Source organism: Streptomyces sp. NPDC002773 (assembly GCF_040295605.1).
Classification (GTDB): Bacteria; Actinomycetota; Actinomycetes; order Streptomycetales; family Streptomycetaceae; genus Streptomyces.
The window spans coordinates 455226-565293 of sequence record NZ_JBEOVO010000002.1; the positions used below are offsets into that span (position 1 = coordinate 455226).

A 110068-nucleotide genomic window follows, 5' to 3' on the forward strand; every position below is an offset into this window, starting at 1 on the left:
ACGTGGAGTCCGTCAAGGCCTTCCGCGAGAATCCGGGTTTCGCGGATGCCATCGAACCCATGGCGGAGATCCTCGACGAGCGGGCCTCGCACGGCAGCGTCACCGAGATCTGGGACCGGGACTTCGCCTATGCCCTGGACGTCCTGATCGCCGGCATCGAGGCGATGGTTTCACGTGAAACCGAGGCACGTGAAACGGGAACACCGCGGAGCTGAAAGCGGAACATGACGGAGCGGCGGGCCGTCCCCTGCCCGCCGCTCCGTACTCGACCCGGCCGCGCCTCCGCTCGAAGCGCCGCCGGGAGACCAGTCACCCCTTGTCAGCCGTCTCCGAGCCGCTCTTCAGCGCGACCTCCTTGATGAACAGCGTCACCACGAAGGCGAGCAGCGCGAAGGGCGCGGAGTAGAGGAAGACATCGGCGACGCCGTGTCCGTACGCGTCCTCCATGACCGTCCGGATGGGGGCCGGCAGCTTGTCCATGTCGGGGATGCCGCCGCCCGAGCCGCCCTGGCCCATGGCGCCCGCGGCCTTCGGGCCGAGTTCGGCCAGGCCGTCCTTGACGTAGTTCGCGACCCGGTGGGCCATGACCGCGCCGAGCGCCGAGACACCGATCGCACCGCCGAGGGAGCGGAAGAAGGTGACGACGGAGGAGGCGGCGCCGAGGTCGGCGGGGGCCACCTGGTTCTGGGTGCAGAGCACCAGGTTCTGCATCATCATGCCGAGGCCGAGGCCGAGGAGCGCCATGAAGAGCGCGATGTGCCAGTACGCCGTGTCGTAGCGGATCGTGCCGAGCAGACCGAGGCCGCCGGCGGCGAAGGCGCCACCGCTGACCAGCCACGCCTTCCACCTGCCGGTCTTGGTGATGACCAGACCGGAGACGGTGGAGGAGACGAACAGGCCCGCGATCATCGGGATGGTGAGGACGCCGGACATCGTCGGCGACTCGTTCCGCGCCAGCTGGAAGTACTGGCTGAAGAAGACCGTGCCCGCGAACATCGCGACGCCCACGAAGAGCGAGGCGAGCGAGGCGAGGGTGATCGTGCGGTTCCGGAAGAGGCGGAGCGGGATGATCGGCTCGCTCGCCTTCGACTCGACGAGGACGAAGATCCCGCCGAGGGCGATCGCGCCGAGCACCATGACGGCCGTCTGCCAGGACATCCAGTCGTACTTGTCGCCGGCGAAGGTGACCCAGACGAGCAGCAGGGAGACGGCGGCGCTGATGAACAGGGCACCGGCCCAGTCGACCTTCACCTGACGCTTCACGACCGGCAGCTTGAGGGTCTTCTGGAGGACGACGAGCGCGATGAACGCGAACGGCACGCCCACGTAGAAGCACCAGCGCCAGCCGAGCCAGTCGGTGTCGGTGATGACGCCGCCGAGCAGCGGGCCGCCGACGGTGGCGACGGCGAAGGTCGCGCCCAGGTAGCCGCTGTACCGGCCGCGCTCACGCGGGGCGATCATGGCGGCCAGGATGATCTGGGAGAGGGCGGTCAGACCGCCGACGCCGATGCCCTGGACGACACGGCAGGCGATGAGCATGCCGGTGCTCTGCGAGAGACCGGCGACGATCGAGCCCGCGACGTAGATGATCAGGGCTATCTGGACGAGCAGCTTCTTGGAGAAGAGGTCCGCGAGCTTGCCCCAGAGCGGGGTGGTCGCGGTCATCGACAGCAGCGCGGCCGTGACCACCCAGGTGTAGGCGGACTGCCCGCCGCCCAGGTCGGTGATGATCTGGGGGAGGGCGTTGGAGACGATCGTCGACGACAGGATGGCGACGAACATGCCGAGCAGCAGCCCGGACAGCGCCTCCATGATCTGCTTGTGCGTCATCGGGGCGCCGCCGGAGGCGAGGTCCCCCTCCTTGGCGCTCCCGCCGCGCACACCGGTCTCTGGTGTGGTCGTCGTAGCCATCAACTTCCTTCGTTCTCAAGCGTGGTGGGCCCGGCAGTCCCCGAAGGAATCGCGGAGTCGGGCGAGCAGACGGGTGAGCAGCTCGACGTCGTCGTCGGACCACTCCACGAGGGTGCGGGCGAGCATGTCGGTCAGCCGTCGGTCGAGGACGGCGAGCATGTCCTCGCCCGCGTGGGTCAGGTGCAGGATGCGGGAGCGCCGGTCGGCGGGGTCGGGCAGTCGCTCGACCCAGCCGCGGTCCACGGTGTGGGCCACGTGACGGCTGCTGACGGACATGTCGACGGCCATCAGCTCGGACACGCGGCCGATCCGCATGTCGCCGTGGTGGTGGAGCAGGGCGAGGACGATCGCGGATCCGCTGGGGCACTCGGCCGGCAGGGTCCGCGCGAGTCCGCGCTTCACCGCTCCGATGGCGCTCACCTGGCGGGCGAGGTTCTCGTACCGATTGGCTGTGTCCATCGGGTACTCCATGGTCCGGGCACTCCACACATCTTGTTGCTTAGGGCAACCATAGAGATGGATGGTTGCTCCAGGCAAACTAAATCGGTCAAACGGCGCTAAAGAATAGGCAAAGGTGGGCCGGGGGTCGTTCGCCGCGGGGTCGAGGGCGCGATCTGGGCGGTGGGCTTGGGCCCTCCACCCCGACTTCGCTAGGGTCCTGGCCCATGGCACACAACCCCCAAGCACCGTACGGCCAGGGCCAGCCTCAGGGTCAGAGCCCCGAGGGTTACGACCCCGCCGGCAACACGCAGATGTTCCGCGCCTTCGTCGACGAGGCCCCGCAGCAGCGGCAGCCGCAGGTCGTGGCTTCCTCGGGCGGCCCGCGGGTCGGCATGATCGTCGGCGTGGTCGCGGTGATCGTCGTCCTGGCGGCGGTCGCCTGGCTGGCGCTGACCTGACCGCTGCCCACGCTCCACACGCCCAGGGTGGGCCGGATCCGCATCACGCGGCCCCGGCCCACCCTTCTTTTACGGAGCTACGGAGCTACGGAGCTACGGAGTCACGGAGTCACGGAGTCGAGCGCGGGCGCGAGCATCGCGAACGCCTCCCCGATGAGTGCCCCCGCGTCCGCGGGGCTCGCGGGGCTTTCGGCGTGCTCCCCCTCGCTCCACCGGCGCAGTACGGCGTCGAAGGCGGCAAGCGCCATGCCCACGGCGAGCCGGGGGTAGAGATCGGCGTCGGGGTCGCGGCCCAGGCGGGCCGCCAGCTCCTCCGTGAGTTCCTCGCGCCACTCCGCCTGGTGCTCCAGGAAGCGGGCGAGCAGCGCGGGCGTCCGCAGGATCAGCCGGACCACCGGCAGGGCGCGCTCGGCGTGTTCGCCGCAGAGGGTCAGAGGTACGGAGACGGCGTGCAGCAGCGCCTCGGAGGGGCGCTCCCCGGGGGGCCGGGCGGCGAGTCCGGCGCGCATGTCGGCACCCATGTCGGCCAGGAACTGGACGACCACGTCCTCCTTGGACGCGAAGTACCGGAAGAAGGTCCGCTTGGAGACCCCGGCGGTGGTCGCGATCTCGTCCACGGTCACCGCGTCGAAGCCCTTGAGGGCGAGCAGCTGGAGGGCCGCCTCGGTGAGTTCGGTCGCGACGAGCTGTCGCTTGCGCTGGGCGAGGCTGACTTCGGGGCGGTTGCTCACGATGTCGATGGTACCGGGTGCCCCGTACGACACCAAGGCGCTCTCTTGACACTCGGTGACACAGACGGCAGCGTGTGTCGTATGACCAAGAAGCAGCGCTGGACCGCCGAGCTGATCCCGGACCAGACCGGGCGTACCTTCGTCGTCACCGGAGCCACGAGTGGCCTGGGCCTCGCCACCACCCGGGCGCTCGCCCGCCGGGGCGCGCGTGTGGTCCTCGCCGTGCGGGACGAGGAGAAGGGCCGCGCGGTCGCCGAGGGCCTGGCGGCGAGCGGTGCGGCGGCGGGCGCCCTCGACGTGCGACGGCTCGACCTCGCCGACCTCGCATCGGTGCGGGACTTCGCCGGCCGGATGCGCGAGGAGCATTCCCACCTCGACGTGCTCATCAACAACGCGGGCGTGATGGCCCCGCCCCGCACGCTCAGCCCGCAGGGCCACGAACTCCAGTTCGCCGTCAACCACCTCGGCCACTTCGCGCTGACCGGGCTGCTGCTCGACCTGCTCGCCGCCGGGGGAGGGAACGGGCGTGACCCCCGGGTGGTCACCGTCAGTTCGATCAACCACCGCCAGGGGAGCCTCCGCCACGACGACCTCAGCGGCGAACGCGGCTACACGCCCATGGCCTTCTACAACCAGTCGAAGTTCGCCAACGCCGTCTTCGGGTACGAGCTCCACCGGCGCCTGGCCGAGGCCCGCAGCCCGGTCCGCAGCGTCCTCGCCCACCCCGGGTACACCGCCACGAGCCTCCAGACCCGGGACACGCGCGGCCTGCTGCGGTTCCTCCTCGGGAGCGTCGGAAACCCCCTGATCGCCCAGGCGCCGGAGCGCGGTGCGCTGCCGCAGCTGTACGCGGCGACCGAATCGGGCGTGGCGAGCGGCGAGTTCATCGGCCCCGACGGCCTCGGGGAGCTGCGCGGTGCTCCGACCCGGGTGCGGCTCTCGGGCGCGGCGGCCGACCCTGCCGCGGGCCGCCGGCTGTGGGAGCTGTCGGAACGGCTGGCCGAGGTGCGCTTCCCCGTCACCGCCAGCTGACGGTGACCTGCTCGGTGTCGATCCGCATGCCGAGCGGGACCCGCCAGGAGTCCACGCAGACGGTGTACGTCTCCGTCCGCGCCGCCCCGGCGGCGATCGGCGCGGGCAGCGGCTGGGTGGAGGTGAGTGTCGCCCAGTCGACGCCGAGGGCGCCGATGACGTGCGTGGCGAAGGTGACCGTGCCCGACTGGGCGGCTCTGCCGCCGCTGTTCCGGAAGGTGACGGTCACCCGCTCGCACCAGCGCCGGCCCCCGTCGGAGAGAAGGGGCGCGGAGACGGTGAGCAGCGCGGGCCCGGGCGTCGGGACGGGAGTGGTGGGGGCCGGTGCGGGGGCGCCGGTGCCGGGCGTGGGCCGGGAGGGCGGGGCGGAGGGGGTACGCGGAGGAGTACTGCCGCCGGGGCGCGGAGCCGGACCGCCGGTCGAGCCGGAGCCACCCGTACTGCCGGGCGCGGGCACGGTCGTCGGAGCCGTACCAGACCCGGAACCCGTGCCCGTACCCGTACTGACATCCGTACCGGAGGCACCGGAGGCACCGGAGCTACCGGAACCACCGGAGCTACCGGAACCACCAGAGCTACCGGAACCACCCAACCCCCCCGACATACCGCCCGCAGAGTCCGCCGACGACATACCCGGTCCCTGACCGCGGCCCCCCTCCGGAACCGCGTCCGGTGACGGCGACGACGTGCTGGAGGTCGTACCGCTGGCCTTCGGGTCGTCCAGGGGGACCAGGGCGACCGAGCCCGAGGGGGTGGCCGTGCCTTTCGGTGAGGGGCCGGCGCCCACCGCCGCGTACCCCTCGCCGTCTCCTCCGCCGCCACAGGCGGTCAGCGCCCCGCCGAGGCAGAGCGCCACCGCTACGAGTCCCGGCTTCCTTCGCCTCATGGGCGCCAGTGTGACTGACGTACCGTCAGAAAGGGAGCCGTTCAGTGAAACCGGGCTTCGGTCTCACTCCCCGATGAGGCCCTCGCGCAGCTGGGCGAGGGTGCGGGTGAGGAGCCGCGAGACGTGCATCTGGGAGATGCCGACCTCCTCGCCGATCTGCGACTGGGTCATGTTGGCGAAGAAGCGCAGCATGATGATCTGCCGCTCCCTGGGCGGCAGTTTGGCGAGCAGCGGCTTGAGCGACTCGCGGTACTCGACGCCTTCCAGGGCCGTGTCCTCGTAGCCCAGTCGGTCCGCGAGCGAGCCCTCGCCGCCGTCGTCCTCCGGGGAGGGGGAGTCGAGCGAGGAGGCGGTGTACGCGTTGCCGACGGCGAGGCCGTCGACGACGTCCTCCTCCGACACCCCGAGTACGGCGGCGAGTTCGGGCACGGTGGGCGAGCGGTCGAGCTTCTGCGCGAGCTCGTCGCTGGCCTTGGTGAGGGCCAGGCGCAGCTCCTGGAGCCGGCGCGGGACCCGCACCGACCAGGAGGTGTCGCGGAAGAAGCGCTTGATCTCACCGACGACCGTCGGCATCGCGAACGTCGGGAACTCCACGCCCCGTTCGCAGTCGAAGCGGTCGATCGCCTTGATCAGTCCGATGGTGCCGACCTGGACGATGTCCTCCATCGGCTCGTTCCGCGAGCGGAAGCGGGCCGCCGCGTACCGCACGAGGGGGAGGTTGAGCTCGATGAGGGTGTCGCGGACGTAGGTCCGCTCCGGGCTGTCGGTGGCGGCGCCTTCGGTGTCGAGGGCGCGCAGCCGCAGGAAGAGGGAGCGGGAGAGGGTGCGGGTGTCGAGGGCTCCGGACGTGACGACCATCGGCGGAGGCGCGGCCTCCGCGCTCAGCACGGTCTCCACGCTGTCGGCCGCGGTCGGCGCCGTCGTCTGCGCGGGCACGGGAACGGGCGTGAGCGTGAGCACCTTCGAGCTGCCCAGTTCTGTGGACATGCCACCCCCTTGAGGTCGCGGACGGTCGCGGTGGCCGCGACCATCTGAGGAACGCAGCTTCCACCTGAATACCGGCGGCGGGGCTGCGGCAAACTCGGTTCCAGCAGAATGTCACATGTCGGCAACACGCTGTAGTGACTTGTCGACAAGGTGAGGGTGCATTTCCACAGGAAACAAGGGGTGTACGGCATTTGGGGTGCCGGAGAACTGCTCCGAACCGGTCTACCCGTTCTGATTACGCCTCGATCCTGTTTGCGGACCTCAATCGTGCGAAGCTGCGGGCGAGGAGCCTTGACACATGCATCTGGGAGACGCCGAGCTCCTGGCTGATCTGGGACTGCGTCAGATTGCTGTAGTAGCGCAGCATCAGGATCCGCTGCTCCCGCTCGGGCAGTTGTACGAGCAGATGCCGGACGAGGTCGCGGTGTTCGACACCGGCGAGGGCGGGGTCCTCGTAACCGAGCCGGTCGAGCAGTCCGGGCAGCCCGTCGCCCTCCTGTGCGGCCTCCAGGGAGGTGGCGTGGTACGAGCGTCCCGCCTCGATGCAGGCGAGCACCTCGTCCTCGCCGATCCGCAGCCGTTCGGCGATCTCTGCGGTGGTGGGGGAGCGACCGTGAGCGGTCGTCAGGTCCTCGGTGGCGCCGTTCACCTGGACCCAGAGCTCGTGCAGCCGGCGCGGGACGTGCACGGTGCGGACGTTGTCGCGGAAGTACCGCTTGATCTCCCCGACGACCGTCGGCATGGCGAAGGTGGGGAACTGCACGCCCCGGTCGGGGTCGAAGCGGTCGATGGCGTTGATCAGGCCGATCGTGCCGACCTGGACGACGTCCTCCATCGGCTCGTTCCGTGAGCGGAAGCGGGCCGCCGCGTACCGCACGAGCGGCAGGTTGGCCTCGATGAGGGCCCCGCGGACCCGGTGGTGTTCCGGAGTGCCCGGTTCCAGGTTCTTGAGCTGCCCGAAGAGCACCTGGGTGAGGGCGCGGGTGTCGGCGCCGCGGGTGCTCTGGGGGCGGGTGCGCGGGGTCTCCGCGCTGCCTGCCTCGTGCTGGGGCGGGACTTGAGGTGCTGTACTGGCCGGCACGTTCACGCCACCCCTTTGGCTGGTCTTGCTGGTCGACTGGGTCAACTACGGTCAACTCATCCGTCAAAAGCGGTCATAGCATCACAAGACATGTCCACTGTGTGCAAGCACCGCATAATGACGTGTTGAGTGCATGATGGTGGAAAAGGGGAGGTCACGCACCGAAAAAGCCCCCCGCCTCGACGGCAGGGGGCCTCCGTACGAAGGGGGTAGAGGGGACTAGAAGGCGTAGTCCGCGATCACCCAGGTCGCGAACTCGCGCCACTGGGCGACACCGGCCTGGTGCGCCGGGTGCTCCAGGTACCGCTGGAGCGCTTCCTTGTCCTCGACGGCCGAGTTGATGGCGAAGTCGTACGCGATCGGCCGGTCCGTGATGTTCCAGTCGCACTCCCAGAACGTCAGCTCCGGGATCTGCCCGCCGAGCGCGCGGAACGCCTCGACGCCGGCGACGACACGCGGCTCGTCACGGGCGACGCCCTCGTTGAGCTTGAAGAGGACCAGATGGCGGATCACGCGGGGCTCCTAATTGATGAGTTCGGTCATGAACTGGCCGACTCCCTGAGCGGCGCTGGCAATGCCCTCGAACCCTACCTGCACGAGATCGGCGGCCCTCTCCGGAGAGGTGACGATCGTGTACAGCACAAAGACGGCGACCGCGTACAGCACGACCTTCTTCGCTTGCACCACTGCCCAGCCCTCCCCTGTTCCCCCGCCGTACGACCGCGCCACTCTAACCGAGCACTTATGGACCAAGGGCCCGGAGATCGAGGTCTTTTGCCACCCCCCGGAAGGGTGACGGGCGAGCAGGATGGATGTTGAGCCCGGAGGATCTGGCAGGAATCCGAAGGGCTCGAGGAACCGGCCCGCACTGCGGGGTCCGCGCCGCGAGCTTCCCCCCCGACCGCGGCGCGCGACTTGTAGGACCGGTTCTCATCGGGGGGAGCGGCTTGTCCCCCCGATGCCGCTCCCCCCGTCCTACAGCCAAGGTCCCGGGACACGCCGAAGGGCCTGGTGCTGATGCACCAGGCCCTTCGATCGAAGCGGTAGCGGAGGGATTTGAACCCTCGGTGACTTGCGCCACACTCGCTTTCGAGGCGAGCTCCTTCGGCCGCTCGGACACGCTACCGAGAGAGATCTTAGCCGAAACTTCCGCTGTGATGAAATCCGATTCCCGACGCAGGTCGGAGCCGGGGCAGGGGGCCGTGGCCGGGTGCGGTCAGCGGGTGCGGAAGAAGGCCGTGAGCTGCTCCGCGCACTCCTCGCCGAGCACGCCGTGGACGACCTCGGGGCGGTGGTTGAGCCGCCGGTCCCGTACGAGGTCCCAGAGCGAGCCGGCCGCGCCCGCCTTCTCGTCCAGGGCGCCGAACACCACCCGCTCGACCCGCGACTGGACGAGGGCGCCCGCGCACATCACGCACGGCTCCAGGGTCACGACCAGCGTGCAGCCCGTCAGGCGCCACTCGCCGGTCGCCGCGGCGGCCCGGCGCAGCGCGAGCACCTCGGCGTGCGCGGTGGGGTCGCCGGCCGCCTCCCGCTCGTTGTGGGCGCGGGCGATCACCGAGCCGTCGGGCGCGAGCACGACCGCGCCGACCGGTACGTCACCGGCCGGCAGGGCCGCGTCGGCCTCGGCGAGAGCGAGCCGCATGGCGTCCCGCCAGGGATCCCGGACGGGATCGGGTACCGCGTGTGCCACTAGCGGACGGCCTCCAGGACCTCGGCCGCGCCCAGGGCGTCCGCGATCTCCGCGAGCGCGTCGCTCTCGAGCGCGAGCAGGTCGGCCGGCGCCATGCCGAGGTCGGCGAGGATCAGCCGGTCACCGACCGGGGCGGCCGGCACGGCCTCAGCGGCGACGCCGGTGTCCTCCTCTTCGTCGTCGTCCGTGACGCCGTCGAGCGGCTCCCCGTCCTCCGTACCGTCCAGGTCCAGCGACTCGAGCTCGTCGACGATGTCGTCCAGGTCGTCACCGAGGATCTCCCGCGTGAGGATCTCCCCGTACGAGGAACGGGCGGCGGCGGCGCCGTCGGAGACGTAGATACGAGGGTCTTCCTCACCCTCGACGCGTACGATCCCGAACCACGCGTCCTCCTGCTCGATGAAGACGATCACCGTGTCGTCGTCCGAGGCCTCACGGGCCAGCTCGGTCAGATCCGACAGGGTCTCCACGTCGTCGAGCTCCGTGTCGCTCGCTTCCCACCCGTCTTCGGTGCGCGCGAGCAGTGCGGCGAAGTACACCTGACTCTCTCCCACTGATCAGAGGTGTGACGATCCGGCGGCGCCCTGCTGATGCCCCGCCCAATCGGCATCGTGACAGAAACGACGCCCACAGGAGAGGTCTTCGGCTCTTGCGTCGTGCATCAGTCTGAACGACCCCGCGATCGGGTGGGCGTGCGACCCCGGCGCACACAGGGGGCGCACAGCGGGACACGCCGGGGACACGCCGGGACCGACCCGGCGGGGCCCGGCGGCGCGCGGGACCGCGGCCCGGCGGCACGCGGGAGTGCCGCTTCACCAGCGGAACGTACGCATCCGCATGGCTTGGCGCATCCGGGCGGCCCGCGCCCGTCTCGGCTGGACGCGCTCGCGCAGCGCCTTGGCCTCGTTCAGCTCACGAAGGAACTGGGCGCGGCGCCTGCGGCGCTCCGCGTCCGTCTCCTGCGCCGGCTTGCGGGCCGCCCGCTCGGCGGCGCCCTTGGCCGGTTCTTCCAGGTCGGGCATCGGCACTCCACCCCATCGCTGGGTCCCCGTGTCTCCCCCCGTGTCCCCACCTTCCCCCAGCGGCGTGGGTCGATGCCAGTGTGGGGCGGGCTACTGTTGAGTCATGCGTCTCCACGTCGTCGATCACCCGCTGGTCGCCCACAAGCTCACCACGCTGCGCGACAAGCGCACGGACTCCGCGACCTTCCGTCGGCTCTCCGACGAGCTGGTCACCCTGCTCGCCTACGAGGCCACCAGGGACGTCCGGACCGAGCAGGTCGACATCGAGACCCCCGTCACGCCCACGACCGGCGTCAAGCTGTCGTACCCGCGTCCGCTGGTGGTCCCGATCCTGCGCGCCGGTCTCGGCATGCTCGACGGCATGGTGCGGCTGCTCCCGACCGCCGAGGTCGGTTTCCTCGGCATGATCCGCAACGAGGAGACGCTGGAGGCGTCGACCTACGCCACGCGGATGCCGGAGGACCTCTCGGGCCGCCAGGTGTACGTCCTGGACCCGATGCTGGCGACCGGCGGAACCCTGGTCGCGGCGATCCAGGAGCTCATCAAGCGCGGCGCGGACGACGTGACCGCGGTCGTGCTCCTCGCCGCCCCGGAGGGCGTCGAGGTCATGGAGCGGGAGCTCGCGGGCACCCCGGTCACCGTCGTGACGGCCTCGGTCGACGAGCGCCTCAACGAGCACGGCTACATCGTCCCGGGCCTCGGCGACGCGGGCGACCGCATGTACGGCTCCGCCGAATAAGCGCACGCCGGCTCCGCCGAATAAGCACACGCCGGCTCCGCCGAGTAGATCCCGGGGATCCTCAGCACTTTCCGGTCGGTACGGGCGCGGGCTTGGTCAGGGCGACCAGGGCCGCGTCCGCCGTCGCTTTCGGGGCCAGATCCTTGAAGGCGGTCCCGATGATCAGGTCCACGTCCGCCGTGCCCCGGGTGTCCGTCTTGGTCGTGGCGCCCTTGAGCTGGGTGCCGAGGACCGGGAAGGCGCCCTTGGAGGCGGTCGTGGCACCGAGCAGCAGGCCGGCGCCGGGGACCTTCTTGTCGTAGGCGGCGGGCGCGTTCCCCACCTTGCCGATCTTGAAGCCGCGCTTCTTGAGCTCGTCCGCGGTCGACTTGGCGAGACCGCTGCGCGGGGTCGCGTTGTAGACGTTGACCGTGATCTGGGCGGGCTTGGGAAGGGCGACGGCGGGCGGGGCGGTCGCCTTGGGCGCGGGTTTGCAGTCGGCCTGTTTCCCGGCGGTCGTCTTCCTGCCCTCGTCGCCGGAGAAGACGTCGACGAGCTGGAGCGTGCCCCAGCCGGCCGCGCCGAGCACGACCACTGCGGCGGCGGACGCGAGGACGATCCTGCGCCGGCGGTGGGGGCGGCGCATGCGCGGGTAGACATCCCCCGTGATGCGGTACTTTCCGCCCATTCCGGGGGGAGTGAGCATGCTCATGAACGCAGCGTAATGCCGCCCGTCGGCGATGCCTACTTGATGATCATGTGATCGCGTCCGGATGGGGGCGAACTGACTCCGAAAGGGTCAGTGGGAGCGGGGCCGGTCGGCGCCGTCTCAGTCCATTTCCAGGACGCGGGCGTGCAGCACCTGGCGCTGCTGGAGTGCCGCGCGGACGGCGCGGTGCAGTCCGTCCTCGAGGTAGAGATCGCCCTGCCACTTCACGACGTGCGCGAAGAGGTCGCCGTAGAACGTGGAGTCCTCGGCGAGCAGCGTCTCCAGGTCCAGCTGGCCCTTGGTGGTGACCAGCTGATCGAGACGGACCGGGCGCGGGGCGACGTCCGCCCACTGCCGGGTGCTTTCCCGGCCGTGGTCGGGATACGGCTTTCCGTTTCCGATGCGCTTGAAGATCACACGGAAAGCCTACCGGGCCAGTGGCTCCCGGCGCAGCTATGCGCGGGCAGTGGGATGCTGGTTCGAACCGTGACAAACCGGATGTGGGGTGTCGTGATGAGCGAGAGCGCGCAGCCACCCGTCGCCGGGAGAACCGCCGAGACCACCGCCGAGACCACCGCCGAGATCGCCACCGGGTACGCCTTCGAGGGCCCTGCACTCGATCTGGGGGCCCTGCTCTGGGACGGCGACTGTCACCCGGACGCGTCGATCCGCATCCCGCTGCCCGTCCTCAACCGCCACGGCCTGGTGGCCGGCGCGACGGGCACCGGCAAGACGAAGACACTCCAGCTGATCGCCGAGCAACTGTCGTCGCACGGGGTGCCCGTCTTCCTCGCCGACATCAAGGGCGACGTCTCCGGGATCTCGGCCCCCGGCGAGGACGGCGAGAAGATCCGTGAGCGGGCCGCCCAGGTCGGGCAGAGCTGGGCGGGCAAGGGCTTCCCCTGCGAGTTCTACGGGCTCGGGGGCACCGGCCCCGGCATCCCGGTCCGCGCCACCGTGACCAGCTTCGGCCCCGTACTCCTGTCGAGGGTGCTCCAGCTCAACCGGACGCAGGAGCAGTCGCTCGGCCTGATCTTCCACTACGCCGACTCCAAGGGCCTGGAGCTCGTCGACCTCAAGGACCTGCGGGCGGTGGTCGCCTTCCTGGTCTCGGAGACGGGGAAGGCCGAGCTGAAGGGGATCGGCGGGCTCTCGACGGTGACGGCCGGGGTGATCCTGCGGGCGCTCACGGCCTTCGAGCAGGAGGGCGCGGGCGGGTTCTTCGGGGAGCCGGAGTTCGACACGGCCGAGCTCCTGCGGACGGCGGCGGACGGGCGCGGGATCGTCTCGGTCCTGGAGCTGCCGGCCGTACAGGACAAGCCGCGGCTCTTCTCGACCTTCCTGATGTGGATGCTCGCGGACCTCTTCCACGACCTGCCGGAGGTCGGCGACCAGGAGAAGCCGAAGCTGGTGTTCTTCTTCGACGAGGCGCATCTGCTCTTCAGGGACGCGTCGAAGGCGTTCCTGGAGTCGATCACCCAGACCGTGCGGTTGATCCGCTCGAAGGGGGTCGGCATCTTCTTCGTGACGCAGACCCCGAAGGACGTCCCCTCGGACGTGCTGGCCCAGCTGGGCAACCGGGTGCAGCACGCGCTGCGCGCCTTCACCCCGGACGACGCGAAGGCGCTCAGGGCGACCGTACGGACCTTCCCGAACTCGCCGTACGACCTGGAGGAGGTCCTCACGGGCCTCGGCACGGGCGAGGCGGTGGTCACCGTACTGAGCGAGAAGGGCGCCCCGACGCCGGTGGCGGCGACCCGGCTGCGGGCGCCGGAGTCGCTGATGGGCCCGATCGACGCGGGGGCCCTGGACGCGGCCGTGAAGGGCTCGGCGCTGTACGGGCGGTACGCGGAGGCGGTGGACCGGGAGTCGGCGTACGAGAAGCTGACGGCCGAGCAGACCGACGCCCCCCGGCAAGCCGCACCACGGGAAACGAGGGCTCCTCGCTCGCAGGAGGAGGAGCCCTCGCTCGCCGAACAGGTCGTCGGCAGCGGGATCTTCAAATCCCTGGCCCGGTCGATCGGCACCCAGCTGGGCCGGGAGATCATCCGCTCGATCTTCGGTACCGCCCGCCGCCGACGGTGAGGCCGGTGACTACTCGGTGACCTCGTGGTGGTCGTCGTGCAGGCCGCCGCCGCTGCCCGCGTCGCCCTCGGTCGGGACCGAGACGACCGGCTTGCGCAGGGAGGAGATGTCGTGGGCGTAGGTGCCCACGGCGTTGGCGATGACGTCGATGTTCACGTCGAAGGCCGTCATGTTGATGTTGTTGATGTCGTCGCCCTTGGCGTGGTAGTTCACGTCGTACGCGACACCCGCCGTGCCGCCGAACTTGGCGGCCTGACCGGCGGTCTTGATGCCCTCGGCGCCGGTGAAGGTGCCGCCGGAGGGGATGCCGACCTCGATGAACGGGCCGTAGTCGGAGCGGCCGGTGAAGTCGGTGCCCTCGTGCGGGGCTCCGCGCTTGTCCATGAAGTCGTTGATGTCCCGCTCCAGCTGGGCGGAGCCCTCGGGACCTGCGCCGGCGCCGACGCCGTCGGAGTTGTCGCCGTCGTACACGAACAGGCCGTAGTTCGGCGAGGCGATCATGTCGAAGTTGAGGTAGAGCTTGATCTCGTTCTTGTCGAGCGCGGTGAGGTTCTTGACGTAGTGCTCGGAGCCGAGGAGGCCGTTCTCCTCGGCCGACCACCAGGCGAAGCGGACCTTGTTGCGGACCTTGTCCTTCGACTTGGCGAGCTCCAGGGCGGTCTGGAGGAGACCGGCGGAGCCGGAACCGTTGTCGTTGATGCCGGGGCCGGCGGTGACCGAGTCGAGGTGCGAGCCGAGCATCACGGTGTTGGCGGCGTTGCCGCCCTTGGTCTCCGCGATGACGTTGTTGGTGGAGCGCATCTCCTGGAGCTGGCGGATCTCCACGGAGAGCGTGACCGGGCCCTTGGCGAGGTCGGCGGCGAGCTTCTCGCCCTCGGCCAGGGTGATGCCGCCGGTGGGGATCTTCCCCGAGGCCGCGTCGCCGAGGGTGCCGGAGAGGACGCCGTCCGCGTTGTTGTAGATGACGGCGGCGGCGGCACCGGCCGCGGCGGCGTTCTGCTGCTTGATCGCGAAGGCGCAGCCGCCGCGCTTGATCAGCGCGATCTTGCCGGTGAAGGTGCCGGAGGCGAAGTCGCCCGGCTCGCAGCCGGTGGTGCCGTCGGCGTCGACGGGCACGGCCGCGAGGGCCGCCGTGATGCCGCCGACCGGGGTGGACTTGGTGTACGTCATCGCCTTGATGTCGAGCGCGCGGGGCGCGGGGGCGACGACGGAGGCCTTCTCGGCGAGCGTCTGCGTGTACTCGAAGTCGAACCGCTGGTACGAGACGTTGTAGCCGGCCTTCTTGAGCTGCGTGTACACGTAGGCGGCCGAGGCGTCGTGCCCGAGCGAACCGGCGGCGCGGTGGCCGCCGGCCGAGTCGGCTATCGCCTGGAACTTCTGCAGGTGCTTGAAGGCGTCCTGCGCGGAGGTTTCGCGGACCAGCTTCTTCGCCAGCTTGGCGGCATCGCGGGCGGGTGCGGCCGTGGGGTCCTGCCCCGCGGTGGCGGGGGAGGCGAGGACCATCGGGGTGGCGAGGGCGGCGGCGGCCAGAATGGCCGCGGCTCGGCGCTGGGTAGCGTTCACAGAAGTCCTTCCCGTTACGGACGAGGGTTGAGGGGAAGTTAGCGATCTGCGGTGCCTTCTGTGAACACCTTCTCCACAATTCCTGTCACGTTCAGCAGGATTGCAATGTGGAGTTGTCAATTCCCGGAGGTTTTGGGTTCTTTGGCGCCTTTCGCCGCTTTTGCTGCCGCCTTCATCTCCTGCTTGTGGGCCCGCACCTTCGCGAGCGACTCGGGGCCGGTGATGTCGGCGGCCGAGCGGTACGCGTCCTGCTCGCCGTACGACCCCGCCGCCTCCCGCCAGCCGCTGGGCCGCACCCCGTACCGCTTCCCGAGCAGCGCCAGGAAGATCTGCGCCTTCTGCTTGCCGAAGCCGGGCAGCGCCTGGAGCCGCGCGAGGAGCTCCTTGCCGGTCGCCGCGTCCGCCCAGACGGCCTCGGCGTCACCCCCGTACTCCTCGACGAGGAACCGGCAGAGCTGCTGCACGCGCTGGGCCATCGAGCCCGGGTAGCGGTGCACGGCCGGCTTCTCGGAGAGCAGCGCGGCGAACTCCTCCGGGTCCCGGGCGGCGATGTCGTGCGCGTCGAGATCGTCCGCGCCGAGCCGGGTGGCGATGGTGTACGGGCCGGAGAAGGCCCACTCCATCGGGACCTGCTGGTCGAGGAGCATGCCGACGAGCGCGGCGAGCGGGGACCGGCCGAGCAGCGCGTCGGCCTCCGGTTGCTGGGCGAGATGGATCTCGGGGCTCATGCCCCGATCATCCCGTCGCGGCTGCCCGCCCGCCCGGTGGGTTCACCCCTTCGCGAAGCCGTCGATGGCGTCCAGGAGGTGCCGGCGGGTCTGCTCGCCGCCGAGGTGCCCCGCGCCCTCGACGATCCGCAGCTCGGCGTCCGGCCAGGTCTTGGCCAGCTCCCAGGCGGTGCCGAGGGGGCCCGCGAGGTCGGCGCGGCCGTGGACGAGGACGCCGGGGATGCCGGCGAGCCGGTGGGCGTCCCGGATCAGCGCGCCCTCCTCCAACCAGGCGCCGTGCGCGAAGTAGTGGCTGCAGATCCGGACGAAACCGAGGCGGGTGTCGTCGACGCGGTCGGTGTACGGGGTGCCCATGCCCTCCAGGGAGAGCACGGCGTCCTCCCAGGCGCACCAGTCGGCGGCGGCCTTGCGCCGGACGGCGGGGTCGGGGTGGTTCATGAGGGCGGCGTAGGCGGCGACGAGGTCATCGGCCCGGTCGGCCCCGCCCGTCCCCGCCCGGAAACGCTCGTGGGCCTCCGGGAAGAAGCGGGCGACCCCCTCGTACAGCCAGCGGATCTCGGAGCGGCGGGTGGTGGTCACACCGTTCAGGACGATCGCGGAGACCCGCTCGGGGTGCGCCTGCGCGTACGCCAGGATCAGCGTGGAGCCCCAGGAGCCGCCGTACAGCAGCCACCGGTCGATCCCGAGGTGCTCGCGCAGCCGCTCCATGTCGGCGACCAGGTGCGCGGTGGTGTTCACGGCCAGGTCGGCGGCCGGGCCGCTCGCGTGCGGGGTGGAACGGCCGCAGCCGCGCTGGTCGAAGAGGACGAGCCGGTACGCCTCGGGGTCGAAGTACCGCCGACTGTGCGGGGACGACCCGGAGCCGGGCCCACCGTGCACGACGAGCGCGGGCCGGCCCGCCGGGGAGCCGGAGACCTCCCAGTGGACTCGATTGCCGTCGCCCACGTCGAGCAGGCCCTGGTCGTACGGTGCGGGTGCCGGGTACATCCACCCGAGCCTAGGCCCTGTCCTCGCATGTCCGCCGGGTCCCGCCTACCGCCCCTTGATCCGTACCGCCGGGTCCTCGCACCACTCCAGGATCGACGGCCACTCCCCGTACCCCGCGTCGAGGTCGAGGTGCGCGCCGCTCGGGACGTGGTCCATGTCGAGGTCGAGCGGGACGCCGTAGTGCGTGCCGGCGCCCCCGGAGCAGTACGGGTCGTCGTCCGCGTACACGAGCCGGGCCTCGATCCCCGTCTCCGCCAGGTCGAGCCCGTCCGCGAAGGCGGCGATCTCGGGGATCGACGCGGTCACGGCACGCGAGGGCGGGGCGACGAGCAGCACCCGGTCGGCGTCCGGCCTGCGCGCACCCGCGTGCAGCCACAGCAGCACGGACAGACTGTGCGCGAGCACCACGAACTCCCCCTCGTCCGGCCGCTTCCCGTGCTCCCCGAGGGCCGCGAGCCACTCCTCGAGAACGGGCGCGTCGGGCGCGGGCAACTGCGGGTACCGCACGTCGTGCCCCCGCGCCCGCAACTCCCCGGCGAGCCAGTGCTGCCAGTGACCGGTCGGACGGTGGTTCTGGAAGCCGTGGAGGATCAGATACGTGGCCATGGCACGATCCTGCGGTCGGAGCCCGGACCCGGTCCACCACCGTCCGAGGGGCGGTCAGCCGCCCACGTACTCCCTCAGGTGTCGTGCCGTCAGGGTGTCGCCCTTCTCGACCAGTTGGGTGGGTGTGCCTTCGAAGACGATGTGGCCGCCGTCGTGGCCCGCGCCGGGGCCGAGGTCGATCAGCCAGTCGGCGTGGGCCATGACGGCCTGGTGGTGCTCGATGACGACGACCGTGTTGCCGGCCTCGACGAGGCGGTCGAGGAGGGCGAGGAGCTTGTCGACGTCGGCGAGGTGGAGGCCGGTGGTCGGTTCGTCGAGGACGTAGACGGCGGCCTTCTCCGCCATGTGGATGGCGAGCTTGAGGCGCTGGCGCTCACCGCCGGAGAGGGTGTTGAGGGGCTGGCCGAGGCGGAGGTAGCCGAGGCCGACGTCCTGGAGGCGGCCGAGGATCGTGCGGGCCTGGCCCTTCGCCGCGAGGGCCGTGAAGAAGTCGTACGCCTCCTCGATCGACAGGGACAGGACCTCGTGGATGTTCTTGCCGTTCAGCCGGTACGTGAGGACTTCGGGCGTGAACCGCTTGCCCTCGCACTCCTCGCAGACCGAGGCGACGCCGGCCGCGATGGCCAGGTCGGTGTAGACGAGCCCGAGGCCGCTGCAGCGCGGGCAGGCGCCTTCCGAGTTGGCGCTGAAGAGGGCCGGCTTGACGCCGTTGGCCTTGGCGAAGGCCGTACGGATCGGGCCGAGGAGCCCCGTGTACGTCGCCGGGTTCGAGCGGCGCGAGCCGCGGATGGGGGACTGGTCGGCGACGACGACCCCCTCGCGGCCGGGCAGGTTGCCGTGGATGAGGGAGGACTTGCCGGAGCCCGCCACGCCCGTGACCACGGTCAGGACGCCGGTCGGGATCTCGACGCTCACGTCCTTCAGGTTGTGCTGGGTGGCGCCGGTGATGGTCAGGGCGCCGGTCGCGGTCCGTACCTCGGCGCGGAGCTTCGCCCGGTGCGCGAGGTGGTCGCCGGTGAGGGTGCCCGAGGTGCGCAGGCCCGGCACGTTCCCGCTGTAGCAGATCTCGCCGCCCGCGGCCCCGGCCCGCGGCCCGAGGTCCACGACGTGGTCGGCGATCTCGATGACCTCGGGCTTGTGCTCGACGACCAGGACGGTGTTGCCCTTGTCGCGCAGCCGCAGCAGCAGGTCGTTCATGCGCCGGACGTCGTGCGGGTGCAGCCCGGTGGTCGGCTCGTCGAAGACGTACGTGACGTCGGTGAGCGGCGAGCCGAGGTGGCGGACCATCTTCACGCGCTGGGCCTCGCCGCCGGAGAGCGTGCCGGAGGACCGGTCGAGGGAGAGGTAGCCGAGGCCGATCTCGACGAGCGAGTCGAGCAGCTCGCGCAGCCCGGCCAGGAGCGGGGCCACCGAAGGGTCCTCTATCCGGCGGACGAACGCGGCGAGGTCGCTGATCTGCATCGCCGAGCACTCGGCGATGTTCACCCCGTCGATACGGGAGGACAGCGCGGCCCGGGTGAGCCGGGCGCCCTCGCACTCGGGGCAGGTGCGGAAGCCGACCGCCCGTTCGACGAAGGCCTTGATGTGGGCCTGGAGCGACTCCCGGTCCTTGGCGAGGAAGAGCCGCTGGACCTTCGGCACGAGGCCCTCGTAGGTGAAGGAGTTGCTGCCGACCTTCACCTTGCAGGACGGCTTGTGGAGGAAGTCCTCCCACTCCTGCTCGGTGAAGTCCGCGAGCTTCTTGTCGGCGTCGTAGAAGCCGGACTCGGCCATGATCCGCCAGTACCAGGAGTCCACGGCGAAGTTGGGGACGGTGATCGCGCCCTCGTTGAGGGACTTGGTCCGGTCGACGAGCTCGTCGACGTCGATGTCCGAGATCTCGCCGGCGCCCTCGCAGCGCGGGCACATGCCTTCGGGCAGGTTGAAGCTGAAGGCGCCGGAGGCGCCGACGTGCGGGGTGCCGAGGCGGCTGAAGACGATCCGCAGCATCGTGTACGCGTCGGTGGCGGTACCGACGGTGGAGCGGGAGTTGGCGCCCATCCGCTCCTGGTCGACCACGATCGCCGCACTCAGGTTGTGCAGTCCGTCCACGTCGGGGCGGGCGAGGGACGGCATGAAGTTCTGGAGGAAGGCGCTGTAGGTCTCGTTGATGAGGCGCTGCGACTCGGCGGCGATGGTGCCGAAGACGAGGGAGGACTTGCCCGAGCCGGAGACGCCGGTGAAGACGGTGAGGCGGCGCTTGGGAAGGTCGACGTCGACGTTCCTGAGGTTGTTCTCCCGGGCCCCGCGGACCTGGATGACGTGGTGGCTGTCCGCTGCGACGGGGTGGTTCATCGTTGCGCCCTCCGATGGTCGGCCTGCTTGCCGGGGAAGGGTACTCTATACATTGTATAAAATACATCGTATAAAATATCCTCCACTGGCTCTGAGCTGCGGAGATACGGCCTCTCAGAGGGGAACGGACGGACACGGCATGGCGGCGGTGAAGGGGAAGAACAGCAGCGGCGCGGGCGACCCGGCGCGCACCCTGGAACTCCTCTGGCGCGACGGATCGGCCGCTTCGCCGGCGGGGCGGCGCGGCCCCCGGCAGGGCCTCACCGTCGACGCCGTCGTCGACGCGGCCCTTGCCCTCGCCGACGCCGGCGGGCTCGACGCGCTGACCATGCGCGCGGTGGCCAAGGACCTCGGCGTGACCCCGATGACGCTCTACACGTACGTCCCCGGCAAGGCCGAGCTCCTCGACCTCATGCTGGACGCCGTCTTCCTGCGCATGGACCGGCCGCCGTTCCGCCCCGACGAGCCGTGGCGGAGCCGGGTCGCGGCGGTCGCCGACGCGAACCGGGCGCTGCACCTGCGCCACCCCTGGCTGGTCGAACTGCGGATCGTACGGGCTCCGTTGGGGCCCGGAGTGATGGCCAAGTACGAGTACGAGCTCGGTGCCTTCGAAGGGCTCGGGCTCGACGACGTGTCCCGTGACTCGGCGCTCACGTACGTCCTCGGCTTCGTGCAGTCCGGCGCGCGGGCGGAACTGGACGCGCGGGCCGTGGCGCGCGAGAGCGCGATGTCGGACGGGGAGTGGTGGGAGGCTCATGAGCCCCTGCTCACCCGGGTTCTGGACGAGACCCGGTTCCCGCTGGCGACGCGGGTGGGGGAGGCGTCGGCGACCGCGTACGACGGGCTGTACGACGCGGAACACGCGTACCGCTTCGGGCTGGGGAGGGTGCTGGACGGGCTGGGGGCGCTGGGGGGCTGAGGGGCCGGGGGCGGCGGTGAAGAGTCGGCCCTCAGGCGCGCAGCCGGAGCAGCTCCGTGACTCTGGCCCTCAGGCGCGCAGCCGGAGCAGCTCCGTGACTCTGGCCCTCAGGCGCGCAGCCGAAGCAGCTCCCGTACCCCCGCCTTCAGGCGGTCCGCCGACAGCTCCTGGTCGACCGCGAGGTGGTGCATGACGTCCGGGGAGAACGGCGCGAGCGTCAGATGGGCGAGGAGCGTGCTGTCGGAGCCGGGCAGGAGCCGCCCGATCAGCAGGGCCACATGCGTGTGCATCACCCGGTACGCGCCGCTGTGGTAGCGGGCGCGGGGCGCGGCCGAGTGCGCGGCGAGCAGGATCTCGCGCTGCTCGCCGACCCGGTCGACGAGCGCGTCGAGGAAGGCGTCGAACCGCTCGGCGGCCGGGGCGCCCGGGCCCAGCGGCGGCGGACCGCTCATGTACGCCTCCTGGAACTGGCGCTCGCGGTCGTCGAGGAGCGCCCACAGGAGCTGGGAGACGTCGCCGAAGCGGCGGTAGACGGTGCCGACGCCGATGCCGCTGGCGTGGGCGACCTGGTTCATGGTGACGGCCTCGGGGCCGTCCTCGGCGACGATCCGGGCGGCGGCGTCGAGGATCTTGCGCCGGTTGCGGGCCGCGTCGGCGCGCTCGGGGACGGGGGCGCCGACGGTGGGCAGCAGGCCGAGCAGCGGCGTCGGCGCGCCTGTGGCCTGCGGGTTCTCCGTGCTCATCTGTCGGCTCCTCTGCCCTTCGTGCGGGTCGTCCCGTCTCCCCCGATCCGGTCGCTCCCTGAAGTGAGCATACCGGTTCCCCTTGCGAACCGGATAGTGATCCGTTTAACCTGGGGCGCATTGAAGCGGAAAGCAATCCGGTTGAGGAGAGTTCGCATGTCCGTCAAGGTCGCCGTCATCTACTACTCGGCCACGGGTAGCGTCCACCAGCTCGCCCAGGCCGTCGCCGAGGGTGCCGAGAAGGCCGGCGCCGAGGTGCGCCTGCGCCGGGTGCCCGAGCTCGCCCCCGACTCTGCCATCGACGCGAACCCGGCCTGGCGCGCGCATGTGGACGCCACCGGTGACGTGGAGGTCGCCGCCCTGGAGGACCTGGAGTGGGCGGACGCGTACGCGTTCGGCTCCCCGACCCGCTACGGCAACGTGGCCGCGCAGCTGAAGCAGTACATCGACACCACGGGCGGGCTCTGGCAGCGCGGCGTCATGGCGGACAAGCCCGCGACCGCCTTCACCAGCGCGTTCAACCTGCACGGCGGCAACGAGTCGACGCTGCTCGCGCTCTACAACACCTTCCACCACTGGGGCTCGGTCATCGTCTCGCCCGGCTTCACGGACCCGTCGGTGTACGCGGCCGGCGGCAACCCCTACGGGACCGCGCACCCGGCCGCCAACGGCGCCCCCGAGGAGAACGTCCTCCAGGCCGCCCGCTACCAGGGCACGCGCCTCACGAGGTTCGCGAAGCGCCTGAAGGGGCTCGCGGACGACTGATCCGGCCGGTCGGGCCGCGGTGCGGACACGGACGCGGACGCGCGTAACCCCCGGGGGGAGGCCCCTCGGGGGTTACGTGTGTTCAGGCGCGTGCGAGTGACACGTGCGAGTGACGTGCGCGAGCTACGCCAGCGACAGGAAGAGCTTCTCCAGCCTGGCCCGCATCGCGTCGCGGTCCTCGCCGTTCGCGCGGCCGTCCTCCACCTCGGTCAGGCACTGCTGGAGACCGGTCGCGATGATTGCGAACCCGGCCCGGTCGAGGGCCCGGGAGGCGGCGGCCAGCTGCGTGACGACCTCCTCGCAGTCCCGTCCCTCCTCGATCATCCGGATGACACCGGCGATCTGCCCCTGGGCCCGGCGGAGCCGGTTCAGGACCGCCTTGAGCTCCGCGCCCGCGAGATCCAGTTCCACAGTCAGCCACTCCTCACAGATACCCCAGGGGGTAATTTAATCCCCGCACGGGGTTCCGTCGAAGACCAAGGATGACACCTGACATGAACGCCCCCCTCCCGCTCGACCCGGACCAGGCCCGCGCCCGACTGGCCGACCTCACCGTCGTCGACGTGCGCACACCCGGCGAGTACGCCTCCGGGCACGTGCCCGGCGCGTTCAACGTCCCGCTCGACCGGCTCGACCGGGCCGTGCCCGCGCTCCGGGAGGCGGCGGCCCGGGGCGGCGGACTGCTGGTCGTCTGCCAGTCCGGCGGCCGTTCGTCCGCAGCCTGCGCCCGGCTCGCGGCCGCCGGCGTCACCGCGTACGACCTCGACGGCGGTACGAGCGGCTGGGCGGCGCGCGGTCACGGCTTGGAGCACCCGGCGGACGCCCCGGCGAAGCCCGTGTGGGCGATGGACCGCCAGGTCCGGCTGGTCGCGGGTGCACTCGTCCTGTTGGGGCTCGCCCTCGGGCTCCTGGTCCATCCCGCGTTCCAGCTGCTCTCGGCGGGCGTGGCGGGCGGACTTGTCTTCTCGGCGCTCACCGACACCTGCGCCATGGCCCTGCTGCTCGGCAGGCTCCCGTACAACCGGGGGAGGGGGAGCGCGGGCGCGGTGGACCTGGACGCGACCCTGGCCCGGCTGCGTCAGGGCGCGGGGGCGTAACGGCGGAGGAACGTCTCCACCCCGTCGACGACCAGCCGCTCGCTCAGGTCCTCGGTGAGCTCCGTCCCGTACTGCTCGAACACCATGTGCGGGAAGACGAGCAGCGAGTAGAGCTGGAGGACGGCGACCTCCAGGTCGGGGATGTCGAGGCGGCCCCGGTCGGCGAGGGTGCGCAGGGCGTCCGCGACCTCGGGGTGGTGGCCGGCGGGGCCGTGCGCGCGCCAGGCGCGGCCCAGCTCGGGGAAGCGGTGGAGTTCGGTGGCGACGAGGGTGCGCAGGGCGCGGCCCTCGGCGTCGGCGCGCACGGCCCGGCCCCAGGCGCGGCCGGCCTCGGTCAGGGCGGCCTTGAGCGCGTCGGGCCCATCGGCGTCGACGAGCCGCGCGAGGTCGGGTCGGCGGGTCGTGCCGCTGCCGGCTGTTCCACCGCTGGGCGTCCTGCTGTCGGCCGTACCGCCGTCGGTCGTCCTGCTGTCGACCGCCCCGCTGTCGGCCAGGGGCTCGTCGAGGGCGCCGGCGACGACGGCGGTGAAGAGGGCTTCCTTGCTGCCGAAGTGGTTGTAGACGGTCACCTTGGAGACGCCGGCCTCGGCGGCGATGGCGTCCATGCCGACGCCGAAGCCCTCGCGGAGGAAGAGGGCGCGGGCGGCCCGCACGATGGCCTGCCGCTTCCGGGCGGCGCGGGGGCCGGTGGGGGCGGGCTTGGCGGGTCGGTCGTCCATACCCGGCACCCTACCCAATGAACTGTACTCTTGAGTTCAACTGTACTGTGCCGTACAGTTCAGTTATGCCCACTTCGGAACCGCCCACCGCACCCTCCCCTGCCCACCGGGACCCGCACGCGCAGTCCCCCACCAACCCCAACTCCGCCTCCAAGCCCCACCCCCACCCCGGCGCCCCGCCCCCCGACCCGCGCCGCTGGACCGCCCTCGCACTGATCTGCGCGGCCCAGTTCATGCTGGTCCTGGACGTGACGGTCGTGAACGTCGCCCTGCCCGCCCTCGCGAACGACCTCGTCCTCGATCGCACGGCCCTGACCTGGGTCGTCACCGCGTACACCCTCTGCTTCGGCGGGCTCATGCTCCTCGGCGGCCGGCTCGCCGACGCCCTCGGCGCCCGCCGTGTCCTCCTCACGGGCCTCGCCCTGTTCACCGCCGCGTCCCTGACCTGCGGCCTCGCGCCGAACGCCACCGTCCTGCTCGGCGGCCGCGTCGCGCAGGGCATCGGCGCCGCACTCCTCTCCCCGGCGGCACTCGCCCTGGTCACCACCCTGTTCCACGGCCCCGAGAGGCCCAAGGCCCTGGGCGCCTGGGCGGCCATCGGCGGCACCGGCTCAGCGGTCGGCGTCCTCCTGGGCGGCGCCCTGACGGCGGGCCCGGGCTGGCCGTGGATCTTCTACGTGAACGTGCCCGTCGGCGTGGCCCTGCTGCTCGCGCTGCCGAAGGTCGTACGGGCCACCGCGCCACGGCGGGGCGAAGGCGGCAGCCTGGACATCCCGGGGGCGATCCTCGTCACGGCCGCGACCGGCGCACTCGTCTACGGCCTGGTCCGGGCGGGCGACTCCGGCTGGACGTCCGCCGCGACGCTCCTGCCCCTGCTCGGAGCCTTCGCCCTGTACGGAGCCTTCGCGGCGGCCGAGCGGAGGAGCCGTACCCCGCTGATGGACCTCCGGATGCTCACCCGGCGCCCGGTCGTCGCGGGCTCGTTCCTCATGCTGGTCGCGACGGCGCTCCTGATCTCGTTCTTCTTCCTGGGCTCGATGCGGCTCCAGCACGTCCACGGCCTCGACGCCCTCCGCACGGGCCTCCTCTTCCTCCCGGTCGCGCTCACCACGGCCATCGGCGCCCACGCGGGCTCCCGCCTGGTGACGGCGGTCGGCCCGCGCGCCTGCGCGACGGGAGGCATGGCGGTCGCGGCGCTCGGCTGCCTGCCGCTGGCCCTCCTGAGCCCCGACTCCGGCCCCTGGACCACGCTCCTGCCGGCCCTCGCGACGGCGGCGCTCGGCCTCGGCGCGGTCTTCGTCACGGCGACGACGACGGCCCTGGGCCTGATCACCCCGCACGAGGCGGGCCTCGCGTCCGGCATCGTGAACACGTTCCACGAACTGGGCGGCTCGATCGGCGTGGCCGTCGTCTCCACCGTCGCCCTGGGCGCCACGGCCCCCACCCCGGCCGGCCTCACGACCGCGTTCACCCTCTGCACCCTGGCAGCGGCGACGACCGCCCTGGCGTCCCCGTTCCTCATCCCCCGAGGCCGCCCCCACCTGACGGGCGGCCCGCACGGAATGCACTGACTCAGCCGGCGACGGCCGAGCCGGCGACCGGCCGTCCCCGCACGGTCCGTCGCTGCTCGAACTGACTCACCTGCGCCACGACCGAGCCGTAGAAGCGGTCGACGGCCTCGTCGATGCTGCGAATGAACCCCGACTCCGTACTGCCCCGACTACTGCCCATGCCCTTGAACAGGGACAGCCGGAAACCGGTGATGTCCATTCCGTCCTTGGGCAGCAGGTCCCCCGGCTCGGGGCGGAGCCGCTCCAAGGTGCCCCGGGGTCCACTCCTGCCCTCCAGCAGGGTCTCCACGTGCAGGTCGGCGGGCGCGTCGTCCAGTACCCGCATGAGCCGCTTCGCGACCGACAGGGGATAGCCGCCGTCCGGGGCGGGAACGTCGATGGAGGTACGGATCTTCCCGGTCCTGAGATCCGCGGTGATGGACAGGATGCTCTGTGCGCCGTCGACACGCAGCTCGGCGGAGAGCTTCCCTTCCTCGCAGAGCCGGTCGGCCAGTTCGGTGCGACGGGACTTCGGATCGGAGCCGCGCCTGGCCCGCTGCACCGGCAGGGCCTTCTGCCCGAGCTCGCCGCCCAGGCGCAGACAGACCTGGCGGATCAGCCGCTCCCAGCTCTCCACGACCTCCACCGCGCGAGGGTCCCCCTCGCACAGGGTCTCGCTGTCGATCCCGTTGCGTACGGGGACCCAGGACGGCCCCATGTTCTGGAAGCCGTGACAGCCGGAGTTCTCGTGCTGGAGGTAGTGGAGCAGCTCCTGCAGGAGCCAGGCGTGCGCGGCATTGCCCACGCCCTCGTGGCGGATCAGCATCTGGGCCTGATGGGTCACCTCCGCCCACGAGAGGTGCCAGAGCGAGACCTTGTGCTTGCGCCTGCCGTCGGTCTTGACCTCGACGAGCGGAGTGCCCTCCAGGGCCACGTCGTTGGAGAGCGTGATGACGGCCTCGTACCCGCGCCTCGCGGCGATGTCCATGTAATTCTGGACCTGCTCGGACTTCAGGGGATTGCCGTTGGTTTTGGTCTCGACGAGCGCGGTCCAGAGCTTGCCCGCCCGTTCTGTCCTGATGACCCCGTCCGGGCGCTTCGGACTGTCACCGTGCGGGAGCGACACCTCGGTGAACGTCTGCATCCGGCCGGCCGGAGCCCCGAATCCCGCGGTGAGCCGGCGGCCGAACTCCGGTACCTCGGCCATGACGGAGAGGAGGACCGAGGTCGCGCGTACCTCGCGCTCGCGGTCGCTTTTGTAGGACGGGACGGGGAAGAGCCGGGCGGGCTTCCAGGAGTCGTTCTCCGCCAGGGACTTCTTCGGTGCTTTGGGGAGCGTGACCTTCTTCTTGGTCGTGCGCGTCCCGCGGCTGCGTGTCGGCCGGGGCGTCTCGCCGGCAGGGGACGGGGCGGGGGCCGCCGCCCGCGTCGTGGAGTCGGTGGGCTGCGTGGGGATGGGGATGAGGGTACGGACAGCGGCGTCGGCGTCGGCGTCGGTGTCGGCGGAGGCCGGCGGGCGGGGGTGCGCCTCGTCGGCGTCCTCACCTGGGTCGGCCGCGGCCGCGGAGAGGGCGACCGTGCCGGAGAGGCTCGGGACCTCGTCCTCGCCCTCGCCCTCGTCAACGGTGATACCGAAGTCGGTGGCGAGACCGGAGAGACCGGTTTCGTACCCCTGGCCCACGGCGCGGAACTTCCACTCCTGGTTCCGCCGGTACAGCTCGCCGAAGATGAAGGCCGTCTCGATCGTGGCGTCCGGGATGGAGAAACCGAGCAGGGCCTCGCCCGAGCGGTCGGTGACGGTCATGCGCAGGTCGTTCAGATCGCCGAAGCAGCCACCGCCGTACTGGCTGGCCGCCACGACGACGGTGGCGACGTCCTCTGGGATGGCCGTGAGGTCCAGGCTGATCCGGTCCTCGCTACCGTTCTCGGTGGGGACCTTTCCCAGCAACTGCACGCAGCCGTCCTCGGCGGCGGGATGGTTGTAGAAGTAGAAGTCCGCGTCACCGCGGACCTTGCCGTCGTCGTCGACCAGCAGCACCGAGACGTCCGCGTCGCCGTCCCCGGTCGTGCTGCTCCAGCTCAGACCGACGACGACCGATCCCGCGTCGTCGCTGAGGGAAGCCAGCCCGATATTGGCTCCCTTGGACATCTCGTGCATGCGTCCCCCCGGACCTCTCGCGATGTGATGTGCGCCTCAGGGGAACCGTAGCGTCCGCGACAGGAGGGTGGGGAGGGAAAGTGAAACCCGGACGAACCTCACCTCCCTCCCCGCGCCCGTCAGTCCTGCCTCGGCCCCACCTCGTCGATCGGGCGGATGACCACCGGGTACTCCGGAGCCCCGGTCGGCTGCGGGCAGCGGGCGACCCGGGCGGCGATCTCCGTCACGCGCTCCAGGGAGGCGCAGTCGAGGACCCAGTAGCCGGCGATGACCTCCTTGGTCTCCGCGTACGGGCCGTCCGTGACCAGGGGCTTGCCGTCTCCGTCCAGCGACACGAACCGGGTCGTGGACGGGGAGGCGAGGCCCTGACCGTCGATCATCTCGCCGGACGCCGACAGTTCCTCGTTGATCGCGTTCATGTGGTCGAACATCGCCTTGAGGTCCGCCTTGCTCCAGGCCGGACTGCTCGCCGCGGGGCGGCCCACCATGGCCTCGTAGTCGGCCTCCGCGCCCTGCACCATCACCAGATACTTCATGACGTCCTCCTCGTGTGCGTCACTGCCTCTCGCAGGAGAGTCGGAGCAGGGGACCGGTTCTCGACACCGCGCGGGCAGCGGCCACAAAAACGGGAGAAATCACCCGCCCGCACCATGATTCCGGTGTGAACGCCTTCAGCTTCTCCGCCGCCTTCATCGCCTTCTTCTCCGTCGTCGGCCCCCCGAAGGTCCTTCTCGCCTTCGCCGGCCTCGCCCAAGTCCACCCCGCCCGCCAGCTGCGGACCATCGCGCTGATCTCCTCCGGCGCGGCCGTCCTCGTCGGCCTCGTCACCGGCATCACCGCCCCGTGGCTGCTCGACGTCTTCCACATCAGCACGCCCGCGCTCCAGCTCGCGGGCGGCGTCATCTTCTTCATCTACGCCGTCGGGCTCGTCCTCGGTCTCCACCTCGGCTCGACCACCACCCACCAGGACGCCCCCGACCTCACCAGCGGCGTGCGCGAGCTGCTCATGCCGTACGTCGTGAGCCCGCTCGCCATGACCGCCGTACTCATCGAGGCGGCGGCCCGCGACTCCTTCAGCTGGCGCTCCACGGTCGTCGGCGCGTATGTGTCCGTCATCGCCCTCGATGTGATCTGCGTCCTGCTCCTCACCCGGATCCTGCGCCGCACCCACCACGCCACGATCGAGCTCCTCGGCCGCCTGCTCGGCCTGCTGCTCGCGGCGGTCGGCGTCGACCTGGTCCTGGACGGCCTCTCGGACCTGGGCGTCCCGGGCCTGTACACAAGACACTGAGCCGCTGGCCGCTGGCCGCTGGCCGCCAGCCGCTACGGACCCGTGCGCGACGGCATCCGGCTAGGGCGTGTCCGTGAGCAGCTCGCCGGACGAGCAGTCGAAGGGGCGACAGCCGAGGGCTCGGGAGATGCGGAAGATCACAGGGAGCACGTCGTCCTCCGTGCCCCGGACATCCGCCCCGCCCCGGACATGGAGCATGACCGACTCGACGGGGTCGCATGCGCCGATACCGAGTTCGATCACCCAGGTCGGACCGAGCAACTCGCCCCAGGTGGGATCGGTCAGGTCGACCTCGCCCACGGCTGACCTGAGTGCCCGGTGGACGGCGGACCGGGTTCCGACGGGAGGCGACTCGTGATCGGCGGGAAGGTCGTCGATCGACGTGAGGTCCGCAGGAAGCGGCAGCAGAAGAACGTCCCAGCTCATGGCACTCCCCACCCGAGATTCACGAGAGAGGCTATCTGCTGCCGGCGGCGCTCCCCGGCCCCAGGGCCGGGCCCCGGAGGCCCGCCCCGGCGCGAGGCTGGGGCCGCTCACTCAGCCGCCCGCTCCTCCAACGGCCGCCGCCGCACCGCGAGGTCGGTGAGGGCGGACGAGCGCCAGGCACCGTCCGGCTGGTAGAGGTTCGTCCCCGGCGGCACGATCGCGTCGATCCGGTCCAGTACGTCGTCCGTGAGGAGAACCGGCGCGCCCTTCAGCAACCCCTCCAGCTGCTCCATCGTGCGCGGCCCGATGATGACCGAGGTGACCGCCGGGTGCGCGGCAGGGAAGGCGACGGCGAGTTCGGGGAGGGTGCACCCGATCTCGTCCGCGAGCGCGACGAACTCCTCGACGGCGTCGAGCTTGGCGGCGTTGCCGGGGAGGGCGGGGTCGAAGCGGTGCGGGGTGAGCGCCGGCCGACCGCTGGTCAGATCGATGGGCTGCCCCTTCCGGTACTTGCCGGTGAGGAAGCCGGAGGCCAGCGGGCTCCAGGTCAGCACGCCCATCCCGTATCGCCGCGCGACGGGCAGGACGGACGCCTCCACACCCCGCGCGAGCAGCGAGTACGGCGGTTGCTCGGAGCGGAAGCGGCGCAGTCCGCGCCGCTCGGCGACGGCGTGGGCCTCGACGATCTCCTCGGCGGGGAAGGTGGAGCAGCCGAAGGCCCGGATCTTCCCCTGGGAGACGAGGTCACCGAGGACGTCGAGGGTCTCCTCGACGTCCGTACGGTGGTCGGGCCGGTGGACCTGGTAGAGGTCGATCCAGTCGGTGCCGAGCCGCTTGAGGCTGTTCTCGACGGCCCGGGTGATCCAACGGCGGGAACTACCGCCCCGGTTGGGGCCCTCGCCGCCGACCGGGAAGTACACCTTGGTGGCGAGCACGGTCTCGTCGCGGCGGCGCGGGTCGCGCAGCGCCTTGCCGACGATCTCCTCGGACTCGCCGGCCGAGTACATGTCGGCGGTGTCGACGAAGTTGATGCCGCGGTCGAGCGCGGCGTGGATGATCCGTACGGACTCCTGATGGTCCGGATTGCCGACGGCACCGAACATCATCGTGCCGAGGCAGTACGTACTGACTTCGATCCCGGTCCCGCCGAGTACCCGATAGCGCATGGCCGCACTCTAGGAACTGGAGTGCGCTCCAAGGCAAGAGGAGGAGAGGGGAGGTTCCCGCGACGGGTCTTCGAGGAAGTCGACGATCAGCCGGTGCAGGACCCGGGGCCGCTCAAGGTGCAGGTCGTGGCCGGTGCCGGGCAGGCTCACGCCGTGCAGCGAGGGCAGGACCCGGACCATCTCCGCGTACTCCTCGCCGCCGATGATCCCGCCGTGCTCGCCCTGCCCGAGGACCGCGAGGGTCGGGCAGGTGACGGCGGCCCATTCGTCCCAGAAGGCGCGGGTGGCGTTCTCGTCGAGGGACCGCACCATGACCTCGGGGTCGAAGCGCGGCCACAGCCCGTCGGCACGCTCTTCGAGCCCGCGCGCCCATCCCTCCCCTACGGGTTCCTTGCCGCCGCCCAGGTACGCGGCGGCCGCCTCCCGCGAGGGGAACGGCGCCGGCCACCCCCGCAGCCAGCCCCCGATCTGCTCCTGGAGGCCGGAGTCGGCCCCGCCGGGCCCGGCCTCGACGAGGACGAGGGCGCGCGGCAGCTGGGGGTGGGCGGCGGCGGTGAGGAGAGCGGTGCTCCCGCCGAGCGACTGACCGACCAACACGGGCCGGTCGAGGCCGAGTTCCTCGACGACGGCGACGACGTCCGCGACGTAGGCGGCCCGCGAGACGTCCCCCGGGTGCCGCTCGCTGCCGCCGTGCCCGCGCTGGTCGAAGGCGACGACGCGATGGCCGGAGTCCCGCAGCAGCCGGGCGGTGGCGTCCCACTCGCCGGCGTGCCCGGCGAGCCCGTGAAGCAGGAGGACGTCGGCACCGGCACCGCCCCGGCCACCCGAGTCGCGACAGAGCAGCCGAACCCCGCCCTCACGCACCACGACGATCTCTGACGAGAAAGAAGAAGTCACCCCTCATGATCGCCTAACCCCGATTCCGACTGCCTACGGGTTGAGCAACTGGTCGGCGACGGTGGTGCGGGCGTAGAGGACGGAACGCCCGCTGCGGTGGGCGGTCACCAGGCCGGCGTTCCGTAGGGCGATGAGGTGTTGGGAGACCCCGGCCGCGGACAGGCCGCACTGGGTGGCGAGCTGGGTGGTGGAGGCGGGGGTGTCGAGTTCGGTGAGGAGCAGGGTGCGGGAGCGCCCGAGGACGGCGGCGACGGCCTCGGTGGCGCCGGCGGTACGGCTCTCCCAGACGGCGCCGAACCCCCGTGCCGGATATGCGAGTTGGGGCGGATCGGGATGGACGGACCGGGTGAGGACCTGGGGCCACGCGAAGACGGACGGAACGAGCAGCAGCCCGGATCCGGCCTGGTCGCGGCTGAGTGAACAGTGGCGCCGTACGAGTCGCAGGGTGCCGTCGTCCCACCGTACGGTCTCGTGGAGTTCGCTCAGGACCCGCGCGGAGCCGTGTTCGGCGACCTGCCGGGCCCGGTGGAAGACATCCGCCTCCAGGACCTGCTGGATCCGGGCCCAGTAGGGGGCGAGGGCGAGCTCCCAGTACGTCTCGATCTCGTCGGCGACCTTGGGGAGGGCGGCGGCGGGATCGTCGTACAGCAGACGCGCCCTGACCCCGGCCTCCGCCTCCCTCCCGAGCCGGCCGAGATCGTCCCGTACCTGGTCGGCGGGGGTGCGGCGGATGGCGTCGAGTTCGGCGCCGAGGGTGGGGAAGGGCCCGGCGGGGGTGGGGTTGAGGAAGTCGGCGAGGTAACCGTGCGGGGGTACGAGCGCGGCGAGCCACCCGCGGTCGAGCCCGGCCCGCGAGATCCGCGGCCGGACCTGATCGGCCCAGCGGCGGTGGGGTGCGGAGTCGGGCCGGCGGACGAGGACCCGATAGCTGGTGACGACCTCCCACATGGGGGAGACGGCGAAGCGGGTCTGGGCGAGGTCGGCGGCGGAGAAGCTGAGTCCGGATTCCACAGGTATGCACACGTCCTGGATACGAGGGGCGAGGTGCGAGATGCGAGCCGATGATCGGGAGAGACAAGAATTGGATTCGGCCTGAGCTTAATCAATGGAGGACAACGCGGGACCCGGCGCAGTCTCCTCCCATGCCCTCACCCTCAGCCTCGTCCTCGCCGTCCCTCATCCCGTCCTCGTTCCGAGACCTCCCCCCTGTCGTGTGGACGCTCTTCGCCGGAACGATCGTCAACCGCCTCGGTTACCTGGTGACCCCGTTCCTGGTCTTCTTCCTCGCCTCGCGGGGAGTGACCGGCGCCGAGACCTCGTACGTCCTCGGTGCCCTCGGCGCGGGCAACCTCCTCGGCCCCGCGGTGGGCGGCATCCTCGCCGACCGCATCGGGCGCCGCCCCACCATGCTGATCGGCCTGGTCGGCGCGTCGGCCGCGCAGGGGGCGCTCTTCCTCGCGCCCGGCGTGTGGACGATGGCCGCGGCGGCGCTGCTGATCAGCGCGGCGGGCAGCACGGTCTCGCCGGCCGCGTACGCGCTCCTCGCGGACGCCGTCGACAGCGAGCGCCGGCAGCGCGCGTACGCCCTCTTCGGCTGGGGCGTGAACATCGGCACGGCAGTCGCGGGCGTTCTGGGCGGCTACCTGGCGGCCCAGGGCTACTGGCTCCTGTTCGCGGTCGACGCGGGGTCGATGCTCGCGTACGCGCTGGTGGTGGCGTTCCGCCTGCCGGAGGCGAAGCGGACGACGGAGCCGCGGAAGCCGGGGTCGAAGAAGGACGGCATCGGCTACGGGGTGGTCCTCCGGGACCGTCTGGCCCTCCTCCTGCTCCCGCTCTTCGGCGTCCAGCTGTTCGTGTACTCGCTCACCGAGGTCGCCCTGCCGCTGGCCATCCGCGACAGCGGTCTCTCGCCGGCGGTGTACGGGGCGATGGCGGCGGTCAACGCGATCCTGGTGGTGGCCCTCCAGCCCTTCGCGACGTCCTGGCTGGCCCGGTTCCCGCAGCTCGCGGTGCAGGGGGCGGGCAGCACGCTGATCGCCGTGGGGGTCGCGCTCACCGGCCTGGCCGACGGCATCGTCGGCTACACGGTGTCGGTCGCCGTCTGGTCACTGGGCGAGGTCGTGGTCGCCGGCATCGCCGCCGGCGTCGTCGCCAACCTGGCCCCGGCCCACGCGAGGGGCCGCTACCAGGGGGCCTTCAGCTGGACCTGGGGAACGGCCCGCTTCGCGGCCCTCACCCTGGGCGTCACGACCTATACGACGCTGAGCCCGACGGTCCTGTGGTGGACGGCCCTGGTGGCGGGAACGGCCACGGCGGCGGCGACGGTGGCGCTGAGGACCCGGGTCGAGGCTCGCACGGCCCACGAACTGGCGGCGTGAACGGGCGCGCTACTTCCCCTCGGCAAGGGTGTGGGCCACGAGCGCGTTGGCGTGCCCGTGGCCCAGCCCGTGCTCGGCCTTCAACCAGGAGACGAGCTCCATGTGCCTGGCGAGCGGCGAGGAACGGATGAGCTCCTGCCACGCGGAGATCGGGCGCCCGTACTTCTTCTCGATGGAGGGGAAGTAGCTGGCGGGACCCTTGACGACGTTCTCGGCCATGGGAGAGCTCCTGATGAGGTGGGCGGGGGCGGCAACTGAAGAGAAGACCCCCAGCCCACCGAAAACTCATCGCGAAGCGCACGATCAATCTCGCCGGATGTGCTCCGGATCGATGTGCCGCCGCACCATGGGCACGGAGGCGAGCGCGGCCGCGCACAGCACCCCGAGCGCACAGGCGAACAGCAACGGCAACCCCTCCCAGTCCCAGTGCACCGCGCCACCCCCGGTGATCAGATAACTGGACTCGGCAAGCCACCCGGTAACAATGGCCGCCCCCAGCCCCACCACCAAGGGCAACAACACCTGCACCACCTGCACCACCCGCAACGTCCCAGCCCGAGCCCCCAACAACGCGAGCGCGGTCACCTGCCCCCGCCGCTCCATGGCCCGATCGGCCACGGACACAACGAACGCGGCAACCCCGATGACAAGCCCGAGCACCATCCCGACGACGAGAAGACTGCGGATGACGGTGAGCTGAGCGAGGGAGTCGATGACGATCCCGACGGGATCGACGGAGGCGGTGGGAGCGATGGCCCCGATGCCGTCGAGCACGGAACGGATGGTGGCGGGGTCGGCGTCACTGACGAGAGTGAGGGTGCCGGCGGAGTCGGCGAGGTTGGGAGGGAGGAGGGAGGGGGGAACGAGCAGAGCACCCGATGCGAAAACGGACAGGTCCCACGGGCGTACGTCGACCCGCTCGGGAGGCACGGTGAGCGTGACCTTCTGTCCGTCCTTCAACTCGAAGGGGTAGCGCTCTCCTGCCTTCGGGTCGAACTCGAATGTCGAGCGGTCGTCCCGAAGCTGCATGACCCTGCCCTCTACGCACCCCGTGGCCCGCTCCGTGTACGCGGCGAGCTGTGCGCAGGTGGCGACGACCAGTTCGGCACGGGGTGCGTAGCTGTCTTCCAACGGAAACCAGGAGCTGTACGAGATCACCGTTGAGCGCGCTCCTGGAACCTTCTTGAGCGCTTCCTGCTGCGCTGGCCCGAGGTCACTCATATTGAGTTTGTACTCCTGAAGCGGGGCAGTCCGTCGGCTGACCTGGTCCAGTTCGATGAGCACCCCCTGCGTGAGCGCCGAGCCGAACACCAGCAGCACAAGCCCAGTGACCACCCGCAGCGACGATCCTGGATCGACCTCCGTACGGCGCATCGCCAGAGCCACTGGCAACGACTTCGCCATCCCGGCCAGCCGCCGCGCGAGCCATGCCGTGATCGGCGCCAATCCGAAGACAAGTCCGGCGCCGGTGAGCAACACGGCACCGGGTACCAGTAGGGAACTGGCTGACCCACCGGACGGGTCCTTCCCCATGGCGCTGAGAACGCAGTACCCGACAATGATCCCGAGTCCTGGGACGAGAAGCAGCGCCCCGCCCTTTCTGGGCTGTTTGCGCTCCCCGGTCCGTCGGACACTGATCGGCGACAGGGCGGCCCGCCGTGCACTGAACTGGCCCACCACCCAAGCGAGCGCCGGACACCCCAGCAGACATACCGCAAGGGTCAGCCCCGACGGTCGACCGTCCGCCGGATACCAGTGCAACCCAGGCAGCCCGATCCGCGCCATGAGCTCGTTGATTCCGAGGTAGCCCGCGATCCCGAGCACGGCCCCGAAGAGGGCGGCGGCGACACTCTCCCCCGCATTGACCCGCAGGGTGTCCTTCATGCTGAGCCCGACGAGCCGCAGAGCGGCGAGGCGACGGGCGCGGGACTCCCCGGAGAGACGTGCGCAGACGGAGAGGAAGATGACGAGGGGGAGCAGCACGATGCACCCGAGGGTGAACCGGAGAATGCTGAGGGTCGACGGGTCTACGATCTCCCGCCATGACTGGCCGACGCCGAAGCCACCCAGTTCCTCTGCTTCGGTCAGCTCGTCCGCAGTGGTGCCGATGTAGGCATAGAGGTCCTCGGCGTCGCCCAGCCCCTCCGGTGCGATGGTGCCGGTTACACGGCCGGGGACAAGACCGGCCGCCCTCGGGTTGGCGGCCAGAATCTCGGCGAGCTTCGGCGAGACGATCGCCTCGCCGGCGTTGGGAAGCTTCTCGATACCCGGAGGCACAGGAGCAGGCCCCGGTCCTGTCCGCGTCGCGAGGAAGACACGGTGGAGAGGTTGCGCCCCGTACGGATCCCGAAGTTCCTGGTAGAGAACCCTGCTTGCGCCTGGCCTCGGTTCACGGGCGGCGGTGCGCGCGTCATGGGCGGAGAGAATGGACGGGATGGTGAGGACGGCGGCAAGGCACGCGACTCCGAGCGCCGAGCCGAACGTCATCAGGAGGAATCGGGCCCGCCCTCGGCGCCCGCTGCCCCACAGGAGCCGCATACCGAGGACGAACGCGTTCACACCGCCACCCGCTGGGCCAGGGCCCCGTCCGACATCGTGTACTGCGTGTCAGCCTTGGCGGCGACGTCGGCGTCGTGCGTGACGATGACCACGGCAGTCTTCTGCCGTCGCGCCAGCTGAAGGAACTCGTCCAGCACAGCAGCGGCGTTGGCACTGTCGAGTGCACCGGTCGGCTCGTCCGCGAACACCACGTCCGGCCGGTGAACCAGAGCCCGCGCCACCGCGACGCGCTGACTCTGGCCCCCCGACAGCTTCGAGGTCCTGCGCCGCAGAAGGTCGCCCATTCCCAGCCGCCCCAGTACCTGGGCGGCCATCGCGTGAGCATGGGTCTTGCTGATTCCGGCGAGCCGGAGAGGGAGTGCTGCGTTCTCTTCGACGGTCAGCTCCGGCAACAGCTCCCCGTACTGGAAGACGAAGCCGAGACGCGTACGACGCAGGGCGCTCAGCTCACCGTCGGGAAGGGTGGAGAGTCGCACCCCGTCGAAGGTCACAGAGCCGTTGGAAGGGGGCAGAACACCGGCGAGGCAGTACAAGAGCGATGACTTGCCGGACCCGCTGCTGCCCATGATGGCGGCCACTTCGCCGCGCTTGAGCGTGAAATCGGCATTGCTGACGGCCTGCTCGGTGCCGTAGAAGAGATCCACGCCCTCGGCGCGGAGAATGACGTCCATCGTGGTGCGCTCCCTGAGGGTGGGAGCGCCGCCGCAAGGCGGCGGCGCCCAGAGTCGTCGACTACTTCCGGGAGAACACTCGCTCAGGCGAGCAGTGGTCAGGCCGCAGGGAACCTCGGTCGACGCATGCGTGCATCCGCACTTCCTTGGTCTTCAGAACGGCGCCGTCGGAGAAGACCTTGTCGACCTTGATGGTGCTCCTCTGAACGCCCTTGAGCTTGCCCCACGCATAGCCTTCGACCTTGACGCGGAGGTAGACGTTGTGGCCGTCGTTCGTGTTGTCGTCCCTGAGCTTCCCCTTCACGTGAAGGCCGCTCGGAATCTTGGTCGTTGGCTGCCACTGGTACGTGCCCTTGAACGCCACACCTGACGTCTTCATGACCAAGTCGTGTGCCGAGTCCGCAACCGCGACCCCCATCCCCCCGAAGAACAGCCCCGCAGCCACCACAGCCGTAGCGAACTTCCTCATCGATAACCCCTGTTAGGTCGTGCCGACTGGTCATCACAGAAAGTATCGGCATCACTACACACCGGCTTCCGCAGTAACGTCCCTCCCTCTGATCACCCCCCGATCCGGTGAACGCGGCCCCTCGCGGCACCATCTCCCCCGTCCTCGCTCAGCCGGTGAACCCCCGCCAGCCCCTCCAGTGGCCTCATCGCACTGACGTCAACCCGCACCACACTCGCCTCCACCAACCCCACCAGCGCCACCAGTCGGGTCACGTCACCGCGGGCACAACGCGCTACGAGTCGGTCGACCCCTGGCGGCTACCGCCGCAGAGCCGGAGTAGCCACCACGCCACCCACCCCCCACCCCCACGCCCCTGGGCTCCCCGTAGGGGTGATCATCGGTGCGCCTGCGTGAAGGGGATCTCGGCGTCCTCAAGGATGCGCGCATGCGCTCTCCCGCCCCTCCCCCTCCTTTCTCCTCGCTGCGTCGCCGCGCCCTCGTCCCGTTCGTGGCCGCCCTCGCCCTCCTCGGCACGGCCGGGGCCTCCGTCGCCGGCGCCGTGGAGGCCTGTGGTTCGGTCATCACCGCCCCTCTCGCCCGGCCCGTTTCCGCCGACGACCCCTGTCCCAGTACCGACCCGGTCGTGTGCCGGATCCGCGTCCTGCCGATGGACGAGAAGGTCGAGGCGCAGCGGACCCGGATGCAGTACCACGGGCTTCTGGAGGGCATGCACCGTACGGAGGCCGCCATGCGCGAGACGGGGGCCACGGACGAGGAGATCGCTCGCGAGTTGGTCGACATGCGGAACCAGGCCAAGGAGGTCACCCGCGCCGGTATGACTCCGGAGGAGGTGCGGATCCTGGAGCAGCGGAACGTCGCCAAGTACGGCAACCCGCTCGGCCCCACCGCCGACCAGCTCTACGCCAAGTACGGATCCTGGCAGCAGGTGATCGACGCGTCGATGCGGACCAGTTTCGCCGTCGACCGTGAGCTCAGCCTGGAGTACCGCCCCTGCCCCGTGTAGCCACTCACGCCGGAGGGCCGGACCGCTCGATGCGGTCCGGCCCTCCGGCGTACGGCAGCGGCGCGGGCGGGCGGGCGGACGATCCACGCACGCCGTACCCCGCCCCCGTGCTACTCGGAGCTCTCCGGGGTCGCGGGGGTGACCCACTCGACGAGCTGGACGACGACGCCGTTGGGGTCGGTCAGCTGGAAGAGGCGCTCACCCCAGGGCTCTTCGCGCAGCGGCATCGTGATGGGGGCGCCGGCGGCCCGCAGGCGGGCTTCCTCCGCCGCGAGGTCGGTGACGGTGAACGCCAGGATCAGCCCGGCGGCCTGCTGGTCGCGCTGCTCGGGCGGGAGGACGTCGGTGCCGCGGCGGAGCAGCACGATGTCGACGGCGGCGTCCTCACGGGTCAGCGAGGCGAACCCGTCGGCGGCCATGGCGACCTGGTAGCCGAGGTGGGTGGTGAGGAACTCCCGGGAGGCGTCCACGTCGGCGACGGTGAGGGAGAGGGTGGAGGTAGAGACGTTCACGGCTGCGGCTCCTCGACGAGTGGACGTACGTATGTGCGTGCGTGGTGCGTGGTGCGTGCTGCGGCGGGGATCCGCTGCGGTGGGTAGGGGCTGCTGTCGCGTGCCGTGTCAGTACGTGCGGCGCGGCGCGTGGAACCGGGTGCGGGCGGGCGCCTCGCGGTGGCCGGTGCGCGGCAGCTCGCGGCCCGGGCGCGGGGTGCCGGAGACCGGGCCGGTCTCCTGGGCGGCGGCGAGCTTGACGGTGGGGAACGGGGCGGCGGGGGTGGCGATGGGGTTCAGCTTTCGCATACGCGGTCTCCGGTGTCGTCCTGCGGGGCGATTTTTGCAACGGACGTAACTTTACGCACGGCTGATCCAATGCGTCAAGCGCAATCTTATGTCGGGTGTAAGATTCGCCCATGGCTACCGAGAGCACGGGACTCCGCGAGTCCAAGAAGCAGGAGACCAGGCAGCTGATCTCCGACCACGCCACCCGGCTCTTCATGGAGCAGGGCTTCGAGCAGACGACCATCGCCGAGATCGCCACGGCGGCCCGCGTCGCCAAGAAGACGGTCACCAACTACTTCCCGCGGAAGGAGGACATGGCCCTCGACCACCACGAGGCGTTCACCGCGAGCCTGGCCGGCGCGGTAACCGGGCGATCCGAGGGGGAGTCGGCGCTCAGCGCGCTGCGGCGCGAGTTCGCCGCCGCGGTCGAGCAGTGCAACCCCGTCGCGGGCTTCGCCGGCCCGGACTTCGCCCGCATGATCGCCGAGAGCCCGACCCTGACCGCCCGCCTGCGCGAACTGCACGACCAGCGGGAGGAAGCCCTCGCCGCGGCCCTCGCGGACGTGGCCCCGGCCGACGCGCTGCCCCTCGCTCCCCGAGCCGCCGCCGCCCTCCTCGCGGCCGCTCACCGCCTGCTGTTCCAGCGCATCCAGGAACTCACCCTGGCCGGCGAACCCAACGACCGGATCGCGGCCGCCGTGGCCCCTGAGGCCACGTACGTCTTCGACCTCCTCGCCACCGGCCTCGACAACCACCGACCGCCGCAAGTCTGACCGCGGCCCCTGGCCGCGAAGGCCTGACCCGCCCGGACAACGTCGAAGGCCCCCACCGCGAACGGTGGGGGCCTTCGACATCGTGCCCGGTGAGGCACTGGCGGAGGATACGAGATTCGAACTCGTGAGGGGTTGCCCCCAACACGCTTTCCAAGCGTGCGCCCTAGGCCACTAGGCGAATCCTCCGCGCCGAACATTACATGACTTTGGAGGGTGCTCGCGAACTTCATTCAGACGGGGGTCCGCGAGGGGGTTCGGGAGGGGTGCGGGGGTGGGAGGTGGGTGGGGATCGGGTACTCTGGGCGGAGCCCCTCACGCGGTGCTATCTGACTGAACTCCCCCAGGGCCGGAAGGCAGCAAGGGTAGGTCGGCTCTGGCAGGTGCGTGGGGGGCGCTTGCGTTCCCGGGGCTGGTCCGCCGGTGGGTCTGCTGGGTGGGTCTGGCGGGCAGGGCTCCCCGTGGGGTTCCCGGGTGGGGTTTCCCCGCGGGGGCGGGGCGGGCCGCCTGTGGGCGGTGGCGGTTTTTCCCGGGTTGTCGGTGGGCGCCTATAACCTCGTACATGTGTCGTCTCTCGCGCTCTACCGCCGCTATCGCCCCGAGTCCTTCGCCGAGGTCATCGGGCAGGAGCATGTCACCGACCCGTTGCAGCAGGCCCTGCGGAACAACCGGGTCAATCACGCGTACCTGTTCAGCGGGCCCCGTGGGTGCGGCAAGACGACCAGTGCGCGGATTCTGGCGCGCTGTCTGAACTGTGAGCAGGGGCCCACCCCGACGCCCTGCGGGGAGTGCCAGTCCTGTCGCGACCTTGCGCGGAACGGGCCGGGGTCGATCGACGTCATCGAGATCGACGCCGCCTCGCACGGTGGTGTGGACGATGCCCGTGACCTGCGGGAGAAGGCCTTCTTCGGGCCCGCTTCCAGCCGGTACAAGATCTACATCATCGATGAGGCCCACATGGTCACCTCGGCGGGTTTCAACGCCCTCCTGAAGGTGGTCGAGGAGCCGCCGGAGCATCTCAAGTTCATCTTCGCGACGACCGAGCCCGAGAAGGTCATCGGGACCATCCGCTCGCGTACGCACCACTACCCCTTCCGGCTCGTGCCGCCCGGGACGCTGCGGGAGTACCTGGGCGAGGTCTGCGGGCGCGAGGGCATCCCCGTCGAGGACGGGGTGCTGCCGCTCGTCGTGCGGGCCGGCGCCGGGTCCGTGCGTGACTCGATGTCCGTGATGGACCAGCTCCTGGCCGGAGCCGCCGCCGACGGTGTGACGTACACCATGGCCACCTCCCTGCTCGGCTACACGGACGGGTCGCTGCTCGACTCCGTCGTGGAGGCGTTCGCGGCCGGTGACGGCGCCGCCGCGTTCGAGGTCGTCGACCGGGTCGTCGAGGGCGGGAACGATCCGCGCCGGTTCGTCGCCGACCTCCTGGAGCGCCTGCGCGACCTCGTGATCCTGGCCGCCGTGCCGGACGCCGCCGAGAAGGGGCTCATCGACGCCCCGGTCGACGTGATCGAGCGCATGCAGGCCCAGGCGTCCGTGTTCGGCGCCGCCGAGCTCAGCAGGGCCGCCGACCTCGTCAACAGCGGATTGACCGAGATGCGGGGCGCCACCTCGCCCCGGCTCCAGCTGGAGCTGATCTGCGCGCGCGTGCTGCTGCCCGCCGCCTTCGACGACGAGCGTTCGGTCCAGGCGCGGCTCGACCGGCTGGAGCGCGGGGCGTCCGCCGCGCCCGCGCCCGTCTTCACGCCCGGACCTCCGGCGCCCGCCATGGGGTACGTGCCCGGGCCCGACGCCCACACCCCGATGGCCCCGCCCCCGCTCCCGCAGGCCCCGGCGCCCGCGCCGCCCGCGCCCGCCCCGGCACCCGCTCCCGCGCCCGTACAGGCGCAGCCCGCCCCCGCTCCCGTACACGCGCAGCACCCCGAGCCCGCTCAGGCTCCCGCCGCTCCCCGGCCCGGTGCCTGGCCGGGTGCCGCCACCCCCGGCGGCGGTGGGCCCGGCGCCTGGCCCGGGGCGTCCGCCCCGGCAGCGCCGGCTCCCGCTCCCGTACAGGCGCAGCCCGCGCCGCAGGCCCCCGCCCCGGCAGCCGGCGGCGGCGGGGACGCGGCCCAGGTGCGGAGCCTCTGGCCGCAGATCCTCGACGCCGTGAAGAACCGCCGCCGTTTCACCTGGATCCTGCTCAGCCAGAACGCGCAGGTCGCGGGCTTCGACGGCACCACCCTCCAGCTCGGCTTCCTCAACGCCGGGGCCCGGGACAACTTCGCGAGCAGCGGCAGCGAAGACGTCCTCAAGCAGGCCCTCGCCGAGCAGTTCAACGTGAACTGGAAGGTCGAGGCGATCATCGACCCCTCGGGCGGCGCCTCGCCGCCGCCCGCCGCCACCGGCTTCGGCGGATCCGGCGGTACGGGCGGCTTCGGCGGGTCCGGCGGTACGGGCGGCTTCGGCGGGTCCAGTGGTTCCGGTGGGTCCGGTGGGGCCGGCGGTTTCGGGGGCGGTCGGCCGCAGGCGTCCGCCCCGGCCTTCCAGCAGGCCCCGCCGTCGGCGCCCGCGCCCTCGCAGGGCCCGCCCGCTCCCGCCTTCCCGCAGCCGTCCGCCCCCGCGCCGTCGCAGGCACCCGCGCCCGCGTACTCGCCGCCCGCGCCCCAGCCCGTGGCGCCCGAGGACGACGTACCGGAGGAAGACGATCCGGACCTCGTCGACTCCGCCCTCTCCGGGCACGACCTCATCGTGCGCGAGCTCGGAGCGACCGTTGTGGAGGAATACACGAACGAGTAGGGGCGTCTCGTTCAGTGGCCCGCACAAGGGGCATCCCGCCCCGCGGGCTACCCTGACTGACGTGAAGGTCCTCGTCATCGGCGGCGGCGCCCGCGAACACGCCCTGTGCCGCTCTCTCTCCCTCGATCCCGACGTCACCGCTCTGCACTGCGCGCCCGGCAACGCCGGAATCGCGGAGGTCGCCGAGCTGCATCCCGTCGACCAACTGGACGGCGAAGCCGTCGCGCGCCTCGCCACCGAGCTCGGCGCCGAACTGGTCGTCGTCGGCCCGGAGGCCCCGCTGGTCGCCGGTGTCGCCGACGCCGTCCGCGCGGCCGGCATCCCCGCCTTCGGCCCGTCGCGGGAAGCCGCGCAGCTGGAGGGCTCCAAGGCGTTCGCCAAGGACGTCATGGCCGGCGCCGGGGTCCCCACCGCCCGCAGCTACGTCTGCACGACCCCCGAGGAGATCGACGAGGCGCTCGACGCCTTCGGCGCTCCGTACGTGGTCAAGGACGACGGCCTGGCCGCCGGCAAGGGCGTCGTCGTCACCGACGACCTCGCGAAGGCACGGGCCCACGCGCTCGCGTGCGACCGGGTGGTCATCGAGGAGTACCTGGACGGCCCCGAGGTCTCCCTCTTCGCGATCACCGACGGCGTCACCGTCCTCCCGCTCCGGCCCGCGCAGGACTTCAAGCGCGCGCTCGACGGCGACGAGGGCCCCAACACCGGCGGCATGGGCGCCTACTCGCCGCTGCCGTGGGCCGACCCCAAGCTGGTCGACGAGGTCCTCGCGACCGTCCTCCAGCCGACGGTCGACGAGCTGCGCCGCCGCGGCACGCCGTTCTCCGGCCTGCTGTACGCGGGCCTGGCGATCACCAGCCGCGGCGTACGGGTCATCGAGTTCAACGCGCGCTTCGGCGACCCCGAGACCCAGGTGGTCCTGGCCCGGCTCAGGACCCCGCTGGCCGGCGTCCTGCTGAACTCCGCCAACGGCACCCTGGACGACCAGGCGCCGCTGAGCTGGAGCGACGACGCCGCCGTCACCGTGGTCATCGCCTCCCACAACTACCCGGAGACCCCGCGCACGGGCGACCCGATCGAGGGCCTGGACGAGGTCGCGGAGAAGGACGCCCCGCACGCGTACGTGCTCCACGCCGGTACGAAGCGGGACGGCGACGCGATCGTGAGCGCGGGCGGCCGCGTCCTCTCGGTCACCGCCACCGGAACGGACCTGGAGCAGGCCCGCGAGCGCGCGTACGCGGCGGTCGGCCGCATCCGCCTTGACGGCTCTCAGCACCGTACGGACATCGCGCGGAAGGCCGCCGGAGCCTGATTTCTTCGCGCGGCCGTGCGGTGAACCGTACGGCCGCGCGAACGCCATCACCTTTGCCCAAAGCCATTCCATCGAGTGACGACTGAGCCATCCGGATGACGTCCGCCACCGCCCCAACTAGGGTGCGGCGAAGGCGTTCCGGCACTTGGCCCACCGGCATTGCGATGTCAGTGGCGGGTGCCACAGTGGGGGAGTGACCAACACCGCCACAGGCAGTCCCGGCATGGGCGGTCCAGACATGGGCGGCCCCGAGATGGGCAGAAGGGGGTGATGTACGGCGTGTCCGGTACCGGTTCCGTTGCCGCCGAGGAGTGGGGCGTGCGCGCCGCGCGCTCCCGGGCCATCGGCGTCCTCCGGGTCCGCGGCAGGGCCCTGGGCCTCGCGGTCCTCCCCGCCGCCGTCGCCGTCGTCCTGTACGCGGGCGGGGTCACCGGCCACTTCACGGGTTCCGGCTGGGACGCGGCCCGCTGGGTGGTGACCGTGCTCGCGGTCCTCGTCCTCCTCGCCGCCACGGCCGTCGGCCTCGTCGTCGCCCGGGCCCGCCCGGCCGCGACGCCGACGGTGGAGCTCGCCGAGACCGCCGCCCCCGACCTCTACCGGCTCGTCCGGGACCTGGCCGACCGGCTCGACGTGCCGGCGCCCGCCGCGATAGCCCTGACGCCCGACTGCGACAGCTGGCTGGAGGACCGCACCCACCGGGCCCACCGCGCGCGGCACACCCTCGTCGACGGAGCCGGATACAGAGACGGAGACGGAGACGGTGCTCCCGTCCTCGTCATAGGGTCGCCCTTCCTGTGGTGGATGCGTGTCGGCGAACTGCGGGCGGTCCTCGCCCCCGTCGTCGCCGGCACCGGCCCCGCCGCCCACCCCGACATAGCCGCCGCCCGCCGTTTCGTCCGAGGCCTGGACGCGGCCGTCGCCGTGCCCCGGGCCCCCGGCCTCGACCCGTTCCGCAGGCTCGGCGCGCACGGCGTCGGGCAGGTCGCCCGCGTCCTGCTGCGCGCCTGCCGCGGCCACGCCGCCGAGATGGAGCGCGGGGTCGCCGTCGCCGGCTCGGAGCGCGCCCAGGCCGTGGACTACGGCGTGCGGATCGTCGCTCAGGAGCAGGTCGGCCTGGCGTACGCGGGCTGGGACCGCCTACTCACCCGGGTCGCGCTGCCCGCCTGGCGCATGGGCCGCTGGCCCTCCCGGCTCGACGCGGGCGTGGTCTCCGCCCTGACCGAGCTCTCCCGCCGGGACCGGCTCGCGGACGGCTTCTCGTCCCGCCTCGGTGAGCGCCCGGCCTGCGACCTCCTGGAGGAGCCGGGAGCGGTCGACGAGGCCGCCTCGCTGCTCGCCGCCCGCCTCTTCCACGGCGGCCCGGCCGAACCCGGCCCCGACTGGTCCCCGGTGGAGTGGAGCCAGTACCCGGAGGAGGTCGTCGACCGGAAGTGGCGCACCGACGCGGCCCGACTGCACCAGGTCCTCGACGGTCTGGGCGCGGCCGGCGCGCCGGCCGGGGCCCCGTCGACCGCGGACGGCCCGACCCTGACCCGGGTGATCGCCCACCTGTCCACGGCAGCCCCCACCGCGCCCTCGGCCCCCGGCGCGGTACAGGGTGACACGACCGACCCCACCGACCCCCCGCTCCCCGAAGCAGACGCCGACGACGTCGACGACGAGGAGCCCGTCAATCCCGCCGCCGAGGCGCTCGCGGGGGCGCTCAGCGCGCTCCTCGCGCGCGAGGAGGCGGCGCGGGAGGCGAGGGTGGCTGCCGCCACCGCGCGGACCGCCGAGGCGGCGGCCAAGAGCGCCGGGACGGACGACCGGCCCGGCACCGTGCCCCTGGCGGCCGTCAGCGGCCCCGACGGGCCCCTGCCGCTCTTCCCGCTCCAGCCGCCCCGCTCCGGCCGTGACCTGCTCGCCGACCACGTCACCGCGATGGTCTGCTGCGCTGCCGTGGACACCGCCGAGGCCGCCCCGGGCCTCGACTGGCTCGACGGGCCCTCCCTCCTGGTCGGTGGCGAGCGGGCGGCGGACCTCGGACCCCGCGTCCTCGCCCTCGTCGAGGACGGCGACCCGGAGCCGCTGCGCCTCTGGCTGGCCCGCACGGGGGTGCGCCCGGAGAAGCCCGTACGCCTGGTCTGAGCCCCCTCGGGGGCAGGTTCACGGCGCGGCTTCCCGGAGCCCAAGGTTCCACTCTCGTCAATTCACGACGAACGGTGACGGAGTGCGTGCGTTATGTGATGTGCTGGAGACCGCCACTGACAGAAGCACGAGCCAGAGGCACGAAGCACAGACACACATCACAGGCACTGAGCAGCCGACCCGGGGGAGTCGAGGGAGGGGCGCAGCATGGGGGCGGACCAGATCAGGCGGTGGGAGTCGGGCGCGCTCGCGCACGCCGTCACCGATCCCTTCGGCCAGGGCCCCCTGCCCTGGCTGCGCGGGTCCGAGAACTACTTCGACGACACCGGCCAGATGGTCCCCTGGTACGCGGACGAGATCCTGGCCCGGGGCGGCAGCGGCGGCCCGCGCACGGCCGACGACGTCCGGCGCCAGATCAAGGGGTTCGCGTCCGACGGGGCCGTGGCCCCCGGCGAGTCGATCGACTTCCACATCACGGTGGACCCGCCGCAGCAGTTCTCGGTCGACGTCTACCGGATCGGCCACTACGGCGGCCACGGAGCCGCGAAGATCACCACCAGCCCCCGGCTCTCCGGGATCGTCCAGCCGGCCCCGCTGACCGCCGACCGTACGGTCTCCTGCCACCACTGGTGGCAGTCGTGGCGGTTGCAGGTCCCCACGTACTGGTCGATCGGGGCGTACGTCGCCGTCCTCACCACCGTCGACGGCTACCGCTCGCACATCCCCTTCACCGTCCGCGACAACCACCCGGCCGATCTGCTCCTCGTCCTCCCGGACGTGACCTGGCAGGCGTACAACCTCTATCCGGAGGACGGCCGCACCGGCGCGAGCCTCTACCACGCCTGGGACGAGGACGGCCGGCTGCTCGGGGAGGAGGAGGCGGCCGTCACCGTCTCCTTCGACCGCCCGTACGCGGGCGCGGGCCTGCCGCTGCACGTCGGGCACGCCTACGACTTCATCCGCTGGGCCGAGCGCTACGGCTACGACCTGGCGTACGCGGAGACCCGCGACCTGCACGCGGGCCGGGTCGACCCGAGCCGCTACCGGGGCCTGGTCTTCCCGGGGCACGACGAGTACTGGTCGGCGCCGATGCGCAGGACCGCCGAACTCGCCCGCGACCAGGGGACGTCGCTCGTCTTCCTCTCCGCCAACACCATGTACTGGCAGGTGGAGCTCGGCCCTTCGCCGTCGGGCGTGCCGGACCGGCTCCTCACCTGCCGCAAGCGGCGCGGCCCCGGCCGGTCGGCGCTCTGGCGGGAGGTCGACCGGCCCGAGCAGCAGCTCCTCGGCATCCAGTACGCGGGCCGGGTCCCCGAGCCGCACCCGCTGGTCGTACGGAACGCCGAGCACTGGCTCTGGGAGGCCACCGGGGCCGGTGACGGCGACGAGCTGCCGGGCCTGGTCGCGGGCGAGGCCGACCGCTACTTCCCGCGCACGGCGCTCCCCGAGCACCAGGGCCGCATCCTGCTCGCCCACTCGCCCTACCGGGACGGCGAGGGGGCGCTGCGCCACCAGGAGACCTCGCTCTACCGGTCGCCCTCGGGTGCCTGGGTCTTCGCCTCCGGTACGTTCGCCTGGTCACCGGCGCTGGACCGGCCGGGCCATGTCGACGCCAGGGTCCAGCGCGCCACCGCGAACCTTCTGGACCGGATCTGTAAGAGGGACTGACCGGGACCGACCGGGTGTGACCAGGACTGACCGGGCCCGCCCGCGGTCGGCCGGTCCCGGTGCGAGAGAATCGAACCGCTCCTGGATCAACCTACGCGGAGGAACCGTGTCCGGATTCGTAGAAAAGCCCGAGCCTGTCCAGGTCCCGGGCCTCACCCATCTCCACACGGGCAAGGTGCGCGACCTGTACCGGAACGAGGCCGGTGACCTCGTGATGGTGGCGAGTGACCGCATGTCCGCGTACGACTGGGTCCTGCCCACCGAGATCCCCGACAAGGGCCGGGTCCTCACCCAGCTCTCCCTGTGGTGGTTCGACCGGCTCTCCGACCTGGTCCCCCACCACGTGCTCTCGACCGACCTGCCGGCCGGCGCCCCCGCCGACTGGGCGGGCCGCACCCTCGTCTGCAAGTCGCTGAACATGGTCCCGGTCGAGTGCGTGGCCCGCGGTTACCTCACCGGCTCCGGTCTCGTGGAGTACGACGAGTCCCGTACGGTCTGCGGCCTCGCGCTCCCCGAGGGGCTGAGCGACGGTTCCGAGCTGCCCGCCCCGATCTTCACCCCGGCCACCAAGGCCGCCGTCGGCGACCACGACGAGAACGTCCCGTACGAGGAGGTCGCCCGCCAGGCCGGTGCCGAGACGGCCGCGCTGCTGCGTCAGACGACCCTCGCCGTGTACGGCAGGGCCCGTGACATCGCGCGCGACCGGGGGATCATCCTCGCCGACACGAAGTTCGAGTTCGGCTTCGACGGGGACACGCTGGTTCTCGCCGACGAGGTCCTCACCCCGGACTCCTCGCGCTTCTGGCCGGCCGACCAGTGGGAGCCGGGCCGCGCCCAGCCCTCGTACGACAAGCAGTTCGTCCGGAACTGGCTGACCTCCCCGGCCTCCGGCTGGGACCGCAAGAGCGAGCAGCCGCCGCCGCCCCTCCCGCAGGAGATCGTGGACGCGACGCGCGCCAAGTACATCGAGGCGTACGAGCTGCTGACCGGCAAGTCCTGGAGCTGAGCCGGACACGAGAAAGCCCCCGGTCGATTCGACCGGGGGCTTCTTCATGGAGCGGACGACGAGATTCGAACTCGCGACCCTCACCTTGGCAAGGTGATGCTCTACCAACTGAGCCACGTCCGCATGCGCCGTAGCGCGGAGCCAACTATACCCAACCTTTCGCCTGCGCGAGCCGTACCGCCGTATGACGGTTCTCGGCACCGAGCTTCGCGGCGGCCGAGGAGAGGTAGTTCCGGACGGTTCCGGGGGAGAGCGAGGCGCGCCGGGCGATCTCCGCGACGGGTGCCCCGTCGGCGGAGAGTTCGAGGACCTCGGCCTCCCTCGCGGTCAGCGGGGAGTCCCCGGCGGCGATCGCGTCGGACGCCAACTCCGGGTCCACGTAACGGTTTCCGGCGTGCACGGTACGGATGATCTCGGCGAGCCGCTGGGCGCTGTCGGTCTTCGGGACGAAGCCGCGCACGCCTGCGGAGAGGGCCCGCTTGAGGTGCCCCGGCCGGCCGTGGCCGGTCACGATCATGGTGCGGCAGCCGGGGAGTTCGTCCCGCAGGATCGTGGCGACCGTCACACCGTCCGCGCCCGGCATCTGCAGATCGAGCACGGCGACGTCGGGCCGGTGGGACCGGGCCATGGCGAGCGCCTCGGGCCCGGTGGCGGCCTCGGCGACGACGACGAGGTCGTCCTCGAGCCCGAGCAGCGCGGCGAGCGCGCCACGGATCAGATGCTCGTCGTCGGCGAGCAGCACGCGGAGGGGGGTGGGGGCGGGGACGGTCACCGGGACACCTCGGTACGGGTATGGGTACGGGATACGGGCGTGGTCACCGGGACACCTCGGTACGGGTATGGGTACGGGATACGGGCGTGGTCACCGGGACACCTCGGTACGGGTACGGGTACGGGATACGGGCGTGGTCACCGGGTCACCTCGGTGCGAGTACGCGTACGGCCCCCGGTTCCCGTCCCGGCCACCGGCACCCTGGCCGTCACGCGGAACGTGCCGCCCTCGCCCGGTCCGGCCTCCAGGGTCCCGCCGACGGCCGCGAGCCGCTCCCGAAGCCCCGCGAGCCCCGACCCGGCACCGCCACCGGCCCCCGCGTCGGAGCCGGACCCGGCACCCGCTCCCGCTCCGGCACCTGCCCCCGCCCCGCCACCGGCTCCGTCGTTCTCCACGGTCAGCAGCACCGCGCCCTCCTCCTCGCGTACGGCGATCGCGCAGTGCCGCGCGTCCCCGTGTCTCAGTACGTTCGTCGTGGTCTCACGGACCACCCACCCGAGCGCCGCCTGCACCTCGTCGGGCAGGGCGAGCCCTGGGGTGTCGACGGCGCAGTCGATGCCGGCCGCGTCGAGGACACCCCGCGCGCCCTCCAGCTCCACCCGCAGGTCGGCCTCGCGGTAGCCGCGTACGACGTCCCGTACCTCCCGCTGGGACTCCTGGGCGATGCGCTGCACCTCGATCATCTGGTCGACGGCCTCGGGGCGTCCGCGCCGGGCGAGCTGGACGGCGAGCTCGCTCTTGAGGGCGATCACGGACAGGTTCCGGCCGAGGATGTCGTGCAGGTCCCGCCCGAACCGCAGCCGCTCCTCGGCGACCGCGAGCCGGGCCTGCACATCGCGCGCCTCGCGCAGTTCGAAGAGGACCCCGAGCACCCAGAGCGAGAGGCGGATGGTGACGGCGAGCCAGCCGGTGATGAAGAGGACGGTCATCACGGTGAAGACGGTGGGCCAGGCGCCCCGGCCGGTGAGCGGCACGGCGGCCAGGAGCACCCCGGTCAGGAGGGCCTGGTGGAGGACGACGGTCCGTACGGGGAAGACCAGGCAGTGCCCGGCGGCGAAGGGGACGAGGGCCGCCCCGAGCATCCCGGGCAGGAGCCCGGTCAGGTCGGCGGTGGCCGCCTCGGCGAGGACGGCCCCCGCGGTGGCGGCCCCGGCCGCGGCGGCGGGCAGGAACGCGCGCGGGCCCAGCGCGGTCCCGGGCCGCAGGTACACGTCCATCGCCCGGCGCAGGAAGCGGTGGCAGAGGATCCCGTTGGCGAGGTTGAGCAGCGGGGCCGCGACGACCAGGAGGAGCGGGGCCTCGTGCCGGATCGGCCGGATCAGGAGCAGGAGCCCGAGGGTGAACACGGCGGCCCACAGGAGCATGTACGCGGTGACGCGCGTGTAGACGTCCACCTTGGCCAGCCCGCTCCGGCCGCTCCAGCTCTTCACGACGGGTTCCTCCCGGTCTCTCGGCGACATTGCGCGGCGCGGTCGCTCAGCGCCGGGGCTCCCACCGGAACCACCGCTGGACAGCAAACACCGAGAGCACGGTCCAGGCCACCGCGGTCAGCGCGGCGCCCACCAGTTCCCCCGGCTCCACGCCGCCGGACCAGCCGGCCCGTACGAGGGTCATCACGCCGGTCAGCGGCAGCAGCTCGCAGAGCGAGGCGAACCCGTCGGGGAGGACGGAGAGGGGGACGAAGAGCCCGGACCCGATGGACGAGACCACGAGCAGCGGCATCGTCGTGAGCTGGGCGCTGTCGACGGTGCGGGTGACGGCCGAGGTGGCGGCCGCGACGGCGGTGAGCAGCACGATGCCGAGGACGACGCCGGCGAGGAGCAGCGCGGGCCGGGCGGGCGCGGACAGGCCGAGGGCGGTGACGCCGCCGGCCGTCATGAGGGCGCACTGGGCGAGCGCGAGCACGGCGGCCGGCAGGGCGATCCCGGTGAGGATCTCGATGTCGGTGACCTCGCCGGTCCGCAGCCGCTTGAGGACGAGCGACTCGCGGCGGGCGACGAACGCGGAGACGAGGTTGGAGTGCACGACCATGAGGAGGGCCATGCCGATGCCGCCGGTGACGGCGACCTCCGCGATGGTCGTGCCCGCCTTGCCGAGCTCGACGCCGTCGAGGGAGCTGCGGATCGCTCCCACCATGAGCACGGGGACGAAGACGGCGACGAAGAGGGTCGTGCGGTTGCGGACGAGCAGGGTCAGCTCGGCCCGCCCGAGCGCGGCGAGCCGCGTACGGGTGAGCCGCGTACGGGCGGGGGAGTGCGTGAGCGAGCTCATCGGACGGCCTCCAGATCCGGGTCCTGCGTCTGCGTCTTCTGCGTCTGCGCCTGCGTCTGCGTCTGCGTCTGCGCCTGCCTCGGGTCCTGCGCCGGCGTCGGCGTTTGCGCCGAGGTCTGTGAAGCGATGTCGAGGAACGCCTCTTCGAGGGAGGCGGACCGGGCGTCGAGCCCGTCGAGTCGTACGTCGTGCTCCCGGGCCCAGCCGAGGAGCGCGGCGAGGTCGTCCTGGAGGTCGCCGGTACGGATCTCCACCCGCCCGCCGTCCTCGGCGGCCCGCAGGTGGAGCGGGAGGCGCCCGGCCGGGACGCCGTCGGGGAGGGTGAAGCGGATGCGGGCGGGCCGGGCGGCGGTGACCTCGGCGGGGGTGCCGGAGAGGACGATCCGGCCGGCGTGCATGATCGCGAGCCGGTCGGCCAGGGCCTCGGCCTCCTCCAGGTAGTGGGTGGTGAGCAGGACGGTGGTGCCGTCGTCGCGCAGGGCCCGGACGAGGTCCCAGGTGTCGCGGCGGCCCTCGGCGTCGAGGCCGGTGGTCGGTTCGTCGAGGAAGAGGACCTCGGGGCGGCCGAGGAGGGCGAGGGCGAGGTCGAGCCGGCGCCGTTCGCCGCCGGACAGCTGCTTGACCCGGACCCGTTCGCGGCCGGTGAGCCCGGTGGCGGCGAGGGCCTCGGCGGCGGGCCGGGCGTTGCTCGTGCAGCCCGCCCACATCCGTACGGTCTCGGTCACGGTCAGGTCGCCCGGGAAGCCGCCCTCCTGGAGCATCACCCCGATGCGGGGGCGGACGGCGGCCCGCTCGCGGTACGGGTCGTGGCCGAGGACACGGGCGGTGCCGGCGCTCGGGGCGGCGAGGCCCTCCAGGAGTTCGACGGTGGAGGTCTTGCCGGCGCCGTTGGTGCCGAGGAGGGCGAAGATCTCGCCGCGGGGGACGGTGAAGGAGATGCCGCGCACGGCCTCGAAGCCGCCGGAGTAGCCGCGGCGCAGGCCTTCCGCTTCGATCGCGTTGGTCATGTGTCCAGGCTCCCGGCGGGCGGAGCCGTACGGCAGTGCGCGCTGTCATCGCGGTGTCTGACAAATGTCATGGGGCGATGGCGGGATGCCAGCCGGGAACACGCGGCCGGGGACACGCGGCCGGGGACACGGCCGGGAACACGTCGAAGGCCCCGGTTCCTGAGAACCGGGGCCTTCGACTTCCTGAGCGGACGACGAGATTCGAACTCGCGACCCTCACCTTGGCAAGGTGATGCTCTACCAACTGAGCCACGTCCGCATGCTGCCGCTCAGCTTTCACTGGGCGGTGCGAGCACTACTCTACCTGATCCACAACAGTGGTCGGTCGAGCGGTGCAGAGCGGGTGACAGGAATTGCACACTGCGCCTTCCCCCTGGAAGGGGGCTGTTCTGCTACTGAACTACACCCGCACGCTGCGTGAGGTGGGGCCTTGCGGCCTCGCCCCTCGGCGTGTTCCAGACTCTAGCGGATCATGGGGGGTGCAATGCAAATCGGTTCCCCGGCCCGCGCGGGCCGGGTCCGCCGCCCCCGGCTCAACTCGCTTCGCGGAAGGCCTCGTAGACCCGCTTCGGGATCCGTCCGCGGGCGGGCACCTCCATCTTGTTGGACTGGGCCCAGGCCCGGACCGCCGCCGGATCGGGGGCGAGGGAGGTGCGGGTGTACGTCTCCGCCGAGGCGCTTCGGGCGGCCGCGGTCTTGGCCGGCAGCTTGCGCCCGGCCGCGAGGTACGGGGCGAGAGCCTTGCGGAGTTTCTTTGCATTGGCAGCATTCAGGTCGATCTCGTACATCTTCCCGTCAAGACCGAACGCGACCGTTTCAGCTGCCTCTCCGCCGTCCATGTCGTCGGAGAGAGTGACCACCACACGCTGAGCCACGGATATCGGTCCTTTCCTGCGGCCGACTCCGCGGAGGGGGCGCTTGTGGCGCCTCTGACGTGCGGTGATGTCGGCCTTGCGGCTGTGCCGGGACAATGCTGCTTTCTTCTGGATTCCTTTGTACAGCGGCAGGTGTCGCATTGTGAAGCCCTGGCAATTGTTTCAGCGTGTCCCGGGGCAATGAGGTCCGCAATATTTCACTCGAATTTTGTGTGGATGTGCTCGGGCGGGGGTGCGGGTGGTGTGTGCGGGCCGAGGGGCTCCGAGGCCTGGCATTTGTAGGATCCTTCAGATCTCTACCCGCGTAGAATTTGGAGGCAGGTACGCTGAGGGAACCGCCCACGCAACACACCACCGGGAGTGCCAGTGGCACGCGTCGTAGTCGACGTCATGCTCAAGCCGGAGATCCTCGACCCTCAGGGGCAGGCGGTGCAGCGTGCACTGCCCCGCCTGGGATTCGCCGGAATCGCCGACGTCCGCCAGGGGAAGCGCTTCGAGTTGGAGGTGGAGGGACCGGTCGACGACGCCGCCCTCGCCCGCATCCATGAGATGGCCGAAACCTTCCTTGCAAACACCGTGATCGAAGACTTCATCGTGAAGGTGGAGTCGTGACCGCACGCATCGGCGTCGTCACGTTCCCCGGAACGCTCGACGACCAGGACGCGCTGCGCGCCGCCCGCCTCGCGGGCGCCGAGCCCGTCCCGCTGTGGCACCGCGACAAGGACCTCAAGCAGGTCGACGCCGTGGTCCTGGCCGGCGGCTTCTCCTACGGCGACTACCTGCGGGCCGGAGCCATCTCCCGCTTCTCGCCGGTGATGGAGACGATCATCGAGCAGGCGAAGGCGGGCATGCCCGTCCTCGGCATCTGCAACGGCTTCCAGATCCTCACCGAGGCGCATCTGCTGCCGGGCGCGATGCTGCGCAACAACCACCTCCACTTCATCTGCCGCGACCAGAAGCTGCGGGTGGAGAACGCGGAGACCGCCTGGACCTCGGACTACACCGAGGGCCAGGAGATCGAGGTCCCGCTCAAGAACATGGACGGCCGGTACGTCGCCGACGAGCGCGTGCTCGACGAGCTGGAGGCCGAGGGGCGGGTGGCCTTCCGCTACCTGGACGTGAACCCCAACGGCTCGCTGCGCGACATCGCGGGCATCACCAACGCCGCGGGCAACGTGGTCGGCCTCATGCCGCACCCCGAGCACGCCGTCGAGCCCCTGGTCGGCACCGGTAAGACGGACGGCCTCGGTTTCTTCACCTCGATCCTCAAGAAGCTGGTCAACGCCTGATGAGCCTCCTCGACACCGTCAAGCACGCGAGCGAGACGCCGGACAGCGAGCAGCCCTGGAAGGAGCTCGGCCTCAAGGAGGACGAGTACGCCCGCATCCGCGAGATCCTCGGCCGCCGTCCCACCGGCGCCGAGCTCGCCATGTACTCCGTCATGTGGTCCGAGCACTGCTCCTACAAGAGCAGCAAGGTCCACCTGAAGCAGTTCGGCGAGAAGGTCCCGGAGAACGACGCCATGCTCGTAGGCATCGGCGAGAACGCCGGCGTCGTCGACGTGGGCCAGGGATACGCGGTCACCTTCAAGGTCGAGTCGCACAACCACCCCTCGTACATCGAGCCCTACCAGGGCGCGGCCACCGGCGTCGGCGGCATCGTCCGCGACATCCTCGCCATGGGCGCCCGCCCGGTCGCGGTCGTCGACCCGCTGCGCTTCGGCGCGGCCGACCACCCCGACACCAAGCGCGTGCTGCCCGGTGTCGTCGCCGGCATCGGCGGCTACGGCAACTGCCTGGGCCTGCCGAACATCGGCGGCGAGGTCGTCTTCGACGAGTGCTACCAGGGCAACCCGCTGGTCAACGCCGGTTGCATCGGCGTGATGAAGCACGAGGACATCCACCTCGCCAAGGCCTCCGGCCCCGGCAACAAGGTCATCCTGTACGGCGCCCGCACCGGCGGCGACGGCATCGGCGGCGTCTCGGTCCTCGCGTCCGAGACCTTCGACGACACGAAGCCCACCAAGCGCCCCGCCGTCCAGGTCGGCGACCCCTTCCAGGAGAAGCTCCTCATCGAGTGCACCCTGGAGATCTTCAAGGAGAAGCTGGTCGCGGGCATCCAGGACCTCGGCGGCGCCGGGCTCTCCTGCGCCACGTCCGAGCTGGCCTCCGCCGGTTCCGGCGGCATGCGCGTCGAGCTCGACCGGGTCCACCTGCGCGACGCGACCCTCTCGCCCGAGGAAATCCTCATGAGCGAGTCGCAGGAGCGCATGTGCGCGATCGTCGAGCCCGTGCACGTCGAGCGGTTCCTGGAGATCTGCGAGAAGTGGGACGTCATCGCCACCGTCATCGGTGAGGTGACCGAGGGCGAGCGCCTGGAGATCTTCTGGCACGGCGAGCAGATCGTCGACGTCCCCCCGCGTACGGTCGCCCACGAGGGCCCGGTCTACCACCGGCCGTTCGCGCGCCCCGAGTGGCAGGACGCGCTCCAGGCCGACGACGCCGGCAAGCTGCCCCGGCCGCAGGACGGCGCCGAGCTGAAGGACCAGGTCCTGAAGCTGGTCTCGTCGCCGAACCAGGCCTCGAAGTCCTGGATCACCGACCAGTACGACCGGTTCGTGCAGGGCAACACGGTTCTGGCGCAGCCCGAGGACGCGGGCATGGTCCGCATCGACGAGGAGACCAACCTCGGCGTGGCCATGGCGACCGACGGCAACGGCCGGTACGCGAAGCTCGACCCGTACACGGGTGCGCAGCTCGCGCTCGCGGAGGCGTACCGCAACGTCGCCGCCTCCGGTGCCAAGCCGCTGGCCATCTCGGACTGCCTGAACTTCGGTTCGCCCGAGGACCCGGCCGTGATGTGGCAGTTCGCGGAGGCCACCCGTGGTCTCGCGGACGGCTGCCTCCAGCTGGGCACCCCGGTCACCGGTGGCAACGTCTCCCTCTACAACCAGACCGGCGAGACGGCGATCCACCCGACGCCGGTCGTGGCCGTGCTCGGTGTGATCGACGACGTGAACCGCCGTACGCCGATCGCGTTCGCGGAAGAGGGCCAGCTCCTCTACCTGCTGGGCGACACGCGTGAGGAGTTCGGTGGCTCGGCCTGGTCCGAGGTGATCCACCAGCACCTCGGCGGCATGCCGCCGGCCGTGGACCTCGACCGGGAGAAGCTGCTCGGCGAGATCCTGATCTCGGCCTCCCGCGACGGCATGATCGACGCGGCGCACGACCTGTCCGACGGCGGTCTGATCCAGGCGGTCGTCGAGTCCTGCCTGCGCGGCGGGAACGGCGCGCGGCTGATCGTCCCGGAGGGCCTGGACGCCTTCACGTTCCTCTTCAGCGAGTCGGCCGGCCGTGCGGTCGTCGCCGTCCCGCGCAGCGAGGAGCTCCGCTTCACCGACATGTGCGGTGCGCGGGGTCTGCCGGCGGCCCGGATCGGTGTCGTCGACGGTGACGCGGTGGACGTGCAGGGCGAGTTCGCGCTCACCCTGACGGAGCTGCGCGAGGCGCACGAGGCGACGATTCCGGCCCTGCTGGCCTGATACGGAGCACTGGGGAAGCCCCCGCCCGGACCGGAAGGTCAGGGCGGGGGCTTTCGCGTTTCCCGCTTGCGGAGTGTTACGTAATTACGTAATCTCGACGACATGGAGCTTGAAGAGCGGGTCGCCGCGCTGGAACGGCGTATCGCGGCCCTGGAGAGCGCGACCGAAGCGGGCGGGGGGCGTCCCGCGCCCGAGGCCACCGCCGACAGCCCGCTCTGGGCCCTCGAAGGCCTAAAGGCGCAGCTCGCGGCGGACGCGGGAGACCGGGGCGAGGACGGCGCGGTCGTCTTCACGGGAACCGTCAGGCTGCCGACCCGGGAGCGGTACGAGTGGCAGCTCGGCGCCTTCACCGGGCAGCTGTTCGAGGAGGACTGGGCGGACGCCGCCGAGTCCTTCGCCGCGCTCGGCCATCCCGTACGGCTCCGCCTGCTGCGGGAGATCCTGGGCGGCCGGCGCACCGCCGCCGAGCTGGCGGAGCTCGAGGAGATCGGCACGACCGGCCAGATCTACCACCACCTGCGCCAACTGACCGGCGCGGGCTGGCTCAAGACCGTCGGACGCGGTCGCCACGAGGTCCCGGGGGCCCGGGTCGTCCCGCTCCTGGTGGTCCTCACCGCGGCCCGCCCGTAACCGACACCACGATCCGCGGCCCGCCCGTAACCGACACCACGATCCTCAGGGGGAATCCGGATGTCCACGCGCAAACTGGTGGTGGCCCTCCACCGCGTGCTCTGGCTGGCGTTCGTCGTCCAGGTCATCGCCTCGTTCGCCGTCGAGCTGCCGTACCCGTACTGGGTGGGCTGGCTGCCCGTGATCGTCGCGATGATCCTCGGCGTCGGTCTCGCCCGGACCGCCCGCGGCCGGGTCATGGCCACGCCCCGCGCCACGGTCGAGGTGGCCCCGCCGGTCACCGGCCTCTGGTCCGCGCTGAACAGCCCGGCGGACCGGACGCCCAGCCACGGCACCCACCAGCTGGGCCAGACGTACGCGATCGACGTCACCCGGGAGGACGAGGCGCGGCCCCGGCCGGGCTTCGCCTGGCTGTGGCCGGTGGCCCGGCGGAGCGGCGACTTCCCGGCCTTCGGCGCGCCGCTGCTCGCGGTCGCGGACGCGACCGTCGTGCACGCCGAGGACCGGCAGCGCGACCACCTCAGCCGGAACTCGCTGCTCGGTGTCCTCTACCTGCTGCTGATCGAGTCCGGCGCGCGGAGCATCGGCGGCGCCCGCCGGGTCACCGGGAACCACCTCGTCCTCGACCTCGGCGGCGGTACGTACGCGATGTACGCCCATCTGAAGCGCGGCTCCCTGGCCGTGCGCGCGGGCGACCGCGTCTCGGCCGGCCAGGAACTCGCCCGGTGCGGGAACTCGGGCAACTCGACCGAGCCGCACGTGCACTTCCAGCTGATGGACGGCCCGGACCTGGACACGGCGAGCGGTGTGCCGTTCACCTGGCGCGGTGTCGGTGTCCCGAGGAACGGCGAGACGTTCGAGGTGCCACGCGACGCGGCCTACTCGGCCTGACCCCAGAAGGCGTCGGAGACGTCGATGTCCTCGACGCACTCGTCGATGTCGGAGATCTTGCCGCCGATGATGGTGAAGACGAGAGCGCCGTTCATCTCGATGCCCATGCCCTTGTCCTCGCGCGTGGCGAAGAACCGGTTCGCCGCCACGGCATGGCCGCGGCCGTCGACGGAGACGCTCTGCAGTTCGACCCGCATCTCGCCGCGGGTGAGTTCGAACATCTTCCGGTACATGTCGAGGACGTTGTCCCGGCCCTTGATGTGCCCGGAGATCTGGCTATCGCCGGGCGAGTGGTGCGTGCAGTCCGCCGTCATCAGGGTGCCGACGGTCTCCATGTCCCCGCTGGTCCATGCTTCGAAGCCGCGGCGGACCAGGGCGGCGTCAGGGTGCTCAGCCATGGCTGATCGACCCCTCTCGTACGTGTGCGGGTGTGCGGGCGGCCCTCCCCCTCCAGTCTCCGACTACCCTCGCCCCCATGCCACCGGCCAAGAAGCGCACCCGCAGCTACGACTCCGCCAAGATCAGGGCCGCCGTGCTCGCCCAGTTCGGGCACGTACGGGAGGCGGTCGGGGCGCTGACTCCCGAGCAGCTCGACGGGCCGACCCGGCTCGGTGAGTGGACGGTACGGGACCTGGCGGCGCACCTCGCGTGGATGGTCGACTCCGTGCCGCAGCTCCTGGCCGTGCCGGAGCGCGGCGAGGACCGGCTCGCCCTGCTCGACTGGCCGTTCGTGACCGCCGGCGCGTCCGAGCGGATCGACGCGCACACCCGGGGCATCGACGCCTCCGACCTGCCGGGGCTCTACGCGCGCGTGGCGGACGATTACGGGAAGGCGATGACGGGCGCCGCCGACGAGCGGCTCCTGCCGGTGAGCTTCGGCGCGATGACCCTCGCCGACTTCCTGGTCACCCGGACCGTGGAACTCGTCGTCCACACCGACGACCTGAACGCGGCGACCGGCGCGGCCGTCCCGTACGACCGGCAGGCCCTCGCCGCCTGCACCCGGCTGCTCGCCGACACCCTCGCGGCGAAGGCCCCCGGCGGGGCGGTCGAGGTGCGGATCCCGCCGTACGCGGTGGTGCAGTGCGTGGAGGGTCCCCGGCACACCCGGGGCACCCCGCCGAACGTGATCGAGACGGACCCGCTGACGTGGATCAGGCTGGCCACCGGCCGGGCCGAGTGGGCCGTGGAACTCGACGAGGCCCGGGTCCGCGCGAGCGGCGAACGCGCCGACCTGAAGGGGCTCCTGCCCCTGATGGGCTAGGGCGCGTCCGGCGGATCATGGCCGGACACGCACTGTCCCCGCCCGGCCCCGGAACCGGACGGCGGGCTTCTCCGTCACACCTGCATGCCGAAGCCACGCGCACTCCTCGCCCTGGTTCCCCTCCTCCTGCTCACCGCCTGCGGTACGGAAGGAGGCGGCGGTTCCGGTGCGGACACCGTCTCCCCGGACCTGCCGGTCGCCGGCACGCACTGGACGGTGGACGCCGTCACGGTCGACGGCCGCAGGTCCGCCGCCCCCGACGGCGCCCGCGTCGCCTTCGTGGAGAACGGCCGTGCCCGGGGGAACAGCGGCTGCAACACCTTCGGTGCCGCCGTCGCCGTGAACGGCGACACCCTCACCGTCTCCCCGCAGGAAGTCACCGAGATCGGTTGCCCCGCCGACCGGCAGCGCTTCGAGCAGGAGCTGCTCAAGGCCTTTTCCGGCAAGCTCAAGGGGAAGATCGAGGGGGAGAGGTTCACCCTCGACTCCCCCGACGGGCGCGGCGGCCTGGAGCTGACCGCCGAACCGGCCGCCCCGCTGCGCGGCACCACCTGGAAGGTCGACGGCCTCCTCTCCAAGGACACCGCGGCCTCACTGCCCGCGGGCAGCGAGGGCAAGGCGCGGATCGTCATCGGCGCGGACGGACGGGTCGCCGGCAACCTCGGTTGCAACAACTTCTCCGCGACCGCCCGCGTCGACGAGAAGGCCCGCACGCTCACCGTCGACGGCCCGGCCGCCACCACCCGCATGATGTGCGCGAGCCCGCAGATGACGCTGGAGACGAAGCTGTACGAACTCCTCGACGGGCCGCTCACCTACCGGCTCGACCACCGCACGCTCACCCTCACCGACTCGTCGGGCGAGGGCCTCACCGCGGTCGCGGACGGCGCTCAGTAGCGAAGCAGCCCCGCGTCGATCCGTTCCCATGCCGTCCGCAGCGAGGCGGTGAGACCGGGTTCGGCGGCGGCCAGGTCCGCCTGCTCGCGGGCGTCCCGGCCGAGGTGGAAGAGCTGGTCGCGGCCGGCCTTGCCCCGGTAGTACTTCCAGTCGCCCCGGCGCAGGGCCCGCTCGCCCCGCACCCGCCAGAACAGGTCCCGCTCGGGGACCTCGTGGCCGCGCAGCAGGTGCCCGGCGAGGCTCGTGCCGTCGAGGGGGAAGGCGGGGTGGGGGCGGGCCCCGGCCAGTTCGAGCAGGGTGGCGGTCCAGTCGGGGGTGAAGACCGGGAGGCGGCTGACCTGGCCGCCGTCGATCCGGGCCGGCCAGCGCAGGATCGACGGGACGCGGATGCCGCCCTCCTGGAGGGAGCCCTTGTGGCCGGAGAGCGGCCAGTTGTAGGAGAAGCGTTCGCCGCCGTTGTCGCTGGCGAAGAAGACGAGGGTGTCGCGCTCCTGGCCGGAGCGGCGCAGGGCGTCCAGGACCGTGCCGATCGACCGGTCGAGGTCCTCGACCATCTGCCCGTACTTCTCGATCGACCCGCCGTCCTGGTGCCAGAGGGCACGCCCGTCGCCCGCCTTGATGCGGCGGGTGATCTCGTCGCTCGTCTCCTTGTCGCCGTCGGCGATCCAGGGCCAGTGCGGGGTGGTGAAGTTCAGGTTGAGGAGCCAGGGTCGGTCGTGGTCGCGGCCGACGTACTCGCTCGCCCGCTCGGTGAGGATCCGGGTGTAGTAGCGCAGGTCCTTGTACGGGGCGTCGCCTTCGTAGAGGTCGTACTCGCCGCCGAGGCCGAGCTTCGAGTAGTACTCCAGGGCCCCGCCGAAGTTGCCGAAGAACTCGTCCCAGCCGGATCGGGTGGGGGAGTAGTCGGGAAGGTAGCCGCAGTGCCACTTGCCGATGAGGGCGGTGGCGTACCCGGAGTCGCGGAGCAGCGAGGCGAGCGTGGGGTGGGTGGGCTCAAGGCCTACGGACCGGTCGGCGATGGGCTCGGCCAGGCCGCCTCTGGTACGGCCCGGGTAGCGGCCGGTGTAGAGGCTGAAGCGGGTCGGGGAGCAGGTCGCGGAGCCGGAGTAGGCGTCGGTGAAGCGGACGCCCTGGCGGGCGAGCCGGTCGAGGTTCGGGGTGCGGATGTGCGGCGAGCCGTACGAGGAGAGGTCGGCCCAGCCGAGGTCGTCGCCGAGGACGAAGAGGATGTTGGGCCGCCGGGAGTGGCGGCGCGGGCTCGCGGCCCGGAAGTCACGCTCCTCGGGCGGCGCCGGCCGGGCGTGGGCGGGGGTGGCGCCGAGGGCGGCGGCGGCCGCGGCTCCGGCGGCGGCACCGCCGAGGGCACGGCGGGACAGGGGTGTGGACATGCGGGGTCTCCAGACGGAGGCAGAGACAGGTGGGGAAAGGGGAGGGGGAGGGCCGCGAAGGCGGTCAGACGCAGCGACAGACGGCGCTCGCGACACGGACGAGGTCCACGTGTCGGCGCTGGACGAGGGTGACCGAGTGGTCACGCGGGGGCTGCATGGGGCTGGAGCTTCGTCCAGTTCACGCGTACCTGTCAACGACCGTCTCGCACCCCGGGACGAGTGTGGCGGGGGCGTTGCGAGGGTGTTTCCAGGGGCCCGGAATGCCTCGGGACTGCGAACTCCGTCACATCGCGAGAGCACCCGGAGGCTGGTACGAGCGTCCGCTCTTCAGCTCCCCGGAAGCCGGAACCCTTACCGCGCCTGCTTCGTAGGCCTCTCCAAGCCCAAGATGATCAATTCGGCTGATCGCACGAGCGCCGATGCCGCGGATTTCGCCAATTCGGACCAGTGGTCGAGCCCGTCTACACTCGGAAACGTGCCACGTGGTGACGGTCGACTCAATCACGACCTGCTTCCCGGAGAGAAAGGCCCCCAGGACGCTTGTGGCGTCTTCGGTGTCTGGGCTCCGGGTGAAGAGGTCGCAAAGCTCACGTACTTCGGGCTCTACGCCCTCCAGCATCGGGGCCAGGAATCCGCGGGAATCGCGGTCAGCAACGGCTCCCAGATCCTCGTCTTCAAGGACATGGGCCTCGTGTCCCAGGTCTTCGACGAGACCTCTCTCGGTTCCCTCCAAGGTCATATCGCGGTCGGTCACGCCCGCTACTCGACCACCGGGGCGTCCGTGTGGGAGAACGCGCAGCCGACGTTCCGGGCGACCGCCCGGGGCTCGATCGCGCTCGGCCACAACGGCAACCTGGTGAACACGGCGCAGCTCGCCGAGATGGTCGCCGACCTGCCCAAGAAGGAAGGCCGCTCCACCCGTGTGGCGGCCACCAACGACACCGACCTGCTCACGGCGCTCCTCGCCGCCCAGGTCGACGAGGACGGCGAGCCGCTCACCATCGAGCAGGCCGCCGCGAAGATCCTCCCCGACGTCCGGGGTGCCTTCTCCCTCGTCTTCATGGACGAGCACACGCTCTACGCGGCCCGTGACCCGCAGGGCATCCGCCCGCTGGTCCTCGGCCGCCTCGAGCGCGGCTGGGTCGTCGCGTCGGAGTCCGCCGCCCTCGACATCTGCGGCGCCAGCTACGTCCGCGAGGTCGAGCCGGGCGAGCTGATCGCGATCGACGAGAACGGCATCCGTACCTCGCGATTCGCGGAAGCGAAGCCCAAGGGCTGTGTCTTCGAGTACGTGTACCTGGCCCGCCCGGACACCGACATCGCCGGCCGGAACGTGTACCTCTCCCGCGTGGAGATGGGCCGCCGCCTCGCGAAGGAGGCGCCCGTCGAGGCCGACCTGGTCATAGCGACGCCGGAGTCCGGCACTCCGGCCGCGATCGGCTACGCCGAGGCCTCGGGCATCCCCTTCGGCGCGGGCCTGGTGAAGAACGCCTACGTCGGGCGCACCTTCATCCAGCCCTCCCAGACCATCCGCCAGCTCGGCATCCGGCTGAAGCTGAACCCGCTCAAGGAAGTCATCAAGGGCAAGCGCCTGGTGGTCGTCGACGACTCGATCGTCCGCGGCAACACCCAGCGCGCGCTCGTCCGGATGCTCCGTGAGGCCGGCGCGGCCGAGATCCACATCCGGATCTCCTCGCCGCCGGTGAAGTGGCCCTGCTTCTTCGGCATCGACTTCGCCACCCGCGCGGAGCTGATCGCCAACGGCATGTCGATCGACGAGATCGGCAAGTCGCTGGGCGCGGACTCGCTCTCGTACATCTCCCTCGACGGGATGATCGAGGCGACGACGATCCAGAAGCCGAACCTCTGCCGTGCCTGCTTCGACGGCGAGTACCCGATGGAGCTGCCGGACCCGGAGCTGCTCGGCAAGCAGCTCCTGGAGACCGAGCTGGCAGCGGGACCGGCCGCCACCGCGGCCTCCGACGCCCTCCGCCGCCCATAAGGACCGTCGGCCCGTAAGAACCCGCTGCGACCCGCAGTACGGCGAGCAGTACGACGACACGAAAGCTCTGAACCCATGTCTCAGACCACCGGTGCCAGCTACGCGAGCGCGGGCGTCGACATCGAAGCGGGCGACCGCGCCGTCGAACTCATGAAGGAGTGGGTGAAGAAGACGCAGCGCCCCGAGGTCCTCGGGGGACTCGGCGGTTTCGCCGGCCTCTTCGACGCCTCCGCCCTCAAGCGTTACGAGCGTCCGCTGCTCGCCTCCGCCACCGACGGCGTCGGCACGAAGGTCGACATCGCCCGCCAGATGGGCGTGTACGACACGATCGGCCACGACCTGGTCGCGATGGTCATGGACGACATCGTGGTCTGCGGCGCCGAGCCGCTCTTCATGACCGACTACATCTGTGTCGGCAAGGTCCACCCCGAGCGGGTCGCCGCCATCGTCAAGGGCATCGCCGAGGGCTGTGTCCTGGCCGGCTGCGCCCTGGTCGGCGGCGAGACGGCGGAGCACCCGGGCCTCCTCGGCCCGGACGACTTCGACGTCGCGGGCGCGGGCACGGGTGTCGTGGAGTACGACCGGCTGCTCGGCGCCGACCGTATCCGTACGGGGGACGCGGTCATCGCCATGGCCTCCTCGGGTCTTCACTCGAACGGGTACTCGCTCGTCCGGCACGTGGTCTTCGACCGCGCCGGCATGACCCTCGACCAGCAGGTCGAGGAACTCGGCCGGACCCTGGGCGAGGAGCTCCTGGAGCCCACGAAGATCTACTCGCTCGACTGCCTGGCCCTCACCAGGACCACGGACGTCCACGCGTTCAGCCACATCACGGGCGGCGGTCTCGCGGCCAACCTGGCCCGGGTGATCCCGGACGGTCTGCACGCCACGGTGGACCGCTCGACCTGGGCGCCGGGCGCGATCTTCGACCTGGTCGGCAAGGCCGGCCAGGTGGAGCGGCTGGAGCTGGAGAAGACCCTGAACATGGGCGTCGGCATGATGGCCGTCGTGCCGGGCGACTCCGTGGACGCGGCCCTGACGACCCTTGAGGACCGGGGCGTCGAGGCCTGGGTCGCGGGCGAGATCACCGAGCGCGGGGCGCACACGACCGGCGCGGAGCTGGTCGGGGACTACGCCAAGTAGTCCATCTGCGGTACCAGGCGACGGGGCGCTCCTGAGGGGGCGCCCCGTTCGCGTCTCCGCCGTCGGGCTCTACCAGGGGCATGCGGACAGCACAGAAACCCGGCCAGGTGTTCCCGGCCGGGTTTCCGTCATGCGTTTAAGAAGGTCAAGCGCGACGCGGGGACGCCGCGGGACCGGACTCGTCGTCCTCGTCCTCGTCGTCCTCGTTGTAGAGATCCGCGTACTGGGCGTACGGGTCGTCTTCCTCGTCGTCGTCCTCGAACGGCTCGCCATTCGGCGGCTGGCTCGAAGTCGAAGCGCCCAGCTCATTGGCCAGACGCGTCAGGTCCGTCCCGCCGCTGCTGTACTTCAGCTGGCGGGCGACCTTGGTCTGCTTGGCCTTTGCCCGGCCGCGCCCCATGGCTCGACCCCCTCGGTGACGGGGCTCGGTGGCCCCAGAGTCTTGACACGCGTTCATGAGTCGGAACGGACTCTCGACAGAGAGACCGGTCCGTAGAGCTTCAACGGTACCTGTTTCCGCGGGTCTACGGTACGCCGCGCGCATCACATACCCCGGTACAGAACCTTCGAGGCGCCCTTTCCTCGCTGGTCAATCGCGATTTTAACCTCTTCTGGGGGCCCGACCCGCCGAGGGGCGTGAGCGAAGTCTCCCCGGAGAGGTCTCCGGGGCCGTCCGGCGGCGGGCCGCCCCCTCGTACGGCTCAGGCGCGCCGCGCCTCCGCCATCCGCTGTTCGGCGATCCGGTCGGACGCCGCAGCCGGCGGAATTCCGTCGGCCTTCGCACGTGCGAAGATTTCGAGGGTGGTGTCGAAGATCTTCGTCGCCTTCGCCTTGCACCGGTCGAAGTCGAAGCCGTGCAGCTCGTCGGCGACCTGGATCACGCCGCCGGCGTTCACCACGTAGTCGGGCGCGTAGAGGATCCCGCGCTCCACGAGGTCCTTCTCGATGCCCGGGTGGGCGAGCTGGTTGTTGGCCGCGCCGCAGACGATGCTCGCGGTGAGGAACGGCACGGTCTCCTCGCTCAGGGCGCCGCCCAGCGCGCAGGGCGCGTAGATGTCCAGCCCCTCGACGCGGATCAGCGCGTCGGTGTCGGCGACCACGGCGACCCCCGGGTGCTTGTCGGTGATCCGGCGCACCGACTCCTCGCGCACATCGGTGATCACGACCTCGGCGCCGTCCTCCAGGAGGTGCTCGACGAGGTAGTGGCCGACCTTGCCGACGCCCGCGACGCCGACCTTGCGGCCGCGCAGGCTCGGGTCGCCCCACAGGTTCTGCGCGGAGGCGCGCATGCCCTGGAAGACGCCGAAGGCGGTGAGGACGGAGGAGTCGCCGGCGCCGCCGTTCTCGGGGGAGCGGCCGGTGGTCCACGTGTTCTCGCGGGCGACGACGTCCATGTCGGCGACGTAGGTGCCGACGTCGCAGGCCGTGACGTACCGGCCGCCGAGGGAGGCGACGAAGCGCCCGTAGGCGAGGAGGAGCTCCTCCGTCTTGATCTTCTCCGGGTCGCCGATGATGACGGCCTTGCCGCCGCCGTGGTCGAGACCGGCCATGGCGTTCTTGTACGACATCCCGCGGGCCAGGTTCAGCGCGTCGGCGATGGCCTCGGCCTCCGTGGCGTACGGGTAGAAGCGGGTGCCGCCGAGGGCGGGGCCCAGGGCGGTGGAGTGGAGGGCGATGACGGCCTTGAGGCCGGTGGCGCGGTCCTGGCAGAGCACGACTTGCTCGTGGCCACCCTGCTCCGAGTGGAACAGAGTGCGCAGTACGTCAGCAGGAACGCCGGTCACATCGGTCACGGTGGTGACTCCCAAGTACGAAGCGGCGGTTTCGGCCCTCCCTGCGGGTGGGGGAGGACCAGTTCGGCAAGAGAGTAAGTCCTACCTGTGCGTAGATCGGCCTCAGTGCTCAGGATCACCCCCTCCCGGAGTACCTCCGTGGAAGGATTCGCGACATGTCGGTCGCCTCCTCGGTCCTCGTCCCCTACGCGTCCTATCTGCGGGTGTACGAGCCGCTGACGGCGTTCCCCGAGCCGGAGCGGACCCACTGGGCCCGGTACGCGCGCCGGCCGCGGACCCCGGGGGCGCAGGAGGAGCTGCGGCGGTCGCTCGCGGACCTGCTGCCGACGCCCGCGGTGCCGGTGCCGGTCCACGAGAGCGCGGAGGCCTTCGTCGCGCATCTGGACGGGGTGGTGGTGATCTGCCCGTGGCGGACGCGGCTGCGCGCGTGGCTGGCGGTGGAGGAGCTGGTGGCCGAGGGGTATCCGGGGCTGGTGCTCGACGCGATGCTGCCGCCGGTGGTGCGGTCCCAGGTGGCGGGCGACTACGAGCGGTGGCTGCTGCGGAACCCGGACGCGCGGCCGTGGATCCGTACGGCGGTCTGGCACGTGCCGCTGCGCTGGTTCGCGCTCTTCGGGGACGAGGACCGGCATTACGAGCCGGGAGAGCCGCGAGAGCCGGGGGCGCCCGGGGGCGCGGCGGCCGGCGGCCGGGCGGCGGTGCTGCGCTACCGGACGACGATGGCGCAGGCGCGCCGGCGGCTCGCGAGGGCGCTGCGGGCGCTGCGGGAGTCGATCGACGAAGGTCCGATGACGGAGGGGCTCGTCGAGGTGGGGCGCTGGCTCGAGGAGTTCCATCCGCGGGCGCTCGTCGAGCTGGACTTCGGCGGTCTCGTGCACGCGGTCACGGAGGAGTGGCTGGCCGAGGACCGGTCGGCGGCGCAGATGGCGGAGGGGATCGCGGCGCTGCGGGCCGGGGACGGCGAGGCGGCGAGCGAGGCGTACGGGAGGCTCGCGGAGCGCTGGCGGGCGGTCAGGGACCTGCGCTTCGCGAATTGACATCACTCGGGCATCTTCGTCAGGTCGGTATCGACAAGACATGTCCGGCCGGTGTAAATGATCTTCAGGGATGTCCGGATCCCGCCTGCCGAATGTCGTTGGTCGGCCGTGCGGGTCCTTCGGCACCCGTCGGGCGGGGCCATTGGTCCCGATCCGGGCCTTTGGCTCAAGCGTGACGGACAGCACGTAACGCACCCTTGCGCCCATCGCCCACCCTCGTGCCAAAATAGGACAAGGAGTCCGGGGAGGGTTCCTTCCGTCCATCTATGGGCGGATCGCTCGACATTGCACTCTATGGGGGGTCTGAGGACTCCTGATCACTCTGTGACTGATCGTCACAGGCGTGTGACTGTCCGTTATGGCATGGTCCATCGACTTCCGCCGCTGATGAACACCTGCGAGGGCAATTCCATCGGTTTGGCCGACGTGGCTGGACGGATGGTGTAGTTGTAGTGCCGAGGACAAGCCGTTCGTCCTATAACCGACTCGGCCCGCTTCTGCCATTTCGGGCAACGCGGGTCAAGGTGCAGAATTTAGAGGAAAGAACCGAGAAGGTTCGGTTCTCCCGAGGAGGCCGCTCATGACCGCTCGCACCCCTGATGCCGAGCCGCTGCTGACCCCTGCCGAGGTTGCCACGATGTTCCGTGTGGACCCGAAGACGGTGACCCGTTGGGCGAAGGCCGGGAAGCTCACGTCCATCCGCACCCTGGGTGGACACCGCCGCTACCGCGAGGCCGAGGTTCGCGCGCTGCTGGCGGGTATTCCGCAGCAGCGCAGCGAGGCCTGAGGTCGCGCTGACACCCCGCAGTACCCCGTAACACCGGGCCTGTCCGGATCCCCCAATCCGGTCGCCCACCCATAGCTCTGCCGACGGATTCCTGCCCCAACAGGCCTTCGTCAACGGTCGCGCTGGACTCCGCCGGGTCCGGCGCGACCTTCTTTTGTGCCCGGCCCCGCGCCCCGGAAGCCGGTGCAATTGCACATATTAAATTGGGCCGGTGTAGGAAGGGTGTAAGTGAAGCGGTTCCTGAAACTGTCTCAGTGACTCCCGTCACACCGGCGAAGACTTGCCAAGAACAGCCTCCCACTTGACGGGACCCTCACCCACCCGCCGTTGGTCATGGGTCGGGAGGACTTTCGTCCTCGGTGGTCACAGCCGGCCCTTCCGGCCCCTCGGGCTCCGGAGACTCCATGGTGAGCCGCAGGAGGCGGTGGCAGACCACGCAGTGGCGCGTGAGGTGTCCGTAGCGCGACGCGGCCGCCAGATGGGCGCGCAGCAGTGCTCGTGTGTCGTGCCGTGCTGCGGACGCCGCGGCCATGCGCGACCACCTCCGGTGTGGGCCCCCGATCCCCTGATGTCCGGGGTACCGGCGGGCGAGTGGCCCCGTCAAGACACGGGAACACAACGAAAGGCCCGCATCGCATGATGCGGGCCTTTCGGTAAAGCGAACCTGACGGGACTTGAACCCGCGACCTCCACCTTGACAGGGTGGCGAGCTAACCAACTGCTCCACAGGTCCTTGCTTGCGGCCCCTCGTGAGTGGCTGCAAGAAAGACTGTACAGCAGGTCAGCGGTCCGGTCGAACTCGCCGCTGGGCAGGCGGTCAGGGCGCCGCCGCGTCGATCGCCTTCACGATCCGCTTGTCCGAGACGGGGTACGCGGTGCCCAGCGCGTGCGCGAAGTAGCTCACCCGCAGCTCCTCGATCATCCAGCGGATGTCGGTGACCTCGGACGGCACCGGGCGTCCCTTCGGGAGCTGTTCGAGGAGCCAGGCGTACTCGTCCTGCATCTCCTGGACCTTCTCCATCCGGGTGGTGTCCCGTTGCACCCCGGTCGGCATCTGCTGGAGCCGGCGGTCCACCGCCACCAGATAGCGCATCAGGTCCGGGAGCCGCTTGAGCCCCGTACGGGTGACGAAGCCGGCCGGCATCAGCCAGGCGAGCTGCGTGCGCACATCGGTGAGGTTGGTGATCAGCGCCAGGCTGTTCGTCGACTTCAGCCGGCGCTCGCAGGCCTGCCAGGCCGCCAGGATCTGCTGGACCTGGCCCACCGTCCGTACGGTCGTGTCCACGAGGTCCGCGCGGACCTTGTCGTACAGCTTCCGGAAGGACTCCTCGTCCCACGCCGGGCCGCCGTGGTCCGCGATCAGCTTGTCCGCGGCTGCGGTGGCGCAGTCGTCGAAGAGCGCCTGGATCGAGCCGTGCGGGTTCGAGGACAGGGCCAGCTTCTGCTGGTTGGTCAGCTTGTCCGAGGCGAACTTCGCCGGGTTCACCGGGATGTTCAGCATGATCAGCTTCCGGGTGCCCCGCCACATCGCGAGCTGCTGCTCGGCCTCCGTGTCGAAGAGCCGTACGGCGACGGTCGCGCCCTCGTCCACGAGCGCCGGGTACGCCTTGACCGGCTGCCCGCCCCGCTTGGTCTCGAAGACCTTCGTGAGCGTCCCGATCGTCCAGTCCGTGAGCCCTGTGCGCTCCAGGGAGGGCCCGGAGCCGTCCGGGCCGCCCGTCGCGGCCGCCGCGGCCTGGGAGAGCGCCTGACGGGCCTTCGGGCGCAGCTTCAGCCGCAGCGTCTCCAGGTCCTTGTCCTCGGCGAGCTTCCTGCGCCGCTCGTCGACGATCCGGAAGGTCACCTTGAGGTGCTCGGGGACCTTCGCCCAGTCGAAGTCCTCGGCGGTGACCGGGACCCCGACCATCCGCTGGAGCTCGCGGGCGAGCGCCCCGTCCAGCGGCTCCTGCACGGGCACGACCGCGTCCAGGAAGCGGGTCGCGAAGTTCGGCGCGGGGACGTAGTGGCGGCGGATCGGCTTCGGCAGGGAGCGGATCAGCTCCGTGACGACCTCGGCGCGCAGACCGGGGATCTGCCACTCGAAGCCCTCGTCCGTCACCTGGTTGAGCACCTGGAGCGGGACGTGGACGGTCACGCCGTCGGCGTCCGCGCCCGGCTCGAACTGGTACGTCACCCGGAACTTCAGCGGCCCCTGCCGCCACGAGTCCGGGTAGTCGTCCTTGGTGACCCCGGCGGCCTTCTCGTTGATGAGCATCTCGCGCTCGAAGTCCAGGTACTCCGGCTCCTCATGGCGCTTGTGCTTCCACCAGGAGTCGAAGTGGGCTCCGGACACGATGTGTTCGGGGACGCGCTTGTCGTAGAAGTCGAAGAGCGTCTCGTCGTCGACGAGGATGTCCCGGCGCCGGGCCCGGTGCTCCAGCTCCTCGACCTCGGTGAGCAGCTTGCGGTTGTCCGCGAAGAACTTGTGGTGGGTCCGCCAGTCGCCCTCGACGAGCGCGTTCCTGATGAACAGGTCGCGGGAGACCTCCGGGTCGATCCGCCCGTAGTTCACCTTGCGGTCGGCGACGATCGGCACGCCGTACAGCGTCACCTTCTCGAAGGCCATCACGGCCGCCTGGTCCTTCTCCCAGTGCGGCTCGCTGTACGTCTTCTTCACCAGGTGCTGGGCGAGCGGCTCGATCCACTCGGGCTCCACGCGCGCGTTGACCCGGGCCCACAGCCGCGAGGTCTCCACCAGCTCGGCGGACATGACGAAACGCGGGGGCTTCTTGAAGAGCGCGGAACCGGGGAAGATCGCGAACTTGGCGCTGCGGGCGCCCAGGTAGTCGTTCTTCGCCCCGTCCTTGATGTCCTTCATGCCGATGTGGCTGAGGAGACCCGCGAGCAGGGAGACGTGCACGGACTGCTCCGGCGCGTCCTCCTCGTTCACATGGATGCCCAGCTGCTTCGCGACCGTCCGCAGCTGCGCGTAGATGTCCTGCCACTCGCGGATCCGCAGGAAGTTCAGGTACTCCTGCTTGCACATCCGCCGGAAGGAGCTGGAACCGCGCTCCTTCTGCTGCTCACGGACGTACCGCCACATGTTCAGGAAGGCGAGGAAGTCACTCGTCTCGTCCTTGAACCGGGCGTGCTGCTGGTCGGCCTGCGCCTGCTTCTCCGCCGGCCGCTCGCGCGGGTCCTGGATGGAGAGCGCGGCCGCGATGACCATGACCTCGCGGACACAGCCGTTCTTGTCGGCCTCCAGGACCATCCGGGCGAGGCGGGGGTCGACGGGCAGCTGGGCGAGCTTCCTGCCCTGCTGGGTGAGCCGCTTCTTCGGATCCTTCTCCGTCGGGTCGATCGCGCCGAGCTCCTGGAGGAGCTGCACGCCGTCCCGGATGTTCCGGTGGTCCGGCGGGTCGATGAAGGGGAACTTCTCGATGTCGCCGAGGCCGGCCGCGGTCATCTGGAGGATGACGGAGGCCAGGTTCGTCCGGAGGATCTCCGCGTCCGTGAACTCCGGCCGGGAGACGAAGTCGTCCTCCGAGTACAGCCGGATGCAGATGCCGTCGGACGTACGGCCGCAGCGGCCCTTGCGCTGGTTGGCGCTGGCCTGGCTGACCGGCTCGATCGGCAGCCGCTGCACCTTGGTCCGGTGCGAGTAGCGGGAGATGCGGGCGGTGCCCGGGTCGATCACGTACTTGATGCCGGGGACGGTCAGGGACGTCTCGGCGACGTTCGTGGCGAGGACGACCCGGCGGCCCGAGTGCGCCTGGAAGACCCGGTGCTGCTCGGCGTGGCTCAGGCGGGCGTAGAGGGGGAGGATCTCGGTGTTCCGGAGGTTCCGCTTGAGCAGCGCGTCCGCGGTGTCCCGGATCTCGCGCTCGCCGGAGAGGAAGACGAGGACGTCGCCGGGGCCCTCCGACTGGAGCTCGTCGACGGCGTCGCAGATCGCGGTGATCTGGTCGCGGTCGGACTCCTCGCTGTCCTCTTCGAGGAGGGGCCGATAACGGACCTCGACCGGGTACGTACGGCCGCTGACCTCGACGATCGGGGCGTCGCCGAAGTGCCGGGAGAACCGCTCCGGGTCGATCGTCGCGGAGGTGATCACGACCTTCAGGTCGGGGCGCTTCGGGAGCAGCTGGGCCAGATAGCCGAGCAGGAAGTCGATGTTGAGGGACCGCTCGTGGGCCTCGTCGATGATGATCGTGTCGTACGCGCGCAGCTCGCGGTCCGTCTGGATCTCGGCGAGCAGGATGCCGTCCGTCATCAGCTTCACGAAGGTCGCGTCGGGGTTCACCTGGTCGGTGAAGCGGACCTTCCAGCCGACGGCCTCGCCCAGCGGGGTCCTCAGCTCCTCGGCCACGCGCTCGGCGACCGTGCGGGCCGCGATCCGGCGGGGCTGGGTGTGCCCGATCATGCCCCGGACGCCCCGGCCGAGCTCCAGGCAGATCTTCGGGATCTGGGTGGTCTTTCCGGAACCCGTCTCACCGGCGACGATCACGACCTGGTGGTCGCGTATCGCCTCCAGGATCTCGTCCTTCTTCTGCGAGACGGGCAGCTGCTCGGGATAGGTGACCGCGGGCACGCGGGAGGCGCGCCCGTCGACGCGCTCCTTGGCCTTGGCCGCCTCTGCGGCGATCTCGTCCAGGACGGCCTCGCGGGCCTCGGGCTTGCGGATGCGGCGGGCGCCTTCGAGACGGCGGCCGAGCCGGTGGGAGTCCCGCAGCGAGACCTCGGCCAGGACGGACTGGAGGGCGGCGAAGGAAGTAGACATACGGAATCCAGGATCGCACCTGCGGCCGAGAAGCGGCGAACCGATTTACGAGCGGCCGCGGCGGCGCTCGCGCGCGGGGTGCGTACTATTTCGGGCACGTCGACCGGACCGGAGAGGTTTCGCATGTTCTGCACCACCCGCGCGCCGGCGGCGTTCGCCGCCCTCGCGGGACTGGTGCTCGCCCTCCTGATGTGCGGCGCGGGATCGGGAGCGGGAGCGTCGGCCGAGGCCGCGCCCGCGAAGGTCCAGCTCCTGGCGGGCGCCGCCGTACCCGGCTGCGACCCCGGTCACCCCGCCGACGAAGGCGCCGCCGGCCCCGTCGTACCACCGCGTGCGCACGGCTTCGCGGAGCTCCTGCCCGCGCTCGCCGCCGACCGGACGCCGTGCGGGGACCGGCACCCGGACCCGGACGGACGGGCCGCGTCGCCGGGACGCGAGCCACCCGCGCGCGTACCGCCGTCTCCCGTGGAGCTCTCGGTCCTGAGGGTGTAGACGGACGGCCGCCCTCCGTCCGTCTTCTCCGTCCCGCCCTTCCAGGAGCACTCCCGCATGTCCAGAACCAAGCCGGTCGTCCTCGTCTCCGCCGTCGCCGTCGCCGCCGCACTGCTCGGCTTCGTGTCGTTCACCGCCACCAAGCCCTCGTCCCCCGGCTCCTCCGGCTCCTCGGCCGTCGCCGAGGTGTCCGCCGACCCGTCCGCCGGCGTCTACCCGGAACTGGAGGCCTACGCCCGCCGCGACGCCTCCGACAAGCTCGCCCTCGGCCGCGCCGACGCGCCCGTCGTCCTCATCGAGTACGCCGACTTCAAGTGCGGCTACTGCGGCAAGTTCGTCCGGGACACCGAGCCGGTCCTGATCGAGAAGTACGTCGACAAGGGCATCCTCCGCATCGAGTGGCGGAACTTCCCGATCTTCGGCGAGGAGTCCGAGGCCGTCGCCCGCGCCTCCTGGGCGGCCGGGCAGCAGGGCCGGTTCTGGGAGTTCCACAAGGCCGCCTACGCGGAGGGCGCCAAGGAGAAGGGCTTCGGGAAGGACCGGCTCGCCGCCCTCGCGAAGGAGGCGGGCGTCCCCGACGCGGCCCGGTTCACGAAGGACACCGACGGGGCCCCGGCCCGCGAGGCCGTCGGCGAGGACCAGGAGCAGGGGTACGCCCTCGGCGCCACCTCCACCCCGTCCTTCCTGGTCAACGGCCGACCGATCGCGGGCGCCCAGCCCCTGGAGACCTTCACGGAGGCGATCGAGGCGGCGGCGAAGGCGGCGAAGAGCGCTCCCGCGAAGGCCAAGCCGTGACCTCGGGCATCGGCTACTTCGCCGCGTTCCTCGGCGGGCTGCTCGCCCTCCTCAGCCCGTGCAGCGCCCTGCTCCTGCCCGCCTTCTTCGCGTATTCGATCGACACGCGCGCGAAGCTGGTGGCACGGACCGGCATCCTCTACGCGGGTCTGGCGACCACCCTCGTCCCGCTCGGTGCGGCCGGCTCCTTCGCGGGCCGCCTCTTCTACGGCCACCGGGACCTCCTCGTCACCACCGGCGGCTGGCTGATCGTCGGGCTCGGCGTCCTCCAGATCCTCGGCCTCGGCTTCGCCTCCCGCCGGATCGCCGAGGCGAGCGGCCGGATCCGGCCCACCTCGGCGCTCTCCGTCTACGCCCTCGGCCTGGTCTACGGCCTCGCGGGCTTCTGCGCGGGCCCGATCCTGGGCAGCGTCCTGACGGTGGCGGCGCTGAGCGGCAGCCCGGCGTACGGAGGGCTGCTCCTCGCCGTGTACGCGCTCGGCATGGCCGTCCCGCTGTTCGTCCTCGCGCTGCTCTGGGAGCGGTACGACCTGGGCGGGCGGCGGTGGGATGCGGGCGGCCGCTGCGGGTGGGCCGTCTGACCCTCCACTCGACCTCGCTGCTCTCGGGCCTGTTCTTCGTCGCCCTCGGGGCGCTGTTCCTGGTCTTCGACGGGACGACCGCGCTGCCGGGCCTGCTGTCGGTGGACGACTCGTTCGCGGTGGAGCAGCGGGTGGCGTCGCTCGGCCGTGCGGTCCCGGACTGGGCGCTGCTCGTCGCGGTGGTGGCCGTGGTGGCGCTGGTGCTCGCGGTACGGGGCAGGCGGGGGAGCCGTACGGGTACGGGGGAGGGCGAGGGGGTGTGACGGTACGGGGGAGGGGCGCGGGCCCCTTCCCCGTAACCCTGCCGTTTCTCCGGACACACGACGAAGGCCCCGTTCTTTCGAACGGGGCCTTCTGTTTGTGGCTGGGGCCGGGGTCGAACCGGCGACCTATCGCTTTTCAGGCGATCGCTCGTACCAACTGAGCTACCCAGCCTGGGGCATCCCCTGCTCGAAGAGCGTGGGGACGAAGCTGTTTCCAGCTTCAGCGACTCTGACGGGACTTGAACCCGCGACCTCCACCTTGACAGGGTGGCGAGCTAACCAACTGCTCCACAGAGCCTTGCTATGTGCGAGAACTAGTCTCGCACACGGTTGTGCGTACCCCCAACGGGATTCGAACCCGTGCTACCGCCTTGAAAGGGCGGCGTCCTGGGCCACTAGACGATGAGGGCTCTAGACCCACCATCGCGCTTCTCAGCGCGTCGGGGACGTCAGAAGCATATGGGATCCCGGCCGCTATCGCCAAAACGGTTTCCCGGCGGGGGAGAATGGGCGCGTGCTGGAGATGACGCGCGAGGAGTTCGAGGAGCTTGTCGCCGAGGCCTTGGACCGGATCCCGCCAGAGTTGACGCGGCTGATGGACAACGTGGCGGTGTTCGTGGAGGACGAACCGGCCCCCGACGACCCCGACCTGCTCGGGCTCTACGAGGGGACGCCGCTGACCGAGCGCGGTGAGTGGTACGCCGGGGTGCTGCCGGACCGGATCACGATCTACCGGGGGCCGACGCTGCGGATGTGCGAGTCGCGCGAGGACGTGGTCGCGGAGACGGAGATCACCGTGGTGCACGAGATCGCCCACCACTTCGGCATCGACGACGAACGGCTGCACGCGCTCGGCTACGGCTGATACGGCTGGGCGGGGCGGCCTCGCGGGGCGGTGGTCCCTCGGGTCGCGGCCTCGTGGGGGGCCGTGTCCCTTGTGGCGCCCGGGGAGTTGGGCAGGGTGACGCGTTCCGTTCCTGCCTGTTGTGTCCTGGAGGTGCCCCCGTGCGCCATTTGCCCACCCCGGTGAGATGGGCCGCCACCGCGCTGGCCGTCGCGGCCTGTGCCGGTCTGAGCGGCTGTATGAGTGTGAGCGACGAGGGGGCGAAACCGGCGCCCGGCGCGTCCGGCGGGAAGCGGGGCGTGGCGACCGAGTCCGCGGGCGGTGGCGCCGGAGCCCCGGGCGGCGACGGCGGCGCAGGGGACGGCCGGTCGGACGCGGGCGGCCCGGAGGCGGCCGGCGCCGGTACGGAGTCCCCGGTGCCGAGCGGCTCGCCTTCCGGCAGCGCGAAGCCCTCGCCGGGCGCGGCGCTGCCCGCGGAGGGTCCGGACGGCCGCGGCGGCCCGTCGAAGCCGCAGCCGACCGGCGGCGGCCATGACGGCCCGGGCGGCGGCGCGGGCGGCTCCGCGGGCAGCGGGAACGGCGGCAGCGGCGGGAACGGCGGCGCGGGCGGCGACGGCGGGAGCGGTGGCGCGGGAGGCGGCGCCGGCGGTTCCGGCGGATCGGGCGGTTCCGGTGGATCGGGCGGCTCGGGCGGTGGCGGGGCCACGCCGACGCCGGAGCCGACCGTGCCGAGCCCCGAGCCGACCCCGGAGCCGCCGGAGCCGACCCCCGAGCCGACGCCGGAGCCCACCTCGGACCCCACCGATCCGCCGAGCCCCGGGACCGGCACCCAGATGGGTGACGTGCGGGCGGCGGACGGGCCGGGAGCGCCTCCGGAGCCGACTGCATCTCCGCAGGTCGGACCGGTGTGACGGAGTCCGGTTTGCCATAGGTGGGGGAGGGTGCGTATGGTGGTAGATCGTTTGATCCCATTGCCCGGCGCCGACACAGAAGAGCGCCGTGTGGCGCGTACTCTCCCTAGCCGTGGCTGACCGCATTGAGGCGGTCGATTTGCGAATTCACGGAGTTACGGGCGCGTGCCGAGACTCCGGAAGGTTTCGCATTTCGCATGTCCATTTTCAGCTCTGACCACGCCGTCATGCCCGAGAACGACGAGATCGTCGAGGCCGTAGAGGTCACCGAGATCGTCCACGTCGAGGCCGACGACCTCGTCGACATGGTCGACACCCTCGACTCGATCGACACCGACGCGGACGACTCCGCCGAGGAGCCGGCCGAGCCCACCCTCACCTTCGCGGACCTCGGTCTGCCGGAGGGCGTCGTGCGCAAGCTCGCGCAGAACGGCGTCACCAGCCCCTTCCCGATCCAGGCCGCGACCATCCCGGACGCCCTGGCCGGCAAGGACATCCTGGGCCGTGGCCGTACCGGCTCCGGCAAGACCCTCTCCTTCGGTCTGCCCACCCTGGCCCAGCTGGCCGGCGGACACACCGAGAAGAAGAAGCCCCGCGCGGTCATCCTCACCCCGACCCGTGAGCTCGCGATGCAGGTCGCGGACGCCCTCCAGCCGTACGGCGACGTGCTCGGCCTGAAGATCAAGGTCGTCTGCGGCGGTACGTCCATGGGCAACCAGATCTACGCCCTCGAGCGCGGCGTCGACGTCCTCGTCGCCACCCCGGGCCGCCTGCGCGACATCATCAACCGCGGCGCCTGCTCCCTGGCGAACGTCCAGGTCGCGGTCCTCGACGAGGCCGACCAGATGTCGGACCTGGGCTTCCTGCCCGAGGTCACCGAGCTGTTCGACCAGATCCCGGCCGGCGGCCAGCGCATGCTCTTCTCCGCCACCATGGAGAACGAGATCGGGACGCTCGTCAAGCGCTACCTGGTCGACCCGGTCAGCCACGAGGTCGACAGCGCCCAGGGCAACGTCTCGACCATGACCCACCACGTCCTCGTCGTGAAGCCGAAGGACAAGGCGCCGGTCACGGCCGCGATCGCCGCCCGCAAGGGCCGCACGATCATCTTCGTCCGCACCCAGCTGGGCGCCGACCGCATCGCCGAGCAGCTCGTCGAGTCCGGCGTGAAGGCGGACGCGCTGCACGGCGGCATGACGCAGGGCGCCCGTACCCGCGTCCTCGCCGACTTCAAGGACGGCTACGTCAACGCGCTGGTCGCCACCGACGTCGCCGCCCGCGGTATCCACGTCGACGGCATCGACCTGGTCCTGAACGTGGACCCGGCCGGCGACCACAAGGACTACCTGCACCGCTCGGGTCGTACCGCCCGAGCCGGCAAGTCCGGTGTCGTCGTCTCGCTGTCGCTGCCGCACCAGCGCCGCCAGATCTTCCGGCTGATGGAGGACGCGGGCGTCGACGCCTCGCGCCACATCATCCAGAGCGCCGGCGCCTTCGAGCCGGAGGTCGCGGAGATCACCGGCGCCCGGTCCCTGACCGAGGTCCAGGCCGACTCGGCGAACAACTCGGCCAAGCAGGCCGAGCGCGAGGTCGTCGACCTGACCAAGCAGCTCGAGCGCCTCCAGCGCCGTGCCGTCGAGCTCCGCGAGGAGGCCGACCGCCTGGTGGCCCGCGCCGCCCGCGAGCGCGGCGAGGACCCGGAGGCGGCCGTGGCCGAGGTGGCCGAGGCCGCCGAGGCCGAGGTCGCGGCGGCTGCCGTGGAGGCCGAGCGTGCCGCGCGCGCCGAGGAGCAGCGCCGCGAGGAGCGCCCGGCCCGCGACGACCGGGGCAACTACGAGCGCCGTGACCGTGGCGGCGACCGCGGTGGCGACCGCGGTGGTTTCCGTGGCGGCGACCGCGGTGGTGACCGCGGTGGCTTCCGTCGGGACAACGACCGTCCGTCCGGTGGTTTCCGCCGTGACGACCGTCCGTCGGGCGGCTTCAACCGCGACGACCGTCCCTCGGGCGGCTTCCGTCGGGACAACGACCGTCCGTCCGGTGGTTTCCGCCGTGACGACCGTCCGTCCGGTGGCTTCAACCGCGACGACCGCGGTGGCGACCGTGGCGGCTTCCGCCGCGACGACCGTCCCTCGGGCGGCTTCCGCCGCGACAACGACCGTCCGTCCGGTGGTTTCCGCCGTGACGACCGCCCGTCGGGCGGCTTCAACCGCGACGACCGTGGCGGCCGTTCCTTCGAGCGCCGTGACAACGACCGTCCGACCGGTGGCTTCAACCGCGACGACCGTGGCGGCCGTTCCTTCGAGCGCCGTGACAACGACCGTCCGACCGGCGGCCACCGTGGCAGCGACCGTCCGTTCAACCGTGACCGTCGCGACGACCGCCCCGCCGGCGGCGGCGGCTTCCGCTCGGGCGGCGACCGCCCGTTCGTCCGCCGTGACGACCACCGCGCCGGTGGCGAGCACCGCGGCACCGGCTCGACCGGCGGCTCCTTCGGCCGCCGCGACGACAAGCCGCGCTGGAAGCGCAACGGCTGATCCGGCCTAGAGGCCTGACGGCTCAGAGCCCCAGCGGCCCAGCGGCCTGGAGCACTCGGCAGGGCCCGTACGACACTTCGGTGACGTACGGGCCCTGCTGCGTTCCGCGGCGCGCGGTCCGGCCCGTGTCGGATACCCGATCGGTTCTGCGGATCTCTCGGGCTATGCTGCACGGGTGTGCTTGTCCACGGGCCGTTAGCTCAATTGGCAGAGCAGCGGACTTTTAATCCGTTGGTTGTGGGTTCGAGTCCCACACGGCCTACGTGTGGCGGGGGAGGGGCAACCCTCTGACCTGCTGTGGAGCGCCCCGATCGGTTTCGGCCGGTCGGGGCGCTCCGTCGTTTCCGGTGGAGGGCGTGGCGGTGGCCGGTCGGACTGTCCGAGCTGTGACGTAACGTCAGGCTCTGGGGTGGGGGCCGATCCGTCGGCGCGGGCATGGGGTGGGTGCGATGAGAGTGAAGTCAAGAGGTGTCGGACGGGCTGGGCGCCGCCCGTTCGTCTGGCTGGTGTGCGCCGGGTTGGTGGGCGGAGGGCTCACCGGCTGTCTGTCGCCGTCGTTCCTCAAGACGTGCGAGGGGAGCGAAGCCCTGGTCGAGGAGATGGCGTCGCTCAGGATCTTCGACTCCGCGCCCGCCGGAGCGTCCGTCCTCCGGGGCTTCGAGGAGGTGGAGCCCGAGTGCGTCGCCGACAGCGGTGACGCCTGGGTGGCCGCCGACCGGGTCTACGCGTATCCCGGCACCCAGGCCCAGGTGCTCCGGCACTACCGGACCGTGGCGGAGCGCGACGGCTGGGAGCTGGTCCCGGAGGACCCCGCCCTGGCGGCGCGTACCGGGCAGTCTGCCGGGCTGTGCTTCACCCGTGGCGGGCACGGGGACATGAAGGTGCTGGACGTCTTCTTCCCGACCGCCGAGTACTTCGAGTACGGGGGCCTCACCCCTCCCGGACCCGCGTTCGACTCCGGAGCCGGCTACGTGGTGGCCGTCAGTTCCGAGGTGGACGGCGACGTGCAGGGGTGCTGACGCCGTCGCGGGGTTCGGCCGGTGTTTCGGGGGAAGATCTTGTCGTCGCGAAAGCCTCCGCCGGGGGCGGGACGTGCGGGACCGTGGGCGACGCTGGAACGTGGACGCCCGGTGTGGAGGTAGGACGGTGACGGTGAACGGATCCCGTGATCCGCTGGGCGAGGCCCGGCGGCTCGCCCGGTGGGCGCTGGCCGCGGCCGCGGCGACGGTCGTGCTCCTGCTGACCGGGCTCGGCGCCGGCGGGCTGCTGATCCTCTTCAGCGGGCTCGTCGGGCTCGCCTGCTCCGCCGTGGGGATCTGGTGGTTCCTCGCCCACCGGGGGCCGCTGCGGGTCCTCGGCGCCCTGCTCGCCGTCGGCGCGCCCCTCGCGGTCCTCAGCCTGTACATCGTCGGGGGCCTCTGGCTGACCGCGCTCCTGGCCCTCGGGCTGTGGGGCGTGGCGCTGCTCTGCGCGCGGGCTGCCCTGCGCCGCCTCCGGGACCTGAACGGGGGCGGCAGGGGCGGGCGGACCGACCTGGCGCGCGGCCGGCGGCGGTCCAGACCCCGGCGGGCCGTACTGATCATGAACCCGCGGTCCGGGGGCGGGAAGGTCGCCCGGTTCGGGCTCGTCGAGCGCGCCGAGAAGCTGGGCGCCCGGGTCATCCTCCTCGACGAGACCGCCGAGAGCGATGTCACCGCGCTCGCCCGGGAGGCCGTGGCCGACGGCGCCGACCTGCTCGGCGTGGCCGGCGGTGACGGTACGCAGGCGCTGGTCGCCGCCGTGGCCGCCGAGCACGACCTGCCGTTCCTCGTCATCTCGGCCGGTACCCGCAACCACTTCGCCCTCGACCTGGGCCTCGACCGCACCGACCCGGCGACCTGCCTCGACGCCCTCGTCGACGGCGAGGAACTCCGCGTCGACCTGGGCTCCGTCTCCGGGCGCGCCTTCGTGAACACGGTCTCCTTCGGTGTGTACGCGGACGTCGTCCAGCACCCCGAGTACCGCGACGCGAAGGCGGGCACCGCGCTGGAGCTCCTGCCCGATCTGCTCCAGGGCGGTGAGGGCGACCGCCTCGACGCCCTCGCCGACGACGTCCGGCTGCCCGCGCAGCAGGCGATCCTCGTCAGCAACAACCCGTACGCCGCGCCCGATCCGTTCGGTGCCGCCGCCGCCCGGAGACCTCGGCTCGACCGGGGGCGGCTCGGGGTGATCGCCGTCCGGGTCGACGGGGCGGCACAGGCCGCCGAGCTGGCCGTACGGGGCACCCAGTCGGCCGGACTGAACGTGATGACGGCCGACCGGGTCGTGGTGACGGGGAAGGCCGTCGGCGGGTTCGGCGGCAGCCACTCCCCGGCCGACGGCGGGTTCGGCAGCGGCCCCTCCCCCTCCGGCTCTCCCACCTCCGGTTCTCCCGCCTCCGGCTCCGTCGACGCCGGTTCCATCGCCGTCGCCGTCGACGGCGAGGCGCTGATCCTGCCCACCCCCGTCGTCTGTACCCTCCGACCCGGTGCCCTGCGGGTCCTCGTGCCCCGTAACCGGCCGGGTGCCAGCGACCCCGTGCCGCGCATGAACTGGCGGCGCGTCATCGAAATCGCCTTCCACCACCCTTCCCACCCCTACCCGAGGAGCGGCGCATGACCGGGACGACCACCGAGAGCCCCTACCGGGCCGTACTCCGGGACCTCCGCGCGATCGACGGCGCCGTGTACGCCGCCGTGGCCGCCACCCCGAGCCCCGCGCTCGACGCGGGGCTCCGCAGGCTCTCCCACACGGCCGACCATTCCAAGATCTCGTTCACCCTGGCGGCCGCCCTCGCGCTCGTCCCCGGCCGGCCGCGCCGGGCGGCCCTCGCCGGGGTCGGGGCCGTCGCCGTCGCCTCGGCCACGGCGAACCTGCTGGGCAAGCGCCTGGTCCGCCGCGACCGCCCGGACCGGGAGGCGGCCCGGGTGGTGGCGGGCCGTCATGTGCCGATGCCGGACTCGGCGTCGTTCCCGTCCGGGCACACCGCGTCGGCGGTCGCCTTCGCCACCGCCGTGGGAGTGGTGCTGCCGCCGGCCGCGGTGCCCCTCCAGGTCCTGGCGATGGCCGTGGGCTACTCGCGGGTCCACACCGGCGTCCACTACCCGGGAGACGTCGCCGCGGGCGCCGTCCTCGGCATCGCGAGCGCCGCCGTCGCCCTGACGGCCGGAGCCTCGTGGTCGGCCGCCACAGGATCGGCCTTCAGAGGAGCGGTCGCCAGGGGGTCGGCCGCCCGGGGGAGGTGAACGCGGCGGAGAGGCCCGTCAGTACGCGGCCCGGGCCAGGTCCTCCTCCGAGAGGTCGAGCACGGCGAGGCGCTCCGGGTCCGCCAGGATGTGCAGCTCGACGATCCGGTCGCCGGCGATCGTGAACGCCATGAGCGCGGCCGGGCGCCCGTTCGCGACCGACAGGACCGCGGGCGCGCCGTTGGCCAGGAGCGGCAGTGCCGCCCTGCGGAACTTGGCGTACGTGAGGGCCTGCGCGATGACGGCCTCGGCGCCCCGGACGATCTTGGAGACGGCCGCGAGGGCCCTGCCGCCGTCGGCGCGCAGCACCACGTCCGGGTCGAGCACCGCGAGCAGTCCCTCGAAGTCGCCGCCCTGCGAGGCGGCGAGGAAGGCGTCGGCGATCTCCCGCTGCCGGCGCGCGTCCGGCCCGGCGGCGGGGGTGGCGTCCTGCACCCGGCGGCGGGCGCGGCTGGCGAGCTGGCGGGTGGCGGCCGGGGTGCGGTCGACGATCCGGGCGATCTCGTCGAAGGAGACGGCGAACATGTCGTGCAGCACGAACGCGAGCCGTTCGGCCGGTGCCAGGGTCTCCAGGACGACGAGGAGCGCGAGGCCGACGGATTCGGTGACCTCGGCCGCGTGCTCGGGGTCGGTGGTGTCGGGGAGCCGTACGACGGGGTCGGGGACGTAGTACTCCAGCGGGTCCTCGCGGCGCGAGCCCCGGGAGCGCAGCATGTCGAGGCAGACGCGGCCGACGACCGTGGTCAGCCAGCCGCTGAGGTTCTGCACCGCGCTGACGTCGCTGCGGCTCAGCTTGAACCAGGCCTCCTGGACGGCGTCCTCGGCCTCGCTGAGCGAGCCCAGCATCCGGTACGCCACCGCTCTCAGATGGCCCCGGTCGGCCTCGAAGCGCCGGGCCAGCAGTTCGTCGGTGCCGTTGTCCTGTTCCACTCGTCGTTCTCCCCGTTCGCGTCCCGTCATGCCGTCATGCCGTCATGACGGAGGAAACCTCGCCGATGTGACACGGCTGCGGTGGCGGGCCGGGCCCCGGCGCCGAAGCCGTGAGGTCCCGATACGTGAGATCCACGCCGCCCCCCGGTGAACGCGCGGGTTTCCCCGGCCGCCGCCCCCGACCACCGTGGATCCTCACTTCAGGCCGGTGATCTTCGTCCGTAGATTGATCACCATGACGACGACAACGACGCAGGTCAACCCCGTACTCCGCACGCCGCCGGCCTCCCCCGCCGCCGCTGCCGCGTACTTCTCCGCCAGCCTCGCCTTCCACGCCGACGTCTCCGACGTGGCCTCTGCGCTCGCCACGGCGGCCGCCGAGGGCACCGACCCGGGCTTCGTGGTGATCGACTCGCGGTCGACCGCCTCCTGGGACCAGGGGCACGTCCCCGGCGCGCTCCACCTGCCGACCGCGCTCATCGCCGAGCAGGCCGACCAGCTGCTCGACCGGTCCGTGCCGGTCGTCACGTACTGCTGGGGCCCCGGCTGCAACGGCGCCACGCGCTCCGCGCTGGCCCTCGCCGAGCTGGGCTTCCAGGTGAAGGAGATGCTCGGCGGCTTCGAGTACTGGGTGCGGGAGGGCTTCGCGTACGAGACGTGGGAAGGGCCTGCGGAGAAGGCCGCGGACCCGCTGACGGCGCCGGTCGACTCGGACGACTGCGGCTGCTGATCGGTTGCTGACGTAAACCGATTTCGTGATTGCCCCACCCGTAGCGTAGAGTCAGGTTTACCGACGCGGGGTGGAGCAGCTCGGTAGCTCGCTGGGCTCATAACCCAGAGGTCGCAGGTTCAAATCCTGTCCCCGCTACTCAGTAGCAACGAAGGCCCGGATCCAGTCACTGGATCCGGGCCTTCGTCGTATTGCCCGTTTCCCGGCACTTCTCCGCTTGACCTTGACGCGACGTCAAGATTTAGCGTTCTCGGTATGGAGTGGTCGATCCAAGAGATCGCCAAGAAGGCCGGCACCACCAGCCGCACCCTCCGGCACTACGGAGAGCGCGGACTGCTGGAGCCGAGCCGGATCGGCGCGAACGGTTACCGGTACTACGACCAGGCGGCGCTCGTGCGGCTGCAGCGGATCCTGCTGCTGCGCGAGCTGGGGCTCTCGCTGCCCGCCATCGCCGAGGTCCTCGCGGGGCAGCGGGACACGTCCGCCGCCCTCCGCACCCATCTCGCCCTCCTGGAGCAGGAGCGCGAGCGCATCGGACGCCAGATCGCGTCGGTGCGGACCACTCTCCACAAGACCGAGAACGGAGACGCACTCATGGCCGACGAAGTGTTCGACGGTTTCGACCACACGGTGTACGAGGAGGAGGTCACCGAGCGCTGGGGCCGCGACGCGTACGAGCAGGGTGACCGCTGGTGGCGTTCGCTCGGTGCCGGGCAGCGGAAAGCGTTCATGGACGAGCAGTCCGGCATCGCCCGCGACTTCGCCCGGGCGCTCGGGGAGGGCCTCGCCGCCGGCAGCGACGAGGTGCAGGCGATCGCGCGGCGCCAGGTCGCGTGGCTGTCGCACACGACGGCCCCGAGCAAGGAGTACGTGATCGGTCTCGGCCGGATGTACGTCGACGACCCGCGCTTCACCGCGCACTACGACAAGCACGGTGAGGGGACCGCGGTCCTCGTCCGGGACGCGATGGAGATCTACGCGGAGCGGAACCTCTGACGGAACCGCGCGCCCGGAGTGAGGAGGCCGCCCCGTACGCCAGTCGGCCCCGCGGAAGTCGCCGCACGGCGGGGCGGCGGCCACCCTGGAGAGGCGCGGTGCGGACCGCGGCCGGGTACGGACCGGGCAGGAGAGCACAGGTGGGGCACCCCCTAGGAGCGGGCGGCGGTGGGCGGCGGGGCGGTGAGGGCCGCCGCTCGTACGGGCGCGCCCGGCGGTTCATCCGCGCGCTGCCGCCGCTGGTCATCGCCGGCGGGGTCGTCTTCGACCTGCTGACACCGCCCGCGTACACCGCCGCACCGCTCTTCTCCGCCGCCCCGCTGATCGCCGCGCCCTTCTTCTCCACCCTCACGACGCTCCTGACCGGGATCGCCGCCGTCCTCGCCTCCGTCGGGCTGCACCTCTACAACGGCACCGCCGACGAGGTCCCGACCCTGACCGAGACCCTGACCGTCCTCACCGTCTCCGCGCTGGCCCTCCTCGTCAGCCGGGTCGTACGGAGGAGCGGTGAGCGGCTCGCCTCGGCGCGGGTCATCGCGGAGACCGCCCAGAAGGCCGTGCTGCCGACGCCGGCCGAGCGGATCGGCGGGCTGCAGTGCGCGGCCCGTTACGAGGCGGCGCAGGCGGACGCGTTCATCGGCGGCGACCTGTTCGCCGTCCAGGACACCCCCTACGGGGTGCGGCTCGTGGTCGGGGACGTCCGGGGCAAGGGGATGGAGGCGGTCGAGGCCGTGGCCGTCGTCATCGGGGCCTTCCGGGAGGCGGCCGAGCAGGAGCGGAGCCTGGAGGGCGTGGCGCAGCGCCTGGAGCGGGCGCTGGCCCGCGAGGGGACCCGCAGGGACGGGCTCGACGCCTTCGAGGGGTTCACCACCGCCGTTCTGGCCGAGATCCCGCGCGGCGACGGGAGCGGCACCTTCGACGGTTTCGTACGGATCGTCAACCGCGGGCATCCGCCGCCGCTGATGCTGTACGCGGACGGGCGCCTGGACACGCTGGAGCCGACCGAGCCGGCGCTGCCGCTCGGCATGGGCGATCTGGCGGTGTGGCCGGACCGGGCCGAGGGGCGGCCGTACCCGCCGGGCGCGACGCTGCTCTTCTACACCGACGGCCTCTCGGAGGCACGGAACGCGGGGGGAGTCTTCTACGACCCGGGCGAACGCCTCGCCGGGCGGATCTTCCCGGGGCCCGAGGAGTTGCTGGACGCGCTGGTGGACGACGTACGGCTGCACACGGGCGGCGGGGCGACGGACGACATGGCGCTGCTCGCGCTGAGCCGTCCGGCGACGGGGCAGCCGGAGCGGCGCCGCACGATGCCGGTGGTGCCGCCGGGCGGGCCCGGTCACCAGTCGTAGTCGAGAGGTGTCGCTGCGATAACAATTGACATAACGTCAGATCGCGGAGGTTTGGGCGGCGCCTCCTGAAGGACGGTCAACTCGGACCATTCCCTCCCAATTCAATGAATGATCAAGAGGAACGGCTTGGAATCAGGACCCCCCGTCTATTAACGTTCGATAACGCAGCGCGGTCGTCCCAGCCGCCGCAAGAGGCGGCACCGTGCGCACGCGCCGAATCCTGAAAAGGAACCGGGGAACCACCAATTGGGGTGAATCGGGCCCTTCGCACCTGTGCGACCGTGCCCGTAGGAGACCTTCCTGCTCCGAACCCGTCAGCTAACCCGGTAGGCGAGAAGGAAGGAAAGGAGCGCCCTTTCGTGGCGTCCAACACCCCTGCCCCCGAGGCTCCCTTCGACGCCTTCGGTGGTGGTGCGGGTCCCGCCGCGCCGGGCACCGAGTGGAACCCCACCGAGGATTCCCTCCGCGCCCAGAGCCGCTCCGGCGGCCGGCACCGGGTCGTCAAGCAGCGGTCCAACTTCGCCCGCTCCTCCACCGTCCTCGGTGTCGGTGTCATCGCGGCCGTCGGCGCGGGCGGCCTCGCCACCGCGCAGGAGAAGCCTCCCGTGGCCATCTCCTTGCCGGACCTCCCCGACCTAAACCTGCCCGACGCCCACGACCTCCCCGGCGTCGGCGACCTCCTCCCGGACGAGGACGCGGGTACGGGCTCGGGCGCCGGCGACGACACGGTGGCCGCCGGTGCGGCCCGCTCCAACCCGAACCCGCTCACCGCCGCCACGTACACGACCTTCGACACCGAGCAGGCCGGGAAGACCGAGCAGGCGGGGACGGCCGAGCAGGCCACGAGGACGGCGACCGGCACCGCCGACGCGGGCGAGGCCCTGCGCGCCCGCATCCTCCAGCAGGCCGAGCAGCAGCAGGCGTCCGCGGACGCCGCCGAGAAGGCCGCGGCGGAGAAGGCGGCCGCCGAGAAGGCGGCGGCGGAGGCCGCGGCCAAGGCCGAGGCCGCGGAGAAGGCGGCCGCGGAGGCGAAGGCGAAGGCCGAGGCCGAGGCCAAGGCGAAGGCGGAGGCAGAAGCCGCAGCGAAGGCCGAGGCCGAGCGCCTCGCGCAGCTCGCCGCGAGCTACTCGATGCCGCTCTCCTCGTACTCCGTCAGCGCCACCTACATGCAGTCCGGTTCGATGTGGTCCTCCGGTCACCACACGGGCCTCGACTTCGCCGCCCCCACCGGCACCCCGCTCAAGGCGGTCCACGGCGCCACCGTGAAGTCGGCGGGCTGGTCCGGCTCGTACGGCTACCGGATCGTCCTGGAGCTGGAGGACGGCACCGAGGTCTGGTACTGCCACCTGTCGTCCATGACGGTCGGCGTCGGCCAGACCGTGGGCACCGGCGAGACGATCGGCCGTGTCGGCGCCACCGGCAACGTCACCGGCGCCCACCTCCACATGGAGGTGCACACGCCCGACGGCACCGGCATCGACCCGGCGGAATGGCTCCGCTCGAAGGGCCTGACGGTCTGAGGCCCGAGAGCCCGAGAGCCCGAGAGCCCGGGTGCCCGAGAGCCTGGGGCCCTCGGCTCAGCTCCGGTACGGGTTGTAGCCGTCGTAGTCCAGGTACTGCGGCGGCGACCAGGCCCGGCCGGTGGCCCTGGCCGCGTACGTGAGCGCGGGCGAGGCGACCTCGCGGCGCTGCCACAGGTGGTGGAGCAGCTCCTGCTCGCGGGCCGTGAAGTCGGGCCCGGCCGTGCCGCGCCGGGCCCGGTCCCTGAGGAACGCCAGGGTCGTCGCGAAGGACTCGTACTCGCCCACCGCCCGCGCGGCCGGCGGGCCGTACGTCCGGGCCGCGAACGAACGGGCCAGCTGACGGGCCCGCATCGAGGAGAGCGCCAGCGGCTCCGTGGGGGAGAGCCAGCCGGCCGCCGCGTACGCCGGGAGCTCGCCGGATATCGTCCGCAGCTCCCGCTGCCGGCTCCACACCGCGAGCCAGGTCAGCAGGCCGAAGGCCGGGACCATGAGCGCCCCGTACACCGCGAAGAAGGCCCAGGGGCCGCCGAAGGTGGCCGAGCCGTTCCACGCGGCGTGCAGGCCCATGGCGAGCAGCAGCCCCGCGAGCGGCAGCAGCACCTTCCGGAGGCGTTTCCCGCGCGGGGCGAGCGCGGCGAAGCCGAAGCCGATGCCGGTGAGCACGGTGAACAGCGGATGCGCGAACGGCGACATCACGACCCGTACGAAGAAGGTCGCGGCGGTCACCGAACCGAGTCCTGAGGTGCCGAACTCCTGGTCCTCGCCGAAGGCGGTGCCGAGGTAGAGGATGTTCTCGGTGAAGGCGAAGCCGGTCGCGGTGAAACCCGCGATCACGACCCCGTCGACGAGACCGCCGAAGTTCCTTCTGCGGAAGAGGAACAGCAGCAGGATCGCGGCCGCCTTGGCGCTCTCCTCCACCACCGGTGCGACCACCGTGGCGCCGAGGTTGTCCGCCGAGTCCGGGTCCGCGGTGGCCGTGGCGATCCAGCGGACCGCGAAGGTGTTCGCGAGGATCGCGACGAGCGCGGCGGCGAAGGCGCCCCAGGCGAAGGCGAAGAGCAGGTTCTTCCAGGGGCCCGGCTCGACCCGGTCGAGCCAGCGGAACGCGGCCATCAGCAGCGGTACGGGAAGCAGGGCGAGGCCGAGGCCGACGAGGAAGCCCTCGGTGCCGGTCTGCTCGCGGACCATCGCCAGGATGAGCAGGGCGCAGATCGCGAGCACGGTGATGACGGCGACGGCCCGGACCAGCCGGCTGCGCCAGAAGGCCCGGCGTGGCCGGTACCGCCACTGGGACCGGTCGGCGGCGGCGGGGAAGTCCGGCTCCTCGGTGTCCCGGTGGGGGACGGGAGCGGTCTCCGGCTGGTCGGCGGGGGCGGGGTTCGACACGAGTGCGACCCTAACGACCCCCACCGACAGCGGGCGACGCAGTTACCCGCATCGCCCGCTCACCCGCTCGTGGTCACTTCCTGCGGAAGAGCAGATCGTGCACGACATGGCCCTTGTCCAGGCCCTGACCCTCGAAGCGGGTGAGGGGCCGGAAGTCGGGGCGGGGCGCGTATCCGCCGTCGGCCAGGGTGTTCTCGAAGTCCGGATGCGCGGAGAGCACCTCCAGCATCTGCTCGGCGTACTCCTCCCAGTCCGTCGCGCAGTGCAGTACGGCCCCGGGCTTCATCCGGGTCGCGAGGAGATCGAGGAACTCGGGCTGGATGAGCCGCCGCTTGTGGTGGCGGGCCTTGGGCCACGGGTCGGGGAAGTAGACCCGGCAGCCGTCGAGGGCGTCCGTGGCGAGCATCTCGCGGAGCAGGATGATCGCGTCGCCGTTGGCGACCCGGACGTTCGTCAGGTCGTTGCGGTCGGCGAGGCCGAGCAGATTGCCCTGGCCCGGGGTGTGCACGTCGACGGCGAGGATGCCGGTGCCGGGGTCGGCGGCGGCCATCTGCGCGGTCGCCTCGCCCATGCCGAAGCCGATCTCCAGGACGACCGGGAGCCCGTCGAACATCTCGCCGAGGTCGATGACCCGCTTGCCGTCGATGTCGAGACCCCAGTCGGGCCACCGCTTCAGCAACGCCTCGGCCTGACCGGTGGTGACGCGGCTGCGGCGCGGCTGGAAGCTGCGGATACGGCGCTCGTGATGCGACCCCGCGGGGTCGGGCAGGGGCCCCTCGCCGGGGGCGAACCGCTGGCTGCCGCGCGGGGTGGGGTACGGGCTCTTCTCAGTCTGCTCAGACACAATGCCCCGATTCTACGGCGCGCCCCGGCCCCCATCAGGCCCGGCGCGGGGCCGGTCACAGCAAGGCCAGTGCTCGGCCCGCCACCTCCCGGCCGATCGGCAGCGACGCCGTCGCCGCCGGCGATGGCGCGTTCAGGACGTGGACCGTCCGCGCCGCCTCCCGGATCAGGAAGTCGTCGACCAGCGTCCCGTCCCGCAGCACCGCCTGCGCCCGCACCCCCGCCGAAGACCGCCGCAGGTCGGACTCCCGTACCACGGGCAGCAGCCGCCGCACCGCCTCCGTGAACGCCCGCTTCGACAGCGACCGGTGCAGCTCCCCCGCCCCGTACCGCCAGTGCGCCCGGGCGATCGACCACGAGCCGGGCCACGCCAGGGTGGCGCCCAGTTCGCGCGGGCGGACGACGGACCAGCCGTACCCCTCCCGCGCCAGCGCCGGAACCGCGTTCGGCCCGATGTGGACGCCACCGTCGATGCCCCGGGTCAGGTGCACCCCGAGGAAGGGGAACGCCGGGTCCGGCACCGGATAGACCAGGCCCCGCACCAGCGAGGGGTCCGCCAGCTCGTAGTACTCCCCCCGGAAGGGGACGATCCGCATGCCCGGGTCGTCGCCCGCGAGCCGCGCGATCCGGTCGCAGTGCAGCCCCGCGCAGTTCACCAGGACCCGCGCCCGCACCACCCGCCCGTCCGCCGTCCGCACGGCGACCCCCCACGGCCGCCGGTCGATCACGGTGACCTCGGCCCCGTACAGGATCCGGGCGCCGGAAGCCTCGGCGAGCCGCTCGGACACCGCCCCGTAGTCGCAGATGCCGGTCGTGCCGACGTGGATCGCGGCCAGACCCCGCACCCGCGGCTCGTACTCGCTGATCTGCGCCGGTCCCAGCTCCCGGACCGGGATGCCGTTCTCCCTGCCGCGCTGGACGAGCGCGTGCAGCCGGGGCAGCTCCTCGCGCGCGGTGGCGACGACGAGCTTGCCCGTCACCTCGTACGGAATGTCCCACTCCGCGCAGAACTTGACCATCTCGGCCGCGCCCTCGACCGCGAACCGGGCCTTGAGCGAGCCAGGCCGGTAGTAGATCCCGCTGTGGATCACCCCGCTGTTGCGCCCGGTCTGGTGGCGCGCGAGGGCGTGCTCCTTCTCCAGGACCGTGACCCGGGTGCCGGGAGCGGCGCGCGTCAGGGCGTACGCCGTCGACAGACCGACGATCCCGCCGCCGATCACCAGCACGTCACAGTCAAACACCAGCGCCACCTCCCACCCCCGATAGTGCACTGGCCCACTGACAATCCCGTGAAACCTCGCGCGACGTCACGAGACGCAGGTCACGCCCCAGAGGTGACCGCTCCCCTCACGCCGGGGCGACAAGCAGCGGTCTGGCCCGCTCCCGCAGTTCCATGACCCGCGGCTCGTCCCCGTACGGTTCGAGCCGGTGCAGCAGATCCCGTACGTACTCCGTCGTCCGCGCCGAGGAGATCCGGCCGGCCACCTCCACCGCGCGCGTACCCGCCGCGCAGGCCGCGTCCAGGTTGCCCGACTCCAGCTCGGCCACGGCCGACACCACGAGCCGGAGCCCGTGCGAGCGGACGAACTCCTCGGTCGGCCGGGAGAGCGCCTGCTCGGTGAAGCGGCGCACCTCGCGGGGCGCCTTCAGGTCGCGGTAGCACTCCGCCGCGTCGGCGCAGAACCGGTCGTACGAGTAGAAGCCCAGCCAGGTCGGGTCGGCGTCGCCCGCCCGGGAGCGCTCCAGCCAGCCCTCGGCGGACTTGAGCGCGGCTGCGGCGGCGACCCCGTCACCGGCCTTCGCGTGCGCGCGTGCCTCGACGAGCCGGAAGAAGGACATGGTGCGGGCGGTGGCCAGGCCCCGGTTCCGTTCGAGCGCGGCCTGGGCGAGGTCGACGCCCTCGTCGGCGAAGCCCCGGTAGGTGGCCTGGAGGGACATGGAGGCGAGGACGTACCCGCCGAGGGGCACGTCGGCGGCGGCGCGGGCGAGCCGCAGGGCCTGGATGTAGTAGCGCTGGGCGGCCTCCTGCTGGCCGGTGTCGAAGGCCATCCAGCCGGCGAGCCGGGTGAGCTCGGCGGTCGCGCCGAACAGGGCCCGGCCGACCTCGTCCGAGTAGGAGGCGAGGAGGAGCGGTGCGGCGTCCACCCGTAAGCACTCGGGGACCATGGACGACCGCCAGTCCCCGCCGCCGTACTTGGAGTCCCAGCGGCGCGCGTCCTCGGCGGCCTCGCGGAGTTTGGCGACGTCGCTGTGGCCCACGCGCGCGTGCTCCGCGACGGTGGCGGCAGCGGCGGCCGAGAGGCCCGCCGCCGGGCCCGGCGCCTCGCGCTCCACCGACGGGTCGGCGGGGGTTATCAGCCAGCGGGACGCGGGCGTCGCGTACGCGCTCACCGCGAAGGACCCGGCGAGCGACTGCCAGATCCCGCCACCGCCGGCCCTCCGGCCGGCGAGGTCGAGCCGGTACAGATCGGTGGCCGAGCGCACCGCCTCGCCCACGTCGCGCGGGAAGGCGAGCCCCACCTCGGGTGCCGGGTCGGCGTCGGCGAGTCCGATCTCGTGCAGCGGCACGGGCCGGCCGAGCTTCTGCCCGATCGCGGCGGCGATCAGGTGCGGCGCCGCCCCCTGCGGCACCATGCCCTTGGCCACCCACCGGGCGACCGAGGTCTTGTCGTACCGAAGCGTCAGGCCCCGCTGCGCTCCGAGGTCGTTGACCCGCCGGGCGAGCCCGGCGTTGCTGATTCCCGCGAGGGCGAGAACCGTGCCGAGCTTTTCGTTCGGCCCGCGTTGCTCCCTGGACATGACGCCACCCCTCGACAACACAGACGGCCGCCACGACGCCGGGCATAGGCGTGCGGCATTCGTAAACACAGCGTAGTTCGCCGCATCCCTACCGTTAAGGGGCGGAGTTCCGTATGGCGAGATTGTTGTGTGAAAGACCGATGGGTCGGGCCGGTGGGCCGGATCGTGCTCCTGCCGTGTGGCCGTGCGCCCGGCCGTGCGCTCTCTCCGGGCCGCCGGGGGAGCGCTTCCATGGGGAACGCGTGGGTCGGCCCACTCGGCCGGGAAGGGTGTCCCGGACCAGTGGGCTGGGGGATACCGCCGCCCCGCTCCCCGCGGGCGGCGGACGGCACCGGGAGGCGGGAGCGCCTCCCGGGCTGCCGGTGACCGGTGGGAACGGCTGTGCGCGGGCGGATGCCCGGACGCCTTCCACCCCCGCCGGGGAGGGTCGATATTTGGCCGAATGACGCCGGTGGTCAACTGGCCCATGCCAGGGGCGCATTCGGCTTTCGTACGCGTGCACCCGGACCCCGCCCCGTGCGCCGTTGTCGTGGCAGCATGTCTCCCACCGAAACGGACGTGGAGGCGCCGATGCGATGGCTGGTGGGCTGGAGCAGTGTCGCCGCGAGCTTCGCCACGACGGCCGGGCGCTCGTACGGGGCTGGGAGCAGCGCGCACGGCTCGTACGACGCCGGCCACGACAGCGGCTACGGAACCGGCTACGGCGGTTCCGCTCCCTCCCCCTCCGCCACCGAGGGGCGCACGGTGCAACCGGTGGGCGCACAACTCCTGTGGGGCGACCCCGATCCGCTGTGGGCGGTCGGCGACTGGCGTCCGGACGAGGTGCGGGTGGTGGTCCTCGACGACCACACCCGCCTCGCCGTGCTCGGCTGTTGCGCCGCGAGCGACGAGGAGCTCCGGATCGGCCTGCTCACCGCGCGCGGGGGCGCGTTGCGGCACCTCACGGCCTGGCCCGGCAGCTACACGGCGGTCGTCAAGGCCGGTCGCCGCCTCACCGTCACGGGCGATCTCGCGGGCGCCCGCCCCGTGTTCCACACCCCGTGGCAGGGCGGCACCGCGTTCGCCACCGCGGCCCTGCCGCTCGCCGACCTCGTCGAGGCCCAGCTCGACATCGGCCACCTGGCCGCGCTGCTCGCCTGCCCCGAGACCCCCGAGGCGCTGCGGGACTCCACCCCGTACGAGGGGGTCCGACGGGTGCCGCCCGGCCACGCGCTGATCCTGCGGGAGGGCGCACGCGAGATCACCGGGTACGAACAGGTCGCCTCGCTCGCGGTCGCGGCGGCCCAGACGGACCCCCGGCAGGCCGTCGAAGGGGTAAGGGACGCCCTGGTCGAGGCCGTACGCGCCCGGCTCACCGCCCCCCGGCACGCGCCGGAGGCCGCGCTTCCCGACCCGGGCCCCGTCCCCGGCATGGGGCCCGCCGACCGGCGGGCCGCCCGGGGAGCGGGTCCGGCGCCCGGCATCGGCGCCGATCTGTCCGGCGGCAGCGCCTCCGGCACGCTCGCGCTGCTCGCGGCGGGGCTCCCGGGGGTGCCGGGCACGATCATCGGCCACGGCACGGGCGCGGGGGAGCGGCTGCTCGCGGTCACCTTCAACGACCTGGTGACGCGGACCGGTTCGAGCCGTGCGGACGAGCTGAAGCGGGCCGGGGAGATAGCGGCCGACCCGCGCCTGCACCACGTGGTCGTCGCGGGGGGCGAGGAGGCACTCCCGTACGCCGCCCTCGACGGGCCGCTCACCGACGAGCCGGGGCCCGCGCTCGTCACGGCCGAGCGGCACCGGAGACGGCTCGCGGGCGGCAGCGCCGACCACTTCACCGGCATGGGCGCCAAGCAGGTCCTGGACGCGCACCCGGCGCGCCTGGCCGACCTCCTGATGGACCGCAGGCGCCGCTCCCTGGTGCGTCCCGTGACGGCGCTGGCCAAGGCGTCGGGGCCGTCAGCGGGTTCGTTGCTCGTGCCGCTGACCGTGTACCGGGCGGCGCGGAAGCTGGCGCGTACCCCGTACCGGACGGGTCTGGAGGCAGCGGCCCAGCGGGTCCTGGAGGCGAACCGCACGGCGCCGGACGGCTTCGGCCCCCTGGAGGCGTCCCTGTCCGCCCTCACCTGGTCGCGGCCGGGGCCGGCGGCACGGTGGCTGACGGGGGAGGCGCTGGCTGAAGTATCGGTTCGCCTGAACCGGGCGGCGACCCTGCCGACGTCCGTCCAGCGTCCGGGCGAGGCACGCGCGCGTGCGGCGCTCGTGCGCGCCGCGGCCGACCACCGGGTGCTCGAACAGGCCGCCGAGATCCGCGGCCAGCGCCTGCACGCCCCCTTCCTCGACAACCAGGTGGTACGGGCCTGCCGGGCCCTCCCGGAATCGCTCCGGGTCCAGCCGGACGCACGCGCGGGCGTCCTGCGCACGGTCCTCTCCGGCGCGGGCGTCCACGACCTCCCGCCGGGCTGGGGCGCCCCGCACCCGGCGGTCCCGTCGGCCGCCACGCGCGCGGGCCTGCGTGCGGCGCTGCCCCAGCTCCTCGCCCTCTTCGACGCCCCGCTCCTCGCCGACGCCGGCCTGATCGAGGCCCGCGTCGTCCGCAAGGCCCTCCGCGCGGCGGCCGACGGCGAACCGGTCCCCCTGGACGGCCTGGCCGACCTGGTCTCCACCGAGCTCTGGCTCCGCCGCCTCCTGTCCCGCCGAGGCTCCTGCTGGACCAACACGACGGAACCCCGCGCCCACCGAGCGGTCCAGGGCCCCTTGATCCCGGCGTCGAGGTCCTTGCCGGCGTGACGGCGAGGCCGCCGTCCGTTCCGGGATCTCCGGTGGCGACTACGGCCGCAAGTCCATCCACAAGCTGGGGACAACCGTCGCGCTTCCCCACCCCCTCGGCTTCGAGCTCGACACCTCCGCGTTCCGAGGGCCCGACCCCGAGGCCGCACCCGGGTAAACCCCGAGGCGTACGCGCCACCCACCGGACACAATGACCCGGTGCGGTATCTCATCCTCGGCACCACCGAGGCCCTCGACCCCCGCGGCACCCGCCTCCCCCTCGGCGGCGCCCGGCTCCGCGCGCTCCTCACCGCGCTCGCGCTGCGCGGCGGACGGCCGGCCTCCGCCGCCGAACTCGCCGACGACGTGTACGGGGACGACCCGCCGCAGGACGCGCCCGCCGCCCTCCAGGCCCTGGTCGGCCGCCTCCGCCGGATCCTCGGCAGGGAGGCCGTCGCCTCCACCCCGGGCCCCGGCTACCGGCTCGTCGCAGACCCCGACGACATCGACCTGTACGTCTTCGAGCGCCACGTCAGGGACGCGGTCGCCCGCCTGGACGCCGGCGACCCCGACACCGCCGCCGCCCTCCTCCGCCACGCCCTCGCCCTCTTCCGCGGCCCCGCCCTCGCCGACCTGCCCGACCCGGCCGGCGTCCGGCCCGAGGCCCAGCGGCTCGCGGCGCTCCGCCGGCGCGTCGAGGCCGATCTGCGCCGGGGCGCCACCGAGGGACTCGTACCGGAGCTGACCGAGCTCACCACCACGTACCCGTACGACGAGGCCTTCCGCGCCCATCTCATCCGCGCCCTGCGGGCCGAGGGCCGCCACGCCGACGCCCTCGCCGCCTACGAGTCGGCCCGCCGCACCCTCGCGGACGCCCTCGGCGCGGACCCGGGCCCCGAACTCACCGCCCTCCACCGGGAACTCCTCGCCGCCCCGCCGCCCCGACCCGCCCGGGGACCCCGTACGGGCTCCGGCCCCCGCGACGACGGACCGGCGGAACCGGCCGCACCCGCGTCCAAGCCCCCCGCCCCCGGCAACATCCGCCCCCGCCTCACCTCCTTCGTCGGCCGTGAGCCCGAACTCGCCGCGCTCCACGCCGACCTGGCCCGCTCCCGGCTCGTCACGCTCACCGGACCCGGCGGATCCGGCAAGACGCGGCTCGCCGAGGAGGCCGCGCTCCGGGCGGTCGAAGGGCCGGCCGCCTGGATCGTCGAACTGGCCCCGCTCGACGACCCCGAAGCGCTCCCCGGCGCCGTCCTCTCCGCGCTCCGGCTCCGCGAGATCAACCTGCTCACCCGCGAGGGCGTACCCCTCCAGGACGACCCCACCGCCCACCTCGTCGAGTACCTGGCCCGCCGCCCCCTCCTCCTCGTCCTCGACAACTGCGAGCACGTGATCGACGCGGCCGCCGCCCTCGCCGAGACCCTCCTCACCCACTGCCCGCAGCTCCGCGTCCTCGCCACGAGCCGCGAACCCCTCGGCGTCCCCGGCGAGGCGGTCCGCCCCGTGGAGCCCCTCCCGCCCGACCCGGCCCACCGTCTCTTCGCCGAGCGCGCCCGTGCCGTACGCCCCGCCTTCGACCTCGCGCGGGACGGCGGCGAGGCCGTCGACGAGATCTGCCGCCGGCTCGACGGCCTGCCGCTCGCCATCGAACTGGCCGCGGCCCGGCTGCGGCTGCTCACCCCGCGCCAGATCGCCGACCGCCTCGACGACCGTTTCCGGCTCCTCACCTCCGGCGCCCGCACCGTCCTGCCCCGCCAGCAGACCCTCCGCGCGGTCGTCGACTGGTCCTGGGACCTGCTCGACCCGGACGAACGCACCCTGCTCCGCCAGGTCTCGGTCTTCGCCGGCGGCTGGGACCTCGCCGCGGCGGAGGCCCTCTCCCCGCGCGCCGCCGACTCCCTCGGCGCCCTCGTCGACAAGTCCCTCGTCGTCGCCACCCCCACCGACGGCGGCGAGATGCGCTACCGGCTCCTGGAGACCATCCACGAGTACGCGGCCGAGCGCGCCGCCGAGACCCCGACCCTCCTCGCCGACGCCGAGGCCGGCCACACCGCCCACTTCACGGCCCTCGCGGAGGCAGCGGAGCCCCGGCTCCGCTCGGGCGAGCAGCTTCCGTGGATCGACCGGATCGAACGCGACCTCGACAACATCCGCGCCGCCCTCCACCGCACGCTCGTCACCTCCCCCGACGAGGCCGCCGCCCACCGCCTCGTCTTCGCCATGGGCTGGTTCTGGTGGCTGCGCAACTACCGCCCCGAGGGTCTGAACTGGGTCGATCGGGCGGTCGCGCTGGGCGAGGACCCCGACGACCCCGCCGACCCCCGGTACTGGCCGCGCATGCACCTGCGCATGCTGCACTTCTTCCTGGCGGTCGAGAGCCACACCATGGGCGACTACCAGGAGCCGGAGAGGATCGTGCTCGTGCGGCGCGTCCGGGCCGCGTTCGGCGACCGGCCGGGCCCCGAGGGCGCCCGCTTCCCGGGGCTGCTGTGGCCGTTCACCGCGTACCTCACCGAGGAACCGGTCGCGATACGGCGGCTCCTCGACGTGGCCGTCGCCAACTGCCGCCGCCACGGCGGCGACTGGGAGGTCGGCGTCAGCCTCATGTTCCGTACGCACATGGTCGTCGACATGCCCGGCGGCATGCCCGGTGTCGACGAGGACCTGGCGGAACTCCGGGTCCTCGCCCGGCGCGTCGGCGACCGCTGGATGGGGGCCCAGATCGAGAGCGCGGCGGGCGAGGCCCATATGGCACGCGGCCGCCACGAGGAGGCCGGCGAGGCGTACGTGGAGGCCCTCCGCCTGGCCCGCGAGGTCGGCGCGCACGCCGAGTCCCCGTTCCTCCTGGCCCGCCTGGCCGAACTCGCCTACCGCAAGGGCGACACGGCCGCCGCCGAGGACGGCCTCGACGAGGCCGCCCGCGAGGCCGAGCGCCACCATGTGCGCGACGGCAGTGTGTACGTGCGTTTCCTGCGGGCCGCCCTCGCCCTCCACCGCGGCGACGCCGCGGAGGCGCGCGCCCAGGTGGACGAGGCGGGACGGACGGTCGCGACCGGCGCGCCCCCGCCGCACTTCGCGGCGGTGATGCTCGGGCTCCTCGCCCGGGTGGAGGCCCGGGAGGGCCGGGGCGCCGCCGCCGTGGCCACGGCCGCCGAGGCGCTGCGGAACGCACGGGACGCGCAGTGCGCGGAGTTCGTCGCCGTCGGCCTCGCGGAGGGGCTCGCCGTGACCCTGGTGGACGCGGCCGAGCCGTACCGCGCCGTCATGGTCCTGGCCGCCGTCGACGGCTGGCTCGACGAGACGCCACGCTCGGTCCCGGGGCTCCAGGAGATCGAGGAGGTGACGGCCCGGGCGCTGGCCGCGCTCGGCCCGGCGGGTCTCGCCGCCGCCCGCGCGGCGGGCACGGGCCTCGGCGTCGACGAGGTCCTGGCCCTCGCGGAGACCGTGACCGCCACCGCCCGGGAGGGCGTCAGGAGCAGCTGATCCGGGACTCGGCCCAGTCGGCGACGAGGGCGCGCCCGAACGGCGTGTGCTCCTCCACCACGAGCCGGAGCGTGCCGCGGCCGGTGATGTCGACCCGGACCGGGACCGGCGGGTCGCCCGGCCGGACCACGTCGGACCGCCAGAGCCGCTCCTCGTCCCCGTACACGGAGAAGCGGACACCGCCGACGCCGAGCGGGGCGCTCAGGTCGTCGACGCCGACGACCGCGTCGTAACGCGTGCACTGCCGGTTGAGGTCGATGATCAGCGACGAAGGTGCTTGGACGCTCACCCCGTGCGCGTACGGGGTGTCGGCGATGGAGAGGCCTTCGCGCGGCCACATCCAGCTGCTGCCGGAGAGCGCGACCTCGGGCTTGGTGCCGTCGCCGAAGATGCCGTAATCCAGTTCGTTGACCTGGTAGACCGACGGCGGCGGGGGCGGCGGCTTCGGCTTCGGCGACGGCTTCTCGGGGCTCGGCGTCGGCGTCGGCGGGGGAGTGGGGGTGGGTGTCGGCGTGGGGGTGGGCTTCGGCGGCGGCGGCTTCGGCGACGGCTTCTCGGGACTCGGGGTCGGCGAGGGCTTCGGCGGGCTCGGCGTGGGGGTCGGCACCGGCGGCTCGGACGTCACGGGCGGCGGCGGTACGGGCTCCGGCGGTGGCGTCGGCTTCGGCGGGGGCGCGGGCTCCGCCGGTAGGACGGGGGTGACGACCGGCTGCTTCGGCTTGGGCGCGGCCACGGGCTGCGGGTCCCCGGCCATGGCCCAGACGAGCCCTGCGGCCGCGGCGACGGCCATGGCCGCCGCGATACCGGCCTTCGCGGGCGCGCCGAGCCCTTCGGCGGCGGCGCCTCCGGAGGCCGCGCCTCCCGAGGACCCGGAGGCGGCGGCCGCGGCGCCCGCACCGGCCGCGCCGACGGCGCCTCCCGCGACGACACCGGCCGCCTTGAGCGAGTACCCGGCGGCGAACCAGCCGATGACGGCGATCGGCAGCAGCGCGGGGATCCCGGCGTTGACATGGGCCAGCTCACCGGCGGCGAGCCGGCACTTGGCGCACTCGTCGAGGTGCTTGCGCAGTCCGCGTTCGGCGCGCATCCGCAGGCCACCGCGCGCGTAGGCGCCGAGCCGGTCCGCGTACCGCGCGCAGTCGCCGCCGGCCGTCAGGGACTGGCTGACGTGCGCCTGGAGGTAGGCCTGCTTGAGTCCCTCGCGGGCGCGGCTGGCGAGGACGGCCGTGGCGTTGGCGGTGAGCCCGAAGAGCGGCGCGACCTCGCTCGGCGACTCCTCCTCGACGGTGGTGTGCCAGAGGACGGCCTGCCAGCGCTCGGGCAGCGAACGGAAGGCCTGCATGGCGAGCGACTGCTCGGCCTCGTGCATGGCCCGCACGTCCGCGCCCAGTTCGAGCGTGTCCTGGTCGGAGAACTCGGAGGAGCGGGCGGCGTCCGCCGCGAACAGGGCGAAGTCCTCGACGAGGTGTTCCCGCTTCTGCGTCCTGGCCCAGTTCGCCGCGACCCGCCGGACGGTGGTCATGAGATAGGCGCGTACGGCCTGTTCGGGCCCGGCCCCGCCCCGCACCGCCTGGAGGGTGCGGGCGAAGACCTCGGCGGTCAGGTCGTCGGCGGTGTGCGCGTCCCGGCAGCAGGTCCTGGCGTACCGGCGCACGGCGTCGGAGTGGCGGCGGAACAGTTCCTCGTACGCGGAGTCGTCGCCGTCCCGCATGAGCTGGACGAGCTCGGAGTCGGAGGGCGGCAGCTCGACGGGCGGCGGGAGCACGGTGTCGTGCTCGTGCTCGTGCTGGTGCGCGTGCTCGTGATCCCGCGCGTCGGCATCGGCGAAGACCCCCGGGGGCGCTCCCGCGCCACCCGCCACGGCGCCCGTCCGCCACCCGGACACCTTGCCCTCGCGCTGCGGCGGCACGCTCGCGTCCAACAGTTCGGCCGCCGTGTCCGGGCTGCCGGAGAAGCCTTCCGGTCCACCTTGACTCGGCACCTGCCCGGAGGGCAGTCCCCCGGTCTCGGCGGCACCGCCGTAGTCCAGCGGTTCGTCCCGACCGTCACCGCTCATCGCGGAAGCCCCCGTACGCATGCTCAGACCTGAACACCGGCCAAGCCTGCCACAGAGCGCGGGCGCGCCGAAGCGCCTCGTCCACTTACCACTCGTCCGGGGCGACTTCGTGTATCCGGGCGTAACCGCTCACACGTTCGTGTCATGCTCGCTGGTCCGCCCGGACCACGAAAACGTCACCGCCGGAAACCCCGGAGAGCTACAGAGACCGCTACCGGGACCGCAGCCCCTCGAGAAGGATGTCGAGGAGCCGGGTCGACGCCGCCGCCTGCTGCACCGCGTCCGGCAGGGCCGGGGCGGCGGTGGCGATGACGAGGAGGACGTCCGCCACGGTCACGTCCCTCCGCAGCTCACCCGCCTCACGCGCCCGGTCGACGAGTCGGCCGACCACCTCGAGAAGCTCCGCGGCGCCCGCGTCGTCCCGCTCCTCGGCCGGTACGGGCCGAGGCGAGACCACCCGCGCGTCCGTCGGCTCGGTGACACCCCGCTGGTACGGCACCCGGGCCGTTTCCGTGTCCTCCGTGTCGTCACCGAAGGACGGCACCGCGGCGTCGTCCACGCGCACCCGCAGCACCTGCGGCGGGAGCAGCCGCCCCGCGCCCGAGGCCACCGAGGTCCGCAGGAACCGGGAGAGCGCCGACCACGGCTCCTCCTCCTGGCCGAGCGCGGCCCGCGCCTGCTCGGTCAGCCGGGAGGTCTCCTCCTCGGCTATGCGCCGCACAAGGACGTCCTTGCTCGGGAAGCGCCGGTAGACCGTGCCGACGCCGACCCGGGCGCGGCGTGCCACGTCCTCCATCGGAGCGCCGTAGCCGAGCTCGCCGAACACCTCGCGCGCGGCGCGCAGGACGTGCTCCAGATTGCGCTGGGCGTCCACCCGCAGCGGCGCGGACCTGCCGCCGACCGCCGCCGGTGCGCCGTTGCGCTCGGAGCCGGCGACGCCCGCTCGGAGGCCGTCGTCCACGGTCGCCGTCCCGGCGCCCGTCTGCCATCGTGAATCCTGAATCTGCATAAGCGTTCCCCCGCTCATGATGTCTCCCCCCGGAGACTCCCCGCCCTGACACGGGGCTTCCGGCCGGTGAGCGCTTCGGTCCACGCGCTCTCCTCCGCCACCCCGACGAACTACGAACATAGTTGAGTCCGGGTCAATTCAGAAGGGGCAGTTCCGTACGGTGCGCCCCCCGATCGGAGCAAGGACCGGAACACTCCCGATTCCGGACCACCGCCGGACCCGTCCCGCCCGCCCTGACCTGCGCCGTTTCGCCCGCACCCGACTCGCGCGCCACCCCGCGCCTCCGTACCCTTCCGGTCACACAATTTGTCGGGGCTGTGGACAAACCACGGACGGGAGTGCGTCATGGGACAGTGACCGAACCTGCGCGCATTCTCGTCGTCGGCGGTGGCTACGTCGGCATGTACACCGCGCTGCGCCTCCAGCGGCAGCTCAGGGCCGAGCTGAGAGCCGGCGCCGCCGAGATCGTCGTGGTCACCCCCGAGCCGTACATGACGTACCAGCCGTTCCTGCCCGAGGCCGCGGCCGGCTCGATCTCCCCGCGCCATGTCGTCGTACCGCTGCGCAGGGTCCTTGACCGCTGCCGGATCGTCATCGGCGAGGTCCAGTCCGTCGACCACGCCGCGCGGACCGCGTCCCTCGCGACCCTCGCCACCGCGGAGGAGGGCACCGGCGCCGTCGACCTCACCTACGACGAGCTGGTCATCGCGCCCGGCTCCGTCTCCCGCACCCTCCCGGTCTCCGGCCTCCTCGACCACGGCATCGGCTTCAAGACCGTCGAAGAGGCCATCGGGCTGCGCAACCACGTCATCGAGCAGATGGACATCGCCTCCTCGACCCGGGACCCGGGGCTCCGCGACGCGGCCCTGACCTTCGTGTTCGTCGGCGGCGGGTACGCGGGCGTGGAGGCGCTCGCCGAGCTGGAGGACATGGCCCGCTACACGGCGCGGTACTACCACAACGTCAAGCCGGAGGACCTGAGATGGGTCCTCGTCGAGGCCTCGGACCGGATCCTGCCCGAGGTGGGCGCGGAGATGGGCCGGTACGCGATCCGCGAGCTCCGCGCCCGGAACGTCGACGTACGCCTGGAGACCCGCCTCGATTCCTGCGAGGACCGGGTCGCCGTCCTCAGCGACGGCACCCGGCTGCCCACCCGGACCGTCGTCTGGACCGCCGGCGTGAAACCGGCGCCCGTCCTCGCCGAGACCGACCTGCCGCTGAACGAGCGCGGGCGGCTCCGCTGCACGGCCCAGCTCGCCGTCGAGGGCGTCGCCCACGCCTGGGCCGCGGGTGACGCGGCCGCCGTCCCCGACGTCACCGCGGAGGAGCCCGGCAGGGAGTGCGCGCCCAACGCGCAGCACGCGGTCCGCCAGGCCAAGGTCCTCGCCGAGAACATCGCGGCCTCCCTGCGCGGGCAGCCGCTCAAGGAGTACGCGCACGCGTACGCCGGTTCCGTCGCCTCCCTCGGCCTCCACAAGGGCGTCGCCCACGTCTACGGACGGAAACTCAAGGGATACCCGGCCTGGTTCATGCACCGCGCCTACCACCTCAGCCGGGTGCCCACCTTCAACCGCAAGGCCCGGGTCCTCGCCGAGTGGACCCTGTCCGGCCTGTTCAAACGGGAGATCGTCTCCCTCGGGTCCCTGGAACACCCCCGCGCCGAATTCGAACTCGCCGCCGCACCCCCACCGGCCCCCGGCGACAAGCCGTCGTCCTGACATCACTGTCAGTGCACTCGTCCACACTGGACGTGTGACCATAGGTGGGCTCACACCTGCACAGCGTGACTCTGCACGGCACCGACACCACGAGGCATACAGATCCGTGAACTTCACCCGTTGGAGCGCCCGGCTCCCCGGCACACAGCGCCGCGCGGCGCGGGGGACCGAAGGCTCCGTGCCCGCCGCCCGCGGTGAGTACGCGCGGCAGCTGGGGCAGCTCATCACCAACGCTGCCGACGCGACCGACGCGACCGGCGCCGCCGAGGCGCCAGGCGCCGCCGACCCGTCCGAGACCGCCGACGTCCCCGCCCTCGAGGACTTCTCCGCACGGGAGCTCCTCGGCCGTCTCCCCGGCCTGGTCGCGCTCGTGTACGGCCCGGAGCACCGCATCGCGTACGTCAACGACGCCTATGCCGCCGCCTTCGGGCCCCGCCCCGCGGGTGCCACCCTCGCCGATTCCTGCCCGGAGGCCGAGGAACTCGGCCTGCTGCCCCTCATCGACCAGGTGCTGCGCAGCGGCAAGCCGCGCACGGTCAAGTCACGCCGCACCAAGGACGGCGGCTCGTACACGGTGACGTGCCTGCCCGTGGACAGCCCCCACCCGGACGGCGGCGGAGTCCTCGTCCACGCCACGGACGTCACCGACCACGCCGAGGCCGCCGAGCGGCTGCGGGCCTCCGAGCGCCGCCACCGCGAGACCGCCGTCACCCTCCAGCGCTCCCTGCTCCCGCAGGACCTCGAACAGCCCGACGACCTGCGGATCGCCGCCACCTACCAGCCCGGCGGCACCGACGCGGCCGTCGGCGGCGACTGGTACGACGTGATCACCCTCGGCGCCGGCCGCACCGCGCTCGTCATCGGCGACGTGATGGGCCGGGGCGTGCGCGCCGCCGCCGTCATGGGCCAGCTCCGCACCGCCGTCCGGGCCTACGCGCGCCTGGACCTGCCCCCGCACGAGGTGCTCCAGCTCCTCGACGGCCTCGCCGCCGAGATCGACGCCAGCCAGATCGCGACCTGCGTGTACGCGATCCACGACCCCAACGAGGGCAAGCTGGTCTACGCCTCCGCGGGCCACCTCCCGATCCTCGTACGGGACGAGGACGGCACCGTCCGGTGCGCAGAGGACCCGACCGGACCGCCGCTCGGCACCGGCGGCTGGCTCCACGCCTCCGGCTCCATCGCCCTGCCGCCCGGCTCCACAGCCGTCCTCTACACCGACGGCCTGGTCGAGCGCCGCCGCGAGGACATCGACGAGGGCGTCGCCGCTCTCACCCGCGCCCTCTCCGGCGCCAGCGGCACCCCGCAGGTGGTCTGCGACCGGCTGCTGCGCTCCCTCGGGGTCACCGCCGAGCACGACGACGACGTCGCCGTCCTCGTCGTCCAGCACCCGTCCCGCGAGGGAGCGGACGCGGAGCTCTTCCACAACGCCGCCCTGGAACTCCTCGGCGGCGTCGAAGCCGCCCCACGCGCGCGTGCCTTCGCCACGGGCGTCCTGTCGTCCTGGCGGTTCCCGGTCGAACTGCGGGACCTGGGCGTCCTCGCCACCAGCGAACTCGTGGCGAACTCGCTCCAGCACGGCACCCCGCCGATGCGGCTGCGGCTGCGCCGTACCGACCGCCGACTGATCATCGAGGTCACGGACGGGGACGACCACCTCCCGCGCCGCCGCAGGGCGGAAACCGAGGACGAGGCGGGTCGCGGTATCTCGATCATCGCGACGATCGCCTCGTCCTGGGGGAGCCGCCGCACGCCGGGCGGCGGCAAAGCGGTCTGGTGCGAGTTCGCCCTGCGGGACTAGGGCCCGGCTAGGCGGCGGCGGTCTCCTTCTCCGGCATGTGCTGCGCCACGACCCGCGAGGGCTTCACGGCGAGCGACGGCTGGTTCTGCTCCGGGGTGAGCTGCCGGCCGAGCCGTACGGCGAGGAACGTGATGCCGAGCGAGAACAGCACGAAGGTCACGATGTACGGACCGTGCAGCGCGGCCCCCATCGGCCCGCCCACGGCCGGCCCGACGGCCAGCGCCAACTGCTTGACCAGCGCGAAGGCCGAGTTGTACTGCCCGACCCGCGACTCCGGCGCCAGATCGGCCACCAGCGGCGCCACGGTCGGCGACAGCATCGCCTCACCGAGCCCGAACAGCGCGTACGTCGAGACGAAGGCCGCCGTCGCCATCACCTGGCTGCCGTGCCCGAGGCCCGCGTACCCGGCGATGAGCCAGGCCACCGTCCAGATCAGACCCACGGCCGCGATCACCCGGGTCCGCTTGCGACGCTCGACGAACCTCAGCACCAGGAACTGGGCGGCGACGATCACCGCCGTGTTGGCGGCGAGCGCCATACCCAGCGTCGACGGCTGGATCCCGGCGGCCTCGGTGCCGTACGCGGCGAGACCCGACTCGAACTGTCCGTAGCAGGCGAAGAAGAGGACGAAGCCGAGGACACACAGCTGCACCATCGCCTTGTGCCCGAGCAGCGCACGGACACCGCCGCCCTTCCCGCCCTCGGAGGGACGGGCATCCTGGAGCGCGGGCGACCCGGGCATCCGCACGGTCCCGACGATCCCCGCGAGGACGAGGAACATCGCCGCCTCGATCGAGAACAGCAGGATGAAGCTGCCCGGACGGCTCGTGTCGACCAGCAGACCGCCGATCAGACCACCGACACCGAGACCCAGGTTCTGCAGGAAGAACTGCGTGGCGAAGGCCCGGGTGCGGCCGACGCGCGTCGAACACCAGACGATCATCGTGGCGAGGGCCGGCTGGAGCACGGCCGTACCTGCACCGAGCAGCGCCGCCGCCCCCACAGCCGTGGGCACGCTGAAGGCGAAGCCCATGCCCACCGCACCCACAGCCGCGACGACCGAGGCCACGAGGAGGACCGGCACGGGCCCCCGCCGGTCGATGGCCCGCCCGCTGAAGGGCAGCACCACGAGCGCGGCCATGGCGAAGACGGCCAGGACGATGCCCGCCGTGGCCGCGCCCAGATCCCGCACCTGCGCCACGTACACATAGAGGTACGGCACGGTGAAGCCGAGTCCGAACGCGCTCAGCGCGCTGCCTGCCTGAATACGGCGCATCGCTGCGCCCCTCGCCTCGGTCACACTCACCCACTTCGATCGCGGGTTCAGAGGTGTACCCCTGAACCCTGAAGACTTCAACGCTAAAGTTAACGGCTTAACAGTACACACTGAAGGACTTCAACGCGAACGAGATGCGTGGGATACTCGCCCGCATGTCCGACAACCCCGAGCGATCCGGCCCGCACGCTCCCCAGGAGCCGAGCCTCGACGAGCAGATCGCCGCCTACCAGCGCGAGTACCGCGACCTCGACCCCCAGGTCGAGAAGGTCGTCTCGGCCCTCGGCCGGCTGAACCGCCGGATGAACGTGGCGTACGGACGCCAGCTCGCCGACCTCGGCATCAGCAACGCCGAGTGGGAGGTCCTCAAGACGCTGGTCCTCTCCGGAGAGCCCTACCGCCTGGGCCCCGGCGAGCTGGCCAAGCGTCTGGGCCTCACCCCGGCGGCGATGACCCACCGCATCGACCGCATGGCCGGCGAGGGCCTGGTCACCCGCGACCGGGACGAGAACAACCGGGTCCGCGTGATCGTCGAGCTCACGGACGAAGGCCGCTCGAAGTGGCTGGAGGCGATGCGCATGGCCACGGACTTCGAGGAGGACCTCCTCCAGGACCTCACGGGAGACGAGAAGGGCCTGCTGGGAGAGGTCCTCATCCGTCTCCTCCGCCGCGTGGAGCACACCCAGCCGGACGCCGGCGGCCGCCTGACGGACCTCGACTGAGACCACCGGACGGGGGTTGACACACCCCTGCCGGATGCGTAGTGTTCTCCGAGTTGTCACAGAGCCGGAACGGTTCTTCGACAACCACTCCGCCGCTGATAGCGGCACCCCTACTCAGCACGATCTCCCCACCGGGAAGAATTTCGGCATGCCGAAATTCATTTCGAAAGTCTCGATTATGAGGCGCCGGGGAAATCCGCTAGAGTTCGGGACGTCGGAACGGCCCAACAGCCGCAAAGACAAACCCCGCTGACTGGGAATCAGACGCCAAAAGGATCTGATAGAGTCGGAACCGCCGGAAGGGCCCGGAGCGAAAGCAAAAGGGACCGGAAAGCACCGAGGAAATCGGATCGGAAAGATCTGATAGAGTCGGAAACGCAAGACCGAAGGGAAGCCCGGAGGAAAGCCCGAGAGGGTAAGTACAAAGGAAGCGTCCGTTCCTTGAGAACTCAACAGCGTGCCAAAAATCAACGCCAGATTAGTTGATACCCCGTCCATCTTCGGATGGCGAGGTTCCTTTGAAAGTCCTACCGGCCCTTGTGGCGGGTAGGCAACATACACAGCGAGGACGCTGTGGACAGTCGGCCTTATTCCGGCCTGACTGTCCCGCTCAACGCGAGTGTGACCCGATTACGGGTAAACATTCACGGAGAGTTTGATCCTGGCTCAGGACGAACGCTGGCGGCGTGCTTAACACATGCAAGTCGAACGATGAAGCCCTTCGGGGTGG

The 110068-nt window shown here is 71.9% G+C and carries 98 protein-coding genes, 11 tRNA genes, 1 rRNA gene, 1 other RNA gene, 2 pseudogenes and 1 riboswitch (1 of these 114 running past the window's edge); of the genes and pseudogenes, 51 read left to right on the forward strand and 62 right to left on the reverse strand.

The window, feature by feature from the left end; genetic code table 11:
* Positions 1–215, forward strand: partial view of a TetR/AcrR family transcriptional regulator gene (locus tag ABT034_RS04635; protein ID WP_351211192.1) — the 3' end only. Its footprint begins 580 nt before the window's first position; 215 of the gene's 795 nt are visible here — the last part of the coding sequence; its start codon lies beyond the left edge, outside the window; the stop codon is at positions 213–215.
* A gap of 121 nt (positions 216–336) precedes the next feature.
* On the opposite strand, the pseudogene ABT034_RS04640 reads toward ABT034_RS04635, so the two are convergent.
* Together ABT034_RS04640 and ABT034_RS04645 are read right to left on the reverse strand one after the other, a co-directional pair.
* Positions 337–1830, reverse strand: a pseudogene (locus ABT034_RS04640) (MDR family MFS transporter); the annotation flags it as partial.
* Positions 1831–1926: 96 nt separating this feature from the next.
* Positions 1927–2370, reverse strand: a complete 444-nt coding sequence (locus ABT034_RS04645; protein WP_351211196.1) for a MarR family winged helix-turn-helix transcriptional regulator — start codon at positions 2368–2370, stop codon at positions 1927–1929.
* 206 nt (positions 2371–2576) lie between these two features.
* On the opposite strand from ABT034_RS04645, the gene ABT034_RS04650 reads away from it, so the two are divergent.
* Positions 2577–2810, forward strand: coding sequence for a hypothetical protein (locus tag ABT034_RS04650; RefSeq protein WP_351211198.1), 234 nt, complete (start codon positions 2577–2579; stop codon positions 2808–2810).
* Between the two features lie 101 nt (positions 2811–2911).
* Here the strand turns inward: ABT034_RS04650 and ABT034_RS04655 are convergent, their stop codons facing one another.
* Positions 2912–3541, reverse strand: coding sequence for a TetR family transcriptional regulator (locus ABT034_RS04655; RefSeq protein ID WP_351211200.1), 630 nt, complete (start codon positions 3539–3541; stop codon positions 2912–2914).
* A gap of 81 nt (positions 3542–3622) precedes the next feature.
* Between ABT034_RS04655 and ABT034_RS04660 the strand changes: the two genes are divergently transcribed.
* Complete coding sequence (locus ABT034_RS04660) at positions 3623–4573, forward strand: oxidoreductase (RefSeq protein ID WP_351211202.1); 951 nt, start codon at positions 3623–3625, stop codon at positions 4571–4573.
* Here ABT034_RS04660 and ABT034_RS04665 read toward each other — a convergent pair.
* The 9 genes from ABT034_RS04665 to ABT034_RS04705 form a co-directional block, all read right to left on the reverse strand.
* Entirely contained in the window at positions 4560–5030 is a 471-nt protein-coding gene (locus ABT034_RS04665) for a hypothetical protein (protein ID WP_351211204.1), read from the reverse strand. The two genes, ABT034_RS04660 and ABT034_RS04665, sit on opposite strands and share 14 nt — an antisense overlap.
* 492 nt (positions 5031–5522) lie before the next feature.
* Complete coding sequence (locus ABT034_RS04670; protein WP_351211205.1) at positions 5523–6446, reverse strand: RNA polymerase sigma factor SigF; 924 nt, start codon at positions 6444–6446, stop codon at positions 5523–5525.
* Between the two features lie 235 nt (positions 6447–6681).
* Entirely contained in the window at positions 6682–7527 is an 846-nt protein-coding gene (locus ABT034_RS04675; protein ID WP_351211206.1) for an RNA polymerase sigma factor SigF, read from the reverse strand.
* Positions 7528–7746: 219 nt separating this feature from the next.
* On the reverse strand, positions 7747–8040 hold the full coding sequence (locus ABT034_RS04680; RefSeq protein ID WP_351211208.1) for a Dabb family protein: 294 nt from the start codon (positions 8038–8040) through the stop codon (positions 7747–7749).
* 9 nt (positions 8041–8049) lie between these two features.
* Positions 8050–8214 carry a hypothetical protein gene (locus tag ABT034_RS04685; protein WP_198942227.1) on the reverse strand — a complete coding sequence of 55 codons (165 nt, stop codon included), beginning with the start codon at positions 8212–8214 and terminating at the stop codon, positions 8050–8052.
* A gap of 354 nt (positions 8215–8568) precedes the next feature.
* A tRNA-Ser gene (locus tag ABT034_RS04690) sits at positions 8569–8653 on the reverse strand.
* 90 nt (positions 8654–8743) lie between these two features.
* Positions 8744–9172 carry a tRNA adenosine(34) deaminase TadA gene (gene tadA / locus ABT034_RS04695; RefSeq protein ID WP_351211406.1) on the reverse strand — a complete coding sequence of 143 codons (429 nt, stop codon included), beginning with the start codon at positions 9170–9172 and terminating at the stop codon, positions 8744–8746.
* Between the two features lie 47 nt (positions 9173–9219).
* Entirely contained in the window at positions 9220–9759 is a 540-nt protein-coding gene (locus ABT034_RS04700; RefSeq protein ID WP_351211210.1) for a tRNA adenosine deaminase-associated protein, read from the reverse strand.
* Positions 9760–10032: 273 nt separating this feature from the next.
* A complete protein-coding gene (locus tag ABT034_RS04705) occupies positions 10033–10242 on the reverse strand; it encodes a hypothetical protein (protein WP_351211212.1) in 210 nt (69 codons plus the stop codon).
* A gap of 103 nt (positions 10243–10345) precedes the next feature.
* Between ABT034_RS04705 and upp the strand changes: the two genes are divergently transcribed.
* Positions 10346–10981, forward strand: a complete 636-nt coding sequence (upp, locus tag ABT034_RS04710) for a uracil phosphoribosyltransferase (RefSeq protein ID WP_351211214.1) — start codon at positions 10346–10348, stop codon at positions 10979–10981.
* Between the two features lie 61 nt (positions 10982–11042).
* On the opposite strand, the gene ABT034_RS04715 is transcribed toward upp, so the two are convergent.
* Positions 11043–11672 carry a LytR C-terminal domain-containing protein gene (locus ABT034_RS04715; RefSeq protein ID WP_351211216.1) on the reverse strand — a complete coding sequence of 210 codons (630 nt, stop codon included), beginning with the start codon at positions 11670–11672 and terminating at the stop codon, positions 11043–11045.
* 117 nt (positions 11673–11789) lie between these two features.
* On the reverse strand, positions 11790–12086 hold the full coding sequence (locus ABT034_RS04720; RefSeq protein ID WP_015034993.1) for a type II toxin-antitoxin system VapB family antitoxin: 297 nt from the start codon (positions 12084–12086) through the stop codon (positions 11790–11792).
* 96 nt (positions 12087–12182) lie between these two features.
* On the opposite strand from ABT034_RS04720, the gene ABT034_RS04725 reads away from it, so the two are divergent.
* Complete coding sequence (locus tag ABT034_RS04725) at positions 12183–13754, forward strand: helicase HerA-like domain-containing protein (RefSeq protein ID WP_351211218.1); 1572 nt, start codon at positions 12183–12185, stop codon at positions 13752–13754.
* 9 nt (positions 13755–13763) lie between these two features.
* On the opposite strand, the gene ABT034_RS04730 is transcribed toward ABT034_RS04725, so the two are convergent.
* The 5 genes from ABT034_RS04730 to ABT034_RS04750 form a co-directional block, all read right to left on the reverse strand.
* Positions 13764–15257 (reverse strand): M28 family metallopeptidase, encoded by a 1494-nt coding sequence (locus tag ABT034_RS04730; protein WP_351211408.1) that lies wholly within the window; start codon positions 15255–15257, stop codon positions 13764–13766.
* Between the two features lie 176 nt (positions 15258–15433).
* Positions 15434–16045 (reverse strand): HhH-GPD-type base excision DNA repair protein, encoded by a 612-nt coding sequence (locus ABT034_RS04735; protein ID WP_351211220.1) that lies wholly within the window; start codon positions 16043–16045, stop codon positions 15434–15436.
* A 42-nt stretch (positions 16046–16087) separates the two neighbouring features.
* A complete protein-coding gene (gene pip / locus ABT034_RS04740; protein WP_351211222.1) occupies positions 16088–17032 on the reverse strand; it encodes a prolyl aminopeptidase in 945 nt (314 codons plus the stop codon).
* A gap of 45 nt (positions 17033–17077) precedes the next feature.
* Positions 17078–17638, reverse strand: coding sequence for an RBBP9/YdeN family alpha/beta hydrolase (locus ABT034_RS04745; RefSeq protein WP_351211224.1), 561 nt, complete (start codon positions 17636–17638; stop codon positions 17078–17080).
* Positions 17639–17692: 54 nt separating this feature from the next.
* Positions 17693–19972: an ATP-binding cassette domain-containing protein gene (locus ABT034_RS04750; protein ID WP_351211226.1), complete on the reverse strand. Its 2280-nt coding sequence runs from the start codon at positions 19970–19972 to the stop codon at positions 17693–17695.
* Between the two features lie 139 nt (positions 19973–20111).
* Here ABT034_RS04750 and ABT034_RS04755 point away from each other — a divergent pair, with 139 nt between their 5' ends.
* Positions 20112–20891: a TetR/AcrR family transcriptional regulator C-terminal domain-containing protein gene (locus tag ABT034_RS04755; protein WP_351211228.1), complete on the forward strand. Its 780-nt coding sequence runs from the start codon at positions 20112–20114 to the stop codon at positions 20889–20891.
* A gap of 107 nt (positions 20892–20998) precedes the next feature.
* On the opposite strand, the gene ABT034_RS04760 is transcribed toward ABT034_RS04755, so the two are convergent.
* On the reverse strand, positions 20999–21634 hold the full coding sequence (locus tag ABT034_RS04760) for a TetR/AcrR family transcriptional regulator (protein ID WP_351211230.1): 636 nt from the start codon (positions 21632–21634) through the stop codon (positions 20999–21001).
* Positions 21635–21790: 156 nt separating this feature from the next.
* Here ABT034_RS04760 and wrbA point away from each other — a divergent pair, with 156 nt between their 5' ends.
* Positions 21791–22399, forward strand: coding sequence for an NAD(P)H:quinone oxidoreductase (gene wrbA / locus ABT034_RS04765; RefSeq protein ID WP_351211232.1), 609 nt, complete (start codon positions 21791–21793; stop codon positions 22397–22399).
* Positions 22400–22522: 123 nt separating this feature from the next.
* Here the strand turns inward: wrbA and ABT034_RS04770 are convergent, their stop codons facing one another.
* On the reverse strand, positions 22523–22810 hold the full coding sequence (locus tag ABT034_RS04770) for a metal-sensitive transcriptional regulator (protein ID WP_351211234.1): 288 nt from the start codon (positions 22808–22810) through the stop codon (positions 22523–22525).
* Between the two features lie 83 nt (positions 22811–22893).
* On the opposite strand from ABT034_RS04770, the gene ABT034_RS04775 reads away from it, so the two are divergent.
* Positions 22894–23496, forward strand: coding sequence for a rhodanese-like domain-containing protein (locus ABT034_RS04775; RefSeq protein WP_351211236.1), 603 nt, complete (start codon positions 22894–22896; stop codon positions 23494–23496).
* Here ABT034_RS04775 and ABT034_RS04780 read toward each other — a convergent pair.
* The gene (locus tag ABT034_RS04780; protein ID WP_351211238.1) at positions 23478–24215 is read right to left on the reverse strand and encodes a TetR/AcrR family transcriptional regulator; all 738 of its coding nucleotides are present in this window, start codon (positions 24213–24215) and stop codon (positions 23478–23480) included. The two genes, ABT034_RS04775 and ABT034_RS04780, sit on opposite strands and share 19 nt — an antisense overlap.
* 65 nt (positions 24216–24280) lie before the next feature.
* Between ABT034_RS04780 and ABT034_RS04785 the strand changes: the two genes are divergently transcribed.
* A complete protein-coding gene (locus tag ABT034_RS04785; RefSeq protein WP_351211240.1) occupies positions 24281–25786 on the forward strand; it encodes an MFS transporter in 1506 nt (501 codons plus the stop codon).
* A gap of 1 nt (position 25787) precedes the next feature.
* On the opposite strand, the gene ABT034_RS04790 is transcribed toward ABT034_RS04785, so the two are convergent.
* Entirely contained in the window at positions 25788–27914 is a 2127-nt protein-coding gene (locus tag ABT034_RS04790; protein WP_351211410.1) for a TerD family protein, read from the reverse strand.
* Positions 27915–28042: 128 nt separating this feature from the next.
* Entirely contained in the window at positions 28043–28459 is a 417-nt protein-coding gene (locus ABT034_RS04795; protein WP_351211242.1) for a YciI family protein, read from the reverse strand.
* Between the two features lie 125 nt (positions 28460–28584).
* On the opposite strand from ABT034_RS04795, the gene ABT034_RS04800 reads away from it, so the two are divergent.
* A complete protein-coding gene (locus ABT034_RS04800; protein ID WP_351211244.1) occupies positions 28585–29214 on the forward strand; it encodes a MarC family protein in 630 nt (209 codons plus the stop codon).
* Positions 29215–29274: 60 nt separating this feature from the next.
* Here ABT034_RS04800 and ABT034_RS04805 read toward each other — a convergent pair whose 3' ends face one another.
* The 4 genes from ABT034_RS04805 to ABT034_RS04820 form a co-directional block, all read right to left on the reverse strand.
* Entirely contained in the window at positions 29275–29640 is a 366-nt protein-coding gene (locus ABT034_RS04805; RefSeq protein ID WP_351211246.1) for a hypothetical protein, read from the reverse strand.
* A 107-nt stretch (positions 29641–29747) separates the two neighbouring features.
* Entirely contained in the window at positions 29748–30806 is a 1059-nt protein-coding gene (locus tag ABT034_RS04810; RefSeq protein ID WP_351211248.1) for an aldo/keto reductase, read from the reverse strand.
* Positions 30807–30815: 9 nt separating this feature from the next.
* On the reverse strand, positions 30816–31703 hold the full coding sequence (locus ABT034_RS04815) for an alpha/beta fold hydrolase (protein WP_351211250.1): 888 nt from the start codon (positions 31701–31703) through the stop codon (positions 30816–30818).
* 33 nt (positions 31704–31736) lie between these two features.
* Positions 31737–32714 (reverse strand): ArsR/SmtB family transcription factor, encoded by a 978-nt coding sequence (locus ABT034_RS04820; RefSeq protein ID WP_351211252.1) that lies wholly within the window; start codon positions 32712–32714, stop codon positions 31737–31739.
* Between the two features lie 131 nt (positions 32715–32845).
* Between ABT034_RS04820 and ABT034_RS04825 the strand changes: the two genes are divergently transcribed.
* Positions 32846–34081 carry an MFS transporter gene (locus tag ABT034_RS04825; RefSeq protein WP_351211254.1) on the forward strand — a complete coding sequence of 412 codons (1236 nt, stop codon included), beginning with the start codon at positions 32846–32848 and terminating at the stop codon, positions 34079–34081.
* Positions 34082–34090: 9 nt separating this feature from the next.
* On the opposite strand, the gene ABT034_RS04830 is transcribed toward ABT034_RS04825, so the two are convergent.
* The 4 genes from ABT034_RS04830 to ABT034_RS04845 all read right to left on the reverse strand — a co-directional run bounded on the left by ABT034_RS04830 (position 34091) and on the right by ABT034_RS04845 (position 37780).
* Positions 34091–34300, reverse strand: a complete 210-nt coding sequence (locus tag ABT034_RS04830) for a DUF4287 domain-containing protein (protein WP_351211256.1) — start codon at positions 34298–34300, stop codon at positions 34091–34093.
* An 84-nt stretch (positions 34301–34384) separates the two neighbouring features.
* Entirely contained in the window at positions 34385–36640 is a 2256-nt protein-coding gene (locus ABT034_RS04835) for an FtsX-like permease family protein (RefSeq protein ID WP_351211258.1), read from the reverse strand.
* Positions 36637–37311: an ABC transporter ATP-binding protein gene (locus ABT034_RS04840; RefSeq protein WP_351211260.1), complete on the reverse strand. Its 675-nt coding sequence runs from the start codon at positions 37309–37311 to the stop codon at positions 36637–36639. Before ABT034_RS04840 ends, ABT034_RS04835 begins: the two co-directional genes overlap by 4 nt.
* Before the next feature lie 61 nt (positions 37312–37372).
* The gene (locus ABT034_RS04845; protein ID WP_351211262.1) at positions 37373–37780 is read right to left on the reverse strand and encodes a hypothetical protein; all 408 of its coding nucleotides are present in this window, start codon (positions 37778–37780) and stop codon (positions 37373–37375) included.
* A gap of 427 nt (positions 37781–38207) precedes the next feature.
* Between ABT034_RS04845 and ABT034_RS04850 the strand changes: the two genes are divergently transcribed.
* Positions 38208–38786: a hypothetical protein gene (locus tag ABT034_RS04850; RefSeq protein ID WP_351211264.1), complete on the forward strand. Its 579-nt coding sequence runs from the start codon at positions 38208–38210 to the stop codon at positions 38784–38786.
* Positions 38787–38896: 110 nt separating this feature from the next.
* Here the strand turns inward: ABT034_RS04850 and ABT034_RS04855 are convergent, their stop codons facing one another.
* Both ABT034_RS04855 and ABT034_RS04860 read right to left on the reverse strand, forming a co-directional pair.
* Positions 38897–39298, reverse strand: coding sequence for a VOC family protein (locus ABT034_RS04855; RefSeq protein ID WP_351211266.1), 402 nt, complete (start codon positions 39296–39298; stop codon positions 38897–38899).
* 108 nt (positions 39299–39406) lie between these two features.
* On the reverse strand, positions 39407–39586 hold the full coding sequence (locus ABT034_RS04860) for a hypothetical protein (protein ID WP_351211268.1): 180 nt from the start codon (positions 39584–39586) through the stop codon (positions 39407–39409).
* 110 nt (positions 39587–39696) lie between these two features.
* Here ABT034_RS04860 and ABT034_RS04865 point away from each other — a divergent pair, with 110 nt between their 5' ends.
* Positions 39697–40338, forward strand: a complete 642-nt coding sequence (locus tag ABT034_RS04865) for a TetR/AcrR family transcriptional regulator (RefSeq protein ID WP_351211270.1) — start codon at positions 39697–39699, stop codon at positions 40336–40338.
* A gap of 98 nt (positions 40339–40436) precedes the next feature.
* On the opposite strand, the gene ABT034_RS04870 is transcribed toward ABT034_RS04865, so the two are convergent.
* Positions 40437–40524: transfer RNA gene (locus ABT034_RS04870), tRNA-Ser, on the reverse strand.
* A 117-nt stretch (positions 40525–40641) separates the two neighbouring features.
* On the opposite strand from ABT034_RS04870, the gene ffs reads away from it, so the two are divergent.
* The 6 genes from ffs (at position 40642) to ABT034_RS04900 (ending at position 49226) form a co-directional block, all read left to right on the forward strand.
* Positions 40642–40740, forward strand: an RNA gene (ffs, locus tag ABT034_RS04875) — signal recognition particle sRNA small type.
* 159 nt (positions 40741–40899) lie between these two features.
* Entirely contained in the window at positions 40900–43113 is a 2214-nt protein-coding gene (locus tag ABT034_RS04880) for a DNA polymerase III subunit gamma and tau (protein WP_351211272.1), read from the forward strand.
* Between the two features lie 61 nt (positions 43114–43174).
* Positions 43175–44425, forward strand: a complete 1251-nt coding sequence (gene purD / locus ABT034_RS04885) for a phosphoribosylamine--glycine ligase (protein ID WP_351211274.1) — start codon at positions 43175–43177, stop codon at positions 44423–44425.
* A 270-nt stretch (positions 44426–44695) separates the two neighbouring features.
* Positions 44696–46552, forward strand: coding sequence for a M48 family metalloprotease (locus ABT034_RS04890; protein WP_351211276.1), 1857 nt, complete (start codon positions 44696–44698; stop codon positions 46550–46552).
* Between the two features lie 207 nt (positions 46553–46759).
* Positions 46760–48220 (forward strand): N,N-dimethylformamidase beta subunit family domain-containing protein, encoded by a 1461-nt coding sequence (locus tag ABT034_RS04895; RefSeq protein ID WP_351211278.1) that lies wholly within the window; start codon positions 46760–46762, stop codon positions 48218–48220.
* A gap of 106 nt (positions 48221–48326) precedes the next feature.
* Positions 48327–49226, forward strand: coding sequence for a phosphoribosylaminoimidazolesuccinocarboxamide synthase (locus ABT034_RS04900; protein ID WP_351211279.1), 900 nt, complete (start codon positions 48327–48329; stop codon positions 49224–49226).
* 47 nt (positions 49227–49273) lie between these two features.
* On the opposite strand, the gene ABT034_RS04905 is transcribed toward ABT034_RS04900, so the two are convergent.
* From ABT034_RS04905 to ABT034_RS04940, 8 genes are all read right to left on the reverse strand, one after another.
* Positions 49274–49349, reverse strand: a tRNA-Gly gene (locus ABT034_RS04905).
* Between the two features lie 22 nt (positions 49350–49371).
* Positions 49372–49998, reverse strand: a complete 627-nt coding sequence (locus ABT034_RS04910; protein ID WP_351211281.1) for a response regulator — start codon at positions 49996–49998, stop codon at positions 49372–49374.
* A gap of 137 nt (positions 49999–50135) precedes the next feature.
* A complete protein-coding gene (locus ABT034_RS04915; RefSeq protein ID WP_351211283.1) occupies positions 50136–51428 on the reverse strand; it encodes a sensor histidine kinase in 1293 nt (430 codons plus the stop codon).
* A gap of 46 nt (positions 51429–51474) precedes the next feature.
* On the reverse strand, positions 51475–52269 hold the full coding sequence (locus ABT034_RS04920) for an ABC transporter permease (RefSeq protein ID WP_351211285.1): 795 nt from the start codon (positions 52267–52269) through the stop codon (positions 51475–51477).
* Positions 52266–53276 (reverse strand): ABC transporter ATP-binding protein, encoded by a 1011-nt coding sequence (locus ABT034_RS04925; RefSeq protein WP_351211287.1) that lies wholly within the window; start codon positions 53274–53276, stop codon positions 52266–52268. The genes ABT034_RS04920 and ABT034_RS04925 overlap by 4 nt, the downstream gene beginning before the upstream one ends.
* Positions 53277–53462: 186 nt before the next feature.
* A tRNA-Gly gene (locus ABT034_RS04930) sits at positions 53463–53535 on the reverse strand.
* Positions 53536–53614: 79 nt separating this feature from the next.
* Positions 53615–53686: transfer RNA gene (locus ABT034_RS04935), tRNA-Gly, on the reverse strand.
* Positions 53687–53809: 123 nt separating this feature from the next.
* The gene (locus ABT034_RS04940; RefSeq protein ID WP_351211289.1) at positions 53810–54151 is read right to left on the reverse strand and encodes a histone-like nucleoid-structuring protein Lsr2; all 342 of its coding nucleotides are present in this window, start codon (positions 54149–54151) and stop codon (positions 53810–53812) included.
* A 366-nt stretch (positions 54152–54517) separates the two neighbouring features.
* Between ABT034_RS04940 and purS the strand changes: the two genes are divergently transcribed.
* The 5 genes from purS to ABT034_RS04965 all read left to right on the forward strand — a co-directional run bounded on the left by purS (position 54518) and on the right by ABT034_RS04965 (position 59213).
* The gene (gene purS / locus ABT034_RS04945; RefSeq protein ID WP_017240564.1) at positions 54518–54763 is read left to right on the forward strand and encodes a phosphoribosylformylglycinamidine synthase subunit PurS; all 246 of its coding nucleotides are present in this window, start codon (positions 54518–54520) and stop codon (positions 54761–54763) included.
* Positions 54760–55440, forward strand: a complete 681-nt coding sequence (gene purQ / locus ABT034_RS04950) for a phosphoribosylformylglycinamidine synthase subunit PurQ (RefSeq protein WP_351211292.1) — start codon at positions 54760–54762, stop codon at positions 55438–55440. Before purS ends, purQ begins: the two co-directional genes overlap by 4 nt.
* Positions 55440–57692 (forward strand): phosphoribosylformylglycinamidine synthase subunit PurL, encoded by a 2253-nt coding sequence (gene purL / locus ABT034_RS04955; RefSeq protein ID WP_351211294.1) that lies wholly within the window; start codon positions 55440–55442, stop codon positions 57690–57692. The genes purQ and purL overlap by 1 nt, the downstream gene beginning before the upstream one ends.
* Before the next feature lie 102 nt (positions 57693–57794).
* The gene (locus ABT034_RS04960) at positions 57795–58322 is read left to right on the forward strand and encodes an ArsR/SmtB family transcription factor (RefSeq protein WP_351211296.1); all 528 of its coding nucleotides are present in this window, start codon (positions 57795–57797) and stop codon (positions 58320–58322) included.
* Positions 58323–58382: 60 nt separating this feature from the next.
* Positions 58383–59213: a M23 family metallopeptidase gene (locus ABT034_RS04965; protein WP_351211298.1), complete on the forward strand. Its 831-nt coding sequence runs from the start codon at positions 58383–58385 to the stop codon at positions 59211–59213.
* Here ABT034_RS04965 and ABT034_RS04970 read toward each other — a convergent pair.
* Entirely contained in the window at positions 59201–59611 is a 411-nt protein-coding gene (locus ABT034_RS04970) for a nuclear transport factor 2 family protein (protein WP_351211300.1), read from the reverse strand. The two genes, ABT034_RS04965 and ABT034_RS04970, sit on opposite strands and share 13 nt — an antisense overlap.
* A gap of 77 nt (positions 59612–59688) precedes the next feature.
* Here ABT034_RS04970 and ABT034_RS04975 point away from each other — a divergent pair, with 77 nt between their 5' ends.
* The gene (locus tag ABT034_RS04975) at positions 59689–60477 is read left to right on the forward strand and encodes a maleylpyruvate isomerase family mycothiol-dependent enzyme (protein WP_351211302.1); all 789 of its coding nucleotides are present in this window, start codon (positions 59689–59691) and stop codon (positions 60475–60477) included.
* Between the two features lie 84 nt (positions 60478–60561).
* On the forward strand, positions 60562–61374 hold the full coding sequence (locus tag ABT034_RS04980) for an META domain-containing protein (RefSeq protein WP_351211304.1): 813 nt from the start codon (positions 60562–60564) through the stop codon (positions 61372–61374).
* On the opposite strand, the gene ABT034_RS04985 is transcribed toward ABT034_RS04980, so the two are convergent.
* Entirely contained in the window at positions 61368–62762 is a 1395-nt protein-coding gene (locus ABT034_RS04985) for a sulfatase family protein (protein ID WP_351211306.1), read from the reverse strand. The two genes, ABT034_RS04980 and ABT034_RS04985, sit on opposite strands and share 7 nt — an antisense overlap.
* 64 nt (positions 62763–62826) lie before the next feature.
* Complete coding sequence (locus tag ABT034_RS04990; RefSeq protein ID WP_351211308.1) at positions 62827–62919, reverse strand: putative leader peptide; 93 nt, start codon at positions 62917–62919, stop codon at positions 62827–62829.
* Between the two features lie 318 nt (positions 62920–63237).
* Here ABT034_RS04990 and purF point away from each other — a divergent pair, with 318 nt between their 5' ends.
* Positions 63238–64764, forward strand: a complete 1527-nt coding sequence (purF, locus tag ABT034_RS04995; RefSeq protein ID WP_351211310.1) for an amidophosphoribosyltransferase — start codon at positions 63238–63240, stop codon at positions 64762–64764.
* A gap of 75 nt (positions 64765–64839) precedes the next feature.
* The gene (gene purM, locus ABT034_RS05000; protein ID WP_351211312.1) at positions 64840–65907 is read left to right on the forward strand and encodes a phosphoribosylformylglycinamidine cyclo-ligase; all 1068 of its coding nucleotides are present in this window, start codon (positions 64840–64842) and stop codon (positions 65905–65907) included.
* A gap of 145 nt (positions 65908–66052) precedes the next feature.
* On the opposite strand, the gene ABT034_RS05005 is transcribed toward purM, so the two are convergent.
* Positions 66053–66307 carry a DUF3073 domain-containing protein gene (locus tag ABT034_RS05005; protein WP_150504299.1) on the reverse strand — a complete coding sequence of 85 codons (255 nt, stop codon included), beginning with the start codon at positions 66305–66307 and terminating at the stop codon, positions 66053–66055.
* 301 nt (positions 66308–66608) lie between these two features.
* Positions 66609–67700 (reverse strand): Leu/Phe/Val dehydrogenase, encoded by a 1092-nt coding sequence (locus ABT034_RS05010; RefSeq protein ID WP_351211315.1) that lies wholly within the window; start codon positions 67698–67700, stop codon positions 66609–66611.
* 155 nt (positions 67701–67855) lie between these two features.
* Here ABT034_RS05010 and ABT034_RS05015 point away from each other — a divergent pair, with 155 nt between their 5' ends.
* Together ABT034_RS05015 and bldC are read left to right on the forward strand one after the other, a co-directional pair.
* The gene (locus ABT034_RS05015) at positions 67856–68737 is read left to right on the forward strand and encodes a DUF8083 family protein (protein WP_351211317.1); all 882 of its coding nucleotides are present in this window, start codon (positions 67856–67858) and stop codon (positions 68735–68737) included.
* A 580-nt stretch (positions 68738–69317) separates the two neighbouring features.
* Positions 69318–69524, forward strand: coding sequence for a developmental transcriptional regulator BldC (gene bldC, locus ABT034_RS05020; protein ID WP_003949541.1), 207 nt, complete (start codon positions 69318–69320; stop codon positions 69522–69524).
* Between the two features lie 331 nt (positions 69525–69855).
* Here the strand turns inward: bldC and ABT034_RS05025 are convergent, their stop codons facing one another.
* From ABT034_RS05025 to hrpA, 3 genes are all read right to left on the reverse strand, one after another.
* Positions 69856–70056 carry a DUF6274 family protein gene (locus ABT034_RS05025; protein ID WP_351211319.1) on the reverse strand — a complete coding sequence of 67 codons (201 nt, stop codon included), beginning with the start codon at positions 70054–70056 and terminating at the stop codon, positions 69856–69858.
* 127 nt (positions 70057–70183) lie between these two features.
* Positions 70184–70257, reverse strand: a tRNA-Asp gene (locus tag ABT034_RS05030).
* 84 nt (positions 70258–70341) lie between these two features.
* A complete protein-coding gene (gene hrpA, locus ABT034_RS05035) occupies positions 70342–74280 on the reverse strand; it encodes an ATP-dependent RNA helicase HrpA (protein WP_351211321.1) in 3939 nt (1312 codons plus the stop codon).
* A gap of 123 nt (positions 74281–74403) precedes the next feature.
* Here hrpA and ABT034_RS05040 point away from each other — a divergent pair, with 123 nt between their 5' ends.
* The 3 genes and pseudogenes from ABT034_RS05040 (at position 74404) to ABT034_RS05050 (ending at position 76411) form a co-directional block, all read left to right on the forward strand.
* The gene (locus ABT034_RS05040) at positions 74404–74772 is read left to right on the forward strand and encodes a hypothetical protein (RefSeq protein ID WP_351211323.1); all 369 of its coding nucleotides are present in this window, start codon (positions 74404–74406) and stop codon (positions 74770–74772) included.
* Between the two features lie 57 nt (positions 74773–74829).
* On the forward strand, positions 74830–75567 hold the full coding sequence (locus ABT034_RS05045; protein ID WP_351211325.1) for a DsbA family protein: 738 nt from the start codon (positions 74830–74832) through the stop codon (positions 75565–75567).
* Positions 75564–76411, forward strand: a pseudogene (locus ABT034_RS05050) (cytochrome c biogenesis CcdA family protein). The gene ABT034_RS05045 and the pseudogene ABT034_RS05050 overlap by 4 nt, the downstream one beginning before the upstream one ends.
* Before the next feature lie 98 nt (positions 76412–76509).
* Here the strand turns inward: ABT034_RS05050 and ABT034_RS05055 are convergent.
* The 3 genes from ABT034_RS05055 to ABT034_RS05065 all read right to left on the reverse strand — a co-directional run bounded on the left by ABT034_RS05055 (position 76510) and on the right by ABT034_RS05065 (position 76821).
* A tRNA-Phe gene (locus ABT034_RS05055) sits at positions 76510–76583 on the reverse strand.
* 52 nt (positions 76584–76635) lie between these two features.
* A tRNA-Asp gene (locus ABT034_RS05060) sits at positions 76636–76709 on the reverse strand.
* Positions 76710–76748: 39 nt separating this feature from the next.
* Positions 76749–76821 (reverse strand) — tRNA-Glu (locus ABT034_RS05065).
* A 104-nt stretch (positions 76822–76925) separates the two neighbouring features.
* On the opposite strand from ABT034_RS05065, the gene ABT034_RS05070 reads away from it, so the two are divergent.
* The 7 genes from ABT034_RS05070 to ABT034_RS05100 all read left to right on the forward strand — a co-directional run bounded on the left by ABT034_RS05070 (position 76926) and on the right by ABT034_RS05100 (position 83963).
* A complete protein-coding gene (locus ABT034_RS05070; RefSeq protein WP_187622110.1) occupies positions 76926–77276 on the forward strand; it encodes a metallopeptidase family protein in 351 nt (116 codons plus the stop codon).
* A 140-nt stretch (positions 77277–77416) separates the two neighbouring features.
* Positions 77417–78166 carry a hypothetical protein gene (locus ABT034_RS05075; RefSeq protein WP_351211327.1) on the forward strand — a complete coding sequence of 250 codons (750 nt, stop codon included), beginning with the start codon at positions 77417–77419 and terminating at the stop codon, positions 78164–78166.
* 197 nt (positions 78167–78363) lie between these two features.
* A complete protein-coding gene (locus tag ABT034_RS05080) occupies positions 78364–80700 on the forward strand; it encodes a DEAD/DEAH box helicase (RefSeq protein WP_351211329.1) in 2337 nt (778 codons plus the stop codon).
* A gap of 189 nt (positions 80701–80889) precedes the next feature.
* Positions 80890–80962 (forward strand) — tRNA-Lys (locus ABT034_RS05085).
* A 187-nt stretch (positions 80963–81149) separates the two neighbouring features.
* A complete protein-coding gene (locus ABT034_RS05090; RefSeq protein ID WP_351211331.1) occupies positions 81150–81719 on the forward strand; it encodes a hypothetical protein in 570 nt (189 codons plus the stop codon).
* 133 nt (positions 81720–81852) lie between these two features.
* Positions 81853–83337: a diacylglycerol/lipid kinase family protein gene (locus tag ABT034_RS05095; protein WP_351211333.1), complete on the forward strand. Its 1485-nt coding sequence runs from the start codon at positions 81853–81855 to the stop codon at positions 83335–83337.
* Positions 83334–83963, forward strand: coding sequence for a phosphatase PAP2 family protein (locus ABT034_RS05100; protein WP_351211335.1), 630 nt, complete (start codon positions 83334–83336; stop codon positions 83961–83963). Before ABT034_RS05095 ends, ABT034_RS05100 begins: the two co-directional genes overlap by 4 nt.
* A gap of 18 nt (positions 83964–83981) precedes the next feature.
* Here ABT034_RS05100 and sigJ read toward each other — a convergent pair whose 3' ends face one another.
* Positions 83982–84923, reverse strand: coding sequence for an RNA polymerase sigma factor SigJ (sigJ, locus tag ABT034_RS05105; protein ID WP_351211337.1), 942 nt, complete (start codon positions 84921–84923; stop codon positions 83982–83984).
* A 205-nt stretch (positions 84924–85128) separates the two neighbouring features.
* Between sigJ and ABT034_RS05110 the strand changes: the two genes are divergently transcribed.
* The 5 genes from ABT034_RS05110 to ABT034_RS05130 all read left to right on the forward strand — a co-directional run bounded on the left by ABT034_RS05110 (position 85129) and on the right by ABT034_RS05130 (position 89491).
* Complete coding sequence (locus tag ABT034_RS05110) at positions 85129–85623, forward strand: rhodanese-like domain-containing protein (protein ID WP_351211339.1); 495 nt, start codon at positions 85129–85131, stop codon at positions 85621–85623.
* Between the two features lie 64 nt (positions 85624–85687).
* Positions 85688–85761, forward strand: a tRNA-Met gene (locus tag ABT034_RS05115).
* A gap of 117 nt (positions 85762–85878) precedes the next feature.
* Positions 85879–86619, forward strand: a complete 741-nt coding sequence (locus ABT034_RS05120; RefSeq protein WP_351211341.1) for a MerR family transcriptional regulator — start codon at positions 85879–85881, stop codon at positions 86617–86619.
* 140 nt (positions 86620–86759) lie between these two features.
* A complete protein-coding gene (locus ABT034_RS05125; RefSeq protein ID WP_351211343.1) occupies positions 86760–87971 on the forward strand; it encodes a PP2C family protein-serine/threonine phosphatase in 1212 nt (403 codons plus the stop codon).
* 201 nt (positions 87972–88172) lie between these two features.
* Positions 88173–88319: riboswitch (cyclic di-AMP (ydaO/yuaA leader) on the forward strand.
* Between the two features lie 11 nt (positions 88320–88330).
* On the forward strand, positions 88331–89491 hold the full coding sequence (locus tag ABT034_RS05130) for a M23 family metallopeptidase (protein ID WP_351211345.1): 1161 nt from the start codon (positions 88331–88333) through the stop codon (positions 89489–89491).
* A gap of 57 nt (positions 89492–89548) precedes the next feature.
* Here the strand turns inward: ABT034_RS05130 and ABT034_RS05135 are convergent, their stop codons facing one another.
* The 4 genes from ABT034_RS05135 to ABT034_RS05150 form a co-directional block, all read right to left on the reverse strand.
* The gene (locus ABT034_RS05135; RefSeq protein ID WP_351211347.1) at positions 89549–90880 is read right to left on the reverse strand and encodes a PrsW family intramembrane metalloprotease; all 1332 of its coding nucleotides are present in this window, start codon (positions 90878–90880) and stop codon (positions 89549–89551) included.
* 73 nt (positions 90881–90953) lie between these two features.
* A complete protein-coding gene (gene trmB, locus ABT034_RS05140) occupies positions 90954–91724 on the reverse strand; it encodes a tRNA (guanosine(46)-N7)-methyltransferase TrmB (protein WP_351211349.1) in 771 nt (256 codons plus the stop codon).
* Positions 91725–91779: 55 nt separating this feature from the next.
* Entirely contained in the window at positions 91780–92964 is a 1185-nt protein-coding gene (lhgD, locus tag ABT034_RS05145) for an L-2-hydroxyglutarate dehydrogenase (RefSeq protein ID WP_351211351.1), read from the reverse strand.
* 106 nt (positions 92965–93070) lie between these two features.
* Positions 93071–94522 carry an NsdA family TPR-like regulatory protein gene (locus ABT034_RS05150; protein WP_351211353.1) on the reverse strand — a complete coding sequence of 484 codons (1452 nt, stop codon included), beginning with the start codon at positions 94520–94522 and terminating at the stop codon, positions 93071–93073.
* Between the two features lie 570 nt (positions 94523–95092).
* Between ABT034_RS05150 and ABT034_RS05155 the strand changes: the two genes are divergently transcribed.
* Entirely contained in the window at positions 95093–97291 is a 2199-nt protein-coding gene (locus ABT034_RS05155) for an asparagine synthase-related protein (protein WP_351211412.1), read from the forward strand.
* Positions 97292–97489: 198 nt separating this feature from the next.
* On the forward strand, positions 97490–100756 hold the full coding sequence (locus ABT034_RS05160; RefSeq protein ID WP_351211355.1) for an AfsR/SARP family transcriptional regulator: 3267 nt from the start codon (positions 97490–97492) through the stop codon (positions 100754–100756).
* On the opposite strand, the gene ABT034_RS05165 is transcribed toward ABT034_RS05160, so the two are convergent.
* Both ABT034_RS05165 and ABT034_RS05170 read right to left on the reverse strand, forming a co-directional pair.
* Complete coding sequence (locus ABT034_RS05165) at positions 100743–102812, reverse strand: sigma-70 family RNA polymerase sigma factor (RefSeq protein ID WP_351211357.1); 2070 nt, start codon at positions 102810–102812, stop codon at positions 100743–100745. The genes ABT034_RS05160 and ABT034_RS05165 overlap by 14 nt on opposite strands.
* Before the next feature lie 211 nt (positions 102813–103023).
* Positions 103024–103821: a TetR/AcrR family transcriptional regulator gene (locus ABT034_RS05170; RefSeq protein WP_351211359.1), complete on the reverse strand. Its 798-nt coding sequence runs from the start codon at positions 103819–103821 to the stop codon at positions 103024–103026.
* Between the two features lie 353 nt (positions 103822–104174).
* Between ABT034_RS05170 and ABT034_RS05175 the strand changes: the two genes are divergently transcribed.
* Complete coding sequence (locus ABT034_RS05175; RefSeq protein WP_351211361.1) at positions 104175–105539, forward strand: NAD(P)/FAD-dependent oxidoreductase; 1365 nt, start codon at positions 104175–104177, stop codon at positions 105537–105539.
* Between the two features lie 106 nt (positions 105540–105645).
* Positions 105646–107340 (forward strand): ATP-binding SpoIIE family protein phosphatase, encoded by a 1695-nt coding sequence (locus tag ABT034_RS05180; protein WP_351211363.1) that lies wholly within the window; start codon positions 105646–105648, stop codon positions 107338–107340.
* Between the two features lie 7 nt (positions 107341–107347).
* Here the strand turns inward: ABT034_RS05180 and ABT034_RS05185 are convergent, their stop codons facing one another.
* Positions 107348–108616 carry an MFS transporter gene (locus ABT034_RS05185; protein ID WP_351211365.1) on the reverse strand — a complete coding sequence of 423 codons (1269 nt, stop codon included), beginning with the start codon at positions 108614–108616 and terminating at the stop codon, positions 107348–107350.
* 155 nt (positions 108617–108771) lie between these two features.
* Between ABT034_RS05185 and ABT034_RS05190 the strand changes: the two genes are divergently transcribed.
* On the forward strand, positions 108772–109338 hold the full coding sequence (locus tag ABT034_RS05190) for a MarR family winged helix-turn-helix transcriptional regulator (RefSeq protein WP_351211367.1): 567 nt from the start codon (positions 108772–108774) through the stop codon (positions 109336–109338).
* A gap of 643 nt (positions 109339–109981) precedes the next feature.
* A 16S ribosomal RNA gene (locus tag ABT034_RS05195) occupies positions 109982–110068 on the forward strand; the annotation flags it as partial.

Coding starts and splice junctions, on each gene's coding strand:
- ABT034_RS04645 (WP_351211196.1), bottom strand. CDS start 2,370: ATGGACACAGCCAATCGGTACGAGAACCTCGCCCGCCAGGTGAGCGCC.
- ABT034_RS04650 (WP_351211198.1), top strand. CDS start 2,577: ATGGCACACAACCCCCAAGCACCGTACGGCCAGGGCCAGCCTCAGGGT.
- ABT034_RS04660 (WP_351211202.1), top strand. CDS start 3,623: ATGACCAAGAAGCAGCGCTGGACCGCCGAGCTGATCCCGGACCAGACC.
- ABT034_RS04670 (WP_351211205.1), bottom strand. CDS start 6,446: ATGTCCACAGAACTGGGCAGCTCGAAGGTGCTCACGCTCACGCCCGTT.
- tadA (WP_351211406.1), bottom strand. CDS start 9,172: ATGCGGCTCGCTCTCGCCGAGGCCGACGCGGCCCTGCCGGCCGGTGAC.
- ABT034_RS04705 (WP_351211212.1), bottom strand. CDS start 10,242: ATGCCCGACCTGGAAGAACCGGCCAAGGGCGCCGCCGAGCGGGCGGCC.
- upp (WP_351211214.1), top strand. CDS start 10,346: ATGCGTCTCCACGTCGTCGATCACCCGCTGGTCGCCCACAAGCTCACC.
- ABT034_RS04715 (WP_351211216.1), bottom strand. CDS start 11,672: ATGAGCATGCTCACTCCCCCCGGAATGGGCGGAAAGTACCGCATCACG.
- ABT034_RS04725 (WP_351211218.1), top strand. CDS start 12,183: ATGAGCGAGAGCGCGCAGCCACCCGTCGCCGGGAGAACCGCCGAGACC.
- ABT034_RS04730 (WP_351211408.1), bottom strand. CDS start 15,257: ATGGTCCTCGCCTCCCCCGCCACCGCGGGGCAGGACCCCACGGCCGCA.
- ABT034_RS04735 (WP_351211220.1), bottom strand. CDS start 16,045: ATGAGCCCCGAGATCCATCTCGCCCAGCAACCGGAGGCCGACGCGCTG.
- pip (WP_351211222.1), bottom strand. CDS start 17,032: ATGTACCCGGCACCCGCACCGTACGACCAGGGCCTGCTCGACGTGGGC.
- ABT034_RS04745 (WP_351211224.1), bottom strand. CDS start 17,638: ATGGCCACGTATCTGATCCTCCACGGCTTCCAGAACCACCGTCCGACC.
- ABT034_RS04750 (WP_351211226.1), bottom strand. CDS start 19,972: ATGAACCACCCCGTCGCAGCGGACAGCCACCACGTCATCCAGGTCCGC.
- ABT034_RS04755 (WP_351211228.1), top strand. CDS start 20,112: ATGGCGGCGGTGAAGGGGAAGAACAGCAGCGGCGCGGGCGACCCGGCG.
- ABT034_RS04760 (WP_351211230.1), bottom strand. CDS start 21,634: ATGAGCACGGAGAACCCGCAGGCCACAGGCGCGCCGACGCCGCTGCTC.
- wrbA (WP_351211232.1), top strand. CDS start 21,791: ATGTCCGTCAAGGTCGCCGTCATCTACTACTCGGCCACGGGTAGCGTC.
- ABT034_RS04775 (WP_351211236.1), top strand. CDS start 22,894: ATGAACGCCCCCCTCCCGCTCGACCCGGACCAGGCCCGCGCCCGACTG.
- ABT034_RS04780 (WP_351211238.1), bottom strand. CDS start 24,215: ATGGACGACCGACCCGCCAAGCCCGCCCCCACCGGCCCCCGCGCCGCC.
- ABT034_RS04785 (WP_351211240.1), top strand. CDS start 24,281: ATGCCCACTTCGGAACCGCCCACCGCACCCTCCCCTGCCCACCGGGAC.
- ABT034_RS04790 (WP_351211410.1), bottom strand. CDS start 27,914: ATGTCCAAGGGAGCCAATATCGGGCTGGCTTCCCTCAGCGACGACGCG.
- ABT034_RS04795 (WP_351211242.1), bottom strand. CDS start 28,459: ATGAAGTATCTGGTGATGGTGCAGGGCGCGGAGGCCGACTACGAGGCC.
- ABT034_RS04805 (WP_351211246.1), bottom strand. CDS start 29,640: ATGAGCTGGGACGTTCTTCTGCTGCCGCTTCCTGCGGACCTCACGTCG.
- ABT034_RS04810 (WP_351211248.1), bottom strand. CDS start 30,806: ATGCGCTATCGGGTACTCGGCGGGACCGGGATCGAAGTCAGTACGTAC.
- ABT034_RS04825 (WP_351211254.1), top strand. CDS start 32,846: ATGCCCTCACCCTCAGCCTCGTCCTCGCCGTCCCTCATCCCGTCCTCG.
- ABT034_RS04830 (WP_351211256.1), bottom strand. CDS start 34,300: ATGGCCGAGAACGTCGTCAAGGGTCCCGCCAGCTACTTCCCCTCCATC.
- ABT034_RS04840 (WP_351211260.1), bottom strand. CDS start 37,311: ATGGACGTCATTCTCCGCGCCGAGGGCGTGGATCTCTTCTACGGCACC.
- ABT034_RS04845 (WP_351211262.1), bottom strand. CDS start 37,780: ATGAGGAAGTTCGCTACGGCTGTGGTGGCTGCGGGGCTGTTCTTCGGG.
- ABT034_RS04850 (WP_351211264.1), top strand. CDS start 38,208: ATGCGCTCTCCCGCCCCTCCCCCTCCTTTCTCCTCGCTGCGTCGCCGC.
- ABT034_RS04860 (WP_351211268.1), bottom strand. CDS start 39,586: ATGCGAAAGCTGAACCCCATCGCCACCCCCGCCGCCCCGTTCCCCACC.
- ABT034_RS04865 (WP_351211270.1), top strand. CDS start 39,697: ATGGCTACCGAGAGCACGGGACTCCGCGAGTCCAAGAAGCAGGAGACC.
- ABT034_RS04890 (WP_351211276.1), top strand. CDS start 44,696: ATGTACGGCGTGTCCGGTACCGGTTCCGTTGCCGCCGAGGAGTGGGGC.
- ABT034_RS04895 (WP_351211278.1), top strand. CDS start 46,760: ATGGGGGCGGACCAGATCAGGCGGTGGGAGTCGGGCGCGCTCGCGCAC.
- ABT034_RS04920 (WP_351211285.1), bottom strand. CDS start 52,269: ATGAGCTCGCTCACGCACTCCCCCGCCCGTACGCGGCTCACCCGTACG.
- ABT034_RS04925 (WP_351211287.1), bottom strand. CDS start 53,276: ATGACCAACGCGATCGAAGCGGAAGGCCTGCGCCGCGGCTACTCCGGC.
- purL (WP_351211294.1), top strand. CDS start 55,440: ATGAGCCTCCTCGACACCGTCAAGCACGCGAGCGAGACGCCGGACAGC.
- ABT034_RS04960 (WP_351211296.1), top strand. CDS start 57,795: ATGGAGCTTGAAGAGCGGGTCGCCGCGCTGGAACGGCGTATCGCGGCC.
- ABT034_RS04965 (WP_351211298.1), top strand. CDS start 58,383: ATGTCCACGCGCAAACTGGTGGTGGCCCTCCACCGCGTGCTCTGGCTG.
- ABT034_RS04970 (WP_351211300.1), bottom strand. CDS start 59,611: ATGGCTGAGCACCCTGACGCCGCCCTGGTCCGCCGCGGCTTCGAAGCA.
- ABT034_RS04975 (WP_351211302.1), top strand. CDS start 59,689: ATGCCACCGGCCAAGAAGCGCACCCGCAGCTACGACTCCGCCAAGATC.
- ABT034_RS04980 (WP_351211304.1), top strand. CDS start 60,562: ATGCCGAAGCCACGCGCACTCCTCGCCCTGGTTCCCCTCCTCCTGCTC.
- ABT034_RS04985 (WP_351211306.1), bottom strand. CDS start 62,762: ATGTCCACACCCCTGTCCCGCCGTGCCCTCGGCGGTGCCGCCGCCGGA.
- ABT034_RS04990 (WP_351211308.1), bottom strand. CDS start 62,919: ATGCAGCCCCCGCGTGACCACTCGGTCACCCTCGTCCAGCGCCGACAC.
- purM (WP_351211312.1), top strand. CDS start 64,840: ATGTCTCAGACCACCGGTGCCAGCTACGCGAGCGCGGGCGTCGACATC.
- ABT034_RS05005 (WP_150504299.1), bottom strand. CDS start 66,307: ATGGGGCGCGGCCGGGCAAAGGCCAAGCAGACCAAGGTCGCCCGCCAG.
- ABT034_RS05015 (WP_351211317.1), top strand. CDS start 67,856: ATGTCGGTCGCCTCCTCGGTCCTCGTCCCCTACGCGTCCTATCTGCGG.
- bldC (WP_003949541.1), top strand. CDS start 69,318: ATGACCGCTCGCACCCCTGATGCCGAGCCGCTGCTGACCCCTGCCGAG.
- ABT034_RS05025 (WP_351211319.1), bottom strand. CDS start 70,056: ATGGCCGCGGCGTCCGCAGCACGGCACGACACACGAGCACTGCTGCGC.
- hrpA (WP_351211321.1), bottom strand. CDS start 74,280: ATGTCTACTTCCTTCGCCGCCCTCCAGTCCGTCCTGGCCGAGGTCTCG.
- ABT034_RS05040 (WP_351211323.1), top strand. CDS start 74,404: ATGTTCTGCACCACCCGCGCGCCGGCGGCGTTCGCCGCCCTCGCGGGA.
- ABT034_RS05045 (WP_351211325.1), top strand. CDS start 74,830: ATGTCCAGAACCAAGCCGGTCGTCCTCGTCTCCGCCGTCGCCGTCGCC.
- ABT034_RS05080 (WP_351211329.1), top strand. CDS start 78,364: ATGTCCATTTTCAGCTCTGACCACGCCGTCATGCCCGAGAACGACGAG.
- ABT034_RS05090 (WP_351211331.1), top strand. CDS start 81,150: ATGAGAGTGAAGTCAAGAGGTGTCGGACGGGCTGGGCGCCGCCCGTTC.
- ABT034_RS05100 (WP_351211335.1), top strand. CDS start 83,334: ATGACCGGGACGACCACCGAGAGCCCCTACCGGGCCGTACTCCGGGAC.
- sigJ (WP_351211337.1), bottom strand. CDS start 84,923: ATGACGGGACGCGAACGGGGAGAACGACGAGTGGAACAGGACAACGGC.
- ABT034_RS05110 (WP_351211339.1), top strand. CDS start 85,129: ATGACGACGACAACGACGCAGGTCAACCCCGTACTCCGCACGCCGCCG.
- ABT034_RS05120 (WP_351211341.1), top strand. CDS start 85,879: ATGGAGTGGTCGATCCAAGAGATCGCCAAGAAGGCCGGCACCACCAGC.
- ABT034_RS05150 (WP_351211353.1), bottom strand. CDS start 94,522: ATGTCCAGGGAGCAACGCGGGCCGAACGAAAAGCTCGGCACGGTTCTC.
- ABT034_RS05155 (WP_351211412.1), top strand. CDS start 95,093: ATGCGATGGCTGGTGGGCTGGAGCAGTGTCGCCGCGAGCTTCGCCACG.
- ABT034_RS05165 (WP_351211357.1), bottom strand. CDS start 102,812: ATGAGCGGTGACGGTCGGGACGAACCGCTGGACTACGGCGGTGCCGCC.
- ABT034_RS05170 (WP_351211359.1), bottom strand. CDS start 103,821: ATGCAGATTCAGGATTCACGATGGCAGACGGGCGCCGGGACGGCGACC.
- ABT034_RS05185 (WP_351211365.1), bottom strand. CDS start 108,616: ATGCGCCGTATTCAGGCAGGCAGCGCGCTGAGCGCGTTCGGACTCGGC.
- ABT034_RS05190 (WP_351211367.1), top strand. CDS start 108,772: ATGTCCGACAACCCCGAGCGATCCGGCCCGCACGCTCCCCAGGAGCCG.